The following is a 107731-nucleotide window of genomic DNA, read 5'->3' as shown; positions in this document are numbered from 1 at the left end:
GGGTCCACCCGCAGGTAGTCCTCCGTGTCGTAGCGGTGGCTGCTCTTGCTTTGGAAGATGGGCGTTAGGTAGAGGGTTTCCACCCCCAGGCTCTCCAGGTAGGGGAGGGCCTCCAGGACGCCAAAGAGGTCCCCCCCATAGAACTCCCAGGCCCCTTCCGGACCCGGGGGCTCGTTCCAAGCCTTCTTGCGGATGGGCTTGCCCATGAGCCGCCATTCCCCATCCCGGGGGGCAAGCTCCTTGCGCCCCTGGCGGAAGCGGTCGGGGAAGATCTGGTAGTAGACCGTGCCCAGGGCCCACCTGGGGGGAAGGGGCCCCGCCAGGAGGTGGAAGAAGCGGTCGTAGCGGGGCAGGGTCTTTTCCAGGCCGTGGCTTCCCAGGAAGCCCTCGGGCAGGAGGAAGGCGTAGCGAAAGGGGCTTGTGTGCACGGGGACCCGCACCCTTAGGCCCCCTGGGGCCCGTTCTAGGGGTTTTCTGTGGATCTCCCCATCCCTTTCGTAAAGGAGAAGCCCTTCCTCCGCCCCGGTTTCCAGGAAGAGGGCCACCTCCTCCCCCAGCCCGGGGAAGGGGGGGTCCACGTGCTCCAGGTCGTGGTGGGCCATGGCCCTATTCCTTCACCGCCCCGGCGGTGTACCCGGAGACGAAGTACTGCTGGAAGCCGTAGAAGAGGAAGAGGATGGGCAGGGAGCCCAGGACGCTGGCGGCGGCGAAGATCCCCCACTTGGTCTGGAACTGGCCGGTGGTGAAGCTCCTCAAGCCCACCCCCACGTTCCAGCTCTCCACCCCCGTGAGGACCAGGTTGGCCAGGACGAACTCCGAGTAGGTGCCCACGAACTGGAGGAGGAAGACGAAGACGAACATGGGGGCGGAGAGGGGAAGGAGGATCTTTGTGAAGACCTGCCACTTGGTGGCCCCGTCCACCATGGCCGCCTCCTCGAGGCTCGGGCTGATGCTTTCCAGATACCCCTTGTAGACCCAGGTGCCAAAGCTGATGATCCCCCCGGAGTAGGCCAGCACCAGGCCGGTGAAGGTGTTCAAAAGGTCCAGGCGGGAAAGCAGGTAGTAGATGGCCACAAGGGCCAAGAACCCCGGGAACATCTGCACGAAGATGAAGAAAAGGAGGAGCGGGTACCGCCCCGGCAGGTGGCGGAAGCGGGCAAAGGCGTAGCCGGCGGTGGCGGTGAGCAAGACGGCCAGCAGGCCCGTAAGCCCCGAGATGAGGAAGGTGTTCCGCACCCAGAGGAGAAACTTGCTTTCCGTGCCCTGGCCGGTGAACTGCTTGGGGGAAAGGGAAAGGGCCAGGGCGAATACGCTCAGGGCCAGGAGGAGCAGGGCCCTTCCCTGCCAGAGGTCCATCCAGTCCTCCGGGGGTCTTAGCCGCCTGAGGAGGCCGATGGCGGCCACCCCCAAAAGCCCAAGCCCCGCAAGGAGGAGCAGGCCCCCTTGATAGGGGTAAAGGACCACCCCTTCCACCAGCTTGGCGTAGTTCTCCAGGGAGGGCTCGGGCACGTAGGGGATGACCTTGGCGTCCAGGAGGAGAAACCCCGTGTCCGGCCTGCGGAAGCTGAAGAGGTTGTTGGTGGGGTCAAAGCTGGCGGCCACCACCTGCACCACGGGGTAGTAGACGAGGAGGATCAGCACCCAAAGGAAGAGGTGGGTCACCCCTTGCCAGAACAGGGGCCAGGGGCTTGCCTTGCGCCCCTGGAGGCGGTTGGCCAAGGCGGTGTAGGCCAGGCTGTAGAGGAGGACCAGGAGGACCAGGCCCAAAAGGATGCCCAGGGCGTAGGCCCAGCCGTAGGGCACGAAGACGCTGCCGAAGGCCACCTGCTTGCGGTAGGAACCCTCGTCAAAGAGCCGGTTTACGGCAAACCAGTAGACCCCATAGAGGCCGAGCCCGAGGAGGAGGAAGGCGAAAAGCCGCCGCATCTACCTCACCTCCCTTAAAGCCCCGGTCACCCGGAAGTTCACCAGGCTGATGGCCACGGTGATGGCGAAGATGAGGAGGCTGATGGCCGCCCCCAGGCCGTAGGCGGACTGCCCCTCGGCGCTGAAGGCGGTCTTGTAGGCCCAGGAGATGAGGATGTCCGTGGCCTGGGCCGTGGCCAGGCGGCCCTCCTGGGCGGGCCCCCCGCCGGTGAGCAGGTAGATGATGTAAAAGTTGTTGAAGTTGAAGGCGAAGGAGGAGAGGAGGATGGGCACCATGGGCTTTTCCAAAAGGGGCAGGGTGATGCCCCATAGCGCCTGCCAGGGGGTGGCCCCGTCCACCTTGGCCGCCTCGTAGAGCTCGTCGGGGATGGTGGAAAGGGCCCCTAAGGTGGCGGTCATCATGTAGGGAAAGCCCAGCCATAGGTTCACCAGGAGGATGGCCACCTTGGCCCAGTCGGGGTCGTTGAGCCAGGGGATGGGGTAGATCCCTAGGACCCCCAAAAGGCGGTTGATGGCCCCGAAGTTGTAGTTGAGAAGGGCCACGAAAACCTGCACCGTGATCACCCCCGGCAAGGCCCAGGAGACGATGAGCACGGTGCGGTAGAAGTTCCTTAGCTTCAAGGCCTTGTTGTGGAGGACAAGCCCCAACACCAGGCCCAAGAGGGCGTTCAGGAGCACGGTGCTTAAGGCGAAGACCGCGTTCCAGGCGAAGACGGGAAGGAGGGCCTTGCTGGCCTGGGAGAGGATGAAGCTGAAGTTGCGCAGGCCCACGAATCCGAAGGCGTTCACCTTGGCCACGTACTCCACGGGAAAAGGAGGGTTGCGGTCCAGGAGAAGGGTGGGGCCTTCGGCCTCCAGGATCCGGGCCCGGGCCCGGTGCCCCTCGCTGTAGACCTCCACGGGCTCCCCTTGGCAGGGGTCGCAGCGAAGGGCTTCCTGAACGGGCTCCTCCAGGGTGAGCCTGGGGCCTTCCCGCTTCAGCACCCGGGTTTCCGTGGAGCGGTCGGGGAAGCCGTTTTTCCGCCCCGAGTAGTCGGTGAAGGCCAGGTAGACGGTGAGGGCGATGGGGTAGAGGGTGAAAACCAAAAGAAAGGATAGGGCGGGGAGGAAGTAGTACCAGTCGGTGAGCCAAGGGAAGAGGCGTCCCACCAGGATGGCCCCCGGTACCAGCACCAAAAGGGCCAGCACCAGGATGGTCCAGCCCGGAGGGGCCAGGTAGGCCTCGAGGGCCAGGTACCCCAGGAGGCCTACCCCCGTGGACAGGAGGAGGAGGCCCAAGAGCAAGGAGAGGGCCAGGAGAAAACCCTTAAGGCCAGGAGGGTGTTTCATGGTTTAAAGATAACCCCCCCACGGGGGAGGAAGGTCCCGTGGGGGGTCAGATGCCGGCGCATTTCCGCCCGGTGGGTTCCCGGGTGGGGTTACCTGCCGATGGCCTTTTTGATCTCGGCCACCATGTCCTCCACGATCTTCTTCACGTTGGAGTCAGGCCGCTGGATGGCCAGGTTGATGGCGTTGCCCCAAGGCCCCCAGACCTTGCCCATCTCGGGGATGTTGGGCATGGGGGTGCCCAGGGCGAAGACCTTGGCGAAGCCCGCCACCACCGGGTCCTTCTCCAGGGTCTTGGCGGCGCTCTTGGACACGGGGATGCGGCCGCCCGCCCGGTTGAAGCTGACCAGGTTCTTGCCGGTCACCAGGGTCTTGGCGAAGTTGACCGCGGCGGTTTTGTTCTTGGAGTAGGCGTTCACCACCACCCCCTGCACCCCCAGGAAGGGACCCCAGGGGTTCTTGGCCCCGGGAGGGGTGGGGAAGGGGGCGATGCCGAAATCGATCTTGGCCTTCTTGTAGTCCCCCAGGGCCCAGGGGCCGTTGACGATCATGGCCAGGGCCCCGTCCTTGAAGGCCCCGTCGGCCACCCCGTAGTCCACCCCCTCAGGCACCAGGTTGTAGCGGAAGCGGAGGTCCTTGATGAAGGCGAGCGCCTTCTCCCCCACCTCCCCGCCCAGGAGGAGCTTGCTGGGGTCCAGGTTGCCCTTGGCGTCCTTGGCGAAGACGTTCTCGGCGCCGAAGGCCTTGAAGAAGCCGAAGTTGAAGTAGGGGTCGCCGATGTTGTAGAGGAAGCCGAAGGTGGAGCCGGTGGTGTGCTGGCGGGCCAAGGCCAGGAACTCCTCCCAGGTCTTGGGGGCTTCCTTCACGTACTTCTTGTTGTAGATGAGGGCCACGCTCTCGGCGAAGGCGGGAAGCCCCAGGAGCTTACCCCCGAAGGTGAAGGCCTCCACCGCCACGCCTTGCAGGTCGGAAAGGTAGCTTTGGGTCACGTACTTGCCCATGGGCTCCAGCACCCCGGCCTGGGCCATCTCCCCTAACCAGTCGTGGGGGACGGAGACCACAAGGTCCGCGGCCTGCCCCTGGGGGGCTCCCAGGATGAACTTCTGCTTGATGTCCCCAAAGGGGACCTCCACCACCTCCACCTTGGTGCCGGAGGTCTTCTCGTAGGCTTGGGCTTGCGCCTTGAGCCACTCCAGCTCGGGGCCGCCAAAGTGGGTCCACACCGTGATCTTCCCCTGGGCAAGGGCCAGGGAGAACCCGAGGGCCAGTACCGCCAGTGCTTTTTTCATAGCCCACCTCCGGGCGCGTGGTAGCGCTTCCGCTTTGCTTTCTTCCGCGCCCTCCAGGTTGCAGTATACTCCTCCTTCCCCGGGGCACAAGTCCCCTAAGGCCAAAGGGCCCTGACCACCTCAAAGGCGATGAGGGCCAGGATGCCCACCTCCACCGCCTGGGTTCTCAGGTGGACCACCTCCTCGGTGACCATCTCGTAGGTGGCCTCTAAGACGCGAAGCTTTTCCTCCAGGCTCCGTTCCAGTTCGTGGGCCCCGTAAAGCTCGAGGGCGGCCCGGTAGATCTTGGCGTAAAAGAGGTCCTCGGTGATGCGCAAGGCTCCCTCCATCCGAGCGCGCACGTCCGCGATCTCCGCATGGCGGGCCATGAGGCGCCGCCTGAGGCGCTGGAGGTTGCCGTAGCCCCAAAGGCCCCGGTGCCTGAGCACCTGGGGCACGGCCTCCAGCTCCTGGGTGAGGACCCCATCGTAGTAGGAAAGCTCCAGGAGCTGGGCGTGCACGAACTCCACCAGGTCGGCCACGTCCCAGATCCCCTCCGAGTCCAGGATGAAGACCCGGTCAAACCCCAGAAGGGCCAGGTCCTCGGTGGAGTAGCTGTAGCGGTACCGCTCCATCTCCCGGCGGACCTCGGGGGCGAAGTCCTCCTTGGCCCCCATCCAAAGGGGGGTGAGGTCCACCGGGGGGGCGTGGGCCTTTTCCCCTTCGATACCCAGGGCGTGGTAGACGGTGAACTCCTCGCTCAAGCGCTTTTCCTCGGGGTGCAGGAGGGCGCCTTGCAGGTAGGGCTCCAGGGCCAAAAGCTCCGCCAGAAAAAACCCTTCCCAGAAGGGAAGCTCCGGCAAGGCCAGGGCCTGGGCCAGGAAGGCCTCCCAGGGGACCTTTTCCCCCAGGTGCACGCGAAAGGAAAGCGAGGCCACCCCGAACTCGTAAAGCCGGGCGGTCAGCAGGCCCGAGACGCCCTCCACGCTCCGCACCCCGAGCTCGATCTGCGCCGGGGGGTTTTCAAAGCGCACCGCCCCCAGCCTGGGCCGGGAGAGGCGGAGGCGGGGGGTATGCACACGGGTGAGGTCGATCTCATCCGCCAGGTCGTAAAGGCGGTACAGGGCGATGTGGGGCGAGAGTAGGTTCATGGACCGGATTCATTCCAACCGCGAGATCTCCCGGGGTGGGGGCCCGTGCTCGTAGGCCTTAAGGAGGGCCTTTAGGGCCTGGCCCCGGTGGGAGTGGCGGGCCTTTTCCTCCAGGGTCATCTCCGCAAAGGTCTTGCCCGCCTCGGGCACGTAGAAGAGGGGGTCATACCCAAAGCCCCCCTCCCCTCGAGGCGCCTCCAGGATGTACCCCTCCACCTGTCCCTCATAGGTTTCCACATGCCCGTCGGGGTAGGCCAGGACCAGGACCGCCACGAAGCGCGCCCTTCGCTCCTCCCCCTTGAGGTGGCGCATCCTCTCCAGGAGGTAGACGTTCCGTTCGCGGTCCGTCTCCCTTCCCCCATAGCGGGCGGAGTAGATCCCGGGCTCCCCCCCTAGGGCGTAGACCTCTAGGCCCGAGTCGTCCGCCAGGGCGGGAAGCCCCGTGGCCTTGGCCACGTAGGCGGCCTTGAGGAGGGCGTTTTCCAGGAAGGTGGTGCCCTCCTCCTTGGGCATGCGCAAGGGGAAGTCGGCCAGGGAGAGGAGGGTCCAGCCCAGGGGAGCCAGCCCCTCCTTAAGCTCCCTCACCTTGCCGGGATTGCCCGTGGCCAAAACAACCCGCATCGCTTCTAGGATACACCCTTCAGGGCCCGCACCACCTCCTCTGGGGAGTCCAGGGGGGTGATGAGGCCGAGGTCCTGGGGATCTATCGCCCCGTGCTCCCGGAGAAACCCAAGCCAACCCAGTAGCCCCTGCCAATACCCCCGGTCCAGGGCGAAGACGGGGAAGGGGTGGACCTTTTCCGTCTGGATGAGGACCAGGACCTCGGCAAGCTCGTCCAGGGTGCCGAGGCCCCCGGGCAGGAAGACGAAGGCGTGGGCGTAGCGCACGAAGAGCACTTTGCGCACGAAGAAATAGCGCAAGGAAAGGGCGTGGGTCTGGTAGGGGTTGGGCCTTTGCTCGTGGGGCAGCTCGATGTTCAGGCCCACGCTGATCCCCCCGGCTTCAAAGGCCCCCCGGTTCACCGCCTCCATGACCCCTGGCCCCCCACCCGTGACCACCCCGAAGCCCGCCTGGGCCAGGGCCTTTCCCAGGCGGTAGCCCAGCCCGTAGGCGGGGTGGCCCTCCCCAAAGCGGGCGGAGCCGAAGACGGAGACCAGGGGGACCTCTATTTCCGAAAGGGTTTCAAACCCTTCCACGAACTCCGCCAGGATGCGGAAAAGCCGCCAGGCGTCCTCGTGGTGGAGCTGGTCGATCAGGGGTTTCTTGGCCATCAGAGCTCCTCCAGGCTGACCCGCTTTAGCTCCTCCACCCTCACCCCCAGGCGCTCCGCCAGGCTCCGGTAGCTTTCCAAGTCCCCGGTCACGAAGTGGACCACCCGGCCTTGGCCCAGGGGATTGAGGAGGCCCTCTCGCCTTAGGGTCTCGGCTACCGCCTCCGCCGTGGCCTCGGCGGAGTCAAGGAGCCTCACCCCCGGAAGCACCTTGGCCAGGGTGTTCTTCAAAAAGGGGTAGTGGGTGCAGCCCAGGATCAGGGCCTCGAGGTCCTTGGGCGCCTCCTCCAGGTAGTGCCGGGCCACCAAGAGGGCCACGGGGTCATCCCAAAGCCCCTCCTCCACCAAGGGCACGAAAAGGGGACAGGCCTTGGCCCAGGAAACCTCCACGTAGCGCTCGTAGGCCCGGCTTTCCACCGTGGCCTGGGTGCCGATGAGGCCCACCTTGCCGTGGCCTTGGGCGGCCTTGGCCACGGGCTCCAGCACCCCGAAGACCGGCACGGAAAGATCCTCGGCCAGGTCCGGAAGGGCGGCGGAGCTTGCGGTGTTGCAGGCCACCACGATGGCCTTAACCCCTTGTCGGAGCAAAAACCCCGCGATCTCCCAGGCGAAGCGCCGCACCATGGGGAGGGGTTTGCTCCCATAGGGTACCCGGGCGGTGTCGCCGAAATAGAGAAAGTCCTCCTGGGGTAGGGCCCGGCGCAAAGCGGTGAGCACCGTAAGCCCGCCCACCCCCGAATCGAAGACGCCGATGGGCCGCCTAGGGTCCTTCACGAGCCGCCATCATACCCTGGACGGCAAAAGGGGGGTGCTATACTATCAGGGTTGCCCCGGTGGGGGGCGAGGGAGGTGCGCAAGTTGAGGCTGGTCACGTCCGAGTCGGTCACGGAAGGACACCCGGATAAGCTGGCGGACCGGATCTCCGACGCCATCCTGGACGCCCTGATCGCCCAGGATAAAAGGGCGCGGGTGGCAGCGGAAACCCTGGTTACCACGGGGCTGGTGTTTGTGGCGGGAGAGATCACCACCGAGGGGTATGTGGATATCCCGGGCCTGGTGCGCAAGACGGTGCGGGAGGTGGGCTACACCCGGGCCAAGTACGGCTTTGACGCCGACACCTGTGCGGTGCTCACCGCCATCGACGAGCAGTCCCCGGACATCGCCGGCGGGGTGAACCTCTCCTACGAGTGGCGGGTCCTCAAGTCCACCGACCCCTTGGACCGCACGGGCGCGGGGGACCAGGGCCTCATGTTCGGCTACGCCACCGACGAGACCCCGGAGCTCATGCCTTTGCCCATCACCCTGGCCCACCGCCTCACCATGCGCCTGGCGGAGGTGCGGAAGACGGGGCTTCTTCCCTACCTGCGCCCCGACGGCAAGGCCCAGGTCACCGTGGTCTACGAGGGGGACCGGCCCCTTTACGTGAAGACGGTGGTGGTCTCCGCCCAGCACTCCCCCGAGGTGGAGCAGGACCAGCTCCGCGAGGACCTCATCCGCGAGGTGGTCCGCCAGGCCATCCCCCCCGAGTACCTGAAGGAAGGGGAGACGGAGTACCTCATCAACCCCTCGGGCCGCTTCATCCTGGGGGGTCCCCACGCGGACACCGGGCTTACGGGGCGGAAAATCATCGTGGACACCTATGGGGGGGCGGTGCCCCACGGGGGCGGGGCCTTCAGCGGCAAGGACCCCACCAAGGTGGACCGCTCCGCCAGCTACTACGCCCGCTACATGGCCAAGAACCTGGTGGCGGCAGGCCTGGCCCGCCGGGCCCTGGTGGAGCTGGCCTACGCCATCGGCAAGGCCCGGCCTGTGTCCTTGAGGGTGGAGACCTTCGGCACTGGCATCCTCCCCGACGAGAAGATTACCCAGATCGTGGGGAAGGTGTTTGACCCCAGGCCCCTGGCCATCATTGAGGAGCTGGACCTCCTAAGGCCCATCTACACCCCCACCAGCGCCTACGGCCACTTTGGCCGTGCGGGCTTCCCCTGGGAGGAGACGGACCGGGTGGAGGCCCTAAGGCGGGAAGCGGGCCTCTGAGGCCCCCCTGGCGAAGCCCTCCTGCCCGCTGGATGCCAAAGGAGGGGCGCCGGGCCCACATGACCCAAGGGCAGGAAGAGGAAGGCGGGGCCCAGGCCCTTTCCGGGGCTCTTAACCCACCTCCACCCGGTTTTTCCCCCGGCGTTTGGCCTGGTAGAGGGCGTCGTCGGCCCGCTTGAGGAGGGAAAGGGGGGAGTCTTCGGGGCGGGCCTCGGCCACGCCGATGCTGGCGGTCAACCCCGCCACCGGAATGACCTTCAGGGCGGCCACCGCCTGGCGCAGGCGCCCCGCCAGGCGCACCGCCTGGGCTAAGGGGGTTTCCACCAGGAGGATGGCGAACTCCTCCCCCCCCAGGCGCACGGGCCGGTCGCTTTTCCGGAGGTGCTCTTCCAGGCAGCGGGCAAGGGCCCTTAGCACCCGGTCCCCCACGGGATGGCCATAGGTATCGTTCACCTTTTTGAAGTCGTCCAGATCCAGGACCAGGAGGGAGAGGGGTCGGTTATACCTTCGGGCGCGGAAGAGCTCCCTTTCCAGGATTAGATCCAGATAGCGCCGGTTCCTAAGGCCGGTGAGGGGGTCGGTGTAGGCTTCCAGCTGGGCTTCCAGGTAGCCCTCCTTGACCCGCACCAGCATGTAGAGAAGGCCCACATAGGCCAGGTTGGCCCCGAAGAACTGGGCCAAGGCGTTGAGGTGCTCCGCGTGGAAGTGGCCGCGGAAGGCCCCCACCACGGAAAGGAGAAAGAGGGCGAGGAGGTAGAGGAGGGCCAGGCGCACCGCTTGCCGGGCTTGAAAGAAAAGAAAACTGCTAAAGTACACGAAGGGCACCCAGTAGGCGGCAGGGGACAGGCCCAAGGGGTTGGGGACCAAAAGGAGCTGGTAGGCCAGGGTGGCCAGGAGGTAGGTGGCCACGAGGGTATGGGCCAGGACCAGAACCCAGGGGCCGGTGCGGGGGGAGCGCCACAGGGCTATGGCCAAAAGGGAAAAACCCAAGGCCAGGAGAGGGAGGAAGAGGCGGTCCACCGGGTCCAGCCCCGCGGCCCTCGAGGTGGCCCAGGCCACCAGGGCCAAAAGGGCCCCCAAGGGCAGAAGCCAAAGGGCCGTTCGCCGCCTTAGGGGGTTTAGGGGGTCCAAAAGCTCTAGGGTGGGATGAAAGCCACTTTCAGTATACAGGGGTCCCGCCCGGGCCATATACCCAGGATGGCCAAGCCTCCCTTAACAAACCCTTAAGGGCCCTTCAGTCCTCCAGATAGGTGTAGCCCTGGAGCTCCCGCATGTACCGCTCCAGGAAGGCTCCTTTTTCCACGGGGGAGAGGCGGCTTTGCCGCACCAGCCGTTCCACGCCCAGGAAAAGCTCCCGGGCGGTGAAGCCCATCTTCTCGATGACCTTCTCCGCGGTCTCCCCGGGGACAAACCGCTCGATGGCAAACCCCTCCTCGTCCACCACCACGTGGGCCTCCCCCACCTGGCCGAAGAGGTTGTGGTTGCTGCCCAACACGTCCTGGTAGCCCCCCACCAGGAAAACCCCCAGGTAGTAGTCCTCCCCCGGGCGGATGGGGTGGACGGGCAGGCTCTGGCGCACATCGTGCAGGTCGATGAAGCGGTCGATCTTGCCGTCGGAGTCGCAGGAGATGTCCACCAGGGTGGCCTGGCGGGTGGGGGGCTCGTGCAGGCGGCTCAGGGGAACGATGGGGAAAAGCTGGTGAATGGCCCAGGCGTCGGGGAGGCTTTGGAAAATGGAAAAATTGCAGACGAGTTTGTCCGCCAGCAGCTTTTCCAGGTCCTCAAACTCATCGGGGGCGTAGGGCAGTTCCCGCACGATGGCGTAGACCCGCCGGGCGATGTGGTAGAAGATCTCCTCCGCTAGGGCGCGGTCCCGCAGGGACACCAGCCCCAGGTCGTAGAGGGTCTGCAGGGTCTCCTTGTCCGCGAAGGCGTCGTGGTAGACCTCGCGGAAGTTCTTGGGGGAGAGGGTTTCCAGGCTCTCCCAAAGCTCCTTGACCAGGGGGTGGGCCTCCGGGGGCGGGGGGTTGGGCCGGGCCTCCCCCGGGGGGGTGATGACGTCGATGACCTCGAGGACCAAAACCTCGTGGTACGCGGTCACCGCCCGGCCGGACTCCGTGACCAGGGTGGGGTGGGGTTCCCCCTGGGCCTCCACCACCTCCTTGGTCACGTAGACCAGGTCCTCGGCGTACTCGGGAAGGGTGTAGTTGGCGGAGGCGTAGAAGTTGGTCTTGGAGCCGTCGTAGTCCACCGCCAGCCCCCCGCCCAGGTTGAGGTACCGGATGGGGGCCCCCAGCTTCCTGAGCTGCACGTAGGTCTGGGCCGCTTCCCGCACCGCGGCCTTGATCTTGCGGATATCCGTCACCTGGCTGCCGATGTGGGCGTGGACCATGACCAGGGTGTCCAGGAGCCCCTCCTCCTTCAGGATCTCCACCGCCCGGATGATCTCCGGGGTGGTGAGGCCGAACTTGGCGTTTTCTCCCCCGCTGGCCTCCCACTGCCCGGCCCCTTTGGCCTTCAGCTTGTAACGGATGCCCAGCTGGGGTCGGACGCCCAGCTCCTTGGAGATGCGGATCACCCGGGGAAGCTCGGCGAACTTCTCCAGGGTGATGACCACGTTCCGGGAGAGCTTCCTGCCCATTAGGGCCAGGCGGATGAAGTCGTCGTCCTTGAAGCCGTTGGTGGTGATGAGGGCTTCCGGGGAGAGGTCCTGGGCCAGGATCAGGGCGAGTTCCGCCTTGCTCCCCGCCTCGAGGCCATAGTGGTAAGGCCTTCCCGCCTTGGCCACGGTTTCCAGCACCAGCCGGCGCTGGTTCACCTTCACGGGGTAGACCCCGCGGTAGCCTCCCCGGTAGCCGTACTTCTCCATGGCCCGCCGGAAGGCCTCGTTGAGCTCCCGCACCCGGGCCTCCAGGATCTGGGGGAAGCGGAGCACCAAGGGCAAGGGCCGCCCCTCGTCCCTAAGGGCCTCCACGATCTCCAAAAGGGAGGCGGAAGGGCCTTCCGGGCCCAGGGGGGTCACCTCCAGCTCCCCATCCCGCCCCACCCGGAAGAACCCCGCTCCCCAGTAGGGCACCAGGTAGATCTCTTCCGCTTCTTTGGGGGAAAAGCGCCTGGCGGTCTTCAATCCCGTTCAACCTCCGCCCTTGAGTGTAGGGCGGAAGGGGCGGCTTGGGAAGGGGTGGGGCTCCGGTAAAGGTACCCCTCGCCTTCCTTAGGGGTTTCCCCCGGGTCCACCAGGTAGAGGAAAGGGCCTCCCGTTTGGTTGACCAGGGCATAACCCCTCGTCCGCAAGAGGGGATGCAGGGCCTTTTCCGCCTGGAAGGCGAGGGGCACGGGCCCCAGCTCCTCCTGGACTTCCTCCAAAAAGTCCAGCCAGCGGGCCAGCTGCGCGGGCCCCACGCCTGGGGGCACCAGAAGCCGCACCGCTCCCCGCTTGTCGCCGAAAAGCCGGAAGCGCCTCAGAAAACGCCTCAGGGTGCGCCTTTCCTCCCCTGAGGGCTCAAAGGTGAGGTGCTGGTGGCCATAGACGCTGAAGCGGAACCCCTCGGGGGCCAGGGCCCTTAACCGGCTTATGGTCTTCCTGTCCCCCACCCGGTGCCACCAGGAGAGCTCCACCGTGGGAAAGGCCTTGGCGTAGGCCTTAAAACCCCCGGGGTAGCCCCTATACCCCCTAAGGCCTTCCAGGATCAAGCCAAGCCTCCAAAAAGGCCAGCCCCATCCGGGCCATCAAGGGGGTGATGGTGTGCCCAGCCCCCTCCTCCACGAAACGGGCGAGCCGCCCCTCGGGGTAATGGGGCCGCAAGGCCTCCACGGTTTTCTCCATGCGGGAAAGGGGCACGATGAGGTCCTTGGTGCCGTGGAGGTGGAGAAGGGGTACGCCCCCGTAGGCCTCTCCCCTCAGGGCAGGAGGGGTTTCGTAAAGGGCCAAAACCTTGCCGTCCACCACCTCCTGCCCTTGGGGGAGCTTCATGGGAAAACCGCTCCCGATGAAGGCCAGGGCCCCTTCCGCCCGGAACCCTTGGGAAAGGAGCAGGTGGACCACAAAGGCCCCCAGGCTTCCGCCCGCCAGGAAAAGGGGCAGGCCGAAGCGCTCCCCCGCTTCCCGGGCCACCGCCTTGGCCTCCTCGGCGAAGGCCAAGGCCACCTGGTACACCTCCTCCACGTAGCGGGGGCTTTTGGAGGAGGGGGGTGGGCCTTCCCGGTCCCCGTGCCGGGGGGCATCCCACGCCAGGAGGAGAAAGCCCTTTTCCGCATACCCCGGGAGGAGGGAAAGGATGTGCTCCTTAGACCCCTGAAGCCCATGGAGGGCCAGGAGGAGGGCCCTGGGGCGCTCGGGGATGTGGGCCAGCACCCTCTGCCCTGCCAGGTTCAAGGCCTCTTTCCGCATCCCGCTCCCCTTTAGGTGAAAAGGCTGGACACCGACTCCCCCCGGTGGATGCGCCAGATGGCCTCGGCGAAGAGGGGGGCCACGGAAAGGGTCTTGAGCTTGGGGCCTTCCTTGGGGAGGCAGGTGTCGGTGGTGGCCACCTCCTTCACCGGGCTCTTGGCGATGCGTTCCAGGGCCGGGCCCACATAGACCCCGTGGGTGGCGGCGGCGTAAACCTCCTTGGCCCCCGCCTGCAACAGGGCCTCCACCGCCTCCACCAGGCTTCCCGCGGTGGAGATCTCGTCGTCCACGATCAGGGCGGTCTTCCCCCTCACCTCGCCCACCAGCATCCGAACCCGCACCTCGGTGTCGGAAACCCGTTCCTTGTCAATGAAGGCCAGGGGGAGGCGGAGGCGCCGGGCCAGGGAGCTGGCCCTCTTGAGGTCACCGGCGTCCGGGGCCACCACCACCGCGTTTTCCAGGTCCACCCGGGTGGCAAAGTGGTTGGCGATGACGGGTTCTGCGGAAAGGTGGTCCACGGGCACCTTGAAGAAGCCGTGGACCTGGGGGGAGTGCAGGGTCATGGTGAGGACCCGGTCGGCCCCGGCGGTCTGGAGGAGGTCGGCGATGAGCCTGGCGGCGATGGAGATGCGGGGGGCGTCCTTCTTGTCGCTGCGGGCGTAGGAAAAGTAGGGGATGACCGCGGTGACCCGGGCGGCGCTGGCCCCCTTGGCGGCGTCCACCATCATGAGGAGCTCCATGAGGTGGTCCTGCACGGGGGGGGTCAGGGACTGGACGATGAAGACATCCCCCTCCCGCAGGCTTTCCTCAAAGCGCACGAAGAGGTTGTCGTTGGCGAAGCGCTGGGTGGCGCTTTTCCCCAAGGGGAGGTCCAGGGCCTCAGCGATGGCTTGGGCTAGGGGCTTATTGGACTGACCGGAGAAGATCAGCAGGGGGCGGTCCATGCCGTTCCCCAAGATACCACGCCCCTGGGGTATGCCCCACGCCAGGTCCGCCGGTCAGTTAAGGGCCGGTTGCCCTCAGGGAAGAAGGGCTAAGGAGGCTTTCTGGGGTCCCCGTGGTGGCGCAAGCCACGACGGGGTGCTTAGAGCAGGGTGAGGCTTTCCTGCAAGGGGGTGGTGACCTCGAGGCCTTGGGGGTGCAAATAGACGTTCACCTCGGTGCGCACCCCGAAATCGGGCAGGTAGACCCCGGGTTCCACGGTGAAGGCCAGCCCCGGCACCAGGGGGCGGAAGTCGTGGGTTTCCAGGTCGTCCAGGTGGGGGCCGGAGCCGTGGACCTCCTCTCCCAGGTTGTGCCCCGTGCGGTGGCGGATGTGGGGGCCGTAGCCCTCCCCTTCCAAAAGGCCCCTGGCCACCCGGTCCACCTCAAAGCCCTTAGGGTAGCGCCCCTTCCGGTAGGCCTCGGCCACGAAGCGGATGGCCGCGTCCCGGGCCCGGGCCACCGCCTGGAAGGCCCAGTGGGCGGCCTCTGGGGGCCTTAGGCCCGCCATCCAGGTGATGTCGGCATAGACCCCGCCCCTCTCCTTGGCCCAAAGGTCTAAAAGCACCACCTCCCCCTCCTCGAGGGCCTTGTCCGTGGGGGCGTGGTGGGGGTTGGCGGCGTTTTGGCCGAAGGCCACCATGGGAGGGTGGTCAAAGACCAGGCCCCGTTCCTCCAGGGCCTGGACCAAGACGGCCTGCACCGCCCGTTCCGTGGGCCGCGGGTTCTGGCGCAAGAAGGCCAGCGCCCGGTCCCTGGCGGCCACCAAGCCCTCCACCGCCCGGCGGTGGCTTTGGACCTTTTCCTCCCCCCAGGTTTGGAAGAGGAGGAGCAGGGGCCAGGAGGAGACCAGCTCGAGGCCCATCCCCCTGAGGAGGTCCAGGCTGCCCCCATCCACCCGGGAAAGGTAGGGGATGAGCCCCCCGGGCACGTACTCCAGGGCGAGGCGCCTTTTCCCCTCCACAAGCCCCGCGAGGGCTTCCAGGTACCCCCGCCAGGTGTGGTAGGTGTGCCTTTTCCCTGGCAGGGGAGGGAAGAGGCTTTCCTCTATGGCGTGGCAGAGGAGGGTGGGCTCCCCTTCCCGCGGGATCAGGTAGGCGAAGCGCCGGGTGAGGTGAAGGGGGGTGAGGGCGAGGACTTCAAGGGCCAAGGGGTTGCTCCGGCCGAAGGAGAGGAGGAGCCAGGCGTCTAGCCTCTCCGCCTCGAGGACTTCCTGGACACGGGCGAGATCCACCCCCTTATCCTACCCTTGCGATCCAACTCACCTTTCCTTACCCCTGACGTGCTAGGGTAGGGGGTAGGGAGGTTTGGGAGATGGTGGAAACCCAGGAAGCCGTAATCCGCATCACTTCCCTGGCGGCGGAGAAGGCCAAGGAGATCCTGGCCCGTTATGGCAAGGAGCATGCGGCCATCCGGGTCTACATCAAGTCCGGCGGGTGCTCGGGCTTCCAGTACGGCATGGCCGTGGACGAGAGGGAGCTCGAGGGGGATACCCTCGTGGAGATGCACGGGGTGCGCCTGGTGGTGGACCCCATGTCCCTGCCCTACCTGGTGGGCTCGGAGATCGACTGGGTGGAGAGCCTCATGGGCGGGGGCTTCACCGTGCACAACCCCAACGCCGCCAGCACCTGCGGCTGCGGCCACTCCTTCCGCACCAAGGACCAGGAAGGCGAAGCCCGCACCTGCGGCCACTGATTTCCATTGGGAGCGCTTTTAGGGGCCCTGGTCTTGGGCCCCTTTAACCTTCTTCCCATTGACCTTCATGGGAAGCGCCGTATAATAGCCTCGGCCACTAAGGATGGTGCCACCACGGAGAAAGGAGGCCGTATGAGAAAAGTAGGCAAGCTGGCTGTACTCGGTTTAACCGCCCTGGGCCTGGCCCTGGCAGGGCCTCAGGACAACAGCCTGGTCATCGGGGCTTCCCAGGAGCCTAGGGTGCTGGCGGGGGACTTCCTCAGCATCATCTCCAACCAGGCCATCAAGAGCGAGATCGAAGGCTATCTCTTTGCGCCCTTTATCGGCTTTAACGCGGATAGCCAGAACTTCCCCGTTCTGGCCACCGAGGTGCCCACCCTGCAGAACAAGCGCCTGCGGGTAACGGACATCGGTGGGGGCAAGAAGCGGCTGGAGATGGACCTCACCATCCGCCAGGATGCCAAGTGGTCCGATGGCAAGCCGATCACTACCGAGGATGTGGCCTTCTACTACGAGGTGGGCAAGGCCAAGGGCATGCCCACCCTGAACCCGGACTACTGGGAGCGGGTGGCGCTCAAGGTGAAGGACGCCCGCAACTTCACCGTTATCTTTGAGCCCGCCTACTACTACGACACCTACGGCTCGCCCATCGGCTACGCCCCCAAGCACATCATGGGGGCCGAGTGGGAAAAGGTGAAGGCCGCGGCCCGCAACCTGGACCCCGATAAGGACGCGGAGAAGCTCAACGAGCTCTACCGCAACTTCTTCCTCAAGTTCGCCACCCCCCAGGCCCTGAACCGGGGGGCCATGGTTTACTCCGGCCCCTTCAAGCTGAAGCGCTGGGTGCCGGGGAACTCCATCGAGATGGAGCGGAACCCCAACTTCCCCATCAAGCCCGAGGGTGGGGAGAGCAAGTACGTGCAGAAGGTGGTCTACCGCTTCATCCAGAACACCAACTCCCTCCTGGTGGCGGTGATCGGCGGCTCCATCGACGCCACCTCCAGCGTGGCCCTCACCTTTGACCAGGGCCGCTCCAAGCAGCTCACCTCCCGCGCCCCTGGCCGCTTTGACATCTGGTTCGTGCCCGGGGCCATCTGGGAGCACATCGACATCAACAAGTTCAGCAACTGCCAGCAGGTTAAGGACCTGGGCTTGGACGACGTCCGCACCCGCCAGGCCATCCTCCACGCCCTGAACCGCGAGGGCTTGGTGAAGGCCTTCTTTGATGGCCTCCAGCCCGTGGCCCACACCTGGATCGCCCCCGTCAACCCCCTCTTCAACCCCAACGTCAAGAAGTACGAGTTTGACCTGAAGAAGGCGGAGGCCCTCCTGGCGCAGATGGGCTGGAAGAAGGGGCCTGACGGCATCCTCCAGCGCACCGTGGGCGGGCGTACCGTTCGGTTTGAGATCGAGTTCGTGACCACCGCGGGCAACGCCATCCGCGAGCGCACCCAGCAGTTCTTCGCCGAGGACCTCAAGAAGATCGGCATCGCCGTCAAGATCAACAACGCCCCCTCGGCCGTGGTCTTCTCCGACGACTACATCCAGCGGGCCAGCGAGTGCAAGTGGACCGGGATGTTTGAGTTCGCCTGGGTGTCCAGCCTGGCGGAGGGCGGCGACCTCTTCCAGTACAAGAACCTGAACACCGGGGCGATCCTGGTGCCCACCAAGGAGAACAACTACCAGGGCCAGAACATCGGCGGCTGGCGGAACGACGAGTTTGACCGCCTGACCAGCCAAGGGGTCTTGGAGTTTGACGAGGCCAAGCGGAAGCAGCTCTTCTGGAGGGCCCAGGAGATCTGGGCGGAGGAGCTTCCCGCCCTGCCCCTCTACTTCCGCGCCAACCCCTACGTGGTGCGCAAGGGCCTGGTCAACTACGTGGCCAGCGCCTACGCGGGCGGCAACGGCTACCCCGGCTGGAACGCCTGGGAGATCGGCTGGGAGAGCCGCGGGGCCGTGAAGAAGTGGGACCAGGCGAAGTACGCTCTTTCCATCAAATAGCCGTGGTATAGTGGGGCCCGCTGGGCTTAAAGCCCAGCGGGCTTTTTGAGGCTCAAAAACGGGAGGTACAAAGGTGTTTGCCTACACGGTGCGACGGCTTTTGCAGATGGTCCCCTTGCTCCTTGCCGCCAGCGTGGTGATCTACGCCCTGCTGGCCTTGCAGCCCGGGGATCCCTTGGAGGAACTGAAGCGGCAAAACCCCCGCATGACCGCCGAGCAGTTTGAGGCCTTGAAGCGGGCCTACGGCCTGGACCAGCCCCTGCATATCCGCTACTTCAAGTGGCTTTCCCGAGCGGTGCAGGGGGATTTGGGCTACAGCCGCACCTACGGCATCCCGGCGGCGGAGTACATCTTCGTCCAGCGCCTGCCCAAGACCCTGATTCTCTCGGGCTTGGCCCTCACCCTGGCCCTCTTGGTGGCCATCCCCGTGGGCGTCTTCTCCGCCGTGCGCCAGTACTCCCTGGCGGATTACGTCATCACCTTTTTGTCCTTCGTGGGGTTTTCCATGCCGGTCTTTTTCCTGGGCATCCTGCTGCTTTACCTTTTTGCCATTTGGTTGCCCGACCATATCCCCGGGTTCCCCCGCTTCCCCACGGGAGGGGTGCCGGGGGTGCTTTGGGAGGATGTGCGGTCAGGGGCCGTGAGCTTCGGCTACTTCCTGGGGCAGTGGGCCTGGCACCTCATCCTTCCGGTCATCGCTCTTTCCTCCTTGCAGATGGCGGAGTGGACCCGGTTCATGCGGGCTTCCTTGTTGGAGGTGCTTTCCCAGGATTACATCCGCACCGCCCGGGCCAAGGGCTTGGCCGAGCGGGTGGTGCTCTACAAGCACGCCCTCAGGAACGCCCTTATCCCCATCGTGACCCTGGTGGGTCTGGCCATCCCAGGGGTGCTGGGGGGAGCCACCATCACCGAGACCATCTTCAGCTACCCCGGCATGGGGCGGGCCATTTTTGACGCCCTGGTGGAGAAGGACTACAACGTGGCCATGGCCGCTTTGGCCTTTTTGGCCCTGATGACGGCCCTTTTCAACCTGTTGGCGGACTTGGCCTACGCGGTGGTGGACCCCCGCATTCGCTACAGCTAGAGGTGCGCCATGGCAACGCAAGCTGTGAAGGCTAAACCCCGCACGTTCGCAAGCCTCTTTTGGCGCCGTTTGCGGCGGCACAAGATGGCCATGGCCGGGTTGGTGGTCATCATCCTCCTGGTCCTCATGGCCATCTTTGCCCCCTGGATTGCCCCTTACGATCCCACCGCCCAGCCCACAGGGGAGGACGTGGGCCAGTACTACTTCAACCCTCCCTCCCGGGAGCACCCTTTGGGCACCGATGACCTCGGGCGGGATGTGCTTTCCCGCATCATTTACGGTTCCCGCATCTCCCTTTTGGTGGGTTTTGCCGTGGCCCTTTCCAGCGTGATCCTGGGGACCATCATGGGTACCCTGGCGGGCTACTTCTCCGGTCGCCCCCTGCGGTTTTACCTGGGCCCTCTGCGCCGGGAGAAGGAGGGGTTTTACCCTTGGAGCTTTGCCCTGTGGCGGGTCTTCTCCTGGTTCCTCTACTACGGGGTCTTGTACCTGGCCCTTTCCATCGCCTGGGCCTTGGCTGAGGATGGGTTGCGGGCTGGAAGCGTGGGGAGCTACCTGGGCTTTGGCCTAACCGTGGTCCTGGTGCTTTGGGCTGCCTGGTACGGCCTTAGGGGGCAGATCCGCCTGGACCTGGACGTGGCCATTAGCCGCCTCATCGACTTCATGCTGACCATCCCCACCCTGCCCCTCCTCTTGGTGCTCTCCGCCCTCCTGCGGGATCCTGGGGTGAAGGTAGGGCAGTGGGCGCAAGGGGTTTTTGGCGATGCCGCCAGCGTGTTCATCATCATCGCCATCCTGGTCCTCTTCGGCTGGCTGGGCACCGCAAGGCTGGTGCGGGGGAACATCCTTTCCTTGAGGGAGCAGGACTACGCCACCGCCGCCCAGGCCCTGGGGGCCAGCGATGCCCGGATCATGTTCCGGCACCTGGTGCCCAACACCATAGCCCCCCTCATCGTGCAGGCCACCCTGCAGATCGGCGGGGCCATCCTGGTGGAGGCGGCCCTTTCCTTCCTGGGCTTCGGCATCCAGCCCCCGGTGGCCACCTGGGGCAACATGCTCACCAATGCCCAGGAGTACATCTTCACCGCACCCTGGTTGGCCTTGCCCCCGGGCTTCATGATCTTCATCACCGTGCTGGCCTTCAACTACCTGGGGGACGGTTTGCGGGACGCCTTGGACCCGAGGAGCAGGCTCTAGGCCTCTGGGCGCTGGGGACCGGGGGATCCCCGGTCCTCAGGTTTTTGGGAGGAGCTTGTCCTCCGGGTAGCGCGCCTCGAGGAAGTAAAGCCCCTGGGGCGGGGCGCTGGGGCCCGCCAGGCGGCGGTCGGCGGTTTCCAGGATGCGCCTCAGGCTTTCCGGGGGGCGTTTCCCCAGGCCCACCTCCAAAAGGGTGCCCACCATCCCCCGCACCTGGCCCCGGAGGAAGCTCTGCCCCCGGAAGAGGAGGTGGAGCTCAGGGCCGAGCTCCCCCTCCACCTCCTCCAGCCGGGCCTCGTAGAGCTCCCGCACCCCCTCCCGCACCTCCCCTGCGGCGAACCCCAGGAAGTTGTGCCGGCCTGGGAGGTGGGCCAAGGCCGCCCGCAGGGCGGCCAGGTCCAAGGGGCGGCGGACCCAAAGGGCCCGGTGCCGCAGGAGGGGGGAGGGGTGGGGGCGGAGGAGGAGGCGGTAGCGGTAGGCCCGCCAGAGGGCGTCCTTGCGGGCGTGGAAGTCCTGGGCCACCTCCCTTGCGGAGAGCACCTTGAGGTCCTCGGGGAGAAGGCGGTTTAAGGCCTCAGGGATCTTTTCCGTGGGGATTTTTCCCGGGAGGTCAAAGTGGAAGGGCATGGCCAGGGCGTGGACCCCGGCGTCCGTGCGCCCGGCGGCCACCGCCTTGGGGAGGGCCCCGATCTCCGGCAAAGCCCTTTCCAGCTCCCCCTGCACGGTGCGCAAGCCTGGGCGCTGGCGCTGAAGCCCCGCGAAATGGGTTCCGTCGTACTCGGTGAGGATCAGGATGCGGCGCACGCGCCCAGCTTAATCCGCCCCCACCGGGGCCTTGGCGGGGTGGCCCTCCAGGGCCACCCCTTTCCCCACCACCTTGAGCCGTACCCGGTCCCCCACGCGGAAGGGGCTTTCCGGCCCCTCCTGCACCAGGATCTCCTTTTCCGGGGAAAGGAGGCGCACCCGGTAGGTGAGGTCGTGCCCCTTGAACTCCCGGGCCAACACCTCTCCCAGGACGCCCTCCGGGGCCTCCGGGGGAAGAAGCCTTAGGGCCTCGGGGCGCAAGGAGAGGAGCAGGGGCCCGTGGGCGGGCTCGGCCAGGGGCACGGGGCCCAGGCAGGTCTCCGCATACCGCCCAAACCCTTCCCCCGAAAGCAGGTTGGTGCGCCCTAAAAACTGGGCCACGAAGGGGGTCTTGGGCCTGAGGTAGACCTCCTCCGGGGTGCCCACCTGCTCCAGCCTCCCCCCCCGCATCACCCCTAAGCGGTCGGCGAAGGAGAGGGCCTCCTCCTGGTCGTGGGTGACCAGGAGGGCGGTGGTGCCGGTTTCCTTGAGGATCTTGCGCACCTCCTCCCGGGTGCTGGCCTTAAGGCTCGCGTCCAGGCTGGAAAAGGGCTCGTCCAAGAGGACCAGCTTGGGTCCCGGGGCCAGGGCCCGGGCCAGGGCGATGCGCTGCTGCTGCCCTCCGGAAAGCTCCCCCGGCTTGCGGTCCTGGAAAAGGGTCATGCCCACCCGCTCCAGGGCCTTGCGGGCCTTCTCGTAGCGGTCTTTCCCCTTGAGGCCGAAGGCCACGTTGCCCAGGGCGGTGAGGTGGGGGAAGAGGGCGTAGTCCTGGAACACAAAGCCGATGCCCCGCTTTTCCGGGGGCAGAAGGGTGATGTCCTTGCCCTCCAGGAGGACCCGCCCCGCCTCCGGGCTTTCCAGCCCGGCCACCACCCGGAGGAGGGTGGTCTTGCCGCAGCCGGAGGGTCCCAGCAGGGCCAGGATCTCCCCGGGGTAGACCTCGAGGTCAATCCCCTTGAGCACCTCGTGCTCGCCGAAGCGCTTGACAATGCCTTCCAGGGTCAGAAGCGGCGCTCGCTCCAAAGCAACACCCCCACGAAGGCCGCCGAGAGGAGGGCAATGGCCAGGGCGAAGGGGGCGGCCTCGGCGAACATGGCTTCCTGAGTGTAACTGAAAACCCGGGTGGAAAGGGTGCTGTAGCCCATGGGGGCGAGGAGGAGGGTGATGGGGAGCTCCTTCACCGCCCCGATGAAGGCCAAGGCCCCCCCGGCCGCGGCGCCCCGCCAGAGGAGGGGAAAGGTGACGCGGAAGAAGGCCCGGGTGGGGGTGTCCCCCAGGGTCCTGGCCGCCTCCTCGAGGCGCCTTGGCACCTGGTAAAGCGCCCCCCGCACCGGCCCCATGCCCTCGGCCAGGAAGTGGAAGGCCAAAACCAGGATGAGGAGGGGCAGGGTGCCGTAGAGGAGGGGAAGGCTTTTCAGGCTGAAGAAGATCCAGGCCAGGGCGAAGGCCAGAGGGGGGACCGTGTAGCCCATGTAGGCCAGCCTCTCCAGGAAGCGGGAGGCGGGGGAGGGGTGGCGCACCGCCAGGTAGGCGATGGGCAGGGCCATGCCCACGGCCAGAAGGGAAGCGGGCACGGCGGCCATGGCCGAGTGGGCCAGGGCCTCCCAAAGGCCTTCCAGGTGTTCCCGGGGAAAGCGGCTGGCCAGGTGGAAGAGGGCATAGAGGGGTAGAACCAGGGCCAGAAAGACAGGCAGCAGGAGAAGAAGGTAAGCCCAAGGGGCAAACCTCCCCAGGCTTAGGGGTCTGGCTTTTTTCCCGCTTCCCTTGCCCGTGCGGGCCAGGCTGAGCCGGCGGAGGAGGAACCCTTCCAGGAGGAGAAGCCCCCCGGTGAAGAGGAGGAGGAAGAGGGCCAGCCAGGCGGCGTAGACCCGGTCAAAGGCGGCGCTATATTGCAGGTAGATGGCGTAGGAAAAGGTCTCATAGCGCAGCAGGCTCACGGTTCCGAAATCCCCCAGAACGTGGAGGCCCACCACCAGGTACCCCGCCAGGAGGGCGGGGAGGAGCTGGGGGAAGACCACCTGGAAAAAGGCCCTCAGGGGCCCCAGGCCCAGGGTCCGGGCGGCCTCCTCCTGGCTGGGATCCAGCCCCAAGAAGGCGGCCCGCAGGCCCAGGAAGAGGTACGGGTAGGTGATGAGGGAAAGGACCCAAAGGGCCCCCCAGTACCCCTCGAGGCGCGGCAGGGGCAGGATCCCCCCGGGCCCCGTGGCGGAGAGGAGCACATAGGCCCCCACGTACCCGGGGATGGCCAGGGGCAGGGTGAGGAGGACGGAGAAGAGGCGCTTTCCCTTTAGGTCGGTGCGGGTGGTGAGGAAGGCCAGGGGCAGGGCGAGGAGGGTGGTGGTCAGAAGAACCCCGAGGAGGAGGGAGAGGGTGTTCCTCACCAGCTCCAGGTTCTTGGGGCGGAGGAGGATGGCCTTTAGGGTTTCCGGATCGCCCTCGAGGGCCCTCAGAACCAGGTAGAGGAGGGGGAGGGCCACCCCGCCCCCCGTGAGGAGGGCGGGCACCAGGAAGGGCAGGAGCCCGGGGAGTTGGGGGAGCCTTCTTGCCCTGGTCATCTTCGGATCTGCCTCCTACCCCTGCCCCAAAGGGGCGGTCCTAGAGGATGCCCAGCTCCCGGAGGAGCTTTAGGGCCTGGTCCAGGGGCAGTTTTTCAAAGTCCAGCTTGGGGCTTTTCCTCAGCGCCTCTTCCAGAGAGAGGAGGTGGGCGTCGGCCACCACCCCCTTCACCAGGGGGTATTCCCCCACGGTCCCCGCGAAGTACTGCTGCCCCTTGGGGGAAAGCAGGTAGGTGAGGAAGCGGTTGGCGGCCACTAGGTTCTTGGAGGTCTTGAGGATGCCCGCTCCCGTGACCAAGGCCAGGTTGCCCGCATCCCCGTCCTTGAAGTAGTGGAGGCCCAGGTTGTACCCGGCCCGGCGGAAGCGCACCACGTAGTAGTGGTTGGTGGAGCCAAGGTCGATCTCCCCAGCGCGGATGGCGTCCAGCATGGCCGGGTTGGAGGCGTAGCCCTTGGGGTTAAGAGCCTTCATGGCGGAAAGCCACTCCCGGGTCTTGGTTTCCCCGTGGAGGGCGATCATCCCCGCCACCATGTCCTGGAAGCTGGAGTAGGTGGGGGTCCAGCCCACCCGGCCCGCCAGGCCCTTTTCCTGGGCGAAGCGGGGCAGGTCCAGGAGGCTTGCCGGGAGCTCTTCCGGTTTCAGCCTTTGCGGGTTATAGGCCAGCACCCTAAGGCGCACCGTCACCGGCACCCAGGCCTTGGAGGCGGGCACGAAGGCCTGGGGTTGCCTAAGCAGGGTGTCCCCCAAAGGCCTTAGGAGCCCCTTGCTGGCCGCCTGGCCCAAGGCGCCCGCGGTGTTGGCCCAGAAGATGTCGGCTGGGGAGCGCCCTCCTTCCTCCTGCAGGGCCGCCAGGATCTGGGCGTCGGTGCCGTAGCGCACCTGGACCCGGATGCCGGTCTCCTCCTGGAACTGCTTCACCAAGGGTTCCACCAGGCTTTGCCCCCGCCCGGAGTAGAGGGTCAGGGTCGGTTGCTGGGCAGAAGCCAGTCCTAAAGCCGCAAGGCCCATCAGGGTAAGGAACCTTCTTCGCTGCATCTTGCCTCCTTCCTGCCTCCCCAGGGGTTTCCTGGGGCGAGGGCGCCCTCCGCCTGGGGACTTTACCCCAAGGGGGGATGAAAGTCAAGTATTCCGGTCGGATTTTCCAACTTTAGAAGCGATAATCACTTGCAACCAGGGGAGTACCCCCGTCAGGTCCTCCGGCCAGGAGGGGCTTTCCCCGGTGTAAACCAGGGGCACGGGGTTTCGGGTGTGCTTGGGGTGCCAGGGCTCCTCGGCGTTGCCGTGGTCGGAGGTGAGGAGGAGGGTGCCGCCTGCTTCCAGGAAGCCCTTCACGAATAGGGAGAGCTCGCGAAAGCGCTCGGGCAAGGCTTCCGGGAAGCGGTGGGCATAGAGGTCCAGGGCCCAGTACTCCAGGACCACCAGGTCAAAGCCCCGGGCCAGGGCCGCCGCCTGGGCGCCTGCGCCGTAGGGGTCCTCCCAGAACCCGGGGCTGAGGGCCTGGGGATGGCCCAGGGGCAGGAGGGGCAGGTCCGCCAAAAGGGCGGCCTGGGCAAAGGCGGAGAGGAGCAGCCTTCTTCCCCGGGTGGCCCGCTCCAGGTATTCCGGGCGGTAGGCGTTGGCGTGGAGGACGCGTAGGCCTGTTGCCCTGGCCCAGGCGTAGAGGCTTTGCTGGAGCAGGGGCTTGAGCCGGGGGCCAGGGAAAGGCCCTTGGTGGTGGCCCAGGAACCTGGCGGCGTTGACCCCGGTGAGGAGGGTGGTCTGGCCCGTGCCCGACTGGGGCAGGCCCTCCACCCCCAAGGTGGCGTCCAGGGCCCTGGGGGAAAGCTCCAAAAGAAGGGGGAAGAGATCCTCCAAGGCCTCTCCCAGGCCCAGGCCGTCCACGAAGAGGAAGAGCACGCCTCCAGTGTGCGCCACCCGTTTCCCCGCGTCAAACGTGCCTTGCCTCACCGGAGCTTCCCAAGGTTCCAGGTATCCTGACCTTGGAGGTAAAGCCATGCCGGTAAGAAAGGCCAATGCCATATGGGAAGGCGGTTTGCGTAACGGTCAGGGTTGGATGAAGCTGCAAAGCCAGGCCTTTGAGGGTCCTTATTCCTACCCCTCCCGCTTTGAGGAGGGGCCGGGGACCAACCCCGAGGAGCTCATCGCCGCTGCCCATGCGGGGTGCTTTTCCATGGCCCTGGCCGCCTCCTTGGAGCGGGCGGGCTTTCCCCCAAAGAGAATCGCCACGGAGGCCCGGGTGCACCTGGAGATGGTGGAGGGGAAGGCCACCCTTACCCGGATTGACCTGATCGCCGAGGCGGAGGTGCCGGGGATAACCCCGGAGAAGTTCAAGGAAATCGCCCAGGCGGCCAAGGAGGGGTGCCCGGTTTCCCGGGCCTTGGCGGGGGTGGGGGAGATCACCCTCGAGGCCCGCCTGGCCTGAGGTTGCCGCAATGGGAGACCAAGGCTTTTCCCGGGCCCCCCTTGGGGCCTAGGCCGCCCTAGTCTTCCCCCTTCCAAAGAAGCCGGCCGCAGGAGGGGCAGCGCACCAGCTGCCCCTGCACCACCTTCTGGGCCACGTGGGTGGGCAGCACCACGTTGCACCCCTCGCAGCGGAAGACCTGGCCCTGGCGGTGCATGCGGGCGATGCCGGTGCCCCTTCGGGCCCGGCGCACCGCCTCATACTCCTTAAGGATGGGGGCGGGGATGGTCTGGGCCATGAGGGAGCGTTCCTCGAGCCTGACGGCGATCTCCGCCTTGAGGGCCTCCACCCTGACCCGGTTGGCCTCCAGGAGCTCTTCCAGGCGGGGCCTTAAGGCGGCGAGCTGGGCTTCCACCTCCTGGATCTCGCCCTCCAAGTTCTCCATGGCCTCCATGATGGGGGTGGAGAGCTCCAGGAGTTCTTTGATCCGGTCCTTGATCTGTTGGATGCGGTTCTCGTACTGGGTCTGCTCGCGGGCGCTTTGCGCCTGGCGTTGCTCAGCCTCCGCCTGCTTCTCCTTGGCGGTGAGGTCCTCGATGTCCAGGCTGTGGCGGTTGTACTCCTTGCGAAGCTCCGCCTGGCGCTCCAGGAGGTCGGCAAGCCGGCTCTCCAGGGCCTCCACCTGGATCTTCACCGAAACCAGATCCTGGGGGAGGGCCTCCGCCTCCTTTTGCAACCGGTCTATCTCCAGGTCCTTTTCCTGCAGGTGGTAAAGAGCCTTGAGCGCCTCGAGCTGTCCCCTGTGGGGAGCGTCCGCCCCGTTCACGTCTCCCATTCTAACCCCAGGAGGAAGGGGTTGGTCTTGGCCTCCAGGGCCAGGGAGGTGCTGGGCCCGTGCCCCGGGTAGACCTCCGTCCTGGGAGGCAGGGTGAGGAGGCGCCTGAGGGATTGGAAGAGGTCCTCCCGGCTTGCCCCCGGCAGGTCGTGGCGGCCGATGCTCCCCCGGAAGAGGAGGTCCCCGGAAAAAACCCGAAGGGGGTCTAGGGCCCCGCCGGGGTGAAGGAAGGCCACATGGCCAGGGCTATGGCCGGGCAGATGCCAGACGGTGAAGCCGAAAAGGACCTGCCCCTCCTCCAAGGGCTCCACCGGCAGGGGGGGGTTGGGGATGGCCAGGCCCCACATGCGGGCCACCTCCGCCGCGTGCCGGTAAAGGGGGAGGTCCAAGGGGTGGAGGAAGACCGGCAGGGATAGGGCCTCCACCAAGGGGGCCACCGCCCCCACGTGGTCAAAGTGGGCGTGGGTGAGCAGGATGGCCTCGGGCCTTAACCCCGTGGACTCCAGGAGGGCCAGGATCCTTTCCGCTTCGTCCCCGGGGTCTATGAGCACCGTCCCCTCCGTCCCCTCCACCAGGTAGGTGTTTTCCTGGAGGGGGCCCACGCTCAGGCGGTGGACCCTCATGGCTCGGTGGGAAGCCCCTCCTGGAGCCACTCGTGCATGGAGCCCAGGTAGTTCCTGGCCTTTACCCCCAGGCTCCGCAGCACGAAGAAGGCCACGGCGCTCCGGGCCCCGGAGTGGCAGTAGACCCCCACTTCCTGCCCCGGTTCCAGGCCGAGCCGCTTGAGCACCTTGTCCGGCTCCAGAAAAAGCTCCAGGGGGGCGTTTCGGCTTCCCGGGATGCGACCCCCCTTGGGACAGCAGGGGGGGTGGACCTTGCCCTGGTGCTCCTCGGGGCTACGCACGTCCAGAAGGAGGGGGTGCCTGGCCGCCTCGTCCGCGGTAAGGAGCCAGTCCCGGCGGAGGCGGGCGATGGTGTCCGAGCGCTGGGGCTTGGGCTCCTCCCGCTCGGTGGCCTGGGCCTCCCAGCCCTCGGTCCAAAGGGCCACCTCCAGCCCCCCAAGCCCCAGGAAGAAGGCGGTGCGGCAAAGGCGGCTGGTTAGGCCCTCGTCGTAGAGGATCACGGGGCTTTTGAGCCCCAGTTCCTGGAAAAGCTCGGTGAGGCCGGCTTCCAGGGCTTGAAGCTCCCCCTCTTCCCGCAGGCGCAGCCTGGGGGCGGAGAGGTCCAGGTGCCGGGCGCCGGGCAGGTGGCCGGCCTCGTAGGCGGCCCGGGGGCGGGTATCCACCAGGACGGCTTCGGGAGGGACCTCCATGCCCCTGATTATAGGGGGCGCATGGGTAGGCGTTGAGAGATAAGGATACTTGACAAAGCAAGGCGCAAGTGATATAAGTGAGGCGGGAGGTGATAGGTATGGCCCTGGTTCGTAGGGATGCGCGCCCCGTGGAGGTTACCCCCTTCCGCACCTGGGGTCCTTTGTCCCTCCTGGAGGAGGCCAACCGGCTCTTTGAGGAGGTTCTAGGCGACTTTGCCCGGCCCGTGGCTACCTTTGTGGCCCCTGCCGACCTCTACGAGACCGACGAGGCCTTGGTCCTGGAGATGGCGGTGCCGGGCCTCTCCCCGGAGGACCTCGAGGTGAGCCTCGAGGGCAGCAAGCTCACGGTGCGGGGCCAGGTGAAGCCCGCCGAGGAGGCCAAGGTGCGCCGTTACTACCTCCAGGAGCTCTCCCATGGCTCCTTCGTGCGCACCTTCACCCTTCCCGTGGAGGTGGATGCCTCCCAGGCCAAGGCGGAGTTCCGCCACGGGATCCTGCGCCTCACCCTGCCCAAGGTGGCCGAGGCCCGGGCCAAGCGGATCCCCATTGAGGTGGTCCAGTAAGCCCAAGCCCCCTTGCCCCCGGGAAGCGCCCCGGGGGTTCACCCCTTTTTAAGGGCCTCCGCCAGGCGCTTTAGGGCCTCTTCCAGCACCTCCGGGTAGGTGGCGAAGTTGAGGCGCACGTAGCGATCGTACCCCTCCCCGAAGTTTTCCCCGGGGTTCAGGGCCACCCGGGCCTCCTTGAGGAAGAAGGAGGCCGCCTGGGGAATAGGGGTTTTGAGCCAGGCCAGGTAGGTGCCCTCCGGGGGATGGTGGCCGAGGCCCACCTCCTTGGCCCAGGCCGCCACCCGGTCGCGGTTGGCCTTGAGCCGTCCGAGGACCTCCTGGAGCCAGGAATCGGCCTCCAGGAGGGCGGCCTTCCAGGCGGCCATGGCCAGGACGTTGGGGAAGGTGTGGGGGAGGTGGCGCTTCAGGGCCTCCACCAGGGGCTTGGGCCCCACCGCCGCCCCGATGGGCAGTCCGGCCAGGTTGTAGGCCTTTCCCGGTCCCAAGAGGGTAAGGGTGCGCTCCGGGAGGAAGCGGGCCAGGGGCACGTGGGTTTTCCCGTAGGTCAAAGGGGCGTGGAGCTCATCGGAAACCACGATGAGGTCGTGCTTGCGGGCGATGGCGGCCAAGGCGGAAAGCTCCTCCTCCCCATAGACCCTTCCCGTGGGGTTTTGCGGGTGGCAGAAGAGGAGGAGGCGGCTGGCGTAGGCCAGGCGCTCCAGGCCCTCGAGGTCCAGCTGGTACCCCTCCTCCGTTTCCCTCAAAGGATTGGCCAAAACCGTGCGTTTCTGCTGGCGTATGGCGGATAAGAACGGAGGGTATACGGGGACCTGGGTCAGGACCCCCTGGCCGGGGGCGGTGAAGGCGGCCACCGCCCCGTAGAGCCCCACCACCACCCCGGGCATGAAGGCCAGCTCGCCTTCCAGGCCCACCTTTTCCAGGATGAGGGCCCTGAGCTCCTGGTCCCCCTCCCGGGGTGGGTAGCCCAAAAACCCCTCGGCCCTTTCCCGTAGGGCCCTGCGGATGGGCTCGGCGATGGGAAAGTCCATGTCCGCCACCCAAAGGGGCAGGACGTCCTCAGGGTAGGTGCCCCATTTGAGGGAGTCCTTGCGGGGGGGAAGCTCCATGGGGTTATCTTACCCAGAGCCCCTTCCCAGTCGCCGGAGCATATACCAGGAAAGGAGGACGAGGGGCAGGCTCACCACCTGGGTGGCGGTGAAGAGGCCGATGCCCAGCTCGTCGTTCCGGTACACGGGAAGCCAAAGGGGGTTGAGGCGGAAGGGCTCCTCCAAAACCGAGCGCAGGATGCTGTACCAAAGGAGGAAGTTCCAGAAGGCGTAGCCGTAAAAGGGCCGCTTCCTCAGCCAGCGGTAGGCCAGGGGGAGGAGGATGAGGCCCACCAGGGCCCCGTAGATCTGGGTGAGGTGCACGGGGCCCCGCAGGAGCTCCTGGCACCGGTAAACCTGGGAGATGTCGTCGATGCCTGGGCAGATTCCGGGGAAGCCCTTGGCCCACTCCGGCCAGGTGAAACCGATGGGCAAGGAGGTGAGGCGGCCTACGGTGTCGGAGCCGTTCATGAGGTTGCCGATGCGCCCGGCGATGATGCCCAGGGCCACCCCAGGGGTGGCGGCGTCCAGGTAGGGCCACAAGGGGTAGCCCCTCCGGCGGTGGTAGTAGAGGAAGACCAGTACCCCGCCCAGGATGGCCCCGTGGAAGGAAAGCCCCCCGTGCCAGATGTACAAGACCTCCACCGGGTTCTGCAGGAAGTAGCCGGGGGAGGTGAGGACGTAGCCCAGCCTGGCCCCCACCACCCCGAAAACCACCGCCCAGAAGGCCACCGTCTCAAACTTCTCCGCATCCAACCCCCAGGCCCTAAGCCTGCGCTTGGCCAACTCAAAGCCGATGAAGATGGCCAAGGTGAGGAGGAAGCCGTACCACTGGATGCGCAAGGGGCCGATCTGGATCATGGTGGGGTTCATGCCTCACCCCCTCTTGGGAGCCTTTGCGCCAGTTCCAGGAGGGACCGCTCGTCAAAAAGGCCCTCCAAAAGCACCCTATCCCCCAGCAGGAGCACGGGCACCCGCAAGGTGTAGAGGCGGAAGAGCTCGGGGTCTTGGTCCACCTCCCGGCGCACATAGGGTATCCCCAAGGTCCAAAGGGCCCTTTCCGCCTTCTCGCACAGGCCGCATCCCTCCCGGGTGACGAAGACCAGGTCCATGGGGAAAAGCATACCTTGGCCTGGGGGGGGGAGGGCCGGGGCCCCCAACCGGGCAAGGCCAGGTGGGGATGGCGTCAGAAGACGGCCCGGATCACCAGGATTCCCATGGCCACGTGGACGATCACCTTGGCCACCACGCCCCCCATGAGGCCCACCAGGGTGCCCCAGGCCGCCTTGAGGGCCTCCTCGGGTTTGCGCCCCGAGAGGTACTCAAAAAGCCAGGCCAGGAGGAAGGGCAGCACCAGGACCCCCACCACCCCCAGGAAGAGGCCGAGAATCCCTCCCAAAAAGGCCCCCCAAAGCCCCGCCCGCCCCGCCCCGTACCTTCTGGCCCCCAGAAGGGTGGCCAGGTTGTCCAGGCTCATGGCCAAAAGGGCCAGGACCCCCAGGGCCAGCCACAGGCCCAAGGAGAGTTCCCCGAAGCCCACCAGGGCCTCGTGGAGAAGGGCGGCGGCCAGGATCAGAAGGGTGGCGGGGACGAGGGGCACCAGGGTCAGGAGCACCCCTGCGCCCCAAAGGACCACGAAGAGCCAATCGGCGAAGGCGTTCACAGAACAAGCCTAGGGTGGGATTCCATGAGAAGGGCAAGGGACATCCGCCCCCGGCTTTCCCCTTAAGCTCAAGGCGAGGAGGCGGGTATGGAGTTTGGCCTACCCAAGGAGCAGGGCGTGGTCAAGACCCAACCCCCCTTCGGGGAGGTGCGGGAGGGGCGGGTGGCCCTTACCCCCCAAGGGGTGCGGGAGCTGGTGGATAGGGGTCACCGGGTCTATGTGGAACGGGGGGCGGGGGAGCGGGCGGGCTTTCCCGACGAGGCCTATGAGCGGGCCGGGGCCCGGTTGGTGAGCCGGGAGGAGGCCTTTGGGCGGGGGGAGGTGGTCTTGAAGGTGGGCCGGCCCACCCTCGAGGAAATCGCCCTCCTCCGCCCTGGGGCCACGGTCATGGCCTTCCTGCACCTGGCGGTGGCGGAATCCTCGTTGGTGGAGGCCATGGCGGAGAAGGGCCTGACGGCCATTGGGTACGAGCTCATCGGGGCTGGGGGGAGGCGTCCCGTGCTCAAGGCCATGAGCGAGATCGCGGGCCGCCTGGCCCCCCAGGTGGCGGGAAGGCTTTTGGAGGCTCCCTTCGGCCCCGGGGTGCTGCTCTCGGGGCTGCCTGGGATTCCCCCGGCGGACGTGGTCATCCTGGGGGCGGGGGTTTTGGGAAGGGCGGCGGCCCGGGCCTTCCTGGGGGTGGGGGCCTCGGTCTACCTCTTGGACAAGGAGCTTTCCGCCCTGGAGGAGGCCTCCAAGGAGGCCGGGGGGGCGGTCACCGCCCTGGTCACCCAGACCCGCTTGGAGCGGTACGTGGCCTTTGCCGATGTCCTGGTGGGGGCGGTGGCGGTGCCGGGGGAAAGGGCCCCCCTCCTCCTCAACCGGGACCTGCTTGCCCGCATGCGCCCGGGGGCGGTCCTCCTGGACTTCGCCATCGACCAGGGGGGCATCGCGGAGACCAGCCGGGTGGGGGTGTACCAGGAGATGGGCATCACCCACTTCTGCCTCCCCAACGTCCCCGCCCTGGTGCCCCGGACCAGCAGCCATGCCCTCACCGCCACCCTTTTGCCCTTTCTCCTGAAGGTGGAGGAGGACCCCTTGGGGGTTCCCGAGCTCCGGCAAGGGGCCTACCTCCTCCTGGGCCAGAAAGGAGGCCACCTGGAATGAGCTACCGCAAGAAGCTGACCTCTCCTGAGGATGCCGTTTCCCTCATCCGCTCCGGCATGCGGGTCTTCGTCTCCGGCAACGCCGCCACCCCCACGCCCCTCCTCAAGGCCCTTGCCGCCCGCAAGGACGAGCTGGAGGGCGTGGAGCTCGTCCACCTCCTGCAGATGGGGGAAGACCCCTTCGCCTCCCCCGAGATGGAGGGGCACTTCCGGCGCCGCTCCCTCTTCGTGGGGCCCACGGACCGGGAGGCGGTGAACCAGGGCCGGGCGGACTACGTGCCCATCATGCTCCACCAGGTGCCCTGGCTCTTCAAGCGCCGCATCCTCCTCCTGGATGCCGCCATCGTCCAGGTTTCCCCGCCCGATGAGCACGGCTTCTGCTCCTTGGGGGTGGAGGTGATCGCCACCAAGGCGGCCCTCGAGGCCGCCCCTATCGTGATCGCCATGGTGAACCCCAGGATGCCGCGAACCCTAGGGGACACCTTCGTCCACGTCTCCCGCCTCACCGCCATCGTGGAGATGGAATGGCCCTTGCCCGAGCTCAAGCGGGAGGGGTTTGGCGAGGTGGAAAGGCGCATCGGGGAGCACGTGGCGGGCCTGATTGAGGACGGGGCCACCCTGCAGATGGGCATCGGGGCCATCCCCGACGCCGTCTTGGCCAGCCTCGAGGGCAGGCGGGACCTGGGGGTGCACACGGAGATGATCTCCGACGGGGTGCTGGAGGCCTTTGAGAAGGGCCTCATCACCGGGGCCAGGAAGACCCTTCACCCCGGCAAGGTCATCGGCACCTTCGTCCTGGGCTCGGAAAGGCTCTACCGCTTCGTCCACGACAACCCCCTCTTTGAGCTCCACCCCGCGGACTACGTGAACGACCCCTTCGTGGTGGCCCAGAACCGCAAGATGGTGGCCATCAACTCCGCCATCGAGGTGGACCTCACCGGGCAGGTGGTGGCGGACTCCATCGGCACCCGCATCTACTCCGGCTTCGGGGGCCAGCTGGACTTCATCCGCGGGGCGGCGAGGAGCGAGGGGGGGAAGCCCATCATCGCCCTTCCCTCCACCGCCAAGGGGCATAGCCGCATCGTTCCCTACCTGAAACCGGGGGCGGGGGTGGTCACCACCCGGGCGGACGTGCACTACGTGGTCACGGAGTGGGGGGTAGCGGAGCTTTTTGGCCGCTCCCTGAGGGAGAGGGCCATGGCCCTCATCGGCATCGCCTACCCCGACTTCCGGGAGGAGCTCTTAAAGGCCGCCTGGGAGCGGAAACTCTTGCCCAGGAGCTATCCGGGGTTCCGCCCGGGCCCTTAGGGCTGGGCCCTAGCGCTTAAAGTACCTGAGGAAGCGCTCCTGCTTTAGGTACACAAAGCGCGGGGAAAGAGGGGGAAGCTCTCCAAGGGAAAAGCGCGTGTCGTAGGACCAGTTGCGAATGGGTGGGTCATAAATGCCTTCGTTTGCTACTGGGCTTGCCTTGCAAGCCCTCTTGAGTTATGCATTTCCCGAGATGGGCAAGCGCGGTTTCGTCCGAAGGGAACCGAGGCCCAAGGAAGTCCTGGAGCTCTGCCTGTACCTGGCCCAAGAGGTGGCCCCACCCACCCCCAAAGGCCACCGCGGCAGACCCTGGCGCTACACCCATGCCCTGTACCTGGCCCTCCTCCTCTTCCGCGCCTTCTACGGTCTCACCTACCGAGCCACAGAGGCCCATCTCCAGGACCTCCTAGAGGGCCCCTTCCCCTCCCACCAGGCCCTGGCCGCCTATGCACAGAAACACCTGAACGAAGAGGTGCTGCAGGCGCTGCTGGAACGGCTGGTACAGGAAGTGGAAGCCCGGCTTCCCCAAGAGGAAGGGGAACCCCCCTTTTCTTGATGGACAGCACGGGGCTGGCCTACCGTAGCAAAGACACGGTGCTGCGCTGGCGCAGGGGGCAGGAGGAGCGGCGGATGCGGGGGCACAGCCGGCTTTTGGCCCTGGTGCGGTGGAGGAGGGGGCAGAAGCTTTTGGCCCCTTGGGGGGGCGGGGTGGGGCGGGCGTATGCCCCTGACCCGAGGCTTGGGGCGGGGGTGCTCCTGCGGTTTGGGCTGGGGGGCGGGGTGCTTTTGGGGGACGCGGGCTTTGACGGGAGGGAGGTGTGGGAGGTGGTGCGAGGGCTTGGGGTGTGGCCCCTGATCCGGCTGCGGGGAGGGGGAGAGGTGCGGGATGAGGTGCGGCGGGAGGTAGCGGCGAGGTGGGACGGGGAGGTGTATCGGAGGCGAGGGGTGGTGGAGGGGGTGTTTGGGGGGATGAAGACGCGTTTGCGGAGGGGTTATTTGCAGGAGCGGAAACCGCATACGGCCATGTGGCGGGCCTTTATGGAGTTCCTTGCCTACGGCCTGCGCATCCTGCTCACCCTGCTTCCCCCTCAGGGGGGGTACAAGGCGATTTACTAGGCAAGCCCTGCTGCCCTTGACAAGCTCCCCTCGAGGGCCCTAAATAGGGGGCGATGCCGACCCAAAGACTTCGCAAGGCCCCCGCCTCAAAGCCCTCTGGGGCCAGGCCGCAAGGGGCGCAGGCGGCCACCTTGGTGGTGGTGGAGTCCCCCGCCAAGGCCAAGAGCATCCAAAAGATGCTGGGGCCCGGCTACGAGGTGCGGGCCAGCCTGGGCCACGTGGCCGACCTGCCCGAAAGGGAGCTTGGGGTGGATGTGGCGCGGGATTTCGCCCCCACCTACGAGGTGAAGCGGGAGAAGAAGAGGGTGGTGGAGGAGCTCAAGCGGGCCGCTCAGGGCAAGCGCCTCCTCATCGCCACCGACCCCGACCGGGAGGGGGAGGCCATCGGCTGGCACGTGGCCCGGCTTCTGGGCCGCGATCCCAAGGAGCCCCTAAGGGTGGAGTTCCACGAGATCACCCCCAAGGTGGTGCGGCAGGCGGTGGAGCGCCCCAGGCCCATAGACCAGAACCTGGTGGACGCCCAGCAGGCCCGGCGCGTTCTGGACCGCCTGGTGGGCTACAACCTTTCCCCCCTTCTTTCCCTGGAGTTCCGCAAGCGGGCCCTTTCCGCCGGCAGGGTGCAGAGCGTGGCCCTGAGGCTCGTGGTGGAGCGGGAGGAGGCCATCGAGGCCTTCCAGCGGGAGGAGTACTGGACCCTCGAGGGGCTCTTTGAGGTCCAGGGCAAGACCTTCCCCGCTCTCCTCCACGAGGTGGACGGCCAGCGCCTTTGGACCGGGCAAGGGGAGAAGGAGGGGAAGGTTCACCTGGAAAATGAGGCCCAGGCCCTGGCCCTGGCGGAAAAGGTGCGCTTTTTCCCCTACCGGGTGGCCCAGGTGGAGGTCAAGGAAAGGCGCAAGTCCCCCCCGCCCCCCTTCACCACCTCCACCCTGCAACAGGCCGCCAGCACCCGCCTGGGCTACACCGCCAGCCGCACCATGCGCATCGCCCAGCGCCTTTACGAGGGTGTGGACCTGCCCGAGGGCACCGTGGGCCTCATCACCTACATGCGCACGGACTCGGTGCGCGTCTCCCCCGAGGCCGTGGCCCAGGCCCGGGAGGTCATCGGCGAGGTCTTCGGGAGCGAGTACCTCCCCGAAGCCCCCAGGGCTTACCGGAACCGCAGGGAGGGTGTGCAAGACGCCCACGAGGCCATCCGGCCCACGGACCCGAGGCGCACCCCAGAGCAGGTGCGAAAGCACCTCTCCGAGGAGGAGTACCGCCTCTACGACCTCATCTGGCGCCGCTTCCTGGCCAGCCAGATGAAGGACGCCCTCTACGAGCAGACGGTGGTCCTGCTGGAAAGCCAAGGGGGAAAGCCCCGCTTCACCTTCCGGGCGGCGGGCTCCGTGCTCCGGTTTGAGGGTTACCTGAAGGCCTGGGGCCGGGAAGGGGAGGCTTTGCCCGCAGGGCAAACCCATTGGCGGGAGCCAGAGGAGGAAGAGGAGGCCCCCCCCGTGCCCGCGGTGCCCCAGGGGGCGGAGGCCAGGTTGCAACTGGTAAGGCCCGAGCAGCACTTCACCGAGCCCCCACCCCGCTACACCGACGCCACCTTGGTCAAGACCCTGGAGGAGCTCGGCATCGGCCGCCCCTCCACCTACGCCCCCACCCTGGAGACCCTGGAGAAGCGGGGTTACGTGGAGCGAAAGGGACGCACCCTCCTCCCCACCCCCCTGGGGCGGCAGGTGGTCCGCTACCTGAAGGAGCGCTTCCCCCGGGTGGTGGCCTACGAGTTCACCGCCCAGATGGAGGAAGGGCTGGACCAGGTGGAGGAGGGCAAGGTCCCCTGGCCCAAGGTGGTGTGGGAGTTCTACGAGCCCTTTTTGGAGGAGCTGAGCCAGGTGCCCAAGAAGACCTGCCCCAGGTGCGGCAGGCCCCTGGAGCTGAAGGTGAGCCGGTTCGGCCAGTTCCTGGGGTGCACGGGCTACCCGGAGTGCACCTACACCGAGCCCCTGGAGAAAAAGGAGGCGGAGCCCATCGGGGAGGCCTGCCCCAAGTGCGGCAGGCCCCTGATGCGGAAGGAGGGGCGCTACGGAAGCTTCATCGCCTGCTCCGGCTACCCCCAGTGCGACTACACCCGGGACGACGGTAACCCCACGGGCCAGGCCTGCCCCAAGTGCGGCGGGCGGGTTCTGGAAAAGCGGAGCAAGCGGGGAAAGCCCTACTACAAGTGCGAAAACAGCGCCTGCGACTTCCTTTCCTTCCATCCCCTTCTGGAGCAGACCTGCCCTTCCTGCGGCTGGCCGCTGGTGAAGAAAGGGGAAGGGGCCTGCATCAACCCCGCTTGTCCGGCACACGATCCCAAGCTGATCCCTCCCCCCAGGGCCCAGGAGCCCTCGGCCGCCAAGGGCAGGGGATCCGCCCGGGGCGGGGCCGCCTCGGGGGCCTCGAGGCGCACGGGGAAGAAGCCCAAAGGCCAAGGGGCCTCCCCGCCCAAACCGCCCAAGGACTGGGAGGAGCTAAAACCCTTCCTGGGCGAGCTGGCCCCGGAGGAGCGCAGGGCGGCGGAGGCCTTGGCCCGGGGTGAACCCCTTTCCCCAGAGGAGGTTAGGCTGGCCCAGCGGGCCCTCTTTAAGCTGCGCATGCGCAAGGGGCGGGCCAGGAAGGAGGCGGTTACCTGATGGAAAGCTATAAGCTCCACCTCCTGCGCCTGGCCCGGGAAGGGAGGGTGGAGGTTCCCGGCCTGCCGGTGCGGGCGTACTCCTTGGCCCTCGAGGCTTCCCAAGAAGAACGCCAAGGCCAGGGTTTTTACCTGGTGCTGGAAGGGGAGCTGGTGATTGACCTGCCTGGGGGCCGTTACCTCCACTTAAAGAGGGGGGAGGCGGCCCAGGTCACGGAGCCCCACCGCTTGGTGCCGGTGGAGCGGGCGGTGATTTTGGAGGTGGGGTAGGCCCCACCAGGAAGACCGCTCCCCAGGGCTTGTAGACGCTCACCACCTTGTCTTCCCGTACCCGGCCATCCCGGTAGCGCACCCAGCGGCGCACCTCCACCCTGGCCCCCTCGGCGGCGAAGTCCACCTGTTTGCGGGCTCCTGGGGGGAGGCTTGGGTCCACGATCTCCCGCGTGGGAAGGGGGGGCCGGGTGTCGGAGACGAAGGGGCCTTCCCAGCGTACCTCCCGGTCCTTGGTGCCGAAGAGGTGGAAGCGGAGGGTGGTGCCCTGGACGGAGCGTTGCACCAGGATGTGCCCCGGGGTGTCGTTCAGCACCCTGAGGTCCTTGTAGGGCTGGAAGACCGCCGCATCCAGCCCCGGAGGCCGGTAGTAGGCCACCTGGTAGCTGTGGGCGTGGCGCTCCAGGATGGGAAGCCCCGCCAGGAAAAAGGCCCGGAACAAGGTGGTGGAAACCTGGCAGACCCCGCCCCCCACCCCCTGCTCCGTGCGGTCCCCCACGATGACAAAGGCTTGCTTGTACCCCTCCTCCTCGGTCACGGGCCCCAGGGCCGCATTGAAGGAGAACCTCCCCGGGGGGATGAGGAGGCCGTCCAGCTTGCTGGAGGCCAGGAGGAGGTTATGGGTCCGCTCACGGCTGGAGCCGCGGAAGCTCGTCTCCCCCGTGGCCAGGTGCTCCCTGACCCCCAGCACGTAGAGCTCCTTCAAGCTGGGGGTGGGGTAGGTGTAGCGCACGGGCAGGAGGAAGCTCTTCTTGCCCGCATCCCGTGCCTGGCGGTAGGCCGCCAAGGCCTCGGCCTCGCTGAAGGCGAGCCCCTTCTTCTCCACCCCCCGCCACCGCCCCCCTTGGAAGACGAAGCGGGGGGGCCTGGGGTCGCGGGCCAGCTTCTTTAAAAGGGCTTTTAACTCCGCCTCGGAGGCCACGGAAAAGGTTTGGCTCCCCACGTAGGTGCGGAGCAGGCCCTCTTCCAAAACGTCTTCCTCCAGGACCAGCACCGCCCTGAGAGCGGGCAAACCATCCCCGCCTTGGGCCAGGGCCAGGCCGAGGAGCAATACCCAAAATCCCCAGCGCCGCATGGGAGGAAATCTACCACGTACCCTGTGAATGCTCTGTGAAAAGGCCCACCGCCCGGTACAGCGCCGCCTCCTCCTCCGGGGTGAGGTAGCGGGCCTCCCCCTGGGGCAGGTCCCCCAGCTCCAAGGGTCCCAAGGAGAGGCGCTTCAGGTAGAGCACCCGGTTCCCCCGGGCCTGGAACATGCGCTTCACCTGGTGGAAGCGCCCCTCCCGGAGGACGAGCTCCACCCGGGTGGGGTCCTGGTCCCAGGAGAGCTCCGCGGGGAGAAGCCTGGCGCCATCCAAGAAGAGGCCTTGCCGAAAGGCCTCCTGGTCCTCCGCGGTGGCCGGGCGCTCCAGGTGGACCAGGTAGCGCTTTTCCACCTTGTGCCGGGGGTGGGTGAGGCGGTGGAGGAGTTCCCCATGGGTGGTGAAGAGGAGGAGCCCCTCGGTGTCCTTGTCCAGGCGGCCCACCGGGGAGAGGTCCCGGGTGGGGAAGCCCTGAAGGAGGGCGTAGACGCTGGGCCCCTCGGACCGGCTCGTCACGTACCCTGCGGGCTTGTGCAGGAGGACGTGGTGGTGGCGGCGCACCGCCAGGGGCTTTCCGTCCAGTTCCAAGGGAACCCCTTCCGGGACGTGGAAGCCCGGGTCCCGAACCACCTCCCCCGCCACCCGCACCCGCCCGGCCCGCACCAGGCGGGCCACCTCCTTGCGGCTACCCAGGCCCAAGCGGGCCAGAAGCCGGTCCAAGCGTTCTCCCTTCATACAGGACCTCCTGCCCCGCCATCCGTTTCCTAAGGGCCTTTGAATCCACGCCATGCCTCCAAGGCCCACCGCCAGATGTCCAGGTCCCTCTGGCCGGAGGCCAGGGTGTGCTGGGCCTGGGAAAACCACCTCTCCCCCTCCTCCCAGTCCAAGGGTGCCATCCTCACCTTATCTTAAGGGGCATGAGGCTTTACCAGCTGGACAGCTACGCCACCCGCTTCCAGGCCCGGGTGGTGCGGGCCTGGAGCGACGAGAAGGGCCACCATGCCGTGCTTTCCCAGACCCTTTTCTACCCGGAGTCTGGGGGGCAGCCCGCGGACACAGGGGTGCTGAGGGGGGAGTTTGGCCAGGTGCGGGTTCTCCACGTGTTTGAGGAGGCCAAGGCCTTCGGGGATGTGGTGCACCGCCTTTCCGCCCCCATCCCCGAGGGGGCGGAGGTGGAGGGGGAGATTGACTGGAATAGGCGCTTCCGCCACATGCAGCGCCACACCGCCCAGCACCTCCTTTCCCAGGCCCTCCTGAGGGCCGGGGGGTACCACACGGTGGCCGTGAGCCTGGATAGCCCGGTCTCCACGGTGGACCTCGAGGAGGAGGCCCAAGACACCCAGGTCCAGGAGGCCGAGGCCCTGGCCAACTTCGCCGTGTACGCCGACTACCCCATTGAGGCCTTCTGGGTCTCGGAGGCGGAGCTTGCCCAGTACCCCTTGAGGCGGCCCCCCAAGGTCCAGGGCCAGGTTCGGCTGGTGCGGATCGGGGACTTTGACCTGGCGGCCTGCGGGGGCACCCACCTTAAGACCAGCGCCCAGGCCGGGCCCATCAAGGTGCTGAAGTGGGAGCGGTACAAGGGGGGAAGCCGGGTGTACTTCATGGCGGGGTGGGAGGCCTTGGAGGACTACCACGCCAAGCACGCCCTGCTTTCCCGCCTGGCCCTTTCCTTCTCCGCCCATCCCCTGGAGCTGGAAAAGCCCGTGCGCAAGCTACAGGAGGAGCTTTACGCCCTGAAGGGGGAGAACCAGGAGCTTAAGGAGGCCTTGGTGGAGGCCCTCTTGCCCAGGGCCCTGGCGGAGGGGGTGCTCCTGGTGCCCTACCCCCTTTTGGGGCACCTGGCCAAAAGGCTTCTTTCCTGGAGCGAGAAGACCTTCTTGCTCCTTTCCCCCGAGGGCCGCTTCGCCACCTTAGGCCCTGGCCGGGAGGCGGTTTGGCAAAGGCTCAAGGCCCTGGGGGCCAAGGGCGGGGGGAAGGAGGTGGTGCAGGGTAGCCTGCCCAGGGAACGGGTGGCCGAGGCCTTGGACCCGAGCCTCGTAAGCTAAGGCCATGGGGCTTTTTGAGGGGAAGGGGGTCTTGGTGACGGGGGCGGCCCGGGGCATCGGCCGGGCCATCGCCCGGGCCTTCGCCCGGGAAGGGGCCATGGTGGCCCTTTGCGATCTCCTCCCTGAGGGGTGGGGGGTGGCGGAGGAGATCGGGGGCTTTTTCGTGCAGGCGGACCTGGCCCAGGAACGGGACCGGGTGCGCTTCGTGGAGGAGGCGGCCCACGCCTTGGGGCGGGTGGACGTGTTGGTGAACAACGCCGCCACCAGCACCCCGGGCTCGGCCCTTACCGTGAAGCTTTCCGAGTGGCGGAGGGTCCTGGAGGTCAACCTGACCGCCCCCATGCACCTCTCCGCCTTGGCGGCCAGGGAGATGGCCAAGGTGGGCGGAGGGGCCATCGTGAACGTGGCCAGCGTCCAGGGGCTTTTCGCCGAGCAGGAGAACGCCGCATACAACGCCTCCAAGGGGGGTCTGGTCAACCTCACCCGCTCCCTGGCCCTGGACCTGGCCCCCCTGGGCATCCGGGTGAACGCCGTGGCCCCGGGGGCCATCGCCACGGAGGCGGTGCTGGAGGCCATCGCCCTTTCCGAGGACCCGGAGAGGACCCGCCGGGACTGGGAGGACCTCCACGCCCTGAGGCGGCTGGGCCAGCCGGAGGAGGTGGCGGAGGCGGTGCTTTTCCTGGCCTCGGAGAAGGCCAGCTTCGTCACCGGGGCCATCCTGCCCGTGGATGGGGGGATGACCGCCAGCTTCATGATGGCGGGCAGGCCGGTGTGAAGGAGGCCCCTTGCGGCTTCGGCAGGGGAGCCCACCCCCTGGCGCTTAAGTGGCGTGGTCCTTGTAGGGCTCCCCCCGGAGGTCGGAGATCAAGTGCACGGCCACATAGGCCCCATCCCCTGCGCTCACGATGGCGTGCCCGGGCACCTTGCCCCGGGCCACCCCCGCGGCGTAAACCCGGGGGTAGTTGGTGCGCCCCATCTCGTCGGTGTCGATGTAGAGGCCCTTTCGGGTCAGGCCCAGGAGGGAGGGCAGGGTGGGGTCCTTGTGGGTGCAGAGGAGGAGCCTTTCCGCTTCCACCACGCCCTTCTCGGTTTCCACCTCAAAAACCCCCCCCAGGTCCCGGACCCCCTTGACCACGCCCTTTTGGATCTCCGCCCCGTAGCGCTGGGCATGCTCCTTTAGCCTTTGGAGAAGTTCCTCGCCCGAGGGCTCTTCCAAGAGGCCTGGGTAGTTGGGAACCCGGCTCACCTGGGCGATTTTGGAATGGCCTCCATCCAGCACCAGGACCTTCAGCCCGGCCCGGGCCAGGAAAAGGGCCGCGGAAAGACCCGAGGGGCCGCCGCCTACCACGAGAACATCCCACATACCTTTTAGAGTATATGGGTCGGGAAGGGAGGGGAGAAGGCAAGGTATAATCGGCGGCGCATGATCTTGGACGACCGCTACCCGGTGCTGGAGACCCTCGAGGAAAGGGAGGGCGTCACCCTTTATCGGGTGGAGGGCGGGTTGGTGTTCTTCTTCCAGGTGCGCACCCCCGAGGACAGGGAGCGCTTTTACCGGTACCGGGCGGCCATCAAACGTTTAGAGGAGCTGGGGCTTGTGGAGGCGGTGGTTTCCGCCAAGCCCGGGCGTTACTACGCCTTTTTCCCCGAGCGTCCCTTGGCCCGGAAAACGCCGCCCCGGGCGGCCCTCGAGGCTCTGGCCCCCTTGGGCTTCGGCCCGGAGCACCTGGCCATGGCCGAGGAAGGGGTGGCCTACCTGTCCCCCTGGCCCCTGGGGCCTGCCCGGCGGGCCTTGGCCCGGACCCCTTCCCGCCCTCGGCCTGGCTTTCTTCTGGGGGTGGCCCCGGGCCTCCTCCTCTTCCTCCTAGGGGTGGGGCTTCTGGCCCAAGGGTTTTACCGCTACTTTAACCCCCCGGAGTATAGGGTGCCAGACCTGGTGGGCAAGACCGCCAGGGAGGCGTTTCTCCTTTTGAAGGATACGGGGCTTAGGCTGGAGGTGGCGGAGGGGAACGACCCCAGCAAGCCCAAGGAGGTGGTGCTGGCCCAAGAGCCTCCGCCGGGAACCCGCCTTAGGGCCGGGCGCACCGTGCGCCTCACCCTAAACCAGGCCCGGCTGAACCCCTTGCCCGAGCTGACGGGGCTCCGCCAGGAGGAGGCCGAGGCCAGGCTTTCCGAGCTGGGGTACCGCCTGGCTGGGGTGGCCCAGGTGGAAAGCCCCGAGCCCCTGGGCACGGTCTTGGCCAGCGATCCGCCCCCCGGCACCCCCTTGCCCCCTGGGGCCTCGGTGCGGCTTCTGGTGTCCCGTGGTGCCTCCATGGGCCCCACGGTCCCCCTGCCCCAGCTCACGGGTCTGGGCCAAAAGGAGGCGCTTTTCCTCCTGAACGCCATGGGCCTGCAGGTCCAGGTGGAGGAGGTGCCCTCCGGAGCCCCCCGGGCGCGGTCTTGGCCCAGGAGCCCGCCCCCGGAACCCCCATGCCCCCGGGGAGCGGGGTGCGCCTAAGGGTGGCGGCAAGGGGAGAGGTGCGGGTGGGGGTTTTGAACCCCCCCTCGCCTCCGGCTCCCGAGGCCCGCACCGTGACCCTGGCCCTGAATCTGCCCCAGGAGGCGGAGGGCCGCCAGGTGCGCCTGGTGCTTCTGGATGACCGGGGGGAGCACCTGGTCTACGAGGGGGAAGGCCGGGAGGGCCTTGGGGTCTCAGGCACCTATGAGGTGGTGGGGGAGGGCCGCTTCCGCCTGTACCTGGATGGGGAGCTCTTCCAGGAGTGGGTCCCCTGAGGACCCCTGGGTTTGGGGAGGAGGGCGTGAAGGGAGGCTGGGCCGAGGACCGGGCGCTTGCCTACCTTCTTGAGCGGGGCTACCGGCTTCTGGGCCGGAACCGCCGCACCCCCTTTGGGGAGGTGGACCTCTTCATGGAAAAGGATGGGGTCTACGTCCTGGTGGAGGTGAAGCAGAGGAGCACCCCGGCCTTCGGCACCCCCCTCGAGGCCCTCACCCCCAAAAAGGTGGAGCGCCTCCTGAAAAGTGCCCGCCACCTCCTTAAGCGGGACGACCTCCCGGTGCGCCTCGAGGCCGTCCTGGTCCACGGCACCCCCAAAGCCCACCGCCTGGAGCACCTGGTTCTGGAAGTGTAGCCCGCTCCGAGCCCCCTCCCCAGGCTTCCGGTAAGCTTGGGGGTGTTTAGGAACCTCCGCGCCTACCTGGAGGCCCTGGAGAGGCGGGGCGAGCTCAAACGGGTACGGGTCCCCGTTTCCAGCGAGCTGGAGATCACCGAGATCGCCGACCGCATGGTGAAGGGGGGCGGCCCCGCCCTCCTTTTTGAGAGGGTGGTGGGTAAGGACTTCCCCGTGGCCATCGGCCTCTTCGGCACCCGGGAGCGCACCGCCTTCGCCCTGGGGGTAAAGGATCTGGACGAGTTGGCCCGCAAGGTGGAAACCCTCCTGGAGCTCAAGCCGGGCAAAGGGGGGCTTTCCGCCCTTTTGGGGCTTCTTCCCAAGCTTCCCCTCCTCCGGGGGTTTTTCCCCAGGGGGGTGGCCAGGGCCCCGGTGCAGGAGGTGGTGCTAAGGGGGGAGGAGGTGGACCTCTCCCGCCTCCCCATCCTCAAGTGCTGGCCCCTGGACGGCGGGCCCTTCCTCACCCTGCCCCTGGTCATCACCAAGGACCCGGAAACCGGGGAGCTCAACCTAGGCATGTACCGCATGCAGGTCCTGGACAGGCGGAGCACGGCCATGCACTGGCAGCTCCACAAGGTGGGCCGCCGCCACCTGGAGAAGGCCAGGAAGCTGGGCAAGCGGCTGGAGGTGGCCGTGGCCTTGGGGGGCGACCCGGTCCTCACCTACGCCGCCACCGCTCCCCTACCCCCCTTGCCGGGGGTGAGCGAGTTCCACCTGGCGGGGTTCCTGCGGGGGGCCCCCATGGAACTGGCCAAGGGGGTCAGCGTAGACCTCCCCGTGCCCGCCGAGGCCGAGTTCGTGTTGGAAGGTTACATTGACCCCCAGGAATCCCTGGTGGCGGAGGGCCCTTTTGGGGACCACACGGGCTTTTACACCCCTGTAGACCTCTACCCCCGCTTCCACGTCACCGCCATCACCCACCGCAAGGGGGCCATCTACCCCGCCACCATCGTGGGGGTGCCCCCCATGGAGGACGCCTACCTCATTGAGGCCTCGGAGCGCCTTTTCCTGCCGCCCTTGCGCCTTATCCTCCCCGAGGTGGCCGACTACCACATGCCCCCTGAGGGGGTGGCCCACAACTGGGTGAACGTGGCCCTCCGGAAGGAGTACCCGGGGCAGGCCTACAAGGTGGCCTACGGGATGCTGGGCCTGGGGCAGATGATGTTCGCCAAGGTGATCGTGGCGGTGGACGAGAACGTTCCCCTGAAACCGGGCTTTTCCGCCCTCTTGAAGGCCCTGGAGCACGCCCTTCCCGGGAGGGACACCCTGCTCCTCCGGGGGCCCATGGACGTCCTGGACCATAGCGCCCGGGCCTTCGCCTTCGGGGGCAAGCTCCTAATTGACGGCACCCGCAAGCTCCCGGAGGAGGGCGGGGAGGTGCCCTTCACCCCCAAGGCCCACGCAGACCTCCCCGGGGATCCGGAGGCCTTGGCGCAGCGGCAGTGGCCGGGGGTCTGGGGGGTGGCCTTGCGCAAGGAGCGGCCCGGCCAGGCCTGGGCCTTGGCGGAGCGGCTTTTGCGGGCACCGGCCAGCGCGGGTATCCGGCTCCTGTTGCTGGCGGACCATGACACCGCCCTCACCCCCGAGGAACTCCTTTGGGCGGTGCTCAACAACATTGACCCCGAGCGGGACGCCCGGGTGATGGAGGGGGTGGAAGGCCCGGTTTTGGTGCTGGACGGTACCCGTAAGCTCCCGGAGGAGGGTTTTAATCGCCCCTGGCCGGAGCGCATCCGCATGGATGCCCGCATCCAAGCCCTGGTGGATTCCCGCTGGGAGGAGTACGGCTTTTAGGCCCTCCGCAGGGCCCGGTTGCGGAGGAGGGCGCTTTTCATGGCCCGCACCACCTCCCGGTGAAGCCGCCCCTTGCCCACCTCCTCCTCCAGCACCCCCAGGGCCTCCTCCGGCTTGAGGGGGGTGCGGTAGGTGCGCCCGCTGGTGAGGGCGTCGTAGATATCCGCGGCGGTTACCGTTTGGACCAAAAGGGGGATGTCCGTGATCCCATCGGGGTAGCCGGAGCCGTCCAAGCGCTCGTGGTGCCAGCGCACGTAGGGCTTGAGCCGGGCGTAGGCCCGCAAGGGGCGGAGGATCTCGTCCCCCTTCACCGGGTGCTCGCGGATAAGCCGCCACTCGTGCTCGGTGAGGGGGTAATCCCCCCGCAGGATGTGGTCGGGGATGCCGATCTTGCCCACGTCGTGGAGAAGGGCCCCCAGGCGCAGATCCTCCATCTCGGCTTCCTTGGCCCCCAGCTCCTCCGCGGTCCACAAGGCGTACTCGGCCACCCGCTCCCCGTGGCCTGCGGTGTAGGCGTCCTTGGCCTCCACCGCCCGCACCAGGGCGAGGAGGGCCCTTTCCAGGTCCTCCAGCTTTTCCTGCAGTTGCCGGCGCTCCAAGTGGCCCTTGACCCGAAGCCTGAGCTCCGTCAGGTCCACAGGCCGGTTCAGGAAGTCGTCGGCCCCGGCCTCTAGGCCCCTAAGGCGCACCTCCTTGTCCCCATCGGCGGTGAGGAGGATGACGGGGAGGAGGGGGTCCAGGGCCTTTACCCTGCGGGTGAGCTCGAGGCCATCCATCAGGGGCATGTGCAGGTCCGTGAGGACCACGTGGGGCAGGCCGTCCCGGAGGATGTCCAGGGCTTCTTGGCCGTTCCTGGCCTCTTGGACCTCCACCTCCAAGGGGGCCAGGGCCCGCATGAGGAGGAGGCGTTGGATGGGTTCATCGTCTACCAGCAAAACCTTTTTGGCGGGGAGGGACTGCGGGCGCTTCATGGCCTCACCCCCCGGAGTAGCTGGCCCAGAAAGCTGGAGCGGCCGCTATCCATTTGCCCCGTGCGTTTTACCAGCCCTTTTCGTTCCAGGCGGAAGAGGTGAAACCGCACCAGGTCCAGGGGCAGGCCGAGGGCCTTGGAGAGGTCTTCTGCTGACGCCCCTTTTTTCAGGTAGGGAAGCGAATTTGCCAGAAAACCTTCCTCTGGGGGTATCTTGGCCAGATCGGCAACCTTGAAGAGGGCCTTGGGAGGGGGGAGGTACGGGCGGTAGCGCTCCAACTCGTCCTGGAGGGTGATGGTGCTTAGGAGGGCCTTCTCCACGGGCCAGTTCAGGCGGTGCGGGTGCTTGGGTTTTGCCCCGGGGATAAACTCAAAGCTCCCTTGGCGGGCTTGGAGCAAGGCCTGCAGGGTGGCCTTGGCGGCCAGGGCCTCCAGGGGTTTGCCGTGCTGGTCAATGGAACGAATATGGCCGGGCTTGAGGTAGAGGGTGGTGGGGGGAATATCCTTCAGGTTCCAAATTTCCAGGGCCCCTTCCTTCTGGGCAAGGAGCTGGAGGAGCTCCTCTAGGGGCAAGCCCTCGAGGGTCCCAAACAGGGCCATAACCGGACCTCCTGCCTTCACCCTAGGGCTCCCCTGTGAAAAGGGTTTGAAAAGGGCGTATAATCCCCCCTTGTGTTGGTGCGGCCTGCCCTTCTTCCCTCTTGGCCCCCGGGGGTGGCGGATCTCTTTGGCCGGGAAGGGCCCTTGGTCCTCGAGGTGGGCTTTGGCGATGGCCGTTTCACCGCGGAGCTGGCCAAGGCCCATCCGGAATGGCTCATCCTGGGGGCTGAGATCTCCGCGGCCAGCGTCCTTAGGGCCTACCGGCGCCTGCGCCGCGAAGGGATAGGCAACGTGCGCCTTTACCATGGGCAAGGCCCCTTCGCCCTCAGGAACCTGGTGCCGCCCAGGAGCCTGAGGCGGGTCATCGTCAACTTTCCCGATCCCTGGCCCAAAAAGCGCCACCAGCGGAAGCGGCTTCTGCAGGAGGGTTTTTTCCGCAGGCTTTCCACCCGGCTTGTGGAGGGTGGGGACCTCCTCCTCACCACCGACCACGAGGAGTATTTCCGCTTTGCCCTGGAGGAGGCGGAAAGAAGCGGGCTTTACCGCCTGGAGGTCAGGGAGCCGCCGGAGGCCCACCTGCGCACCAAGTACGCCTTAAAGTGGCGGGAGGCGGGCCGGAGCTTTTTCCATGCGGTCTTCACCAAGGTGGCCGAGGACCCCCATCCTTGGCCGCCCATAAGGAGGTACGAGGTGGCCCATGCCTTGCTGAAGGGGAATCTGCCCGAAAGGCTCGTCTTGCCCAGGACTCCCCTGGCCCTCCCTGGAGGGGTGGCGGTCTTTTTGGAGGTGGCCCGGGGGGAGGAGGGTTTTTATGTCCTCACCCATGTGGAGGAGGAGGACCTCACCCAGGACCTGCTTCTGGAGGTGCGGAGGAGCGCGCACGGGGTTTATGCGGGGGTGAGCCGTTTCGGTAGCCCCCTCATCACCGAGGGGGTGAAGGAGGCGGTGCGGGCCCTGGTGCGGGAGTTGGGGAAGGCGGGCCTCGAGGTGGTCCAGGACCACACCTAGCCCCCCTAAAATAGCCTTATGCACGCGCACGTGATCCTGGCCGCGGGGCAGGGGACCCGGATGAGATCCCGCCTGCCCAAGGTCCTCCATCCCCTCCTGGGCAAGCCCATGCTGGCCTACGCGGTGGAAACCGCCTTGGCCCTGGAGCCCAAAAGGCTCGTGGTGGTGGTGGGCCACGGGGCCGAGCAGGTGGTGGAGGCCCTAAGGGCCTACCCGGTGGAGGTGGCGGTGCAGGAGGAACAGCTGGGCACCGCCCACGCCCTTTTGCAGGCGGAGGCCCTCCTCGGGGGCTTCCCCGGCCCCACCCTGGTCACCCAAGGGGACACCCCCCTTCTCCGCCCGGAAACCCTCAGGGCCCTTCTGGAAAGGGTGCGGGAGGGGGCGGGCATGGCCCTCCTCACCGTGGAGCTTCCCGATCCCACCGGCTATGGCCGCATCCTGCGCCAGGGGGAGGAGGTTTTGGGCAACGTGGAGGAAAAGGACGCCTCCCCGGAGATTAGGGCCATCCGGGAGGTGAACGCCGGGGCCTATGCCTTTGATGACCTCCTCTTCACCGCCCTCAAGGAGGTGCGCAACGAAAACGCCGCCCGGGAGTACTACCTTCCCGACCTCATCGCCATCTACCGGGCCAAGGGGCGGAGGGTGGTGGCGGTGCCAGGGGTGGCGGAGGAGGCCCTTGGGGTGAACACCCGGGAGGAGCTGGCCCGGGTGGAGGGGGTGCTCCTTTCTGCCCTCCGCCGGGAGTGGATGCGGAAGGGGGTGCGGATGATCCTGCCCGAGAGCATCTACCTGGAGGCCAGCGTGGAGCTCGCCCCCGACGTGACCCTCTGGCCGGGGGTGGTGCTCAAGGGCAAGACCCAAATCGGGGAAGGGGCCGAGGTGGGGCCTTACGCCATCCTGGAGGACACCCTCTTGGAGCCCGGGGCCAAGGTGCTGGCCCACACCGTGGCCCAGGGGGCGGTGGTGGGCCGGGGGGCCGATGCGGGCCCCTTCGCCCGGCTACGCCCGGGGGCGGTCCTCAGGGAGGGGGCCCACGTGGGCAACTTCGTGGAGGTGAAGAATAGCCTCCTCCACCCGGGGGTCAAGGCGGGGCATCTGGCGTATTTGGGGGATGCCGAGGTGGGGGAGGGCACCAACATCGGGGCCGGGGTCATCACCGCCAACTTTGACGGCAAGCGCAAGCACAAGACCCATATCGGCAAGGGGGCCTTCATCGGCTCCAACGCCGTCTTGGTGGCCCCGGTCAAGGTGGGGGATGGGGCCATGGTGGGGGCGGGGAGCGTCATCACCCACGAGGTGCCCGAGGACGCTCTGGCCATCGCCCGGGAAAGGCAACGGAACCTGCTGGGCTACGCCCGTAAGAAACGGGAGGAGGGCTGACCCCAGCCTGGCCCCTTTCCCGGGGCCGGGGCGGGAAAGGATAAGGGAGGTTTCACCTCCCTTGCGGACCCGGTGGTAAACTGCGGAGTATGAACCTGGGCATGCCGGAAATCCTGGTGATCCTGGTGGTGGCCCTCCTCATCTTTGGGCCCAAGAAGCTTCCCGAGCTCGGCCGTTCCCTGGGCCAGAGCATCCGGGAGTTCAAGCGGGGGGCCCAGGAGATCCGGGAGGAGCTGGAGAAGACGGTGGAGGTACGGGAAGACAAGGGCCCCGAAGGGGCTAGGTTGGCTAGGTCGGAGTTTGGGGCGGTTTCCGAGGCTTCCCCCAGCAGGACCCCTGAGGTTTCCGAAGCCCAAGAGGAGCGTAAGGCTTGAAGGAAGCACCCCTGGTAGAGCACCTCGAGGAACTTAGAGCCCGCATCCTCTGGTCCCTGGTGGCCTGGGTGGTGGGCACGGGGGTGGCCTGGAGCTTCCGTGTCCAGCTTTTGGAGTGGCTGAAGCGGCCCTTGGACCTGGCGGCCAAGCAGAACAACATCCAGGTCAACCTCATCGTCTTGGACATCGCCGAGCCCTTTTTGGTCTCCTTGAAGGTGGCGGCCTTCGGGGGCCTGGTGCTGGCCTTACCCTTCATCGTCTACCAAGCCTGGGCCTTCATCGCCCCTGGCCTGTATGAGCATGAGAAGCGCCTGGCGGGGCCTTTTCTGCTGGGGGCGGGCTTCAGCTTCGCCCTGGGGGCCCTTTTCGCCTACTACGGCTTTCTGCCCTTCGCCATCCCCTTCCTCTTGGGCTTTCTGGGGGACGTCATCACCCCCCAGATCTCCATCGGCCGCTACATGGGCCAGGTCCTCATGATGATGAGCGTCATGGGCTTGGTGTTTGAGATGCCGGTGGTGAGCTACCTTTTGGCCCGGCTGGGGATCCTCTCCTCCGGCTTCTTGGCCCGCAACTGGCGGGTGGCGGTGGTCCTCCTCCTCACCCTGGCGGCGCTCATCACCCCCACGGTGGACGTGGTCTCCCTCTCCATCGTCACCGGGCCGCTCCTCCTTCTCTACTGGGTTTCCGTCTTGGTGGCTCGGCTGGCGGAAAGGGCCCGTCCCCAGGAGGGGGCCGCTTGACAGCCGGCGGGGTTTAGCCCTTTACAATAGCCCATGGACGAGCGCATCCTGGCCCTCAGAAAAGAGGTGGACCGGGTGAACCGGGAAATCCTGCGCCTCCTTTCCGAACGGGGGAGGCTGGTGCAGGAGATCGGCCGCATCCAGACGGAACTGGGCCTGCCCCACTACGACCCCAAGCGGGAGGAGGAGATGCTCTCCTACCTCACCGCGGAAAACCCCGGCCCCTTTCCTGCGGAAACCATCCGGAAGCTTTTTAAGGAGATCTTCAAGGCCAGCCTGGACCTCGAGGAGAAGGAGGACCAAAAGAAGTTCCTCTACTCCCGGAAACACAAGCCCGAGCCCACCCGGGTGCGGGTGCGGGACGTGGTCTTTGGGGAGAAGCCCCTCCTCATCGCTGGGCCCTGCTCCATCGAGTCCGAGGAGCAGATGATGGAAACCGCAAGCTTCCTGGCCGCCAAAGGGGTTAGGGTCTTGAGGGGTGGGGCCTTCAAGCCCAGGACGAGCCCCTACGGCTTCCAGGGCCTGGGGGTGGAGGGTCTTAGGATCGGCCGCCGGGCGGCGGACGCCCACGGCATGGTCTTCGTCACCGAGGTCATGGACACCCGGGACGTGGAGGTGGTGGCGGAGTACGCGGACATCCTGCAGGTGGGGGCCCGCAACATGCAGAACTTCGCCCTCCTCAAGGAGGTGGGCCGCTCGGGGAGGCCCGTCCTCCTCAAGCGGGGGCTTTCCGCCACCATGGAGGAATGGTTCTACGCCGCCGAGTACATCCTTTCCCAGGGCAACGAGCAGGTGATCCTGGCGGAAAGGGGGATCCGCACCTTTGAGCGCTGGACGCGAAACACCCTGGACCTCTCCGCCGTGGCCTTGGCCAAGCAGGAGACCCACCTGCCGGTGGTGGTGGACGTGACCCACGCCGCCGGGCGCACGGACCTCCTGGCCCCCCTGGCCCGGGCGGCCCTGGCGGTGGGGGCCGACGGGGTGCACGTGGAGGTCCACCCCAACCCCAAGGTGGCCCTTTCCGACAACCAGCAGCAGATGGACTTCCGGCAGTTTGAGGCCTTCTTGCAGGCCATAGAGGACCTCCTAGGGGCGTGAATGGGTTTCTTGGATAACCTGCTGAACGCCTTCCTCAAGGCCACCGACCCCAGGCCCCGCTACACCGAGGCTCGCTGCCTCCTCTACAAGAACAGCGTGGGGGGGTGCGACCGGTGCTACCAGGTCTGTCCCAAGGGGGCGGTGCAGCTGGAAAGCTTCCGGGTGGAGCTGGACGAGGTCCTGTGCACGGGGTGTGGCTTGTGCACGGGGGTCTGCCCCGGCATCGCCCTGGAGTACCCCTTGGGGGGGATGCAGGAGGCCCTGATCCGGGGCAAGGGGCAGATCCGTTGCTCCAAGGCGGAGGGCAAGGGGGAGGAGGTGCTTTGCCTCGGCCGCCTCACCCCCGGGCTTCTGGCCGAGGCGGGAAGCCGTTTTGGCAAGCTCATCCTGGCCCGGGGGGAGTGCGCCACCTGTAAGATCGGGGGCCCCTCGGTGCCCGAGCACCTCCAGCGCATGGTGGCGGAGGCCCAGCGCTACCATCCCGTGGAGGTGGAGGTGATCCAAGGGGAGCTTCCCGGGGAGAAGGTGGGCCGGAGGGAGCTCTTCCAGGCCCTTCTGGGAAGCGCCAAGCGCACCGCCGCCGACCTGGTGCCCGAACCTCCCCTAGCCGCGGAACCGGAGGAAAAGGGTTTGCCGGCGGAGCTTCGCCTGCGCCGGCTTGCGGCCGGGCGGGCACCTGGGGTGCGCTGGCCCAGGATCCGGGTGGAGGAGGGCTGTACCCTTTGCCCGGTGTGCACCAACGTCTGCCCCACGGAGGCGGTCTACCGGGTGCGGGAGGGGGAGGAGTACGTGCTGCGCCTGAAGGTGGAGGCCTGCACCGGGTGCGGGGCCTGCGTGGAGAGCTGCCCGCCCCAGGTGATCCGCCTCGAGGAGGCCTCCAAGGAAGAGGTAACCGAGGAGCTGGAACTTTACCGGGGTAAGCCCCCCTGGTACGACCTGTAAAATCTCCCCATGCGGCTACACCATGTGGGCATCGCGGTGGAGGACCTCGAGGCGGCCAAGGCCCGTTACCGCCTCCTGGGCTTTGCCCCGGTGGCCGAGGGGGAGGTGGCGGCCCAAGGGGTGCGGGTGGCCATGCTGCGGGGGGCCGGGGAGACCCTATTGGAGCTTCTGGCCCCCCTGGGCCCCGACACCCCCGTGGGGCGGTTTCTGGAGAAGCGGGGTCCCGGCCTCCACCACCTGGCCTTCGCCACGCCCCGGATCCAGGAGGAGCTTGCCCGGCTTAAGGCGGAAGGGGCTAGGCTCATAGACGAGGTCCCCAGGCCCGGTTTTGGCGGCCATAGGGTGGCCTTCCTCCACCCCAGCTTTGGCCTGGGGGTGCTTTGGGAGCTGGTGGAGGAGTAGCCCCTTGGGCTTCCGCCCTCTGCCCCTTCTCCTCGCCCTGGGGCACATGGCCCTCCTCTTTTGGCTTTCCCACCAGCCCGCCACCGGGGTGGGCCTACCCCACCCCTGGGACAAGGCCGCCCACTTCCTGGCCTACGCCCTCCTGGGGCTGCTCCTGCGCTTGGGCCTTGGGGTTTTCCGCCCCGCCTTCTTTGTGGCCGCCCTCTACGGCCTGGCGGACGAGTGGCACCAAAGCTTCGTTCCCGGACGGGAGGCCTTCGGCTGGGACCTCCTGGCCGATGCCCTGGGGGCCTGGGTGGGGGCTAGGCTGGGGGGTAGATGGGAAGTTCCAGAAGCCGGCCGCCCTTAGCGGAGGCCCCCAGGAGGATGGCCTCGGCCAGGATTTCCGGGGAGATCCAGCGGCTGGGATCGGCCTCGGGCATGGCCTTGCGGTTGGCCTCGGTGTCCAGGGTGCCCATGGGGTAGAGGATGAGGAACCGCACCCCCTCCACCTCCCCCTGGAGGGACCGCAGGAGGGTGGCCAGGGCGGCCTTGGCCATGGCGTAAAGGGCCCTTCCCGGCCCGGCCCCCGTCCAGGCGGGCCCGGCGGCGATGGCGGCGAAGAAACCCTCCCCCCGCCTTTCCATGTAGGGCAGGACCGCCTGGAGCAGGTTGAAGGCGGTGCGCAGGTTCAGGTCCAGCATCCAGTCGTAAAGCCCGGGGTCCGAGTCCAGAAAGCGCCCGGCGGCGAAGCCCCCCACGGTGTGCACCACCCCGTAAAGGGGAGCTTGCCCCTCCACGAAGCGGGCCAGGGCCAGGGCCTCCTCCAGGCGGGTGAGGTCGGCGACAAAGGTCTTCGCCCCGTAGGTCCTGGCCCGCTCCGCCATCCTTTCCTCCCTGGGGTCGGAGAGGAAGAGCCTGGCCCCTGCCCGGTGCAAGGCGGGGATCACCGCCCGGGCCAAGGCGCCTCCCGCCCCCGTGACCAAAAAGGCTTTGCCTTGGAGCATGCCTCATTCTACCGGGATGAAGGCCAAGGAGGTGGGGCTGAACCCCAGGTTTGAGGAGCGCAGGAAAAGGGGTGGGGAGGGCACCAGGTCGTAGACCTCGAGGCTCTGCCCCTGGGCCAGGTAGAGGTAGCCGTCCTGGCCCACCAGCCCAGCGGTGTAGGTGCGAAACTCCTGCTGCAGGGGGGATTCCTTGGGCAGGAGCACCTGGAACCCCTGGCCGTAGACCACCGCCCCCACGGGGTCCAGGGCCAGGCGGCTGGGCTGAGGGAAGTCCCCCAGCACCTTGCGGCTTGTCAAGGCATCCCCTTCCAGGGCGTAGAGGCGTACCTCCGTGGGGGTGGCGGCAAGCCCGAGAAGCCTTCCCCGGGCCCGGTCCAGCTGGAGGTCAAAGGGGCCTTGGCTGGCCTGGGGGTCCAAGGGCTTTTCCAGGCTGGGGGTGCCCGAGGGGTTCTGGGCGGGACGGTAGCCCAGGGCCTCCCGGGTCATGTAGGCCAAAACCTCCTGCCCTCCTTGGGGGAAGAGGGCCAGGCGCACCTCCGGGGGAAGGCCGGTGAGGTCCACCTCCTCCGGGTTCCCCGAGCCGTCCAGGCTCCAGAGGAAGGCCCTTCCTGCCCCTGGGCAGTGGGCCAGGAGCCGGCTTTGCCCCAGGCGCAGGTAGCCCCCGGCGCAGTCCGCGGGGAGGGAGGCCTCGGTGGGGGAGCCCTGTGGGACGGCGTTTTCCGTGAAGGTGGCGGTGTCGTAGGCCTCCATTCGGTCGGGGAAGAGAAGGTAGAGCCTTTGGAAGGCGTTGCTGTAGGCCAGGTCCTGGAGGTTTTGGGCATCCCAGGTGGCCACGGGGTTCCCCGTGCCCTCCTGCAGGTCCCGCGCCCGGTAGAAGCGCACCTCACCCCCGCCCCCCGCCGCCACCAAGGCGGGCAGGGGCGGCTCTTGGCTTCCCGTGCAGGCGGCGAGGAGAAGGAGCAAGAGGGCTAGGAGCAGGTGCCGTTGCAGGGAGGTTCCCGCAACGGACAGGGAAGGGGGGCGATGCCCAAAGCCCTTCCGGGGCCCCCGGGGTGGGGAAAGCCAAGGCGGGCCACCCAAGCGGCGCAATCCTTTCACGGTCCACCTCCCAGCTTCACGCCCTCTTCCGAAAGGAGAAGCCCCGCCGCCTGGCCCCCGTAGAGGAAGGCCAGGCCCACGCTGCCCTTGGCGGCGTCCAGGGTGAAGCGCAGGGCCCAGCAGCATCGGTCCAGGACCAGGAGGAACCGGGGCTTCAGGGGTTCCCCCGGAAGGTTTTGCGTGAGGAGGGCGGAAAGGTGGAGCTTGGTGTTTTCCCGGCCCAGGAAGGTGAGGGTGGGGCCGAAGTTCCGCAAGGAGAGGCCATAACCCTCGGGGGTGCCGGTCTTCCGGGTATAGGTCAGGCTCCCCGAGAGGGAAAGCCCGGGGATAGCCCCTTCCCCCTCCTCGTCCGCAGGCACGGGCCGCCACAGCTCCACCCCCCCGCTGAAGGTGGCGTCCTTCAGGTACACCTCCTTGTCCTCCACCTCCGGCAGGTGCAGGTTGGCGCTTAGGCGGAAGCCCACCTCCGGTTGGGCCTGGGTGAGGCTGAGGCGGAGGTTCGTGGCCCGGAAACCCTCCTGGTAACGCCCGGAAAGGGCCAGCTCCCCCAGGGGCCCCGGGGCCACCCCTGAGCGGAAGCCCAGGGTGTAGGCCAGGGCCTTGGGGTCCAAGGTGGCCTGCAGGGAGAGGCTCTGCGGCCCCAGGATGGCCTGCCCCTGGAGGGCCAGGGCGTCTTGCCGCCAGTCCCGCCTGGCCTGGAGGGTGTAGGCGTTCGCCCCCTCCCGCAGGGCGTAGGTGAGGTCGGTGGTGAGGGCGCCTTGGCCATTGAGGTCGTGGCGGTGGGTGAGGTTCAGGCTTCCCCCCGGCAGGGCGTAGCCCGCCTGGAGGAGGAGGGGGTCAAAGAGGGCCTTGGGGTGGTCGTAGCGGAGGCTGGCCTTCAGGGAGAAGGGGTAGGGGGTGAGGCCCCCTTCCAGGCGGGTCTCCAGGGGGCCTTCCCCCGCAAGGCCCCGCTTGTGGAAAAGGGTAAGGGTGTAACCCGGCTCCTGGAGGGCGGCCTGGGCCTCGAGGGGCAGGTAGCGCCCCGCCTCCAGGTCCCTTCCCGCTTTCAGGCTGAGGAGGAGGGGCCTTTCCTGGAAGCCCAGGCTAAGGGTGGCCTGGTGGCTCCGCCGCTGGGGCAGGGCGTCAAAGCGGAAGGGGCTTTCCCCCTCCTGGACGCTTCGGGTATAGGCGGCCTCGAGGCTCAAGCCCCCCAGGGCCTGCCGCAGGCTGGCGGAGGTGGTCCAGTCCACCTGGCGCTCGGGCTCCCCATCCGGGTTCTGCGTGGTGTAGTAAAAGCCCCGGAAGCGGTTTTCCGCCCGCAAGGTGGCCCCGGGCCAGGGGGTGAGGGCGAGGCTTTCGCTGTGGGCAAAAAGGGCCCTTTCCGCCTCCGCGTAGGGCCCCAGGGCCCGGGCGGAGCGGTTTAGGGGGTTGGTCTCCGCCAGGTAGCGGCCCACGGCCAGGCTTCCTTGCACGCTAAAAGGCCCTTCCCGCAGGACGGGGCTTTGCACCTCCAGCTCGGGCAGGCGCTGCAGGGTGCGGGGGGAGGGGTGGCGGGGTCGTGGTCCAGGAAGCCCTCCAGCCGCAGGGCGTAGCGCCAGTCCCCCGGGGTGGGGGCGCCGGGGAGGAGGCCCTCCAGGCGGAAGCGGGAGAGCTTTTCCCGGGTATCGTCCCGCTCCAGAAGGGCGCTCACCGAGAACTCCTGCCGCTTTAGGGCGTACTCCCCCCGGTACTGGAAGGTCTCCGGGGGGGTGTGGAGGAAGAAGTAGCGCTCCTTGGCCTCCCCGGTGCCCACGTGGTCAAAGCCGAAGCCGTAGCCCCGCCCCTCATAGTAGGCGAGGAGGGTGAACCCCAGGCCGAAGTCGGAGACGTAGGGCAAGGCGGCCTTCACGTAGACCCCTTGCGCATCCTGGCCCACCTCCAGCCGGGGCCTGCGCTCGGAGAGGAAGAGGAGGAGGGCGGGGAGTTCCAGGACCGGCCTCTCCCCCACCAGGAGCACCACCCCCCGGGCCACCACCCGGTCCCCGGGATAGAGGACGATCTCCTGGGCGCGGAAGGCGTAGTCGGGCACCTCCTGGCCGCAAGGGGCGCAAGGGGTGGCGTAGCCCCTTTCCAGGAGGATGGCCCCCGCCACCCGCTGGCAAAGGGGGCCCGTGAGCAGGAGGTCCTGGGCCTCGATGCGCACCTCCAGGGCGTCAAAGCTTTCGTCGGAGAGGTCTAGTTGGAGCTCCTCCGCCTCCACAAGCCTTCCCTCCCGGTCGCGGTAGCGCACCCCTTCGGAGAGAAAAAGGAGCCTCCGGGTGCGGAAGTAGGTGACCCTCCCCGCCTCGAGGGCCTCCCCATCCCGCTCCAGGCGCACGGGGCTGCCCGTGAGCACGTAGACCTCCTCCTCCCCCTCCTGCCGGAGTTCCAGCTTTTCCGCCTCTAAAACCCTCAAGACCTTCTCCTGGGCCAGGGCGGGGAGGAAGAGCAGGAGGAGGGCGAAAAGCCACCTCACCTTCGCCCTCCCAGAAAGAGGAGAAGCCCCAACAGGCCATAGACCAGGTTGGGCCCCCAGGCGGCCAGGAGGGGATCCAGGGCGTTTTGCTCCCCCATGATCCGCCCCACGCTCCAGGTGGCGTAGTAGAAGAAGGTGAGGACCGCCACCCCCACGAGCCCCAGGCTCCGGGATCCCCCGAGCAGGTAGAAGGCGAGCCCCGTGGCGAAGAGGGCGAAGACCAGGCTGGCCGCGGGCTCGGCGAAGCGGCGGTGGTAGGTGGTGGCCTCGAGGCCCGCCTTCACCCCCATGGTCCTAAGCCTTTCCACCTCCTGCCTAAGCTCCCTTAGGGTCATGCGGTTGGCGGGGTTCTGCCAGGGCTCAAAGGTGAGGTCCTTAAGCACCAGCTCCCCTTCCTGGAAGTGGGTCAGGGTTCTTGGCCTATCCCCCTCGTAGGTGACCCTGAGGCCCCTTGCCACCTGGAGGACCCCGCCTTGGAACCTCCCTTCCTCCGCCAGGATCACCTCCTCCCTCGAGAGGATCCTCAGCTTTCCGATCCGATCCCGCGCCACCTCCCCCACGTGGACCACCCTACCCTTGGCGTCCTGGAAGGTGGTGCCCGGGGTGAGAAGGGTCCGGGGCTTTTCCAGCACCTGCCTGCGGAGGAGGTCCTGCCCCTGCGCCAGGGCTTTGGGCACCAGGCTTTCCCCCAGGACGAAGCCCAAAAGGGCCAGAACCCCCCCAGGGCCAAAAAGGGAAGCAGAACCCGCTCCCGCCGGATGCCCAAGGCGAGAAGGGCCTTCAGCTCCGAGTCCTCGGCCAGGCGGGAGAGGAGGAAGAGAAGGGCGAAGAGGTAGGCCACGGGGGCCCCCCGGACCAAGGCCTCAGGGGTGCGGTAGAGGAGGTAGCGGAGGAGGGTATAGGGGTCCGCCCCCTTGGCCACCAGGGGGGCCAGGACCTCGTAGACCGCCCCCGCCAGGAAGAGGAGGACGATGACCCCAAGCCCCAGGCTGAAGTGGGCCAGGGCCTCGCGCAGGAGGTAGCGGTCCAGGGTCTTCATCTAAGCCTCCAGATGAGGAAGAGGCCCAAGGCGGCGAAGAAGGCGTTGGGAAGAAAGGCCAGGAGGGGGTTCACGTCGTAGCGGGCCAGCTGGGCGGAAAGGGTCCAGAGCACGTAGTAGCCGAAGATGAGGAGGACGATGCTGAGAAAGGCCCAGGCGGCCTCCCGGAAGGAAAGGCCCAAGGCGGCCGCCACCAGGCCCAGGAAGAACCCCCCCAGGGCATCCGCCAGCCGGCGGTAAAAGGCAAAGCGGGCCCCGCTTTCCACCCGGCTCCTCTCCCAAAGCTCCTTTAGGGTGGTGGAGTCGTAGGGGTCGCGGGAGCCCAGGCTTTCCTTGGGGCGGAACTGGGCGGGAAAGGGAAGGGTGCCGGCGAAGGGTTTGGGCTTGCCCTCCTCCAGCACGTACCCCCGAAAGTGCCACCCCTCCTTGTCCCATACGCCCTCCTGGCCGCTATAGACCCGGCCCCTTTCGTCCACCACCCGGATGCCGAAGAGGCGGTTTTGCCCCACCTCGGGCCGGACCTCTTCCGCGTAGTAGACCCCGAGGCCTTCCGCGGCGTAGAGCTGTTTGCGCAAAACCCCGCTTAGGCCGCCTTCCCCGTAGAGGAGCCGGGCCAGGTGTCGGTCGTAGGCCTCGAGGGCCCGGGGGCGGAGCTCGGCCAGGTTGAGGAGGTTGAAGAGGCTCACCAAAAGGGCCAGAAGCGCCAGGGGTTTCAAAAGGGCCCAGGGGGGTACGCCCGCGGCGTAGGCCGCCTTCAGCTCCGAGCCTCGGATGAGGCGGGCCAGGCCCACCAGGATGGCGAAGACCAGGCCCAAGGGCAGGGCCAGGCTCAGGGTCCAGGGAAGGCGGTAGAGGATGAGGGTCAGGATGGCCTCGGCGCTGGCCCCCCGGCTCAGGAGCACCCCGGAGAGGCTGGAGAGGAGGTCAAAGGTGAGGAGGGCCACGAAGAGGAGGACCCCCACCAGGTAGGGGACCAGGACTTCCTTGAGGACGTAGCGCCCCAGCACCAGGCCGAGTATACGGGGCCAAGATGAGAAACGCCCCCAGGCCGGGGGGAAGAGCCCCGGGCCTTGGCCAGCTTTGGGCTCTTGGCCCTTCTTTGGCTTAAGGCAGGGAGCGGGATCGCCTTGCCCTGGCCCCTCTAAATGGGAGCTCTTACAGCTTGGCTTCCAAAACCCCCAGACCCCCTCCCCAGCCAGCCAAAAGGGGGGGTCCCTTGGGGTTCTCCGCCCCCTTGGGAACGGGTTTTTCTGCATACCCCTTTACATACCGGCAAACCGTGGTAAAATAAAGGAGTCAGAGGAAGAAGCCGCCTGCGGGCGGCGGTTTTGCTTTTAGGGCACCAGGGCCACCTTGGTGGCCTGCCGCTCGTGGAAGAGGCGGTAGCCCTCGGGGGCCTCCTCGAGGGGCAGGCGGTGGCTGAAGACGAAGCTCCCCTTAAGCCTCCCCGCCCTTTGCAAGGCCAGGACCTCCCCAATCCAACGGGGGATGTTGGCCAGGGAGCTTTTCAAGGTGATGCCCCGGCTGAAGGCGGAAAGCCAGGGGTAGTCCAGCCTCTCCGCGGTGGGCACCCCGAGGCTGGACACGGTGCCCCCGGGCCCGGCAAGGCGGAGGGCCAGCTTCAGCGCCTCCCCGTCCCCGCCCACCGCCTCCACCACCAGCTCCGCCCCCAGGCCCTCCGTTTCGCGGCGCACCCGGGCCACGGGGTCCTCCTTCTTGGGGTTCAAGGGGAGGCTTCCTAAGGCCCTTGCCATTTCCAGGCGGCTTTCCTCCGGGTCTATGGCCATCACCAGCCCCGCCTCCAGGGCGTGGGCCACCGCCTGGGCCATGAGGCCCACCGGCCCCGAGCCCACCACGGCCACGCTCATCCCCGGGCTGAGGAAGGGCCTTACCCCCCCGTAGGCGGTGGTGAGGATGTCCCCGGCCAGGATGGCCTCCTCCGCGGGCAGGTCCCCGATGGGGAAGAGGCTTTGCCGGGCGAAGGGCACCCGCACCCTTTCCGCCTGGGCCCCCGCCAGGTTCCCCAGGGCCAGGCCGAAGCCGAAGACGCCTCCCTGCAGGCAGGCGAAGTACTGCCCCTTGCGGCAGGCGGGGCACTCCCCGCAGGCCACCTGGAAGCTCCCCACCACCCTCTCCCCCAGGGCGAAGGGCACCAGGGGTCCTTTGGCCACCACCCGGCCCACGAACTCGTGGCCCAAGACGGTGCCCGGCAGGACCCCGGCGATCTTGCCGTGGTAGATGTGCAGGTCCGAGCCGCAGATGGCGGCGAGCTCCACCTCCACGAGGGCGTCGGTTTCCGCCTCCAGCTGGGGTTCGGGCACCTCCGTCACCGCCACCTGGAAGGGGCCCTGGTACACCACGGCCCTCATGGGACCTCCCGGGCCACCTTGACCAGCTCCTGGGCCGCCTGGGCGTAGGGGGCCAAGGCGGCGATGGAGCCCCGCTTCAGCTCCAAAAACCCCCGCATCAGGCCCATGAGGGGCTCGAGGCGCCCCTCCAGCACCTCCCGCCAGGTGGCGAGGTCGGCCTCGATCACGAAGTCCGCCTCCGCTTCCCCCTCCACCACCCGCACGCCCCGGCACGCCCCGTGCCAGAGGTCCAGGACCACCGCCACCCCCTCGGGGAAGCCCAAGGAGGGGTCGGGACGCACCCTTAGGGCCAAGGAGCCCTCCCAGGTGGCCGCCGCCTTCTTGTAGGCCTCGCTTTCGTTGAGCTTCTGGCAGTAGGCCTCGGCCCAGGCTGGGGAGAAAAGTTCCATGCTCGCCTCCTTTGCACCGAGCATAAACCCTTTGCGATACCTTGGAAAGGTGGTCTACCTCCTGGACCTCTCCGGGGTCTTTTGCGAGCCGGTGGAGCCCAGGCTCCTCCGCCTCCTCTCCGAGGCGGGCGGGGAGCCCCCCTTTTACCTCTCCGAGGCCTTTTACCGCCTCCTCCCCCGCCTCAAGGCGGAGGGGCCAGGGGTCCTGGAGGCCCTCTTCCCCGGGGCAAGACGCCTTTACCCCCTGGCCTTCCGCCCCCGGGCCCACCCCTTCCCCGAGCCCTTTCATCTCGTTTCCGACCTCCCGCCCCCTGAGGGCTACCGGGCCTTCTTCCACCCGGAGAAGCTGGAGGCCGTCGCCCTAGCCCTACGCTCCTTAGGGCTTTCCCCGGAGGAGGCCCTCTACCTGGACGACAACCCCCTCCTGGTGGCAAGGGCTAGGGCCTTGGGCTTCCAGGCGGAGGTCTTCCGCCCTTAGGGCCGTTCCGGCCAGGGGTGCTTGGGGTAGCGGCGCATGAGCTCCTGCCGCACCCTGGGGTAGTGCCGTTCCCAGAAGCCCCCCAGGTCCTGGGTCACCTGCACCGGGCGCCCCGCGGGGGAGAGGAGGGCCACCGCCACGGGAACCTTCCCCCCCAAAACCCTGGGGGTCTCCCGCAGGCCGAAGGCCTCCTGGATGCGCAAGGAGAGGAGGGGCGGGGCGTCTTGGCGGTACTCCAGGCGCTTCCGCCTCCCGGAGGGCAGGGGGAGGGCCTCGGGGGCGAGCTCCTCCAGGGTCCTCCGGGCCTCCCCCAGGAGGGAGAGGAGGATCTCCTTCCAGGGAAGGGCCCTCAGGTCCTCCTGCCGCCTCACCTCCCCTGTCCAGGGGAGGAGCCAGGAGAGGTCCTTGAGGAGGGCCTCCTCGGAGAGCTCCGGCACCGCCACCCCGTGGGCCTTCAAAAAGGAGAGGCGCAGAAGGACCTGCCGGGCCTCCTCGGGGAGGGGAAGCCCCTCCTTCAGGGCCTCCCGCAGGTGGGCTTCTGCGGGCGGGCCTGGGTCCACCGCCACCCGCTCCAGGGCGATGGCCCCGTAGCGCCGCTCCAGGTACCCCTTGAGCCTCCCCTCCTCCCACCCCGTCCAGGCGGCCACCTCCGCCCGCTCCAGGAGGTCTTCCCGGGCCAGGGGGGCGAAGAGGAGGATGCGCCCCTCCTTGGGGCCCGCCTCCGCTCCCACCGCCACCAGGTAAGGCGGGCCCTCCCCCGAGAGGCGCAGGAGGGGGCCGGTGGCCAGGCGGTAGCGCCCGGGGGCCACCCTTTCCGCCACCCGGTCGGGGTAGGCGGCCAGAAGGAGCCTCCCCACCGCCTCCGGGGCGGGGAGGCTTTGCAGGGGAGGCACCCTAAGCCTCCCCCGCCAAAGCGCGGAGACCCGCTCCACCCCCAAGAAGGCCCCCCGGCCCTCCCGGCGGGCCTTTAGGACCCCCGCAAGCTTCTCCAAAAGGTCCGCCTCCCCCTCCAAGGGGTCCCGCTCCTCCAGAAGGGCCAGGAGGTCGGCGGCCAGGGGGAGGAGGCCGAGGCCTTCCGCCTCCAGGACCATGCGGGCCAGGCGGGGGTGGGTGGGCAGGAGGAGCATCCTCTGCCCCAAGGGGGTGAGGCCCTCCCCCTCCACCGCCCCCAGGAGCCCGAGGAGGTTCCAGGCGGCCTCGAGGGCCCCTTGGGGCGGCGGGGTGGGGAGGGGCAGGGCCTCCAGCCTTTCCCCCAAGGCCAGGGCCAGGAGGAGGGCCCGGGAGAGGTCCGCCTCCAGCACCTCGGGCCTTTTGGGGGGGAAGGGGCCTTCGGGGTAGAGGCGGTACACCCGCCCAGGCCCCGTGCGTCCGGCCCGCCCCGCCCGCTGCCGGGCGGAGGCCTCGGGGATGCGCACCAGGGCCAGGCGGGTGAGGCCCGTGCGGGGGTCAAAGCGGGGCTTCCTGGCAAGCCCGCTGTCCACCACCACCCGCACCCCCGGCAGGGTGAGGCTGGTTTCCGCCACGTCCGTGGCCAGGACGATCCTCCTTGGGCCTGGCCTTAGGAGGGCCATCTGCTGGGAAAGGGGAAGCCCCCCGTGGAGGGGGAAGGCGGGAAGGCCCTCCAGGAGCCTCCTGGTCCTTTCGATCTCGGCTTTGCCCGGCAGAAAGACCAAAACGTCGCCTTCCCCCTCCAGGAAGGCCTTTTTGGCGTAGCGGGCGGCCAGGGGTTCCAGGGGGCCCTCCGGGGGTTTGGGCAGGTGGAGGACCTCCACCGGGTGGCCCTTCCCTTCCACCTCCAAGACCGCCCCGGAAAAGGCCCGCCTTAGCTCCTCGTCCGGGGTGGCGGTGAGGAGGGCGATTTTCAGGTCGGGCCTCAGGGTCTCCTGCACCCTGAGGAGGAGGGCCAGGGCCAGGTCGGACTCCAGGTGGCGCTCGTGGGCCTCGTCCAGGAGAACGGCGGAAACCCCCTCGAGGGCCGGGTCCTCCAGGAGGAGCCGGGTGAGGAGGCCCTCGGTCATCACCAGGAGCCGGGTGGCCCCGCTCTCCTTCCCCTCCAGGCGCACCCGGTAGCCCACCGTCCGCCCCAAGGCCTCCCCCAGGTTTTCCGCCAGGCGGGCCGCCACCGCCCGGGCCGCCACCCGCCGGGGCTCAAAGAGGAGCACCTTGCCGGGAAGGGCCCGGAGCACCTTTAGGGGAAAGAGGGTGCTCTTGCCCGTCCCCGGGGGGGCCACCAGGAGGAGGCGGCCCTCCTTTTGGAGGAGGGCCACCCCTTGGTCCAGCCAGTCCGCCATCGCTTTTTGTTAGCTATCCCACCTAGGCGAAAGCTACCCCGGGCGCTTAGATGTCCAGCTCCGCGTAGCGGGCATGCTCCTCAATGAACTCCCGCCTGGGGCCCACCTCCTGCCCCATGAGCTTCTCAAAAAGCTCGCTGGCCTCGAGGGCGTCCTGGAGCTCCACCCGCTTGAGCACCCTTTTCTCCGGGTTCATGGTGGTCTCCCAAAGCTGCTCGGGGTTCATCTCCCCCAGGCCCTTGAAGCGTTGCACCTCAAAGCTTTTCCCCTCAAGCTCCCGAAGGCGGGCGGAAAGCTCCTCCTCGGAGTAGAGGTACTCCACCTTCTTCCCCACCTGCAGGCGGTAGAGGGGAGGCTGGGCGATGTAGACGTGCCCCTTTTCGATCAGGGGCCGCATGTAGCGGTAGAAGAAGGTGAGGAGAAGGGTGCGGATGTGGCTGCCGTCCACGTCGGCATCGGTCATGATGATGATCTTGTGGTAGCGGAGGCCCTCGAGGTCAAAGTGGGCCTCGTCCCCCGTCCCCCCGATCCCCGCCCCGATGGCCGACACCATGGCCCGCACCTCGGCGTTTTTGAGGGCCTTGGATAGCCCCGCCTTTTCCACGTTGAGGATCTTGCCCCTCAAGGGGAGGATGGCCTGGAAGCGCCGGTCCCGCCCCTGCTTGGCGCTACCCCCCGCCGAGTCCCCCTCCACGATGAAAAGCTCCGCCTCCATGGGGTTTTCCGTCTGGCAGTCAGCGAGCTTCCCGGGAAGGTCGTCGGACTCCAGGGGGTTTTGCCGCCTAACGAGCTCCCGGGCCTTCCGGGCGGCCTCCCGGGCCTGGGCCGCCCGCAGGGCCTTCTCGTAAACCGTCTTGGCGATGCGGGGGTTCTCCTCCAAGATCTCCAAGAGTTTCTCGTAGACCACCTGGCTTACGGCGCTTCCCGCCTCGGGGTTCAAAAGCTTCCCCTTGGTCTGCCCCTCAAACTGGGGCTGGGGAAGCTTCACGCTCACCACGGCGTAAAGCCCTTCCAAGAGGTCATCCCCCGTGGGCTGGGGGCCCTTTTCCTTGTTGAGGCCCGCCTTCTTGGCGTACTGGTTGAGGGCCCGGCTGTAGGCGCCCTTGAAGGCGGTGAGGTGGGTGCCCCCGTCCCGGGTGGGGATCATGTTGGCGTAGGTGAGGATCTCCGCGGTGTAGCCCTTGGTGTGGATGAGGCCCACCTCCACCTCCACGTCCCCCTCCTGGCCCCGAAGGAGGAAGGGCTTCTCGTAGAGAAGCTCCTCCCCTTCCGCCAAGGCCTTGGCGAAGGAGGCCACGCCCCCCTTGTCCAGGAAGACCTCCTCCCGCCCGTGCTGCAGGTCCTTGAAGAGGAGCTTCAGCCCCGCCACCAGGTAGCTCACCTCCCGCAGGCGGGCCCTTATCTTGCTGGGGTCAAAGGCCAGGTTCCCGAAGATCAGGGGGTCGGGCTTGAAGGTGACCCGGGTGCCCCTTTTGCCCGTGGGGGCGGGGCCCACCACCTGAAGGGGCTCGGTGACCTCCCCCCGGCTGAAGGCGATGCGGTAATGCCTTCCTTCCCGGAACACCTCCACCACCGTCCACTCGGAGAGGGCGTTCACCACGCTGGCCCCCACCCCGTGGAGGCCCCCGGAGACCTTGTAGGCCCCGCTTTCAAACTTGCCCCCCGAGTGCAGGGTGGTGTAGATGACCTCCACCGCGGGCTTGCCCTCCTCGGGCATCAGGTCCACGGGGATGCCCCGGCCGTTGTCCTCCACGGTGAGGGAGCCATCGGGATTGAGGGTGGTGACGATCTCCGTGGCGTAGCCCGCCAGGGCCTCGTCCACGGCGTTGTCCAGGATCTCCTTGAAGAGGTGGTGGTAGCCCTCCACCCCCGTGCCCCCGATGTACATGGCCGGGCGGTGGCGCACCCCTTCCAGGCCCTTGAGCACCTTAATGGCGGATGCGTCGTAGCTCACCCCCTTAGTATACCACAGGGCGCGGTCCGGGAGTTTTGCCTTAACCATGGGCCTCGGCGGGATGCCCCCTTCCCCATCTTCCTGTGTTCATTACCGATTATTGGCCTTGCCCCGGACCCGCACGAGCCTGTAGGATGCCCGCCGTGCCAGCTTTGCTTTTCCTTCACTCCCTTTTGGGCGTGGTCCTGCTGGTGGCGGTGCTGGGCTTGGCCCTAGGGGGGGTCAGGGGGTTTTTCCGGCCCTTGCCGGCGCTTTTTTACCGGGTTCTGCGGGGTGCCGCCTGGGTGGCCATTCTCCAGGTGGTCCTGGGGTTCCTCCTCCTTTGGGCGGGCCTCAGGCCCAAGGACGGCCTCCACCTCCTCTACGGCCTCCTCCTGGCGGCAGGGCTTCACTACCTGGGGGGCCTCGAGCCCGGGGGCTGGTTCCACCGGGGGCTCAAAGACCCCCCCAGGCGCCCGGAGGTCTTCGTGGCCCTGGGCCTCCTCTTCGCCGTGGGGCTGGTGCTCCGGGTCTACTTCACCGGGCGCTGACCAGGTCTTGGGGCAGGGGGAGGCGCTCCAGCATGGGCCGGGTGAGGTGGGGCACCACCTCCCGGTAGAGGCCCCGGTAGTAGGCCTGGACCAGGGGGCTGTTCAGGTAGGCCACCAGGGCCTCCGGGTCCAGGCGCACCCCCTCCTTGGGGAGGAGGTGGAACTCCTCCCGCCAGGGGTAGGCCCGCCCGTCCCAGGCGGCCACCACCCGGTAGTGGCGGGTGTGGGCCACCACCAGGTGGGGGGTGGCGTAGAAGGGCTTCAGGAGGTCCACGGCCGCCTTGGGGAAGTAGAGGCCGGAGTAGGGGGTTTCGTAGTCGATCTCTCCCGGCTTCAAGTTCCTTCCCGTGAGCACAGGCACCAGGCCGGGGCCTGGCTCCTTGCGGGTAAGGGGGTGGGCTTGGATCTCAGGGCTTCGCGCGGCGAAACGGAGGTGGAACACCTCCCCCAAAGGTATCCCCCTGGCCTCCATCCCCAGGGCCTGGGGGTCGGGGAAGCGGATCATCTCCCCCTGCCAGGCGGGGTCCTGGAGGAGCAGGGTGGGGCTTTGGGGGCGAAGCCCTTCCGCCTCGTAGAGGCTTAGCCCCTTGCCCCCCTTGCGGAAGCGCACCACCGTGGCCCGCACCTTGAGGCCGGGGAAGGCCCGGCCCAGGTAGAAGACCTCCAAAGCCCCCTCCCGGGCCAGGAAGGTCCGGAGCCTTCCGAACTCCTCCAGCACCATCCAGCCCGCGGGGACCACGTAGACCAAAACCCCACCCGGCTTTAGAAGGCGCACCCCCTTTTCCAGGAAAGCCCCGTAGAGGTTGTACCGCCCCCGCCAGGTGGCGAAGCGCTCCCGGTAGGCCTGGCGGCGCTCGGGGGAAAGCCTGGCCCCCGCCCCCAGGGCTCCGTAGGGGGGGTTGCCCAGGATGAGGTCGAACCCCTCCCCGGGTTCCCAGAGGAGGAAGTCCCCCCGCACCCCCTCCGCCCAGGGGGGTAGGTCCAAGGCCAGAGGGTCCACCTCCACCCCCAGGAAGCGGTAGCCGGTGCCGTGGGCCTCGCGGAAGGCCCTTAGGAAGGGTCCTTCCCCGCAGGCGGGCTCCAGCACCCGGCCCCCCTTGGGGGCCTCCGCCAGGCCCACCATGAACTCCACCAGGGCCTTGGGGGTGGGCACCTGGCCCAGGCTCCGGGAGGGGAGGGCAGGGCCAGCCATCTAGCGGATGACGCCTAGCTTCCGGCCCACCTTTTCGTAGGCCTCGAGGGCCCGGTCCAGCATCTCCTTCGTGTGGGCGGCGGTGACGATGTTGCGGATCCTGGCCTTGCCCCTGGGCACGGTGGGGAAGCCGATCCCCACCGCGAAAACCCCCTCTTCCAGGAGGAGGCGGCTGGCCTCAAAGGCCAGGGGGGCCTCGCCGAAGAGGACGGGGGTGATGGGGGTCTGGCTTCCCAGGGTGTCGTAGCCCATGCGGGCAAGCTCCCTCTTGAAGTAGCGGGTGTTCTCCCAAAGCCTTTCCACCCGTTCGGGCTCTTTCTGGATGAGTTCCAAGGCTCCCAAAAGGGCCCCCACCACCGCTGGGGGATGGCTGGTGGAGAAGAGGAAGGGGCGGGCCTTGTTGATGAGGAGGTCCTTGAGCTCCAAGGCCCCGGCGGCGTACCCGCCCACCACCGCCCAGGCTTTGGAGAGGGTGGCCACCTGGATCACGTCGGGGTCGGCGTGGAAGCCAAAGTGGTGCACCGTGCCCTTGCCCATCTCCCCCAAGACCCCGCTCCCGTGGGCGTCGTCCACGTAGACCACCGCCCCGTACCGCTTCGCCAAGGGGACGATGCGGTCCAGGGGGGCGATGTCCCCGTCCATGGAGAAAACCCCGTCGGTGACGATGAGCTTGAGGCCTTCGGTGTCGTGGGTCTTGAGGAGCTCCTCCAGGTGGGCCACGTCCGCATGGCGGTAGACCAAACGGGTGGCCTTGGTGAGGCGGAGGCCGTCAATGATGCTGGCGTGGTTGAGCTCATCGGAAAAGACCAGGTCACCCTCCTGCAGCAGCGCCCCCAGCACCCCCTGGTTGGCGGTGAAGCCCGACTGCAGGACCAAGGCGCTTTCCGTGCCCTTGAAGCGGGCCAGGGCTTCCTCCAGCTCCAGGTGGTAGGTGAAGGTGCCGGCGATGGTGCGCACGGCGCCGCTACCTGCCCCCCACCTTTCCAGGTACTGGCGGGCTTTCTCCTTCAGGTAGGGATGGTTGGCGAAGCCCAGGTAATTGTTGGAGGCGAGGTTCACCACCTCCCGCCCCTCCACCCGGGTCACGGGCTCCTGGGGGGCCTCGAGGACCCGGGGGCGGATGTAAAGCCCTTCCCGCTTCAGCCGCTCCAGCTCGCTCTGCACGCGGGCGCGCAAGGACAGGCTCATGCCCCTACTCTAAACCCCGGTAAACCCCCCCTGTCCAGGTGGGGGGTTTCACACTCCCCTGACAGGGGGATGCTACCCTGGGATTGGGAGGTGGTAGCGCTTCCATGAGGGGGGTGTGGCAGGCGGAGACCGAGGCCGAGCGGCTGGAGCGCCGGGTGAGGTTCCAAGAGCTCCTCCACCGCCTCAAGGGGGAGCCGGACACCCTACTGCCCTTCCACCAGGCCCTGGCCCTGCGCCCCAGGGGGGAGCACCACCTGGGCCTCCGCACCATTGAGGTGGACAAAGTGGTGGGCTCGGTGGACCGTTACGAGGACTTTGACCGCCACTTCCTGCCCAAAACCCCCCACACCCTGGAGCGCTGGAAGCGCCTTAGGGCCCTGGAGCTTGCCGGGACCGTTTTCCCCCCCATTGAGGTCTACCAGGTGGGGGAGGCCTACTTCGTCAAGGACGGAAACCACCGGGTGGCCCTGGCCAAGGCCACGGGGCAACGGTTCATTGACGCCTACGTCATCGCCTTGGAGGTGCCCGTGCCCGTGGAGCCCGGGGATACCCCCAAGGACCTGATCCTGAAGGCGGAGTACGCGCACTTTCTGGAGAAGACCCGGCTTAAGGACCTGGTTCCCGAGGCGGAGGAGATCCGCTTCACCACCTTGGGCCGCTACGACCTCCTCTTGGACCACATCGCCACCCGGAGGTACTTCCGGGGCCTCGAGGAGGGCCGGGAGATCCCCTGGGAGGAGGCGGTGGTGGACTGGTACCAGAACCTCTACAGGCCCACGGTGGAGGCTATTCGGAAGCTCGGGCTCCTGGCTGAGTTCCCCGGGCGCACCGAAGCCGACCTTTACCTCTGGGTCATGGACCACCGCTACTTCCTGGCCCGGGAGCTCGGGGTGGACCTCTCCCCCGAGGAGGCGGCCCGGAGCTACGAGGCCCGGTTTGGGCCGTGGTGGAAGCGGATGGGGGGTGGGCTCAAGGCGTGGCTAAGGGCTCGGTGGGGTAAATAGGCAAGCTTAGCCCTGGCATGTCTTGATGGTTGTTCATCTGTACTTGACCGTTCCTTACGAGAGCACTAAAATTCTAAAGTAGGTGCCTAGAAATTATCCTAGGTGCCTAGGAGTGAGGTGAACCCTATGAGAAAAGGCCTTGGCCTTCTTGGTGTGGTTTTATTGGCGGTTTTAGCGGCTTGCGCTCCCAGCGTCACCACCAAGACTTCTTCAGGCTTGGAGGGCGAAAATCCCTATGCCAACTACACGGGGCCACGGGCCAAAGCGGTGGTGGCCAACTTCATCTGCGCGGCAGCCCAGTGCCCTCCGGGCGTTGGGGCTTCCATCTCAGAGCTCTTGATGACCGCCCTGATCAACACCAACCACTTCATTCTCTACGACCGCTCGGTGCTTGCGCAAATTCAACAAGAAGCCTACCTCGGGGGCAAACCCCTCAACTTGCAGGGGGCTGAGCTTTTGGTGGTGGGTTCCATAACCGCTTTTGAGCCCGATGCGGGCGGTACCCGGGGGGGTGGTGGTGGTATTCTGGGGGGCCTCTTGGGTGCCTTCGGTGGTGGACAGAAACGCTCGTACGTTGCGGTGGACATGCGGATCGTGGACGCCCAAAGCGGCGCTATCGTTTCCGCTTTCCGCGTGGAGGGCGAGGCCACGGATGTGGATTACGGGGGTCTCCTGGGGATCTTGGGTCCGGGCGCTGCCCTTGGGGGGGGGTTGAAGCAGTACGAGAAGACCCCCATGGGCAAAGCCTTGGCTGTGATGACCTCTAAGGCGGTGGAGGAGATCATTAAGCGTACACCCAGGAGCTACTTCAAGTATGCGCCGGACGGAAAACCTTACCAGCAGCCTTAGGCGCCTTTTTCTCCTTCTGGCCACCCTGATTTTGGGGATGGCCTTGGGCCAAGGGCCCAAAACCCTCGTCCTTGTGAGCCAAGGTGAGCATTGGTGGGATGAGGAGGCGGGTCTTTACGAGGCGGCTTTACGGGAAGAACTCTTGCAGGGGGGCTTTCGGGTGCTGGACGCCGCCCAGGTGCAAAGGGTGGCGGACCGGCAGCTTCTCACCCGCCTGGTGCAGGGGGACGCCTTGGCGGCCATCACCTTGGCCACCAACTTTAAGGCTGACGCCTTGGTGGTAAGCCGGGTCTTCACCTCCCGCGTCCTTGCCACTCGGACCAACGTGGCCACCTTCTACACCTACAAGGCTACGGCGGACGTGCGGCTGGTGATGGCCAGTACAGGCCAAGTGGTGGGCAGTTGGAGTCCGTCCCAGACAGGGACCGGTACCTCCGAGCGGGAAGCGGCTTTTGCGGCCCTGCGCAACCTGGGCAGACAGGTGGGGCAGGAATTGCGCAAGCAAAACTTTTCCGCTTCGGGAGCCAGCCCCGTGGTTCGCTTGACGGTAACTGGCCTTAAGGGCTTCACCGATGCTTCCGTGCTCCTAAGGGAGCTTGGAGCTCAGAAGGGTGTGGTCTCGGCTGAGCGTAAAAGCTTCGCCAACGGCGTCCTCGAGGCCGAGGTGGTCTTCCAAGGGTCCGTGGACGAGCTGGCAGCGCTTCTAGAAAGCCTTCAGCTCCTCCCCTTAGAGATTACGGAGGTGAGCGGCTTTGCCATAGAGGCCCGGGTACGCTGAGGGGGATGGATTTTGAGGGGCGGGGGTTTCCCCGCCCTTGATTTTGGCCCTGGATCGTCCTTACTCTGTATACAGGATGCAGACCCTGGGCTTCCGCCGACCCAACCAGGTGCGGGAGGCGGTGTACCGGCACCTCAAGGAGCTCCTCCTCTCCGGAAGGTTTGCCCCGGGGGAGCGCCTCTCCGAGCCCCTTTTGGCCCAGGAGCTGGGGGTTTCCCGTACCCCCGTGCGGGAGGCCCTTATGCGCCTCACCGAGGAGGGATTGGTGGAGCTGGTGCCGGGGAAGGGCGCCAGGGTTCGGGTCTTCAGCCTCGAGGAGGTCCAGGAGGTCTATGGGGTCAGGGCCCTCCTGGAGGGGGAAGCCGCGCGGGAGGCGGCCCTGAGGGCCACCCCTTGGGAGCTGGCCGACCTGGAGGCCCGCCTTAAGGCCATCGACGAGGCCCCTCCTGAGGACTACCCCGAGCAGATGCGCCGGGACCTGGAGTTCCACCGGGCCTTGGTGCGCCTTTCCGGGAACAAGACCCTTTACCGCCTTTACGAGGACCTCCTCTCCAGCCTGGCCCTGGTGAGGAGCGCCCTTCCCACCCTCTCCCAGGAGGAGGCCACCCGCAAGGAGCACTGGGCCATCCTCGAGGCCCTAAGAAGGCGGGACCCGGAAGGGGCCAAGCGGGCGGTGGAGGCCCACGTGGGGCGCTTCCGCGACCTGGTGGTGGCGCGGCTTCGGAAAGGAGGGGTATGAACCTGGACCTCGTGTATCGGCAGGCGGTGCTTTCCGTGGCGGGAAACCCTAAGGTGGAGGGCCTCATCAAGACCCGGGCCAGGAGCCTGGTCCGCCGCTATGTGGCGGGGGAGACCCTGGAGGAGGCCCTCCAGGCGGCGGAGAGGCTGGAGGCGGGAGGGGTGCACGCCATCTTGGACCTCCTGGGGGAGATGGTGAGGAGCGAGGAGGAGGCCCGGGCCTTCCAGGAGGGCATCTTGGAGCTGGTGCGGACGATCTCCGGGCGCCCCTGGCCCAAGTACGTCTCCCTCAAGCTCACCCAGCTGGGCCTGGACCTTTCCGAGGCCCTGGCCCTGGAGCTCATGCGGGGCATCCTCCGCGAGGCCGAGCCCAGGGGGGTCTTTGTGCGCATGGACATGGAGGACTCCCCCCGGGTAGAGGCCACCTTGCGCCTCTACAAGGCCCTGCGGGAGGAGGGGTTTAGCGGGGTGGGCTTGGTCTTGCAAAGCTACCTCTACCGCACGGAAAAGGACTTCTGGGAGCTCCTGCCCTACCGGCCCAACCTGCGCTTGGTGAAGGGGGCCTACCGGGAGCCCAAGGAGGTGGCCTACGGGGATAAGCGCCTCATCGACGCCGAGTTTTTGCATTTGGGGAAGCTCGCCCTAAAGGAAGGGCTTTACGTGGCCTTCGCCACCCACGATCCCCGCCTCATCGCCGAGGTGAAGCGCTACACCCAGGCCATGGGCATCCCCAAGGACCGCTTTGAGTTCCAGCTCCTCTACGGGGTGCGCCCCGAGGAGCAAAGGCGCCTGGCTGGGGAGGGCTACACCGTGCGGGCCTACGTGCCCTACGGCAAGGACTGGTACCCCTACCTATCCCGGCGCATCGCCGAACGGCCCGAGAACCTGTTTTTGGTGCTGCGAAGCCTCTTGGGAGGCTAAAGGAGGTGCGGCATGACGGTGGAACCTTTTCGCAACCAGCCCATAGAGACCTTCGGGACGGAGGAGGCCAGGCGGGAGATGCGCGAGGCCTTGAGGCGGGTCAGGGCCGAGTTTGGCCGGCACTGGGGCCTTTACATCGATGGGGCCTGGGCCGATACCCGGGAGAAGATCCTATCCCTCAACCCCTCGGCTCCCAGCGAGGTGGTGGGGAGCACCGCCAAGGCCGGGCCTTCGGAGGCGGAAGCCGCCCTGGAGGCCGCCTGGCGGGCCTTTAGCACCTGGAAGGACTGGCCCCAGGAGGACCGGAGCCGCCTTCTTCTAAAGGCCGCCGCTCTCATGAAGCGGAGGCGGCGGGAGCTGGAGGCCACCTTGGTCTACGAGATCGGCAAGAACTGGCTCGAGGCCAGCGCCGAGGTGGCCGAGGCCATTGACTTCCTGGAGTACTACGCCCGCCAGGCCCTCAAGTACAAGTACCCCTCGGTGGAGGTGGTGCCCTTTCCGGGGGAGGATAACGAAAGCTTCTACATCCCCCTGGGGGCCGGGGTGGTCATCGCCCCTTGGAACTTCCCCATTGCCATCTTCACGGGGATGATCGCCGGGCCGGTGGCCGTGGGGAACACCGTGGTGGCCAAGCCCGCGGAGGATACCCCCGTCATCGCCGCCAAGGTCTTTGAGATCTTCCACGAGGCGGGCTTTCCCCCTGGGGTGGTGAACTTCCTGCCTGGGGAGGGGCGGGAGGTGGGGGCCTATCTGGTGGAGCACCCCAGAACCCGCTTCATCAACTTCACGGGGAGCCTCGAGGTGGGGCTTTGGATCCACGAGAGGGCGGCCAGGCTGGCCCCGGGCCAGCGCTGGATCAAGCGGGTCTTCCTGGAGCTCGGGGGCAAGGACGCCATCATCGTGGACGAGACCGCGGATTTTGAGGCGGCCACCGAGGGCATCTTGGTCTCCGCCTATGGCTTCCAGGGGCAGAAGTGCTCCGCGGCAAGCCGCCTCATCGTCACCGAAGGGGCCTTTGAACCCTTGATGGAAAGGGTTTTGCGGCGGGCCGAGCGCCTGGTGGTGGGCCCCGCCGAGGAGAACCCCGACCTGGGCCCCGTGGCCTCCAAGGCCCAGGAGGAAAAGGTCCTCTCCTACATCGCCCTCGGCCAGGGGGAGGGCCGGCTGGTCCTTGGGGGAAAGCGCCTGGAGGGAGAGGGCTACTTCATCGCCCCCACCATCTTCACCGAGGTGTCCCCCACGGCCAGGATCGCCCAGGAGGAGATTTTCGGCCCGGTGCTTTCCGTGATCCGGGTGAAGGATTTCGGGGAGGCCCTCGAGGTGGCCAACAACACCGTCTACGGCCTCACGGGCGGGGTCTACTCCCGCAAGCGGGAGCACCTGGAAAGGGCCAGGCGGGAGTTCCACGTGGGGAACCTTTACTTCAACCGCAAGATCACCGGGGCCTTGGTGGGGGTCCAGCCCTTCGGCGGCTTTAACCTCTCCGGCACCGACACCAAGGCCGGGGGGCCCGACTACCTTCTCCACTTCCTGCAGATGAAGACCGTGGCGGAGCGCTTCTGAAGGCCTCGCCAGGGCGAGGGTTCCCAAGGTAGGCCCAAGACCCCCCTAGACCCCTGGGGGGGTTTGGGCTATCCTAGGGGCATGACCCTTTTGGCCGCCCGCTGGTGGCCCGGCTAGGCCCCGGGGCGGAGGTGGTCTTTCCCCCGGGGTACACCCCGGGGGCTTCCTTTAGGAGGTGGGATGGCAACCCTCAGGCCCTTACGCAAGACCCTGCTCGCCGACCTGGAAACCCCGGTGACCGCCTACCTGAAGCTTTCGGAGAAGGCCTCCGTGAGCTTCCTTCTGGAGTCGGTGGAGCGGGGAAGGCAAAGCCGCTTCTCCATCGTGGGGGTGGGGGCGAGGCGCACCTTCCGGCTCAAGGACGGGGTCTTCACCCTCAACGGGGAAAGGGTGGAAACCCAAGACCCCTTGCGCACCCTTTACGAGGCGGTCCACGCCCCCCTGGGTCAGCCCGAGGGGCTAGGGGATCCCGGCCTCGGGGGCCCTCCCGACCTGCCCCCCTTCTTCGGGGGGGTGGTGGGCTACGCCGCCTACGACCTCATCCGCTACTACGAGCGCCTGCCCTCCCTCAAGCCCGACGACCTGGGCCTTCCCGACCTCCTCTTCGTGGAGCCCGAGGTGGTGGCGGTCTTTGACCACTTGAAAAACCTCCTCCACCTGGTGGCCCCGGGGGCGGGGCCGGAGGAGGCCGAGGCCCGCCTTCTTTGGGCCGAAAGGAGGCTGAAAGGCCCCCTTCCCGGCGTGCCCGGGGAGCGCCCCGGGGGAAGGGCCCGTTTTGCGCCCAACATGAGCCGGGAGGAGTACCTCGAGGCGGTGGAACGGGCCTTGGCCTACATCCGCGCCGGGGACATCTTCCAGGTGGTCCTCTCCTTGCGGCTTTCCTCCCCCCTTACCGTGCACCCCTTCGCCCTTTACCGGGCCCTCCGCAGTGTGAACCCGAGCCCCTATATGGGCTATCTGGACCTGGGGGAGGTGGTCTTGGTCTCGGCGAGCCCCGAAAGCCTCCTCCGCTCCGATGGGCGCAAGGTGGTCACCCGGCCCATCGCCGGCACCCGGCCCCGGGGGAGGGACGAGGAGGAGGACCGGAGGCTGGCGGAGGAGCTTCTAAAGGACGAGAAGGAGCGGGCGGAACACGTGATGCTCCTGGACCTTTCCCGCAACGACATCGGCCGGGTTTCCGCCTTCGGCACGGTGCGGGTTCTGGAGCCTTTGCACGTGGAGGGGTACTCCCATGTGATGCACCTGGTGTCCACGGTGGAAGGGGTGTTGGCGGAGGGCAAAACCCCCTTGGACGCCTTGGCCAGCGTGCTTCCCATGGGCACGGTCTCGGGGGCCCCCAAGATCAGGGCCATGGAGATCATCGAGGAGCTGGAGCCCCACCGCCGGGGGCCTTATGGGGGGAGCTTCGGCTACCTGGCCTACCACGGGGCCATGGACATGGCCTTAACCTTGCGCACCTTCGTGATCGCGGATGGGAAGATGCACGTGCAGGCGGGGGCGGGGATCGTGGCGGACTCGGTGCCGGAGAGGGAGTACGAGGAGTGCTGGAACAAGGCCAGGGCCCTCTTGAGGGCGGTGGAGATGGCGGAGGAGGGGCTATGACTGGAGGAGGGCGACGTGAGGGTGCTCGTGATTGACAACTACGATAGCTTCACCTACAACCTGGTGCAGCACCTGGGGGAACTTGGGGCAGAGCCCATCGTGTGGCGGAACGACCGCTTTGAGCTGGAGGAGGTGGAGGCCTTGGACCCGGACCGCATCCTGATAAGCCCCGGGCCCTGCACCCCCCTCGAGGCGGGGCTTTCCCTCCCCCTCATCCGCCGCTACGCCCCCCGCTACCCGATCCTCGGGGTCTGCCTGGGGCACCAGGCCATCGGCATGGCCTTTGGCGGGAAGGTGGTGCCGGCCCCGGTGATCATGCACGGCAAGGTGAGCGAGATCCACCACGACGGCACCGGGGTTTTCCGCGGCCTTCCCAACCCCTTCCCCGCCACCCGCTACCACTCCCTGGTGGTGGAGGCGGTGCCGGAGGACCTCCTGGTGAACGCCTGGGTGGAAGAGGCGGGGGGGCGCACGGTGATGGGCTTCCGCCACCGGCACTACCCCACCCACGGGGTGCAGTTCCACCCGGAAAGCTACCTCACGGAGGCGGGTAAGATCATCCTTAAGAACTTTCTGGAGGACCCATGGAGGCAGTGAAGCGGGCGCTTTGGGGCGAGGTGCTTACCGAGGAGGAGGCCTATGGGCTCATGGGGGCCATGATGCGGGGGGAGCTTTCCCCGGTGCAGATGGCAGGGGTGCTCACCGCCTTGGCCCTTAGGGGGGAGTCCCCTTCCGAGATCGCCGCCATGGCCAGGGCCATGCGGGAGGCGGCCCGGCGTATCCCCGTAAGCCGCAGGCCCCTTTTGGACATCGTGGGCACGGGAGGGGACCACAAGGGGCTTTTGAACCTCTCCACCCTGGGGGCCCTGGTGGCGGCGGCGGGGGGGGTGGCGGTGGCCAAGCACGGGAACCGGGCGGCCAGCTCCCGTGCGGGCTCGGCGGACCTCCTCGAGGCCTTGGGGGTGGACCTGGAGGCCCCGCCCGAAAGGGTGGGGGAGGCCATTGAGGAGCTGGGCTTTGGCTTCCTCTTCGCCCGCCTCTTCCACCCCGCCATGCGCCACGTGGCCCCGGTGCGGGCGGAGCTTGGTATCCGCACCGTGTTCAACCTCCTGGGCCCCCTCACCAACCCCGCAGGGGCCGACCGCTACGTGCTGGGGGTCTTCAGCCCAAGGTGGCTTACCCCCATGGCCGAGGCCCTGGGGCGCCTGGGGGCCAAGGGGCTCGTGGTCCACGGGGAGGGGGCGGACGAGCTCGTGCTGGGGGAGAACCAGGTGGTGGAGGTGGGAAGGGGGGCCTACACCCTTACCCCGGAGGAGGTGGGGCTGGAGGCTTATCCCCTCGAGGCCCTCCAGGGGGGTTCCCCAGGGGAGAACGCCGAGCTGGCCAAAAGGATCCTCAGGGGAGAGGAGAAGGGCCCCCACGCCCAAGGGGTGGCCCTGGCGGCGGGGGCGGGCTTCTATGCCGCGGGAAAGGTTCCTTCCCTCAGGGAGGGGGTGCGCCTGGCCCAGGAGGTCCTGGCCTCGGGGGAGGCCTACGGGCTTTTGGAGCGCTATGTGGCCTTCCTCAAGGGGTGAGCCTTAGGAAGCCCTTTACACCCAGCTCACCGCCCCAAAGGTGTCCTCCCGCCTGGGGCTTGTGGAGAAGAGGACCACGGGCACCCCGGTGTATTCCTCTATGAGCTCGAGGTAGCGCCTTAGGGAAGGGGGAAGGTCCTCCCGGCTTCGCACCCCGGAGAGGTCCCCCCAGCCCGCAAGCTCCAGGTAGCGCACCGCCTCGGGGGCCGCCTCCCCGGGCCGGGCCCCATCCAGGTACTCCACCGCCACCTTCACCTTCTCCAGCCCCGAGAGCACGTCCAGTTTGGTGAGGGCCAGGCCGTCAAAGCCGTTCACCTCGCAGGCGTACTTGAGGGCCACCAGGTCCAGCCAGCCCACCCGCCGGGGCCTGCCCGTGGTGGTGCCGTACTCCCCGCCCCTTTCCCTTAGGTAATGGGCCAGGTCCCCGGTGAGTTCCGTGGGGAAGGGGCCTTCCCCCACCCGGGTGGCGTAGGCCTTGGCCACCCCGTACACCTTGGTGATGGCCTTGTGGGAAAGCCCCGTGCCCACCAGGATGCCCCCCACGGTGGGGTGGGAGCTGGTCACGTAGGGGTAGGTGCCGTAGTTGAGGTCCAAGAGGGTGGCCTGGGCCCCCTCAAAGAGGAGGCGCTTGCCCCGCTTCAGGGCCTCCCGCAGGAGGCTTCCCGTGTCGGCCACGAAGGGGGCCAGGATCTCCCGCATCCTCAGGAGATCGGCCAGGGCCTTTTCCTCCGTGTCCCAGCCCGCCTCCCGGGTGGAGTTGGGCTTTTCCAGGAGGAGGCGGCGCACCCTTTCCCGCAGGACGTCTTCCCTCAAGAGGTCCCCCGCCCGGATCCCCACCCTTCGCGCCCGGTCGGAGTAGGCGGGGCCGATGCCCCGGCCGGTGGTGCCCACGAAGTTGTGGCGGCTTTCCACGTGCTTGTGGTGGGGCAGGACCAGGTGGGCCCGCTCGGAGACCAGGACCTGGGGGCGGAAGCCCTCCCTTTCCAAGGCCGAAAGCTCCTCCTGGAAGCGGAAGGGATCGATCACCATCCCGTCTCCCAGGATGTTCACCGCATGGGGGTGGATGACCCCCGAGGGCAGAAGGTTCAGCTTGAAGACCCGGCCTTCCGCCACCACCGTGTGCCCGGCATTGGCCCCCCCTTGGTAGCGGATCACGTAATCGGCCTCCTGGGCCAGGGCGTCCACCACCTTCCCCTTGCCCTCGTCCCCCCACTGTGCCCCGATGATGGCGACTCCCGGCATCCCCTTAAGCTTACGACGCCTCCTCCAGGAGGGCCATCTCCTCTGGACCGAGGACAATGCGCAGGGCCTGGGCGTTTTGCTGGGCCTGATGGGCGTTCTTGGCCCCAGGGATGGGCAGGGCCCCCTTCTCCATCAGGTAGCGGAGGGCGATGGCCGCCGGGCTAACCCCCTTGGCCTCCGCCAGCGCCCGCAGGAGGGGTAAAAGCCTCCTCACCCGTTCCAAAAAGGGGCGGTACTTGGCCCCCCGGTAGCTCCTGGGGGGGTTTTTCGGGTCCAGTTTGCCCGTGAGCCAGCCCATGGCCAAGGGGCTGTAGGCCATGAGGGCGATGCCCTCCCGGCGGAGGGCTGGGAGGTGGGCTTCCCAGTCCCGCACCAGAAGGCTATGCTCCACCTGGTGGGCCAGGAGGGGCACCCCGTGCCGGTCCAGGACGCCCTTGACCTCCTCCAGCTGGGCCAAGGAGCAGTTGGCAACCCCCACCCCCCGGGCCAGGCCCCGTTCCTGGACTTCGGCCAGGGCCTCGGCCCAGACCCTGAGGGGCACCGGGGGCCAGGGCCAGTGCAGGAGGTAAAGGTCCACCGCCTCCACCCCCAGGCGCTTTAGGCTTCCCCGGAGGGCCCGGAGGAGGCTTTTCCGGGAAAGCCGCCAGGGGTAGGGGAAGAACTTGGTGACCAGGAAGGGGCGGGCGCCGGTTTCCGCCATGAAGCGGCCGATGAGCCTCTCCGACAGGCCGAACCCGTAGAACTCGGCGGTGTCCAAAAGGGTTACGCCCCCCTCGAGGCTCGCCCGGAAGGCGGCCTTCAGGTCCTCCTCCCCGTAGCCCTGGCCGTAGCCCCAGAAGATTCGGTCGCCCCAGGCCCAGGTGCCCAGGCCCATGCGGTGGGCGAAGAGGGGGTTCATGCCAGGCGGAAGGGGTTGAAGTCCGTGTCCCGGTCGTAGGCGTCCAGGCCCTCGGCCCGCTTCAGGAAGCCCACCACCCCGTAGGTGAGGGGGAGCATGAGGGCCTCCACCCCCACCTTGAAGGCGTAGTTGGAGAGGAAGACGGCCAGGAGCACCTCCTCGGGCCAGACCCCGTAGAAGGCCACCAGCAGGAAGACCCCGGTGTCCAGCCCCTGGCCCACCAGGGTGGAGAGGAGGGCGCGGAGCCAGAAGAAACGCCCCTCGGTCCGCACCTTGAGCTTGGCCAGCACGTAGGCGTTGGCGAACTCCCCGGCGAAGTAGGCGAGGAGGCTTCCCAGGACGATCCTGGGGGTCAGGCCCAAGAGTAGGCCAAAGGCCTCCCCGAAGCGCTGGCTTTCCCCGTCCTGGGGGGCAGGGAGGGCGGCCACCATTTGGAAGGTGAGGGTGGCGAGGAGGAGGGCGAAAAAGCCCGTCCAGATCACCCGGCGGCTTTTCCGGTAGCCGTAGACCTCGGTGAGGACGTCGCCGAAGATGTAGGCCAAGGGGAAGAGCAGGGTGCCCCCGTCAAAGGTGAAAGGCCCCAGCACCACCAGCTTGGTGGAGGCCACGTTGGACACCAGGAGCACCGTGGCGAAGAGGGCGGTGATCAGGTCCAGGTACTTCATTCTTCCTCCGGGCGGATGGAGGTGATGAAGGGCAGGTTGCGGTCAAACTGGGTCCGGTCCAGGCCGTAGCCGTAGACGTAGGCGTCCTCGATCTCAAAGCCCAGGTAGTGGATGGGGACCTCCACCTGGCGGCGGCTGGGCTTGGAGAGGAGGGCGGCCACCCGGATGGAGGCGGGCTTGCGGGCCTCGAGGTAATCCAGCAGGTAGGAGAGGGTAAGCCCCGTGTCCACGATGTCCTCCACCACGATCACGTCCCGGCCGTGGATGGGAAGGCGGAGGTCCTTCACAAGCTCCACCTCGCCGGAGGAACGGTAGGCGTTCCCGTAGGAGCTGATGGAGATGAAGTCCAGGGTGAGGGGCAAGGGGATGGCCCGGACCAGGTCGGCCATGAAGATGAAGGCCCCGTTCAGCACGCAGATGAGATGGGGGGTTTTCCCCTGGTAGTCCTGGGCGATTTTGCTACCCAGCTCCCTTACCCGTTTCGCTATGGCCTCCTCGCTGATCTGTACGGGTCCATTCCCCGCGGTGAACATGGCCCTCATTCTACCGAGGTTTCCCGCAAAAGGGCCTCCACCTCCTCCTGGGAAAGCTGCCGCCACTTCCCCGGGGGTAGGCGGCCCAGGCGGATGGGCCCCACCTGCAACCGCAGAAGCCTCTTCACCGGGTAGCCCACGGCCTGGAGCATCCTCCGCACCTCCCGCTTCCTTCCCTCGGCCAGGGTAAGGAGGGCGCCGCCAGGGGCCGGGCGGCAGGCCAGGGCCCGGGCGGGGCCATCCTCCAGCTCCACCCCCTCCAGGAGCCTCTGGCAGACGGACCTGGGCAGGGTGCCCCTTTCCGTGTAAACCCGGTAGACCTTCTTGACCCCGTACCGGGGATGGGTGAGGCGGAGGGTTAGGCTTCCGTCGTTGGTGAGGAGAAGGAGCCCCTCGGAATCCCGGTCCAGCCGGCCTACGGGATGGAGGCCGGGGATATCGGGCAGGAGGTCAAAGACCGTCTTCCGGGCGTGGGGGTCATGGCGGGTGGTGGTGTAGCCCCGGGGCTTGTGCAGGGCCAGGACCACCCGCTTTCCGGGGGGTTCCACCCGCCTCCCGTCCACCTCCACCACGTCCCCTGGCCCCACCCTTTGCCCCAGCTGGGCCACCTCCCCGTTCACCCGCACCCGGCCTTGGCGGATGAGCTCCTCCGCCTTCCGGCGGCTTCCAAAGCCGGCGCGGGCCAGGAAGGCTTGCAGGCGCAAGGGGCTTTCCATGGCTAGAACCGGGGTTTTCGCTTTTCCCTAAGCGCCCGAAGCCCCTCTTCCAGCTCCTCCCCCTGGAAGCCCAGAAACTCCAGGGCCAAGGAGACCTCAAAGTGGGGCAGGAAGGTGTGGAGCCAGTTGTTCAGGGCGTGCTTGGTGAGGCCTAGGGCCTCCTTGGGGCCCTCGGCCAGCCGGGCGGCCACCTCGAGGGCCTTTTCGTACACCCTCTCGTCCTCCACCGCCAGGGCCACCAGGCCCAGCCTTTCCGCTTCCTCCCCGGTGAGGGGCTCGTTCAGAAGAAGGTGGTACTTGGCCTTGGCCAGGCCCACCAGGAGGGGCCAAAGGAGGACCGCATGGTCCCCGGCCGCTACCCCAAGCCTGAGGTGCCCGTCCAGGAGCCTGGCCTTCTTGCCCGCCACCACCACGTCGCTGGCCAGGGCTAAGGCCAGCCCCGCCCCCACTGCCACCCCCTCCACCGCGGCCACCACGGGCCTAGGGAAGTCCAAGGGCCCCGCCACCAGCTCCCTGGCTTCCCAAAACACCCGCATCAGGGCCCGGTGGGAGGCGCGCATCTCCTCGATGAGGGCGAAGGAGCCCCCGGCGGAGAAGACCCCGCCCTCGCCCCTTAGGAGCACGGCCCTCACCTCCTCCAGCTCCCTGAGGTCCCGCCAGATCCGGGCCAGGTCCCGGTGGGCCCCTGGGCCTAAGGCGTTCAGCTTTTCCCCCCTTAGGGTGATCTCCAGCACCCCGGGTCGGGGCCAGGCGAAGGCGAGGCTGGGGTAACGGCCACTCAGGTCCATGCCTCCATTCTTCCCCCCACCGGGTGGTGATACAATCCCCTAGGCATGGCCCTCTATGCGGTGGACAAGCCCCTCCACCTCACCTCCCATGACGCGGTGGAGGAGGCGAGGCGCCTTCTTGGCACCCGCCGGGTGGGGCATACCGGCACCCTGGATCCCTTGGCCACGGGCCTGCTCCTTTTGGTTTCCGAGGAGAGCACCAAGCTGGTTCCCTTCCTCTCGGGGGAGGAGAAGGAGTACATCGCCTGGGTTTCCTTCGGGGCCACCACCCCCACCTTGGATGCGGAGGGGCCGGTGAGCGAGGAGGCCCCGGTGCGCTTTGACCGCAAGGAGCTGGAAGGCGTGCTCCCTTCGTTTTTGAAGCTTAAGGAGCAGGTGCCTCCCCTCTACTCCGCCATCAAGGTGGGGGGCAAAAGGGCCTACGAGGCGGCCCGGGAAGGAAGGCCCTTGGAGCTTGGCCCCAGGCCGGTGAAGTACCTGGAGGTGGAACTCCTGGCCCTGGACCCCGAGCCCATCCCCCATCCCATTGCCCCCTCGGCCAAGGGGTGGCGGCTTGCGGAAAAGGGGGGGCGCAAGGTGGAGCTTCCCAAACCCTTGGGTTCTTACCCCACCGCGGTGATCCGCCTGGTGGTGGGCCCCGGCACCTACGTGCGGGCCTTTGCCCGGGACCTGGGGGAGAGGCTCAAGACCAAGGCCTTCCTCTCCGGGCTTGTGCGCACCCGCATCGGCAAGGTGGGGTTGGAGCGGGCGGTGAAGCTTTCCGAGCTTTCCCCGGAAAAGGCCATCCCCGAGACCGATGCCCTGCCTTTCCCCGTGGTGGAACTTTCCCACACCGAGGCCCGCCGCGTGCTGGAAGGGATTCCCTTGCCCATCCCCGCCTTGGGCTATGTGGCCTTGGTGGATTCCCGAAGAAGGCTTTTGGCCATCGCTGAGGGCGACGGCTTCAAGCTCAAGATAAGGCGCGTCTTTGTAAAGGAGGCTTAGTATGGTGATCGGCGTACCCAAGGAGATCAAGACCCTGGAGAACCGGGTGGCCATGACCCCGGGTGGGGTGGAAAGCCTGGTCAAGCGCGGGCACACCGTTTTGGTGGAGCGGGGTGCAGGCCTGGGCTCCGGCCTATCCGATGCCGAGTACCAGCGGGCGGGGGCTGAGCTGGTGAGCCGGGAGGAGGCCTGGGGGGCGGAGCTGGTGGTGAAGGTGAAGGAGCCCCTGCCCGAGGAGTATCCCTTTTTGCGCCCCGGCCTCATCCTCTTCACCTACCTGCACCTGGCCGCGGACCGCACCCTCACCGAGGCCATGCTGCAAAGCGGGGTCACGGGGATAGCCTACGAGACCGTGCAGCTTCCCGACGGCTCCCTCCCCCTTCTGGTCCCCATGAGCGAGGTGGCGGGGCGGATGGCCCCCCAGGTGGGGGCCCAGTTCCTGGAGAAGCCCCATGGGGGGCGGGGGGTGCTCCTCGGGGGGTGCCCGGGGTGGCCCCGGCCAGCGTGGTGATCCTGGGGGGCGGCACCGTGGGCACCAACGCCGCCAAGATCGCCCTGGGTATGGGGGCCCAGGTGACCATCCTGGACGTGAACCATAAGCGCCTCCAGTACCTGGACGATGTCTTTGGGGGCCGGGTGGTCACCCTCACCGCCACGGAGGCCAACATCAAGAAGAGCATCCAGCACGCAGACCTCCTCATCGGGGCGGTGTTGGTGCCCGGGGCCAAGGCCCCCAAACTGGTGACCCGGGACATGCTGCCCCTCATGAAGGAGGGCTCGGTGATCGTGGACGTGGCCGTGGACCAGGGGGGGTGTGTGGAGACCATCCGCCCCACCACCCACGCCGAGCCCACCTACGTGGTGGAGGGGGTGGTGCACTATGGGGTGGCCAACATGCCGGGGGCGGTGCCCAGGACCAGCACCTTCGCCCTCACCAACCAGACCCTGCCCTACGTGCTGAAGCTGGCGGAGAAGGGCTTGGAGGCCCTTTTGGAGGACGATGCCTTCCGCAAAGGCCTCAACACCCACCGGGGGCTTCTCACCCATCCCGGGGTGGCGGAGGCCTTCGGCCTGCCCTATACCCCCCCCGAGGAGGCCCTGAGGAGGTAGGATGCAAGGACGGGTGACGGTAACCGAGGGGGCCTTGGCCTCCTTGCTGGCCCTGGCGGCCCACGAGGTGCCCGGGGTGGTGGGGATGGCCCCGGCGGGGCTTAGGGACCAGGTGGTGCGCATTCTTGGGCGGCAGGAGGCCAGCGAGGGGGTGGTGGTGCGCCAGGACCCGGCGAGCCCGGGCAAGTACACCGCCGACTTCTACGTGGTGGTGGCGGTGGGCACCCGCATCCCCACGGTGGTGGAGTCCCTAGCGGAGCGGGTGGCCTTTGCCGCCAAGAAGCTTGCGGGGGTGGAGCTTTCCCAGGTCAAGGTCCACGTGGTGGGGGTGGGGCGTGGCTAGCCTGAGGCCCGAGGAGCTTGCCGAAACCTTTCGCTACGCCACGGACTGGTTTGCCGTGTTCGTGGAGGAGCTCAACGCCCTCAACGTCTACCCTGTCCCCGATGGGGACACGGGCACCAACATGCACCTCACCCTCCTGTCCGCTCGGCGGGAGCTGGATCTGGCCGACACCTCCAAGATGTCCGAGGTGGCCCGGGCCATCGCTTACGGGAGCCTTTTGGGGGCTCGAGGCAACAGCGGGGTGATCCTTTCCCAGATCCTGAAGGGGTTCAGCGAGGCCATCCGCCAAAGGGAGGTGCTGGACGCCCCCGCCTTGGCCGAGGCCCTGCGCCTGGGGGCAGAAACCGGCTACAAGGCGGTGATGAAGCCGGTGGAGGGCACCATCCTCACCGTGGCCCGGGCGGCGGGGGAAGGGGCTAGGGGAGGGAGCGTGGAGGAGGTCCTGGAAAACGCCCTTAAGGCCGCCCGGGAGGCCTTGGAGAAGACCCCCGAACTCCTTCCCGTGTTGAAGCAGGCGGGGGTGGTGGACGCCGGAGGTGCCGGGTACGTGCGCTTTCTGGAGGGTATCCGGGGGTATGTCCTGGGGCTTCCCCTGCCCGAGCCCCCCAAGGTGGAGCGCTACGCCCAGACCGCCTTCGCCACCGAGGAGTTCGGCTACTGCACCGAGTTCCTCATGGAGGGGGTGGAGGTGCCCATTGAGAGGGTCCGGGAGGCGGTGGCCCCTTTTGGGGACTCCCTCTTGGTGGTGGGGGCCGAGGGGTACGTGAAGGGGCACATCCACACCAACGATCCCGATGGCCTCCTGGCCACCGTGGCCCGTTTTGGGCGCATGGTGCGCACCAAGGTGGAGGACATGACCGAGCAGCACACGGAGATCCTGGCCATGGTGGGGGCGGGGCAGGAGGCCCCCCCGCCCACCGGCCTGGTGGCCGTGGCCCTGGGGCACGGGGTGGCCCGGGTTTTTCGCAGCCTGGGGGCCCGGGTGGTGGCGGGGGACAAGACGCAAAACCCCAGCGTGGAGGACCTCCTGGCCGCCATCCGGAGCCTGGCCAGCCCCAAGGTGATCCTGCTCCCCAACAACCCCAACGTCTTCCTGGCGGCGGAAAAGGCGGCGGAGCTGGCCAAGGGATTGGGCAAGGAGGTGCATGTGCTCAAGACCCGCACCCTGGGCCAGGGCTTGGCGGCGGCGGTGCGCTACCTCCCCGAGGTGGAGATGGAGGAACTCCTTCCCGAGATGGAGGAGGCCATGAGGGGGGCGGTGACCCTCGAGGTCACCTGGGCCAGCCGGGACGCGGAGGTGGATGGGGTGAAGGTCCTGAAGGATAAGCCCATCGGCCTTCTGGATGGCCGGCTTGTCCTCATGGGGGAGACCCCGGAGGAGGTTCTGGAGGGCCTCCTTCGCTTGGCCGGGGAGGGGAAGGAGGTTCTCACCCTCTTCCTGGGCCCCAACACCTCCAAGGAAAAGGCCGAGGAGGTGGTCAGGAGGTTTCCGGGGCTGGCGGTGGAGGTTCTCCCTGGGGGGCCCGACCTTTACGCCTACCTGGGGGTCTTGGAGTAGGCTAAAGAAAGCCTAAGCCTTTTCCCCCTTTCCCTGGGCTATGCTGAAGGGAAAGGGGGATTTTATGTGGCAAGGCCAAGTAGGGATGACCAAGAGGTGGCTTGGGGGTCTTGCGGTGCTGGCGCTTGCCGCCTGCAACCTCCAGGGCCCCCCGCCGGTGAGCGGGGACTTGCCTGTGGGGGGGTCGGTGATCGCCCACCTGCCCGCGGCCCAGGAGAGCGGCGGGGAGCTAAGGCCGGGGGTAAAGGTGTACCGCATAGCCCTAACCCAGGACCAGGCGGTGAAGGTGAGTGCGGTTTCCGCAGAGCTTCAGCAAAGGGCGCGGCTCCGCCTGGTGCTTTTGGACGACAAGGGCGTGGTGCAGGCGGTGAGCGTGGCCCGCAACTGGTTCGCCGCCTGGCAGGAGCTTGCGCCCCTTGCCCTACGGCCCCAGATCACCCTTGACCCGGGGTACCGCCTGAACTTTAAGGGGCAGGCGGGCCAGGTCTTTTACCTTCGGGTGGAAAACTATGCCTTAAGCCAGGATCGGGTAACCCTGTACGCCGATCCCTTCACCCCCAATCCCGCGGGGAAGGGGGAGGCCTTCTCCTCGGGGAGCAGGTGGGGGGCCATAGAGTTCGTGCGCGAGTTTGACCGGTACGACGTGTCTGATGCCACGGGTTACCTTAGGTTCACCTATTCCGGTCCCTTGGACCTGGTGGCCCTTCTCTACCTCTCGCCCACGGATGCCAGCCCCCTCGTCTTGGACCCCGTGATGAACTGCGCCCCCGTTTCCCCCGCCACCCTCCTGGTGGTGCGGGATCGGGGCCTAGCCCGGGCGGGGTTTGACGAGGCAAATAGCGGACGCTACGGCCTGGAGCTCTCTTCCACCCCATGCCCCTAGGCTTCTTTGACGGGACTGAGAGTGGGGTAAAGAGGTTTAAGGAATCTCTCATGCAAGACGCCTCAAAGTGGTCCCTTTCCTGCGTGGTTCCTTAGTTGTTGTAAACATTCCATCCCTATTGGGGGGCGGCCTGGATGAGGCTCCCCCTTCATGCTTCTCAGAAACCTCCAGGTTTGCCCCGCATACTCAGGGGCGCTATGCGGGGTTTGCTGATCGTGCTCCTTTCCGCCCTGGCCGTTGCCGGGGCTTGGGCCCAGGTGGGGGGCCGGAAGGTTTTGGTCCTCGAGGCCACCGCCTACACCTCCAGCGTGCGGGAAACCGACTCCACCCCCTTCATCACCGCCACCGGCATGCGCACCCGGCTCGGGGTCTTGGCGGTGAGCCCAGACCTTCTTCGGGCTCTGCCCTACGGCACCAAGGTGCGCCTTAAGGACCTGGGTTCCGTGTACGGCCGGGGCCGCGGGCAGTTTGATTACCTGTTTCGCGAACGCATCTTTGTGGTGGCCGACGTGATGCACCCCAGGATGCGGGAGAAGGTGGACGTCTGGCTTCCCGATCGGGCCACCGCCTTGCGCTTTGGCCGGAGGCTCCTCCAGCTGGAGGTGGTGGAGTACCCCAGGCGGTAAGACCCCGTCCCTTGCCCGTATCCTGAGAGGGTGCGCTTCGCCCTCTTCCTGGCCCTGGCCCACCTTCGGCGTAGACCCCTGCAGACGGCCCTGGCCCTGTTAGGGGTAGGGGTGGGGGTGGCGGTGCTCCTCACCGCCCTCTCCCTCACCAACGGCTTTGTCAGCGGCTTGGTGCGGGCCACCTTGAAGGCCTATCCCCATCTGGTCCTCTTCAGCTTGAGCGAGGAGCTTCCTCCCTTTCCCGCCGGGGAACTCCCCGAGGTGGAGGCCTACGCCCCCTTCGCCGCCACCAAGGCCCTCTTGACCCGCCCGGCGGAGGGCGCCAGGGGCCCGGGGGTGGACTTCGCCACCCTGGTGGGCCTGGGCGAGGGTGGAGAGGCCCTTTACCCGGAGCTGGGCCTAAGGCTGGAGCCCGGGGGCATCTACCTGGGCTCGGCCTTGCAGCAGTCCCTGGGGGCCTTTTTGGGGGACAGGCTCTACGCCATGTCCGCTACCCAGGAACGGGTAGAGCTTAGGGTGTTGGGGGCTTTCCGTACCGGTAACTACCTCTTGGATTCCGCCTATGCCTTTGTGGACCTGAAGACGGTGGAGAGGCTTTCCGGGGTCCGGGCCCAAGGCTACCAGGTGCGCCTCAAGGACCCTTGGCGGGCCAAGGAGGTGGGGGTGGCCCTCGCCGGTACCCGCTTTTTCCCCCAGGCCTGGCAGGACACCCAGCGGACCCTTTTGGAGCAGCTTTCCCTGCAGAAGCGGGTCCTGGGCATCCTGGTCTTCCTCATCGTGGCCGTGGCCGCCTTGGGGGTGGCCAACCTCTTGGTGCTCAAGGTGGTGGAGAAGACCCCGGAGATCGCCCTCCTCCGGGCCATGGGCGCCTCGAGGTTCACCGTGGGGATGGTCTTCGCCCTGGAAGGGGTGTTCCTGGGGATCGGGGGGGTTCTTTTGGGCAACCTCCTGGGGTACCTCCTCTGCCTCTACCTTTCCCTCCGCCCGGTGGACCTTCCCGGGGAACTCTACTTCCTCACCCACCTGCCCGTGGAGATGCGCCTTTCCGACTTCCTTCTGGTGAGCGGCGCAAGCCTTTTCGCCACCTTCCTCTCCGCCCTCCTGCCCCTTTTCCGCGCCCTCAGGGTTCAGCCTGGGGTGGTCCTGCGGTAGTTGCGCAAACGGGCCTCCTGCCCTAGACTCTTTAAGGCGGGCCGGTGTAGCTCAGCGGTAGAGCAACCGCCTCGTAAGCGGTAGGCCGCCGGTTCAAATCCGGCCACCGGCTCCAGGCCAAACCCATCCCCTCGAGCCCCGCCAGCAGGCGGGGTTTTCCTTCAGACTTGACCGCTATTCTGCATAGAGCCCCAGGAACCGCAGGGCAGCCAGGGGGTTGAAGGAGAAAACCTCCAAGGCCGCCTTCTTCCGGCGCACCCCCTTCCAGTTCAACCACGAGACCAAGTGCGCCCGCAACACCGCCAGCACCTCACCCCCTCGCCCCCGCACCTGAAAGGCGTCCTCCCGCAAAAGCACATCCCGCACCCAGAAGGAACCATTCTCCACCCCCCATCGCCCCACCCAAATCTCCCCCAGCACCCGGGCGTCCGCCTCCTCCGGCCCAAGGCTCGTGAGCGCGTACCCCTCCGTCCGCCTCACCTCCCCCGTCCCCTTCACCACCACCTCCCGCACCAGCCGCACCGCCTGCCTGGCCCCAGGAAAGGCCGCCACCTCCGGGGGCAACACCGGAGAAGCCCACACCTCGTACCGCCTCACCTCCCCGTCTGCCTCCCGCACCCACTCCGCCCGCGTCTCCCCAGGCAGGGCTCCTCGCGCCATCCCCGCAAACACCTCCCGCACCCACCCCAAAAGCCCCCCCTGGTTCCCCTTCAGCACCAGGAGGTACTCCCCCCCTTTGCCCGCACCCGGCGGGCCACCTCGGGGTACAAAAACCCCGCATCCCCCACCACCACCTTCCCCACAAGCCCCTCGGCCCCCAGGCGCTCCAAAAGCTCCAGAAGCGCCTTGTCCTCCCTTCCCTCCGCCCTGGCCTGGGCCAGGGTGCGCCCCAGGGAAAGGGCCCAGGCCTCCACCAGGCGGACCTGGGGGCTCTTCCCCTTACCGCTCCCTCGCAGCACCTTGCCGTCGGCCACCAGGACCTTTTCCCCTTCCAGCTCCCTTCCCGGGAAGACCTTGGCCAGGGCCTCCGCCAGGGCCTGGGGGTCCAGGCGGTGGAGGAGTTGGGTGAGGGCGGTGTGGCCCGGGGCCTTGCGCAGGCCCAGGTGGGGGAGGAGGTGGGGGTTGGCGCGGGCAAAGCGGGAGACGCCGCGCAGGGAGTCCACGCGGGAGAGGAAGGCCAAAAGAACCAGGGCCAGCAGGCCCCAGAGGGGGTAGCGGCGGTTGTGGGCCCGGGGGTCGGGAACCTGGGATAGGGCTTCGCGCAGGGTCATGGGAATCATTTACCCCAAAAGGGGTATAACGGTCAAGTCTGGGTTTTCCTTTGCCGCGCTGGGCTTGCCTTGCAAGCCCTCTTGAGTTATGCCTTTCCCGAGATGGGCAAGCGCGGCTTCGTCCGAAGGGAACCGAGGCCCAAGGAAGTCCTAGAGCTCTGCCTGTACCTGGCCCAAGAGGTGGCCCCACCCACCCCCAAAGGCCACCGCGGCAGACCCTGGCGCTACACCCATGCCCTGTACCTGGCCCTCCTCCTCTTCCGCGCCTTCTACGGCCTCACCTACCGAGCCACAGAGGCCCATCTCCAGGACCTCCTAGAGGGCCCCTTCCCCTCCCACCAGGCCCTGGCCGCCTATGCACAGAAACACCTGAACGAAGAGGTGCTGCAGGCGCTGCTGGAACGGCTGGTACAGGAGGTGGAAGCCCGGCTTCCCCAAGAGGAAGGGGACCCCCCCTTTTCTTGATGGACAGCACGGGGCTGGCCTACCGTAGCAAAGACACGGTGCTGCGCTGGCACAGGGGGCAGGAGGAGCGGCGGATGCGGGGGCACAGCCGGCTTTTGGCCCTGGTGCGGTGGAGGAGGGGGCAGAAGCTTTTGGCCCCTTGGGGGGGCGGGGTGGGGCGGGCGTATGCCCCTGACCCGAGGCTTGGGGCGGGGGTGCTCCTGCGGTTTGGGCTGGGGGGCGGGGTGCTTTTGGGGGACGCGGGCTTTGACGGGAGGGAGGTGTGGGAGGTGGTGCGAGGGCTTGGGGTGTGGCCCCTGATCCGGCTGCGGGGAGGGGGAGAGGTGCGGGATGAGGTGCGGCGGGAGGTAGCGGCGAGGTGGGACGGGGAGGTGTATCGGAGGCGAGGGGTGGTGGAGGGGGTGTTTGGGGGGATGAAGACGCGTTTGCGGAGGGGTTATTTGCAGGAGCGGAAACCGCATACGGCCATGTGGCGGGCCTTTATGGAGTTCCTTGCCTACGGCCTGCGCATCCTGCTCACCCTGCTTCCCCCTCAGGGGGGGTACAAGGCGATTTACTAGGCAAGCCCTGCCGCGCTTGCCAAAATGCCCCTTGCCCTGTACACTAGTCAAGTTGAGGGCCCTCAGGGCCAGCCCCTGGCCCTGAGGGTGCTGCCCTGTGTGGGCGAAGGTCGGGGGAAGGGAGCTTCCCCCGGGTGGATCTTGAGAACACGGGGGCAAGTCCAAGAAGAAGGGAGTGGTGGCACTGCCGACGATCAACCAGCTGGTCAGAAAGGGCCGCGAGAAGGTCCAAAAGAAGAGCAAGGTTCCGGCCTTGAAGGGGTCGCCTTTCCGCCGGGGAGTGTGCACCGTGGTGCGCACCGTAACCCCCAAGAAGCCCAACTCCGCCCTGCGTAAGGTGGCCAAGGTGCGCCTTACCTCCGGGTACGAGGTCACCGCCTACATTCCCGGCGAGGGGCACAACCTGCAGGAGCACTCCGTGGTCCTCATCCGGGGTGGCCGTGTGAAGGACCTGCCGGGTGTGCGCTACCACATCGTGCGCGGGGTCTACGACACCCAAGGGGTGAAGGACCGCAAGAAGAGCCGCTCCAAGTACGGAACCAAGAAGCCCAAGGAGACCAAGGGCGCGGCTCCGGCCAAGAAGAAGTAGGTGAGCTATGGCACGGAGAAGAAGAGCAGAGGTACGCCAGCTCCAGCCCGACCTGGTTTACGGGGATGTGGTGGTGTCGGCCTTCATCAACAAGATCATGCGGGACGGTAAGAAGAACCTGGCTGCCCGCATCTTCTACGATGCCTGCCGCATCATCCAGGAAAAGACCGGGCAGGAGCCTTTGAAGGTCTTTAAGCAGGCGGTGGAGAACGTGAAGCCCCGGATGGAGGTGCGTTCCCGCCGCGTGGGTGGGGCCAACTACCAGGTGCCCATGGAGGTCTCCCCCAGGAGGCAGCAGTCCCTGGCCCTGCGCTGGCTGGTGCAGGCGGCCAACGCCCGTTCCGAGCGGGGGGCTGCCGTGCGCATCGCCCACGAGCTCATGGACGCGGCTGAGGGCAAGGGCGGGGCGATCAAGAAGAAGGAGGACGTGGAGCGCATGGCCGAGGCCAACCGCGCCTACGCCCACTACCGGTGGTAAGCCATGGCGGTTAAGGTAGAGTACGACCTCAAGAGGCTCCGCAACATCGGCATCGCCGCCCATATCGATGCCGGTAAGACCACCACCACCGAGCGCATCCTCTACTACACCGGCAAGATCCACAAGATCGGTGAGGTGCACGAGGGTGCGGCCACCATGGACTTCATGGAGCAGGAAAGGGAACGGGGCATCACCATCACCGCCGCCGTGACCACCTGCTTCTGGAAGGACCACCGCATCAACATCATCGACACCCCGGGCCACGTGGACTTCACCATTGAGGTGGAGCGCTCCATGCGGGTCTTGGACGGGGCCATCGTGGTCTTTGACTCCAGCCAGGGGGTGGAGCCCCAGTCCGAGACCGTCTGGCGCCAGGCGGAGAAGTACAAGGTCCCCCGCATCGCCTTCGCCAACAAGATGGACAAGACGGGGGCCGACCTTTGGCTTGTCATCCGCACCATGCAGGAGCGCCTGGGGGCCAGGCCCGTGGTCATGCAGCTCCCCATCGGCCGGGAGGACACCTTCTCGGGGATCATCGACGTCCTCCGGATGAAGGCCTACACCTACGGCAACGACCTGGGCACCGATATCCGCGAGGTTCCCATCCCCGAGGAGTACCTCCCCCAGGCCCGGGAGTACCACGAGAAGCTCATCGAGGCGGCCGCCGACTTCGATGAAAACGTGATGCTCAAGTACCTCGAGGGCGAGGAGCCCACCGAGGAGGAGCTGGTGGCGGCCATCCGCAAGGGCACCATCGCCATCCAGATCACCCCCGTGTTCCTGGGTTCCGCCCTGAAGAACAAAGGGGTCCAGCTCCTTCTGGATGCGGTGGTGGACTACCTGCCCTCCCCCTTGGATATCCCCCCCATCCGGGGCACCACCCCGAGGGGAACGAGGTGGAGATCTACCCCGACCCCGAGGGGCCCTTGGCGGCCTTGGCCTTCAAGATCATGGCCGACCCCTACGTGGGCCGCCTCACCTTCATCCGGGTCTACTCCGGCACCCTCACCTCGGGCTCCTACGTGTACAACACCACCAAGGGGCGCAAGGAGCGGGTGGCCCGCCTCTTGCGCATGCACGCCAACCACCGCGAGGAGGTGGAGGAGCTTAGGGCCGGGGACCTGGGGGCGATCGTGGGGCTCAAGGAGACCATCACCGGGGACACCCTGGTGGGGGAGAATGCGCCCCGCATCGTCCTGGAATCCATCGAGGTCCCCGAGCCGGTCATCGACGTGGCCATCGAGCCCAAGACCAAGGCGGACCAGGACAAGCTTTCCCAGGCCCTGGCCCGCCTGGCGGAGGAGGACCCCACCTTCCGCGTTTCCACCCACCCCGAGACCGGCCAGACCATCATCAGCGGGATGGGGGAGCTCCACCTGGAGATCATCGTGGACCGCCTGAAGCGGGAGTTCAAGGTGGACGCCAACGTGGGCAAGCCCCAGGTGGCCTACCGGGAGACCATCACCCGCCCCGTGGACGTGGAGGGCAAGTTCATCCGCCAGACGGGTGGCCGTGGCCAGTACGGCCACGTGAAGATCAAGGCCGAGCCCCTGCCCAGGGGGTCTGGCTTTGAGTTCGTGAACGCCATCGTGGGTGGGGTGATCCCCAAGGAGTACATCCCCGCGGTGCAGAAGGGCATCGAGGAGGCCATGCAGTCCGGCCCCCTGATCGGCTTCCCCGTGGTGGACGTGAAGGTCACCCTCTACGACGGCTCCTACCACGAGGTGGACTCCAGCGAGATGGCCTTCAAGATCGCCGGCTCCATGGCCATCAAGGAGGCGGTGCAGAAGGGGGAGCCGGTGATCCTCGAGCCCATCATGCGGGTGGAGGTCACCACCCCCGAGGAGTACATGGGCGACGTCATCGGCGACCTGAACTCCCGCCGGGGCCAGATCCTGGGCATGGAACCCAGGGGGAACGCCCAGGTGATCCGGGCCTATGTGCCCCTGGCGGAGATGTTCGGTTACGCCACCGATTTGCGTTCCAAGACGCAGGGTAGGGGTTCCTTCGTCATGTTCTTCGACCACTACCAGGAGGTCCCCAAGCAGGTGCAGGAGAAGCTCATCAAGGGTCAGTAGGAGTGCCTGGGGGAGGGCCGCTAGGCCCTTCCTCCCATGCGGAAAGGAGAGCAAAGATGGCCAAGGGCGAGTTTATCCGTACGAAGCCTCACGTGAACGTGGGGACGATTGGGCACGTGGACCACGGGAAGACGACGTTGACGGCGGCGCTGACGTTTGTGGCGGCGGCGGAGAACCCGAATGTAGAGGTTAAGGACTACGGGGAGATTGACAAGGCGCCGGAGGAGCGTGCGCGGGGGATTACCATCAACACGGCGCACGTGGAATACGAGACGGCGAAGCGGCACTATTCGCACGTGGACTGCCCGGGTCACGCGGACTACATCAAGAACATGATCACGGGTGCGGCCCAGATGGACGGGGCGATTTTGGTGGTATCGGCGGCGGACGGGCCGATGCCCCAGACGCGGGAGCACATTTTGCTGGCCCGCCAGGTGGGGGTGCCGTACATCGTGGTGTTCATGAACAAGGTGGACATGGTGGACGACCCGGAGCTTTTGGACCTGGTGGAGATGGAGGTGCGGGACCTTCTGAACCAGTACGAGTTTCCTGGGGATGAGGTTCCGGTGATTCGCGGGAGCGCGTTGTTGGCGCTGGAGCAGATGCATAAGAACCCACAGACGAAGCGTGGGGAGAACGAGTGGGTGGATAAGATTTGGGAGCTTTTGGACGCGATTGACGAGTACATTCCCACGCCGGTGCGGGACGTGGACAAGCCGTTCTTGATGCCGGTGGAGGACGTGTTTACGATTACGGGACGCGGGACGGTGGCCACTGGGCGGATTGAGCGCGGGAAGGTGAAGGTTGGGGACGAGGTGGAGATTGTGGGGCTTGCTCCGGAGACGCGGAAGACGGTGGTGACCGGGGTGGAGATGCACCGTAAGACGCTGTCGGAGGGGCTGGCTGGGGACAACGTAGGTTTGTTGCTGCGTGGGGTAAGCCGGGAGGAGGTGGAGCGGGGGCAGGTGCTGGCGAAGCCTGGGAGCATTACGCCGCACACGAAGTTTGAGGCTTCGGTGTACATCTTGAAGAAGGAGGAGGGTGGTCGGCACACGGGGTTTTTTTCTGGGTACCGGCCGCAGTTTTACTTTCGGACGACGGATGTGACGGGGGTGGTGGAGTTGCCCCAGGGGGTGGAGATGGTGATGCCTGGGGACAACGTGACGTTTACGGTGGAGCTGATCAAGCCGGTGGCGTTGGAGGAGGGTTTGCGGTTTGCCATCCGGGAGGGTGGTAGGACCGTGGGCGCCGGCGTGGTCACCAAGATCCTGGAGTGAGGTGAAGCATGCCCAAGATCCGCATCAAGCTACGGGGCTTTGACCACAAGACCCTGGACGCCTCGGCCCAGAAGATCGTGGAGGCCGCCCGGCGCTCCGGGGCCCAGGTCTCGGGTCCCGTGCCCTTGCCCACCCGGGTGCGGCGCTTCACCGTGATCCGGGGTCCTTTCAAGCACAAGGACTCCCGGGAGCACTTTGAGCTCCGCACCCACCACCGCCTGGTGGACATCCTGAACCCCAACCGCAAGACCATCGAGAGCCTCATGTCCTTGGACCTGCCCACCGGGGTGGAGATTGAGATCAAGACCGTGGGGGGTGGCAAATGAAGGGCATCCTGGGCATGAAGGTGGGCATGACCCGGATTTACCGGGAGGACCAGGCCATTCCCGTCACCGTGATCCTGGCAGGGCCCTGCCCCGTGGTCCAGCGCCGGACCCCGGAGAAGGACGGGTACACGGCGGTGCAGCTGGGCTTCCTGCCCCAAAACCCCAAGCGGGTGAACCGGCCCATGAAGGGGCATTTCGCCCGGGCTGGGGTGGGGCCGGTGCGCATCTTGAAGGAGATCCGCGACTTCAACCCTGAGGGCGACGTGGTCACCGTGGAGATCTTCAAAGCGGGGGAGCGGGTGGACGTCACCGGCACCTCCAAGGGAAGGGGTACGGCGGGGGTGATGAAGCGCTGGAACTTCGCGGGCGGCCCTGATTCCCACGGTGCCCACAAGATCCACCGTCACCCGGGTTCCATCGGGAACCGCAAGACCCCGGGCCGCGTGTACAAGGGCAAGAGGATGGCCGGCCGTTACGGGGCGGAGCGGGTCACGGTGATGAACCTCGAGGTGGTGGACGTGATCCCCGAGGAAAACCTCCTCTTGGTCAAGGGTGCGGTGCCTGGGCCCAACGGGGGCCTGGTGTTGGTGCGCCAGACCAAGAAGGTGGCCAAGTGAAGGAGGGTATGGTGTACCAGATTCCTGTTCTCTCCTCTTCGGGCAGGCGGGCGCTTGCCGCGGACCTTCCCCAGGAGATCAACCCCCATCTCCTCTGGGAGGTGGTGCGCTGGCAGCTGGCGAAAAGGCGCCGGGGGACGGCCAGCACCAAGACCCGGGGCGAGGTGGCCTATTCCAGCCGCAAGATCTACCCCCAAAAGCACACCGGGCGGGCCCGCCACGGGGACATCGGGGCCCCCATCTTCGTGGGAGGGGGTACGGTCTTCGGCCCCAAACCCCGGGACTACAGCTACACCCTGCCCAAGAAGGTGCGGCAGGCGGGCTTGGCCATGGCCGTGGCCGACCGGGCCAAGGAGGGGAAGCTCCTCCTGGTGGAGGACTTTGCCGGGGTGAACGGCAAGACCAAGGAGTTCCTGGCCTGGGCCAAGGGCGCGGGGCTGGAGGGCTCTGAGAGCCTGCTCCTGGTGACGGCGAACGAGGCGGTGCGCCGGGCCGCTCGGAACCTCCCTTGGGTGGTCACCCTGGCCCCCGAGGGGCTCAACGTCTACGACATCCTGCGCACGGAGCGGCTGGTCATGGATTTGGCAGCTTGGGAGGCCTTCCAGGCCCGCATGGGGGGTGAGGCATGAAGACCGCCTTTGACGTGATCCTGGCCCCGGTGCTCTCCGAGAAGGCCTATGCGGGCTTTGCCGAGGGCAAGTACACCTTCTGGGTTCACCCCAAGGCTACCAAGACGGAGATCAAAAACGCCGTGGAGGCGGCCTTTAAGGTCAAGGTGGTGGGGGTGAACACCCTGACGGTGCGGGGCAAGAAGAAGCGCCTGGGCCGCTACCTGGGCAAGCGCCCCGACCGCAAGAAGGCCATCGTGCAGGTGGCTTCCGGGCAGAAGATTGAGGCCTTGGAGGGCCTCATCTAGACCTGGCCGGGAGGGGGGCCCGGCCCCGATCCGGCAAGGGAGGCGTAGAGGATGGCAGTAAAGAAGTTCAAACCCTACACCCCAAGCCGCCGCTTCATGACGGTGGCGGACTTCTCCGAAATCACCAAGACCGAGCCGGAGAAGTCCTTGGTCAAACCCCTGAAGAAGACGGGGGGGCGGAACAACCAGGGCCGCATCACCGTGCGCTTCCGGGGGGGCGGCCACAAGCGGCTTTACCGCATCATTGACTTCAAGCGCTGGGACAAGGCGGGCATTCCCGCCAAGGTGGCGGCCATTGAGTACGACCCCAACCGCTCCGCCCGCATCGCCCTTCTCCACTATGCCGACGGGGAGAAGCGCTACATCATCGCCCCAGAGGGCCTCGAGGTGGGCCAGCGGGTGGTGGCCGGGCCGGATGCCCCCGTCCAGGTGGGCAACGCCCTTCCCCTGCGCTTTATCCCGGTGGGTACCGTGGTGCATGCGGTGGAGCTGGAGCCCAAGAAGGGGGCTAAGCTGGCCCGCTCCGCCGGCACCAGCACCCAGATCCAGGGCCGGGAAGGGGATTACGTGATCCTGCGCCTGCCCTCGGGGGAGCTCAGGAAGGTGCATGGGGAGTGCTACGCCACCATCGGCGCCGTGGGCAACGCCGACCACAAGAACATCGTTTTGGGCAAGGCGGGCCGTACCCGTTGGCTGGGCCGCAAGCCCCATGTGCGCGGCGCCGCCATGAACCCGGTGGACCACCCCCACGGCGGTGGCGAGGGCCGGGCGCCCCGGGGCCGTCCTCCGGCTTCCCCCTGGGGCTGGCAGACCAAGGGCCTCAAGACCCGGAAGCGGCGCAAGCCCTCCAGCCGCTTCATCATCGCCCGGCGCAAGAAGTGAGGTGAGCCATGCCGCGTAGCTTGAAGAAGGGCGTGTTCGTAGACGACCACCTCTTGGAGAAGGTGCTGGAACTCAACGCCAAGGGGGAGAAGCGGCTCATCAAGACCTGGAGCCGCCGCTCCACCATTGTTCCCGAGATGGTGGGCCATACCATTGCGGTCTACAACGGCAAGCAGCACGTGCCCGTCTACATCACCGAGAACATGGTGGGGCATAAGCTGGGGGAGTTCGCCCCCACCCGCACCTACCGGGGGCACGGGAAAGAGGCTAAGGCCACCAAGAAGAAGTAGCCATGGAAGCGAAAGCCATTGCCCGTTACGTGCGCATCGCCCCCAGGAAGGTCCGCCTTGTGGTGGACCTGATCCGGGGGAAGAGCCTCGAGGAGGCCCGCGCCATCCTGCGCTACACCAACAAGCGGGGGGCCTATTACGTGGCCAAGGTGCTGGAGTCCGCCGCCGCCAACGCGGTCAACAACCACGACATGCTGGAGGACCGGCTTTTTGTGAAGGCGGCCTTCGTGGACGAGGGGCCTGCCCTAAAGAGGGTGCTTCCCCGGGCCCGGGGCCGGGCGGACATCATCAAGAAGAGGACCAGCCACATCACGGTGATCTTGGGGGAGAAGCATGGGAAATAAGATCCACCCCATTGGGTTTAGGCTCGGCATCACCCGGGACTGGGAGTCCCGCTGGTATGCGGGCAAAAAGCAGTACCGCCACCTCCTGGTGGAGGACCAGAAGATCCGCGAGCTCCTCACCAAGGAACTCTATCCCGCCGGCTTGGCCCGCATCGACATCGAACGGGCTGCGGACAACGTGGCCGTGACCGTGCACGTGGCCAAGCCCGGGGTGGTCATCGGCCGGGGCGGGGAGAAGATCAAGGTCCTCAGGGACACCCTTTCCCAGCTCACCGGCAAGAACGTGGCCCTGAACGTCCAGGAGATCCATAACCCCAACCTCTCCGCTCCCCTGGTGGCCCAGCGGGTGGCGGAGCAGATCGAAAGGCGCTTTGCCGTGCGTCGCTCAATCAAGCAGGCGGTGCAGCGGGTCATGGAAGCGGGGGCCAAGGGGGCCAAGGTGATCGTCTCCGGGCGCATCGGTGGCGCCGAGCAGGCCCGCACCGAGTGGGCGGCGGAGGGCCGGGTGCCCCTTCACACCCTTCGTGCTAACATAGACTACGGCTTTGCCTTGGCCCGCACCACCTACGGGGTGCTGGGGGTCAAGGCCTACGTGTTCCTGGGCGAGGTGATCGGCGGCCAGAAGCCCAAGGCCCGCCCCGAGGAGCCAAGGGCGGAGGAGAGGCCCCGCCGCCGCCGCCCAGCGGTGCGCGTGAAGAAGGAGGAGTAGGCCATGTTGATGCCCAGGCGCATGAAGTACCGCAAGCAGCACCGGGGTCGCATGAAGGGGGCGGCCAAGGGGGGGGACTACGTGGCCTTCGGGGACTTCGGCCTGGTGGCCATGGAACCCGCCTGGATCACCTCCCAGCAGATTGAGGCGGCCCGTGTGGCCATGGTGCGCCACTTCCGCCGCGGGGGCAAGATCTTCATCCGCATCTTCCCCGACAAGCCCTACACCAAGAAGCCCCTCGAGGTGCGGATGGGTAAGGGTAAGGGCAACGTGGAAGGGTACGTGGCGGTGGTGAAGCCGGGGCGGGTGATGTTTGAGGTGGCGGGGGTCACGGAGGAGCAGGCCCTCGAGGCCTTGCGCATTGCCGGCCACAAGCTTCCCATCCGGACCAAGATCGTGAGGAGGGATGCCTACGATGAAGCCCAGTGAGATCCGCAAGCTCTCTCCCAATGAGATTGAAAAGCTGGTGCGGGAGAAAAAGCGGGAGCTGATGGAGCTTCGCTTCCAGGCCTCCATCGGCCAGCTTTCCCAAAACCACCGGGTGCGGGAGACGAGGCGCCTCATCGCCCGGCTCCTCACGGTCCTGAACGAGAAGAGGAGGGCCAATGCCTAAGAAGGTGCTGACCGGGGTGGTGGTGAGCGACAAGATGCAGAAGACCGTGACGGTCTTGGTGGAGCGCCAGTTTCCCCACCCCCTTTACGGCAAGGTGATCAAGCGCTCCAAAAAGTACCTGGCCCACGACCCCGAGGAGAAGTACAAGGTGGGGGACGTGGTGGAGATCATCGAGTCCCGCCCCGTCTCCAAGCGCAAGCGCTTCAGGGTCTTGCGCCTGGTGGAGGGGGGAAGGTTGGACCTGGTGGAGAAGTACCTGGTGCGTAGGCAGAACTACGCCAGCCTTGCCAAGCGAGGAGGTAAGGCATGATCCAGCCCCAGACCTACCTGGAGGTGGCCGACAACACCGGGGCCCGCAAGATCATGTGCATCCGTGTGCTTAAGGGCTCCAACGCCAAGTACGCCACCGTGGGGGATGTGATTGTGGCCAGCGTCAAGGAGGCCATCCCTCGCGGGGCGGTGAAGGAAGGCGACGTGGTGAAGGCGGTGGTGGTGCGCACCAAAAAGGAGGTGAAGCGCCCCGATGGCTCCGCCATCCGCTTTGACGACAACGCCGCCGTCATCATCAACAACCAGCTGGAGCCCCGCGGCACCCGCGTCTTCGGCCCCGTGGCCCGCGAGTTGCGCGAGAAGGGCTTCATGAAGATCGTTTCCCTGGCTCCGGAGGTGCTCTAATGCAGGCCAAGGTGCACGTGAAGAAGGGGGACACGGTTTTGGTGGCCTCCGGCAAGTACAAGGGCCAGGTGGGCAAGGTGAAGGCCGTGCTCCCCAGGAAGGGGGCGGTCATCGTGGAGGGGGTGAACATCGTCAAGAAGGCGGTGCGGGTCAGCCCCCAGTATCCCCAGGGTGGCTTTGTGGAGCAGGAAGCCCCCCTGCACGCCTCCAAGGTGCGCCCCATCTGTCCCGCATGCGGCAAGCCCACCCGGGTGCGCAAAAAGTTTCTGGAGGATGGCCGCAAGATCCGGGTTTGCGCCAAATGCGGCGGGTCTTTGGACGTGGAGGAGTAAGATGCCCCTGGATGTAGCGCTGAAGAAGAAATACTACGAGGAGGTCCGGCCCGAGCTCATCCGCCGCTTCGGCTACCAAAACGTCTGGGAGGTGCCCAGGCTGGAAAAGGTGGTGATCAACCAGGGCTTGGGCGAGGCCAAGGAGGACGCCCGCATCCTGGAGAAGGCCTCACAGGAGCTGGCCCTCATCACCGGCCAGAAGCCGGCCATAACCCGGGCCAAGAAGTCCATCTCCAACTTCAAGCTCCGTAAGGGAATGCCCATCGGTCTGCGGGTCACCCTGCGGGGCGACCGCATGTGGATCTTCCTGGAGAAGCTCCTCAACGTGGCCCTTCCCCGCATCCGCGACTTCCGCGGGGTGAACCCGGGGAGCTTTGACGGTCGGGGCAACTACAACCTGGGCCTTCGGGAGCAGCTGATCTTCCCAGAGATCACCTACGACATGGTGGACGCCCTTCGGGGAATGGACATCGCGGTGGTCACCACCGCCCGGACCGACGAGGAGGCCAGGGCCCTCTTGGAGCTCCTGGGCTTCCCCTTCCGCAAGTGAGGCGAGCATGGCGAGAAAGGCGTTGATCGAAAAGGCCAAGCGTACCCCCAAGTTTAAAGTGCGGGCCTACACCCGTTGCGTGCGCTGTGGGAGGGCCAGGAGCGTGTACCGCTACTTCGGGCTCTGCCGGGTCTGCCTTCGGGAGCTGGCCCACAAGGGGCAGCTTCCCGGGGTGAGGAAGGCCAGCTGGTAGGCCGTGGCCGGTCGGGGGGGTTCCCTCGAGACCGCATGGTCCAGGAGTGAGGTAAAAGGAGAGAGGAAATGCTGACGGACCCCATTGCCGACATGCTGACCCGGATCCGGAACGCCACCCGGGTCTACAAGGAGAGCACCGAGGTTCCCGCCTCCCGCTTTAAGGAGGAGATCCTCAAGATCCTGAAGCGGGAGGGCTTCATCAAGGGGTACGAGCGGGTGGAGGTGGACGGCAAGCCCGTCTTGCGCATCCACCTGAAGTACGGGCCAAGGCGCCAGGGGCTTGATCCCCGGCCTGAGCAGGTCATCAACCACATCCGCCGCATCAGCCGTCCTGGGCGGCGGGTGTACGTGGGGGTCAAGGAGATTCCCCGGGTGCGCCGCGGCCTAGGGATTGCCATCCTGTCCACGCCCAAGGGGGTTCTCACCGATCGGGAGGCCCGGCGGTTGGGCGTGGGCGGGGAACTTATCTGCGAGGTGTGGTGATGTCTAGGATTGGCCGGCTTCCCATTCCCTTGCCCAAGGGGGTCACCCTGGAGGTGGCTCCGGGACTCGTGAAGGTCAAAGGCCCCAAGGGCGAGCTTTCCGTGCCCATTTCCCCGGAGATGCGGGTGGTGGTGGAGGAGGGGCTGGTGCGGGTGGAGCGGCCCTCGGATGAAAGGCGCCACAAGAGCCTCCACGGCCTTACCCGAACCCTCATCGCCAACGCCATCAAGGGGGTTTCCGAGGGGTACGTGAAGGAGCTCCTCATCAAGGGCATCGGCTACCGGGCCCGGCTTGCGGGCCGGGCGGTGGAGCTCACCGTGGGCTTTAGCCACCCGGTGGTGGTGGAGCCCCCGGAGGGGATCACCTTTGAGGTGCCCGAACCCACCAAGATCCGCGTGCTGGGCATAGACAAGCAGAAGGTGGGCCAGGTGGCGGCCAACCTCCGGGCCGTCAAAAAGCCCAGCGCCTACCACGAGAAGGGCATCTACTACGCGGGCGAGCCCGTCCGCCTCAAGCCCGGCAAGGCCGGGGCCAAGAAGTAGGGGGAACCATGGCACGGCTTACCGCATACGAACGCCGCAAGTTCCGGGTGCGTAACCGCATTAAGCGCACGGGTCGGCTCCGCCTATCCGTTTTCCGGAGCCTTAACCACATCTACGCCCAGATCATTGACGACGAAAAGGGCCATACCTTGGTGGCCGAGTCCAGCCTGGCCCTCAAGCTCAAGGGCAACAAGACGGAGGTGGCCCGGCAGGTGGGCCGGGCCTTGGCGGAGAAGGCCAAGGCCTTGGGGATCACCAAGGTGGCCTTTGACCGCGGTCCCTACAAGTACCATGGCCGGGTAAAGGCCTTGGCGGAAGGGGCCAGAGAAGGGGGCTTGGAGTTCTAGCTTAGCGAGGAGGAAGCATGCCCGAGACCGATTTTGAAGAGAAGATGATCCTGGTGCGGCGCACCGCCAAGACCTACCAGGGTGGCCGGCGCTTCCGCTTCGGGGCCTTGGTGGTGGTAGGGGATCGGCAGGGCCGGGTGGGCCTGGGCCTGGGCAAGGCCAAGGAGGTCCCCCTTGCGGTGCAGAAGGCGGGGTATTACGCCCGCCGCAACATGGTGGAGGTGCCCCTGCAAAACGGCACCATTCCCCACGAGATCGAGGTGAAGTACGGGGCTTCCAAGATCCTCCTGAAGCCCGCGGCTCCGGGCACGGGGGTGATTGCCGGGGCGGTGCCCCGGGCCATCCTCGAGCTTGCCGGGATCACGGACATCCTCACCAAGGAGCTGGGGAGCCGTAACCCCATCAACATCGCCTACGCCACCATGGAGGCCTTGCGTCAGCTTCAGACCCGGGAGGACGTCAAGCGCCTGAGGAAGGGCGGGGAGGAGTGATGGCGAAGCTCAAGGTCAAGCTGGTGAAGAGCCCCATCGGCTACCCCAAGGACCAGAAGGCGGCCCTAAAGGCCTTAGGGCTGACCAAGTTGCAAAGGGAGAAGGTGCTTCCGGACACCCCTGCCGTGCGGGGCAACGTGCGCAAGGTGGCCCACCTTCTCCAGGTGGAGGTGCTGGAATGAAGCTTACCGACCTCAAGCCCAACCCCGGAGCCAACAAGAAGCGCAAGCGGGTGGGGCGGGGCCCTGGCTCCGGCCACGGCAAGACGGCCACCCGGGGCCACAAGGGCCAGAAGTCCCGCTCGGGCGGCCTCAAGGACCCCCGCCGCTTTGAGGGGGGGCGCTCCACCACCTTGATGCGCCTGCCCAAGCGGGGCATGCTGGGCCAGGTGCCCGGGGAGATCAAGCGGCCCAAGTACCAAGGGGTTAATCTGAGGGACCTGGCCCGCTTCGAAGGGGAGGTGACCCCCGAGGTGTTGGTCCGGGCCGGGATCCTGAAGAAGGGGTACAGGCTAAAGGTGTTGGGGGAGGGGGAGGCCAAACCCCTCAAGGTGGTGGCCCACGCTTTCTCCAAAACCGCCCTGGAGAAGCTGAAGGCTGCGGGCGGCGAGGCCGTCTTGTTGGCTACCGCACCCGAAGGGCAAACGCCTAAGGAGGCTTAGGATGCTTAAGGCCTTCCGGAGCGCCCTGGCCATTCCCGAACTGCGCCAGCGGATCCTCTTCACCCTGCTGGTGTTGGCCGCCTACCGCCTGGGGGCCTTTATCCCCACCCCGGGGGTGGACCTGGACAAGATCCAGGAATTTTTGCGCACCACCCAGGGGGGGGTTTTCGGCATCATCAACCTCTTTTCGGGCGGGAACTTTGAACGCTTCTCCATCTTTGCCCTGGGGATCATGCCCTACATCACCGCGGCCATCATCATGCAGCTTCTGGTGAGTGTGGTCCCCGCCCTGGAGAAGCTTTCCAAGGAGGGTGAGGAGGGCCGCCGCATCATCAACCAGTACACCCGCATCGGCGGCATCGCTCTGGGGGCTTTCCAGGGGTTCTTCCTGGCCACCGCCTTCCTAGGGGCGGAGGGTGGGCGCTTCCTCCTTCCGGGCTGGTCCCCCGGTCCCTTTTTCTGGCTGGTGGTGGTGGTCACCCAGGTGGCGGGGATCGCCCTCCTCCTCTGGATGGCGGAGCGCATCACCGAGTATGGCATCGGCAACGGCACCAGCATGATCATTTTCGCCGGGATCGTGGTGGACTGGTTGCCGCAGCTTGTCCGCACCGCAGGCCTAATCCGCACCGGTGAGGTGAACCTGGTGGCCTTCCTCTTCTTCCTGGCCTTTATCGTCCTGGCCTTTGCCGGGATGGCGGCGGTGCAACAGGCGGAGAGGCGCATCCCCGTGCAGTACGCCAGGAAGGTGGTGGGCCGGAGGGTCTACGGGGGCCAGGCCACCTACATCCCCATCAAGCTGAACGCTGCTGGCGTCATCCCCATCGTGTTCGCCGCGGCCATTCTCCAGATCCCCATCTTCCTCACCGCCCCCTTCCAGGACAACCAGGTCCTTCAGACCATCGCCAACTTCTTCAACCCCACCCGCCTCTCCGGCCTCCTCATCGAGGTGGTGCTCATCGTCCTGTTCACCTACGTCTACACCGCCGTCCAGTTTGACCCCAAGCGGATCGCGGAAAGCCTCCGGGAATATGGGGGATTCATCCCGGGCATCCGCCCAGGGGAGCCCACGGTGAAGTTCTTGGAGCACATCGTCTCCCGCCTGACCCTGTGGGGGGCCCTCTTCCTGGGTCTGGTGGCGGCGTTGCCCCAGATCATCCAGAACCTCACCGGGGTGAAGAGCATCGCCTTCTCCGGCATTGGGCTTCTCATCGTGGTGGGGGTGGCCCTGGACACCCTGAGGCAGATCGAGAGCCAACTGATGCTGAGAAACTACGAGGGGTTCCTTTCCAAGGGCCGCATCCGCGGCCGCACGCGCTAGGAAGGGGGTAATGCGGATGGGGGAAGCGGTGATCTTCTTGGGGCCGCCAGGGGCGGGAAAGGGCACCCAGGCGGCCAGGCTGGCGGGGGAACTGGGCTTCAAAAAGCTTTCCACCGGGGACATCCTGCGGGACCACGTGGCCCGGGGCACGCCCTTGGGGCAACAGGTGAAGCCCATCATGGACCGGGGAGACCTGGTGCCGGACGAGCTCATCCTGGCCCTCATTCGGGAGGAGTTGGCGGAGCGGGTCATCTTTGACGGCTTCCCCCGTACCCTCCCCCAGGCGGAGGCCTTGGACGGGCTCCTTAAGGAGACGGGTACCCGGCTCCTGGGCGTGGTGCTGGTGGAGGTGCCGGAGGAGGAGCTGGTGCGCCGGATGCTCCGGCGGGCCGAGCTGGAGGGCCGCTCCGACGACAACGAGGAGACCATCCGCCGGAGGCTCGAGGTCTACCGGGAGAAGACCGAGCCCCTGGTGCGGTATTATGAGAAGACGGGCGCTCTGAAGCGGGTGGACGGCCTGGGTA

General features: G+C 67.0%; 117 protein-coding genes, 1 tRNA gene and 7 pseudogenes (2 of these 125 cut by a window edge). 74 read left to right on the top strand and 51 right to left on the bottom strand.

The window, feature by feature from the left end:
- The 8 genes from BS74_RS10300 to murI form a co-directional block, all read right to left on the bottom strand.
- Positions 1-602, bottom strand: partial view of a glycoside hydrolase family 13 protein gene (locus BS74_RS10300; RefSeq protein WP_038058459.1) — the start only. Its footprint begins 1108 nt before the window's first position; only the first 602 of its 1710 coding nucleotides appear in the window; it begins with the start codon at positions 600-602; its stop codon lies off the left edge, out of view.
- 4 nt (positions 603-606) lie between these two features.
- A complete protein-coding gene (locus BS74_RS10295; RefSeq protein WP_038058458.1) occupies positions 607-1926 on the bottom strand; it encodes a sugar ABC transporter permease in 1320 nt (439 codons plus the stop codon).
- Entirely contained in the window at positions 1927-3255 is a 1329-nt protein-coding gene (locus tag BS74_RS10290; protein WP_038058457.1) for an ABC transporter permease subunit, read from the bottom strand.
- 89 nt (positions 3256-3344) lie between these two features.
- Positions 3345-4541 carry a sugar ABC transporter substrate-binding protein gene (locus BS74_RS10285; protein WP_038058456.1) on the bottom strand — a complete coding sequence of 399 codons (1197 nt, stop codon included), beginning with the start codon at positions 4539-4541 and terminating at the stop codon, positions 3345-3347.
- Positions 4542-4636: 95 nt separating this feature from the next.
- Positions 4637-5671 carry an RMD1 family protein gene (locus tag BS74_RS10280; RefSeq protein WP_038058455.1) on the bottom strand — a complete coding sequence of 345 codons (1035 nt, stop codon included), beginning with the start codon at positions 5669-5671 and terminating at the stop codon, positions 4637-4639.
- 9 nt (positions 5672-5680) lie between these two features.
- Positions 5681-6292 (bottom strand): XTP/dITP diphosphatase, encoded by a 612-nt coding sequence (locus BS74_RS10275; protein ID WP_038058454.1) that lies wholly within the window; start codon positions 6290-6292, stop codon positions 5681-5683.
- 5 nt (positions 6293-6297) lie between these two features.
- Complete coding sequence (locus BS74_RS10270) at positions 6298-6942, bottom strand: LOG family protein (RefSeq protein ID WP_038058453.1); 645 nt, start codon at positions 6940-6942, stop codon at positions 6298-6300.
- Entirely contained in the window at positions 6942-7715 is a 774-nt protein-coding gene (murI, locus tag BS74_RS10265; RefSeq protein ID WP_038058452.1) for a glutamate racemase, read from the bottom strand. Before murI ends, BS74_RS10270 begins: the two co-directional genes overlap by 1 nt.
- 84 nt (positions 7716-7799) lie before the next feature.
- Between murI and metK the strand changes: the two genes are divergently transcribed.
- Entirely contained in the window at positions 7800-8978 is a 1179-nt protein-coding gene (gene metK / locus BS74_RS10260) for a methionine adenosyltransferase (protein ID WP_038059178.1), read from the top strand.
- A 111-nt stretch (positions 8979-9089) separates the two neighbouring features.
- Here metK and BS74_RS10255 read toward each other — a convergent pair whose 3' ends face one another.
- The 6 genes from BS74_RS10255 to BS74_RS10230 all read right to left on the bottom strand — a co-directional run bounded on the left by BS74_RS10255 (position 9090) and on the right by BS74_RS10230 (position 15583).
- On the bottom strand, positions 9090-10166 hold the full coding sequence (locus BS74_RS10255) for a diguanylate cyclase (RefSeq protein WP_051946848.1): 1077 nt from the start codon (positions 10164-10166) through the stop codon (positions 9090-9092).
- 46 nt (positions 10167-10212) lie between these two features.
- Positions 10213-12105: a biosynthetic arginine decarboxylase gene (gene speA, locus BS74_RS10250; protein ID WP_038058450.1), complete on the bottom strand. Its 1893-nt coding sequence runs from the start codon at positions 12103-12105 to the stop codon at positions 10213-10215.
- Positions 12102-12671: a DUF72 domain-containing protein gene (locus BS74_RS10245; protein WP_038058448.1), complete on the bottom strand. Its 570-nt coding sequence runs from the start codon at positions 12669-12671 to the stop codon at positions 12102-12104. The genes speA and BS74_RS10245 overlap by 4 nt, the downstream gene beginning before the upstream one ends.
- A complete protein-coding gene (locus tag BS74_RS10240) occupies positions 12652-13368 on the bottom strand; it encodes an alpha/beta hydrolase (RefSeq protein ID WP_038058446.1) in 717 nt (238 codons plus the stop codon). Before BS74_RS10240 ends, BS74_RS10245 begins: the two co-directional genes overlap by 20 nt.
- Before the next feature lie 11 nt (positions 13369-13379).
- Complete coding sequence (locus BS74_RS10235; protein ID WP_038058444.1) at positions 13380-14312, bottom strand: ribose-phosphate diphosphokinase; 933 nt, start codon at positions 14310-14312, stop codon at positions 13380-13382.
- 140 nt (positions 14313-14452) lie between these two features.
- Positions 14453-15583: a M24 family metallopeptidase gene (locus BS74_RS10230; protein ID WP_038058442.1), complete on the bottom strand. Its 1131-nt coding sequence runs from the start codon at positions 15581-15583 to the stop codon at positions 14453-14455.
- Between the two features lie 80 nt (positions 15584-15663).
- Here BS74_RS10230 and erpA point away from each other — a divergent pair, with 80 nt between their 5' ends.
- From erpA to BS74_RS10210, 4 genes are all read left to right on the top strand, one after another.
- A complete protein-coding gene (gene erpA, locus BS74_RS10225; RefSeq protein ID WP_038058440.1) occupies positions 15664-16044 on the top strand; it encodes an iron-sulfur cluster insertion protein ErpA in 381 nt (126 codons plus the stop codon).
- A gap of 132 nt (positions 16045-16176) precedes the next feature.
- The gene (locus tag BS74_RS10220) at positions 16177-18045 is read left to right on the top strand and encodes a peptide ABC transporter substrate-binding protein (RefSeq protein ID WP_038058438.1); all 1869 of its coding nucleotides are present in this window, start codon (positions 16177-16179) and stop codon (positions 18043-18045) included.
- Positions 18046-18118: 73 nt separating this feature from the next.
- The gene (locus tag BS74_RS10215; RefSeq protein ID WP_038058436.1) at positions 18119-19129 is read left to right on the top strand and encodes an ABC transporter permease; all 1011 of its coding nucleotides are present in this window, start codon (positions 18119-18121) and stop codon (positions 19127-19129) included.
- Positions 19130-19138: 9 nt separating this feature from the next.
- Entirely contained in the window at positions 19139-20326 is a 1188-nt protein-coding gene (locus BS74_RS10210) for an ABC transporter permease (RefSeq protein ID WP_038058434.1), read from the top strand.
- A gap of 36 nt (positions 20327-20362) precedes the next feature.
- On the opposite strand, the gene truA is transcribed toward BS74_RS10210, so the two are convergent.
- The 5 genes from truA to BS74_RS10185 all read right to left on the bottom strand — a co-directional run bounded on the left by truA (position 20363) and on the right by BS74_RS10185 (position 25621).
- The gene (truA, locus tag BS74_RS10205) at positions 20363-21130 is read right to left on the bottom strand and encodes a tRNA pseudouridine(38-40) synthase TruA (protein WP_038058427.1); all 768 of its coding nucleotides are present in this window, start codon (positions 21128-21130) and stop codon (positions 20363-20365) included.
- Positions 21131-21139: 9 nt separating this feature from the next.
- Positions 21140-22192: an ABC transporter ATP-binding protein gene (locus BS74_RS10200; RefSeq protein WP_038058425.1), complete on the bottom strand. Its 1053-nt coding sequence runs from the start codon at positions 22190-22192 to the stop codon at positions 21140-21142.
- On the bottom strand, positions 22171-23724 hold the full coding sequence (locus BS74_RS10195) for an ABC transporter permease (protein ID WP_038058422.1): 1554 nt from the start codon (positions 23722-23724) through the stop codon (positions 22171-22173). Before BS74_RS10195 ends, BS74_RS10200 begins: the two co-directional genes overlap by 22 nt.
- Positions 23725-23764: 40 nt before the next feature.
- Entirely contained in the window at positions 23765-24760 is a 996-nt protein-coding gene (locus BS74_RS10190; protein ID WP_038058420.1) for an iron ABC transporter substrate-binding protein, read from the bottom strand.
- A gap of 84 nt (positions 24761-24844) precedes the next feature.
- Positions 24845-25621, bottom strand: coding sequence for a metalloenzyme (locus tag BS74_RS10185; RefSeq protein ID WP_038058418.1), 777 nt, complete (start codon positions 25619-25621; stop codon positions 24845-24847).
- Positions 25622-25718: 97 nt separating this feature from the next.
- Here BS74_RS10185 and BS74_RS10180 point away from each other — a divergent pair, with 97 nt between their 5' ends.
- Positions 25719-26147: an OsmC family protein gene (locus BS74_RS10180; RefSeq protein ID WP_038058416.1), complete on the top strand. Its 429-nt coding sequence runs from the start codon at positions 25719-25721 to the stop codon at positions 26145-26147.
- A 58-nt stretch (positions 26148-26205) separates the two neighbouring features.
- Here the strand turns inward: BS74_RS10180 and BS74_RS10175 are convergent, their stop codons facing one another.
- Genes BS74_RS10175 through BS74_RS10165 form a run of 3 tightly spaced genes read right to left on the bottom strand, consistent with a single transcriptional unit; the run spans position 26206 to position 28273 of the window.
- Complete coding sequence (locus tag BS74_RS10175) at positions 26206-26961, bottom strand: zinc ribbon domain-containing protein (RefSeq protein WP_038058415.1); 756 nt, start codon at positions 26959-26961, stop codon at positions 26206-26208.
- The gene (locus BS74_RS10170; RefSeq protein WP_038058413.1) at positions 26949-27584 is read right to left on the bottom strand and encodes an MBL fold metallo-hydrolase; all 636 of its coding nucleotides are present in this window, start codon (positions 27582-27584) and stop codon (positions 26949-26951) included. Before BS74_RS10170 ends, BS74_RS10175 begins: the two co-directional genes overlap by 13 nt.
- On the bottom strand, positions 27581-28273 hold the full coding sequence (locus BS74_RS10165) for a sulfurtransferase (protein WP_038058411.1): 693 nt from the start codon (positions 28271-28273) through the stop codon (positions 27581-27583). The genes BS74_RS10170 and BS74_RS10165 overlap by 4 nt, the downstream gene beginning before the upstream one ends.
- A gap of 98 nt (positions 28274-28371) precedes the next feature.
- Here BS74_RS10165 and BS74_RS10160 point away from each other — a divergent pair, with 98 nt between their 5' ends.
- Positions 28372-28836: an Hsp20/alpha crystallin family protein gene (locus BS74_RS10160; RefSeq protein ID WP_038059171.1), complete on the top strand. Its 465-nt coding sequence runs from the start codon at positions 28372-28374 to the stop codon at positions 28834-28836.
- Between the two features lie 38 nt (positions 28837-28874).
- On the opposite strand, the gene BS74_RS10155 is transcribed toward BS74_RS10160, so the two are convergent.
- From BS74_RS10155 to BS74_RS10140, 4 genes are all read right to left on the bottom strand, one after another.
- Positions 28875-29945, bottom strand: a complete 1071-nt coding sequence (locus BS74_RS10155; protein WP_038058409.1) for a cystathionine beta-lyase — start codon at positions 29943-29945, stop codon at positions 28875-28877.
- A gap of 9 nt (positions 29946-29954) precedes the next feature.
- Positions 29955-30785: a prolipoprotein diacylglyceryl transferase gene (lgt, locus tag BS74_RS10150; RefSeq protein ID WP_185747754.1), complete on the bottom strand. Its 831-nt coding sequence runs from the start codon at positions 30783-30785 to the stop codon at positions 29955-29957.
- Between the two features lie 8 nt (positions 30786-30793).
- On the bottom strand, positions 30794-31048 hold the full coding sequence (locus tag BS74_RS10145) for a glutaredoxin family protein (RefSeq protein ID WP_185747726.1): 255 nt from the start codon (positions 31046-31048) through the stop codon (positions 30794-30796).
- Between the two features lie 62 nt (positions 31049-31110).
- Positions 31111-31587, bottom strand: a complete 477-nt coding sequence (locus tag BS74_RS10140; RefSeq protein WP_038058406.1) for a DUF456 domain-containing protein — start codon at positions 31585-31587, stop codon at positions 31111-31113.
- An 87-nt stretch (positions 31588-31674) separates the two neighbouring features.
- On the opposite strand from BS74_RS10140, the gene BS74_RS10135 reads away from it, so the two are divergent.
- From BS74_RS10135 to BS74_RS10110, 6 genes and pseudogenes are all read left to right on the top strand, one after another.
- Positions 31675-32733 (top strand): alanine dehydrogenase, encoded by a 1059-nt coding sequence (locus BS74_RS10135; RefSeq protein ID WP_038058404.1) that lies wholly within the window; start codon positions 31675-31677, stop codon positions 32731-32733.
- Positions 32730-34040, top strand: coding sequence for an acetyl-CoA hydrolase/transferase family protein (locus BS74_RS10130; protein WP_038058402.1), 1311 nt, complete (start codon positions 32730-32732; stop codon positions 34038-34040). Before BS74_RS10135 ends, BS74_RS10130 begins: the two co-directional genes overlap by 4 nt.
- Positions 34041-34233: 193 nt before the next feature.
- A complete protein-coding gene (locus BS74_RS12705; protein WP_051946690.1) occupies positions 34234-34596 on the top strand; it encodes a hypothetical protein in 363 nt (120 codons plus the stop codon).
- A pseudogene (locus tag BS74_RS12700) lies at positions 34575-35156 on the top strand (transposase); the annotation flags it as partial. The gene BS74_RS12705 and the pseudogene BS74_RS12700, both read left to right, overlap by 22 nt.
- A gap of 53 nt (positions 35157-35209) precedes the next feature.
- A complete protein-coding gene (gene topA, locus BS74_RS10115; RefSeq protein ID WP_038058400.1) occupies positions 35210-37813 on the top strand; it encodes a type I DNA topoisomerase in 2604 nt (867 codons plus the stop codon).
- Positions 37813-38082 carry a cupin domain-containing protein gene (locus BS74_RS10110; RefSeq protein ID WP_038058399.1) on the top strand — a complete coding sequence of 90 codons (270 nt, stop codon included), beginning with the start codon at positions 37813-37815 and terminating at the stop codon, positions 38080-38082. Before topA ends, BS74_RS10110 begins: the two co-directional genes overlap by 1 nt.
- On the opposite strand, the gene BS74_RS10105 is transcribed toward BS74_RS10110, so the two are convergent.
- Genes BS74_RS10105 through BS74_RS13050 form a run of 3 tightly spaced genes read right to left on the bottom strand, consistent with a single transcriptional unit; the run spans position 38024 to position 40060 of the window.
- A complete protein-coding gene (locus BS74_RS10105) occupies positions 38024-39157 on the bottom strand; it encodes a VanW family protein (protein WP_038058396.1) in 1134 nt (377 codons plus the stop codon). The genes BS74_RS10110 and BS74_RS10105 overlap by 59 nt on opposite strands.
- Before the next feature lie 10 nt (positions 39158-39167).
- Positions 39168-39899 (bottom strand): pseudouridine synthase, encoded by a 732-nt coding sequence (locus tag BS74_RS10100; RefSeq protein ID WP_038058395.1) that lies wholly within the window; start codon positions 39897-39899, stop codon positions 39168-39170.
- A 29-nt stretch (positions 39900-39928) separates the two neighbouring features.
- Positions 39929-40060 (bottom strand): hypothetical protein, encoded by a 132-nt coding sequence (locus BS74_RS13050; protein WP_281173175.1) that lies wholly within the window; start codon positions 40058-40060, stop codon positions 39929-39931.
- 21 nt (positions 40061-40081) lie between these two features.
- Here BS74_RS13050 and BS74_RS10095 point away from each other — a divergent pair, with 21 nt between their 5' ends.
- Positions 40082-41209 carry an alanyl-tRNA editing protein gene (locus tag BS74_RS10095; protein WP_038058393.1) on the top strand — a complete coding sequence of 376 codons (1128 nt, stop codon included), beginning with the start codon at positions 40082-40084 and terminating at the stop codon, positions 41207-41209.
- A gap of 4 nt (positions 41210-41213) precedes the next feature.
- Positions 41214-41984, top strand: a complete 771-nt coding sequence (locus BS74_RS10090) for an SDR family NAD(P)-dependent oxidoreductase (RefSeq protein WP_038058391.1) — start codon at positions 41214-41216, stop codon at positions 41982-41984.
- Between the two features lie 45 nt (positions 41985-42029).
- Here the strand turns inward: BS74_RS10090 and BS74_RS10085 are convergent, their stop codons facing one another.
- A complete protein-coding gene (locus tag BS74_RS10085; RefSeq protein WP_038058389.1) occupies positions 42030-42572 on the bottom strand; it encodes an NAD(P)/FAD-dependent oxidoreductase in 543 nt (180 codons plus the stop codon).
- Positions 42573-42632: 60 nt separating this feature from the next.
- Here BS74_RS10085 and BS74_RS10080 point away from each other — a divergent pair.
- The 3 genes and pseudogenes from BS74_RS10080 (at position 42633) to BS74_RS10070 (ending at position 46170) form a co-directional block, all read left to right on the top strand.
- Positions 42633-43984: pseudogene (locus tag BS74_RS10080) on the top strand (PASTA domain-containing protein).
- Between the two features lie 26 nt (positions 43985-44010).
- Positions 44011-44340 carry a YraN family protein gene (locus BS74_RS10075; protein ID WP_185747725.1) on the top strand — a complete coding sequence of 110 codons (330 nt, stop codon included), beginning with the start codon at positions 44011-44013 and terminating at the stop codon, positions 44338-44340.
- Between the two features lie 42 nt (positions 44341-44382).
- On the top strand, positions 44383-46170 hold the full coding sequence (locus BS74_RS10070) for a menaquinone biosynthesis decarboxylase (RefSeq protein ID WP_038058387.1): 1788 nt from the start codon (positions 44383-44385) through the stop codon (positions 46168-46170).
- On the opposite strand, the gene BS74_RS10065 is transcribed toward BS74_RS10070, so the two are convergent.
- Together BS74_RS10065 and BS74_RS10060 are read right to left on the bottom strand one after the other, a co-directional pair.
- Positions 46167-47141, bottom strand: coding sequence for an HD-GYP domain-containing protein (locus BS74_RS10065; RefSeq protein ID WP_038058385.1), 975 nt, complete (start codon positions 47139-47141; stop codon positions 46167-46169). The two genes, BS74_RS10070 and BS74_RS10065, sit on opposite strands and share 4 nt — an antisense overlap.
- Positions 47138-47740 carry a DUF4388 domain-containing protein gene (locus tag BS74_RS10060; RefSeq protein ID WP_038058384.1) on the bottom strand — a complete coding sequence of 201 codons (603 nt, stop codon included), beginning with the start codon at positions 47738-47740 and terminating at the stop codon, positions 47138-47140. The genes BS74_RS10065 and BS74_RS10060 overlap by 4 nt, the downstream gene beginning before the upstream one ends.
- Positions 47741-47812: 72 nt before the next feature.
- Between BS74_RS10060 and trmB the strand changes: the two genes are divergently transcribed.
- The 8 genes from trmB (at position 47813) to BS74_RS10020 (ending at position 54033) form a co-directional block, all read left to right on the top strand.
- Positions 47813-48748, top strand: coding sequence for a tRNA (guanosine(46)-N7)-methyltransferase TrmB (trmB, locus tag BS74_RS10055; protein ID WP_038058382.1), 936 nt, complete (start codon positions 47813-47815; stop codon positions 48746-48748).
- 18 nt (positions 48749-48766) lie between these two features.
- A complete protein-coding gene (gene glmU, locus BS74_RS10050; protein ID WP_038058380.1) occupies positions 48767-50128 on the top strand; it encodes a bifunctional UDP-N-acetylglucosamine diphosphorylase/glucosamine-1-phosphate N-acetyltransferase GlmU in 1362 nt (453 codons plus the stop codon).
- An 89-nt stretch (positions 50129-50217) separates the two neighbouring features.
- Complete coding sequence (locus tag BS74_RS10045) at positions 50218-50502, top strand: TatA/E family twin arginine-targeting protein translocase (protein WP_038058378.1); 285 nt, start codon at positions 50218-50220, stop codon at positions 50500-50502.
- Complete coding sequence (gene tatC / locus BS74_RS10040; RefSeq protein WP_038058375.1) at positions 50499-51242, top strand: twin-arginine translocase subunit TatC; 744 nt, start codon at positions 50499-50501, stop codon at positions 51240-51242. Before BS74_RS10045 ends, tatC begins: the two co-directional genes overlap by 4 nt.
- A 33-nt stretch (positions 51243-51275) precedes the next feature.
- Positions 51276-52340, top strand: coding sequence for a bifunctional 3-deoxy-7-phosphoheptulonate synthase/chorismate mutase (locus BS74_RS10035; RefSeq protein ID WP_038058373.1), 1065 nt, complete (start codon positions 51276-51278; stop codon positions 52338-52340).
- Positions 52341-53282, top strand: a complete 942-nt coding sequence (locus BS74_RS10030; RefSeq protein WP_038058372.1) for a 4Fe-4S dicluster domain-containing protein — start codon at positions 52341-52343, stop codon at positions 53280-53282. It begins immediately after the preceding gene.
- A gap of 9 nt (positions 53283-53291) precedes the next feature.
- On the top strand, positions 53292-53684 hold the full coding sequence (gene mce / locus BS74_RS10025) for a methylmalonyl-CoA epimerase (RefSeq protein WP_038058371.1): 393 nt from the start codon (positions 53292-53294) through the stop codon (positions 53682-53684).
- Positions 53685-53730: 46 nt separating this feature from the next.
- Positions 53731-54033 (top strand): VanZ family protein, encoded by a 303-nt coding sequence (locus tag BS74_RS10020; RefSeq protein WP_051946893.1) that lies wholly within the window; start codon positions 53731-53733, stop codon positions 54031-54033.
- Here the strand turns inward: BS74_RS10020 and BS74_RS10015 are convergent.
- The 7 genes and pseudogenes from BS74_RS10015 to BS74_RS09985 form a co-directional block, all read right to left on the bottom strand.
- Positions 53987-54670: an SDR family NAD(P)-dependent oxidoreductase gene (locus BS74_RS10015; protein WP_038058369.1), complete on the bottom strand. Its 684-nt coding sequence runs from the start codon at positions 54668-54670 to the stop codon at positions 53987-53989. The two genes, BS74_RS10020 and BS74_RS10015, sit on opposite strands and share 47 nt — an antisense overlap.
- Positions 54671-54673: 3 nt before the next feature.
- Positions 54674-55660: a hypothetical protein gene (locus BS74_RS10010; protein WP_038059166.1), complete on the bottom strand. Its 987-nt coding sequence runs from the start codon at positions 55658-55660 to the stop codon at positions 54674-54676.
- Positions 55661-55764: 104 nt separating this feature from the next.
- Positions 55765-58241: pseudogene (locus BS74_RS13045) on the bottom strand (LPS-assembly protein LptD).
- A pseudogene (locus BS74_RS10000) lies at positions 58238-59280 on the bottom strand (LptF/LptG family permease). Before BS74_RS10000 ends, BS74_RS13045 begins: the two co-directional pseudogenes overlap by 4 nt.
- The gene (locus BS74_RS09995) at positions 59277-60287 is read right to left on the bottom strand and encodes an LptF/LptG family permease (RefSeq protein ID WP_038059164.1); all 1011 of its coding nucleotides are present in this window, start codon (positions 60285-60287) and stop codon (positions 59277-59279) included. The pseudogene BS74_RS10000 and the gene BS74_RS09995 overlap by 4 nt, the downstream one beginning before the upstream one ends.
- A gap of 327 nt (positions 60288-60614) precedes the next feature.
- Positions 60615-61649: an alcohol dehydrogenase family protein gene (locus BS74_RS09990; RefSeq protein ID WP_038058368.1), complete on the bottom strand. Its 1035-nt coding sequence runs from the start codon at positions 61647-61649 to the stop codon at positions 60615-60617.
- Positions 61646-62038, bottom strand: coding sequence for an SCP2 sterol-binding domain-containing protein (locus BS74_RS09985; protein WP_038058367.1), 393 nt, complete (start codon positions 62036-62038; stop codon positions 61646-61648). The genes BS74_RS09990 and BS74_RS09985 overlap by 4 nt, the downstream gene beginning before the upstream one ends.
- 49 nt (positions 62039-62087) lie before the next feature.
- Between BS74_RS09985 and BS74_RS09980 the strand changes: the two genes are divergently transcribed.
- On the top strand, positions 62088-62516 hold the full coding sequence (locus BS74_RS09980) for an HAD family hydrolase (RefSeq protein WP_038059161.1): 429 nt from the start codon (positions 62088-62090) through the stop codon (positions 62514-62516).
- Here BS74_RS09980 and hrpB read toward each other — a convergent pair.
- Both hrpB and BS74_RS09970 read right to left on the bottom strand, forming a co-directional pair.
- Positions 62513-64807 carry an ATP-dependent helicase HrpB gene (hrpB, locus tag BS74_RS09975; protein WP_038058366.1) on the bottom strand — a complete coding sequence of 765 codons (2295 nt, stop codon included), beginning with the start codon at positions 64805-64807 and terminating at the stop codon, positions 62513-62515. The two genes, BS74_RS09980 and hrpB, sit on opposite strands and share 4 nt — an antisense overlap.
- 46 nt (positions 64808-64853) lie before the next feature.
- The gene (locus BS74_RS09970; protein WP_038058365.1) at positions 64854-66761 is read right to left on the bottom strand and encodes a DNA topoisomerase subunit B; all 1908 of its coding nucleotides are present in this window, start codon (positions 66759-66761) and stop codon (positions 64854-64856) included.
- Positions 66762-66904: 143 nt separating this feature from the next.
- On the opposite strand from BS74_RS09970, the gene BS74_RS09965 reads away from it, so the two are divergent.
- On the top strand, positions 66905-67291 hold the full coding sequence (locus BS74_RS09965; protein ID WP_081914591.1) for a hypothetical protein: 387 nt from the start codon (positions 66905-66907) through the stop codon (positions 67289-67291).
- On the opposite strand, the gene BS74_RS09960 is transcribed toward BS74_RS09965, so the two are convergent.
- Complete coding sequence (locus BS74_RS09960; protein ID WP_038058363.1) at positions 67278-68483, bottom strand: N-6 DNA methylase family protein; 1206 nt, start codon at positions 68481-68483, stop codon at positions 67278-67280. The genes BS74_RS09965 and BS74_RS09960 overlap by 14 nt on opposite strands.
- Complete coding sequence (locus BS74_RS09955; protein ID WP_038058362.1) at positions 68484-69671, bottom strand: glycine C-acetyltransferase; 1188 nt, start codon at positions 69669-69671, stop codon at positions 68484-68486.
- A 104-nt stretch (positions 69672-69775) separates the two neighbouring features.
- Between BS74_RS09955 and BS74_RS09950 the strand changes: the two genes are divergently transcribed.
- The 9 genes from BS74_RS09950 (at position 69776) to trpD (ending at position 78700) form a co-directional block, all read left to right on the top strand.
- On the top strand, positions 69776-70675 hold the full coding sequence (locus BS74_RS09950; protein ID WP_038058361.1) for a DUF4032 domain-containing protein: 900 nt from the start codon (positions 69776-69778) through the stop codon (positions 70673-70675).
- Between the two features lie 339 nt (positions 70676-71014).
- Positions 71015-71524 (top strand): CsgG/HfaB family protein, encoded by a 510-nt coding sequence (locus BS74_RS09945; RefSeq protein ID WP_245606114.1) that lies wholly within the window; start codon positions 71015-71017, stop codon positions 71522-71524.
- Complete coding sequence (locus BS74_RS09940) at positions 71490-72302, top strand: hypothetical protein (RefSeq protein WP_038058359.1); 813 nt, start codon at positions 71490-71492, stop codon at positions 72300-72302. The genes BS74_RS09945 and BS74_RS09940 overlap by 35 nt, the downstream gene beginning before the upstream one ends.
- A gap of 76 nt (positions 72303-72378) precedes the next feature.
- Positions 72379-73041 carry a GntR family transcriptional regulator gene (locus BS74_RS09935; RefSeq protein ID WP_038058358.1) on the top strand — a complete coding sequence of 221 codons (663 nt, stop codon included), beginning with the start codon at positions 72379-72381 and terminating at the stop codon, positions 73039-73041.
- Positions 73038-73961 carry a proline dehydrogenase gene (locus tag BS74_RS09930; RefSeq protein ID WP_038058357.1) on the top strand — a complete coding sequence of 308 codons (924 nt, stop codon included), beginning with the start codon at positions 73038-73040 and terminating at the stop codon, positions 73959-73961. The genes BS74_RS09935 and BS74_RS09930 overlap by 4 nt, the downstream gene beginning before the upstream one ends.
- 12 nt (positions 73962-73973) lie before the next feature.
- Positions 73974-75524 (top strand): L-glutamate gamma-semialdehyde dehydrogenase, encoded by a 1551-nt coding sequence (pruA, locus tag BS74_RS09925; RefSeq protein ID WP_038058356.1) that lies wholly within the window; start codon positions 73974-73976, stop codon positions 75522-75524.
- A gap of 180 nt (positions 75525-75704) precedes the next feature.
- Positions 75705-77126: an anthranilate synthase component I gene (gene trpE / locus BS74_RS09920; protein ID WP_038058355.1), complete on the top strand. Its 1422-nt coding sequence runs from the start codon at positions 75705-75707 to the stop codon at positions 77124-77126.
- A 15-nt stretch (positions 77127-77141) separates the two neighbouring features.
- Entirely contained in the window at positions 77142-77723 is a 582-nt protein-coding gene (locus tag BS74_RS09915; protein WP_038058354.1) for an anthranilate synthase component II, read from the top strand.
- Positions 77711-78700: an anthranilate phosphoribosyltransferase gene (gene trpD / locus BS74_RS09910; protein WP_038058353.1), complete on the top strand. Its 990-nt coding sequence runs from the start codon at positions 77711-77713 to the stop codon at positions 78698-78700. Before BS74_RS09915 ends, trpD begins: the two co-directional genes overlap by 13 nt.
- 15 nt (positions 78701-78715) lie before the next feature.
- On the opposite strand, the gene BS74_RS09905 is transcribed toward trpD, so the two are convergent.
- Genes BS74_RS09905 through BS74_RS09880 form a run of 6 tightly spaced genes read right to left on the bottom strand, consistent with a single transcriptional unit; the run spans position 78716 to position 83542 of the window.
- On the bottom strand, positions 78716-79942 hold the full coding sequence (locus tag BS74_RS09905; RefSeq protein ID WP_038058352.1) for an adenylosuccinate synthase: 1227 nt from the start codon (positions 79940-79942) through the stop codon (positions 78716-78718).
- Positions 79943-79952: 10 nt separating this feature from the next.
- The gene (locus BS74_RS09900) at positions 79953-80840 is read right to left on the bottom strand and encodes an aldo/keto reductase (RefSeq protein ID WP_038058351.1); all 888 of its coding nucleotides are present in this window, start codon (positions 80838-80840) and stop codon (positions 79953-79955) included.
- A complete protein-coding gene (locus tag BS74_RS09895; protein ID WP_038058350.1) occupies positions 80837-81505 on the bottom strand; it encodes a queuosine precursor transporter in 669 nt (222 codons plus the stop codon). Before BS74_RS09895 ends, BS74_RS09900 begins: the two co-directional genes overlap by 4 nt.
- Positions 81502-82047: a hypoxanthine phosphoribosyltransferase gene (gene hpt / locus BS74_RS09890; protein WP_185747724.1), complete on the bottom strand. Its 546-nt coding sequence runs from the start codon at positions 82045-82047 to the stop codon at positions 81502-81504. Before hpt ends, BS74_RS09895 begins: the two co-directional genes overlap by 4 nt.
- Positions 82044-82754: a pseudouridine synthase gene (locus BS74_RS09885; RefSeq protein WP_038058347.1), complete on the bottom strand. Its 711-nt coding sequence runs from the start codon at positions 82752-82754 to the stop codon at positions 82044-82046. Before BS74_RS09885 ends, hpt begins: the two co-directional genes overlap by 4 nt.
- Before the next feature lie 2 nt (positions 82755-82756).
- The gene (locus BS74_RS09880) at positions 82757-83542 is read right to left on the bottom strand and encodes an enoyl-CoA hydratase/isomerase family protein (RefSeq protein ID WP_038058346.1); all 786 of its coding nucleotides are present in this window, start codon (positions 83540-83542) and stop codon (positions 82757-82759) included.
- Between the two features lie 45 nt (positions 83543-83587).
- On the opposite strand from BS74_RS09880, the gene truB reads away from it, so the two are divergent.
- From truB to BS74_RS09840, 8 genes and pseudogenes are all read left to right on the top strand, one after another.
- Positions 83588-84526 carry a tRNA pseudouridine(55) synthase TruB gene (gene truB / locus BS74_RS09875; RefSeq protein WP_038058345.1) on the top strand — a complete coding sequence of 313 codons (939 nt, stop codon included), beginning with the start codon at positions 83588-83590 and terminating at the stop codon, positions 84524-84526.
- Position 84527: 1 nt separating this feature from the next.
- A pseudogene (ald, locus tag BS74_RS09870) lies at positions 84528-85636 on the top strand (alanine dehydrogenase).
- 1 nt (position 85637) lies between these two features.
- Positions 85638-85979: an Asp23/Gls24 family envelope stress response protein gene (locus BS74_RS09865; RefSeq protein WP_038058344.1), complete on the top strand. Its 342-nt coding sequence runs from the start codon at positions 85638-85640 to the stop codon at positions 85977-85979.
- The gene (locus BS74_RS09860; RefSeq protein WP_038058343.1) at positions 85972-87537 is read left to right on the top strand and encodes a DAK2 domain-containing protein; all 1566 of its coding nucleotides are present in this window, start codon (positions 85972-85974) and stop codon (positions 87535-87537) included. Before BS74_RS09865 ends, BS74_RS09860 begins: the two co-directional genes overlap by 8 nt.
- An 85-nt stretch (positions 87538-87622) precedes the next feature.
- A complete protein-coding gene (locus tag BS74_RS09855; protein ID WP_038058342.1) occupies positions 87623-88420 on the top strand; it encodes a hypothetical protein in 798 nt (265 codons plus the stop codon).
- Between the two features lie 197 nt (positions 88421-88617).
- Positions 88618-89046 carry a 3D domain-containing protein gene (locus tag BS74_RS09850; protein ID WP_038058341.1) on the top strand — a complete coding sequence of 143 codons (429 nt, stop codon included), beginning with the start codon at positions 88618-88620 and terminating at the stop codon, positions 89044-89046.
- Positions 89047-89076: 30 nt separating this feature from the next.
- Positions 89077-90198 carry an ABC transporter permease gene (locus BS74_RS09845; RefSeq protein WP_038058340.1) on the top strand — a complete coding sequence of 374 codons (1122 nt, stop codon included), beginning with the start codon at positions 89077-89079 and terminating at the stop codon, positions 90196-90198.
- A gap of 40 nt (positions 90199-90238) precedes the next feature.
- Positions 90239-90313 (top strand) — tRNA-Thr (locus tag BS74_RS09840).
- Positions 90314-90372: 59 nt separating this feature from the next.
- Here the strand turns inward: BS74_RS09840 and BS74_RS13040 are convergent.
- Both BS74_RS13040 and BS74_RS12675 read right to left on the bottom strand, forming a co-directional pair.
- Entirely contained in the window at positions 90373-90915 is a 543-nt protein-coding gene (locus tag BS74_RS13040; RefSeq protein ID WP_245606111.1) for a DDE transposase family protein, read from the bottom strand.
- Complete coding sequence (locus BS74_RS12675) at positions 90909-91469, bottom strand: transposase family protein (protein ID WP_038058991.1); 561 nt, start codon at positions 91467-91469, stop codon at positions 90909-90911. Before BS74_RS12675 ends, BS74_RS13040 begins: the two co-directional genes overlap by 7 nt.
- Positions 91470-91571: 102 nt before the next feature.
- Here BS74_RS12675 and BS74_RS12670 point away from each other — a divergent pair, with 102 nt between their 5' ends.
- From BS74_RS12670 to BS74_RS09685, 29 genes and pseudogenes are all read left to right on the top strand, one after another.
- Positions 91572-91934: a hypothetical protein gene (locus BS74_RS12670; protein WP_051946842.1), complete on the top strand. Its 363-nt coding sequence runs from the start codon at positions 91572-91574 to the stop codon at positions 91932-91934.
- Positions 91913-92494 (top strand): annotated as a pseudogene (locus tag BS74_RS12665) (transposase); the annotation flags it as partial. The gene BS74_RS12670 and the pseudogene BS74_RS12665, both read left to right, overlap by 22 nt.
- 175 nt (positions 92495-92669) lie before the next feature.
- On the top strand, positions 92670-93083 hold the full coding sequence (gene rpsL, locus BS74_RS09815) for a 30S ribosomal protein S12 (protein WP_019551715.1): 414 nt from the start codon (positions 92670-92672) through the stop codon (positions 93081-93083).
- A 7-nt stretch (positions 93084-93090) separates the two neighbouring features.
- Positions 93091-93561, top strand: a complete 471-nt coding sequence (gene rpsG / locus BS74_RS09810) for a 30S ribosomal protein S7 (protein ID WP_038058338.1) — start codon at positions 93091-93093, stop codon at positions 93559-93561.
- A 3-nt stretch (positions 93562-93564) separates the two neighbouring features.
- Positions 93565-95639, top strand: a pseudogene (fusA, locus tag BS74_RS09805) (elongation factor G).
- 56 nt (positions 95640-95695) lie between these two features.
- Positions 95696-96916: an elongation factor Tu gene (gene tuf / locus BS74_RS09800; RefSeq protein WP_038058337.1), complete on the top strand. Its 1221-nt coding sequence runs from the start codon at positions 95696-95698 to the stop codon at positions 96914-96916.
- An 8-nt stretch (positions 96917-96924) separates the two neighbouring features.
- Complete coding sequence (gene rpsJ / locus BS74_RS09795) at positions 96925-97242, top strand: 30S ribosomal protein S10 (RefSeq protein WP_015718109.1); 318 nt, start codon at positions 96925-96927, stop codon at positions 97240-97242.
- Entirely contained in the window at positions 97239-97859 is a 621-nt protein-coding gene (gene rplC / locus BS74_RS09790; protein WP_038058336.1) for a 50S ribosomal protein L3, read from the top strand. Before rpsJ ends, rplC begins: the two co-directional genes overlap by 4 nt.
- A gap of 8 nt (positions 97860-97867) precedes the next feature.
- Positions 97868-98488: a 50S ribosomal protein L4 gene (rplD, locus tag BS74_RS09785; protein WP_038059157.1), complete on the top strand. Its 621-nt coding sequence runs from the start codon at positions 97868-97870 to the stop codon at positions 98486-98488.
- On the top strand, positions 98485-98775 hold the full coding sequence (locus BS74_RS09780; protein ID WP_038058335.1) for a 50S ribosomal protein L23: 291 nt from the start codon (positions 98485-98487) through the stop codon (positions 98773-98775). Before rplD ends, BS74_RS09780 begins: the two co-directional genes overlap by 4 nt.
- 51 nt (positions 98776-98826) lie before the next feature.
- A complete protein-coding gene (gene rplB / locus BS74_RS09775) occupies positions 98827-99657 on the top strand; it encodes a 50S ribosomal protein L2 (protein WP_038058334.1) in 831 nt (276 codons plus the stop codon).
- A gap of 8 nt (positions 99658-99665) precedes the next feature.
- A complete protein-coding gene (gene rpsS / locus BS74_RS09770; protein ID WP_011173711.1) occupies positions 99666-99947 on the top strand; it encodes a 30S ribosomal protein S19 in 282 nt (93 codons plus the stop codon).
- Positions 99948-99949: 2 nt separating this feature from the next.
- Complete coding sequence (gene rplV / locus BS74_RS09765) at positions 99950-100291, top strand: 50S ribosomal protein L22 (RefSeq protein WP_038058333.1); 342 nt, start codon at positions 99950-99952, stop codon at positions 100289-100291.
- Positions 100281-101000 (top strand): 30S ribosomal protein S3, encoded by a 720-nt coding sequence (rpsC, locus tag BS74_RS09760; RefSeq protein WP_038058332.1) that lies wholly within the window; start codon positions 100281-100283, stop codon positions 100998-101000. Before rplV ends, rpsC begins: the two co-directional genes overlap by 11 nt.
- A 3-nt stretch (positions 101001-101003) precedes the next feature.
- Positions 101004-101429 carry a 50S ribosomal protein L16 gene (gene rplP, locus BS74_RS09755; RefSeq protein WP_038058331.1) on the top strand — a complete coding sequence of 142 codons (426 nt, stop codon included), beginning with the start codon at positions 101004-101006 and terminating at the stop codon, positions 101427-101429.
- Complete coding sequence (rpmC, locus tag BS74_RS09750) at positions 101416-101613, top strand: 50S ribosomal protein L29 (protein ID WP_038058330.1); 198 nt, start codon at positions 101416-101418, stop codon at positions 101611-101613. The genes rplP and rpmC overlap by 14 nt, the downstream gene beginning before the upstream one ends.
- Positions 101606-101923 carry a 30S ribosomal protein S17 gene (rpsQ, locus tag BS74_RS09745; protein ID WP_038058329.1) on the top strand — a complete coding sequence of 106 codons (318 nt, stop codon included), beginning with the start codon at positions 101606-101608 and terminating at the stop codon, positions 101921-101923. The genes rpmC and rpsQ overlap by 8 nt, the downstream gene beginning before the upstream one ends.
- Entirely contained in the window at positions 101920-102288 is a 369-nt protein-coding gene (gene rplN, locus BS74_RS09740) for a 50S ribosomal protein L14 (RefSeq protein WP_003043914.1), read from the top strand. The genes rpsQ and rplN overlap by 4 nt, the downstream gene beginning before the upstream one ends.
- Positions 102288-102620, top strand: coding sequence for a 50S ribosomal protein L24 (rplX, locus tag BS74_RS09735; protein WP_038058328.1), 333 nt, complete (start codon positions 102288-102290; stop codon positions 102618-102620). Before rplN ends, rplX begins: the two co-directional genes overlap by 1 nt.
- A 1-nt stretch (position 102621) precedes the next feature.
- Positions 102622-103170, top strand: coding sequence for a 50S ribosomal protein L5 (rplE, locus tag BS74_RS09730; RefSeq protein ID WP_038058327.1), 549 nt, complete (start codon positions 102622-102624; stop codon positions 103168-103170).
- A 7-nt stretch (positions 103171-103177) separates the two neighbouring features.
- Entirely contained in the window at positions 103178-103363 is a 186-nt protein-coding gene (locus BS74_RS09725) for a type Z 30S ribosomal protein S14 (RefSeq protein ID WP_038058326.1), read from the top strand.
- Between the two features lie 68 nt (positions 103364-103431).
- Complete coding sequence (rpsH, locus tag BS74_RS09720) at positions 103432-103848, top strand: 30S ribosomal protein S8 (RefSeq protein ID WP_038058325.1); 417 nt, start codon at positions 103432-103434, stop codon at positions 103846-103848.
- Positions 103848-104390, top strand: a complete 543-nt coding sequence (gene rplF, locus BS74_RS09715; RefSeq protein ID WP_038058324.1) for a 50S ribosomal protein L6 — start codon at positions 103848-103850, stop codon at positions 104388-104390. The genes rpsH and rplF overlap by 1 nt, the downstream gene beginning before the upstream one ends.
- An 8-nt stretch (positions 104391-104398) precedes the next feature.
- Positions 104399-104737, top strand: a complete 339-nt coding sequence (rplR, locus tag BS74_RS09710) for a 50S ribosomal protein L18 (protein ID WP_015718094.1) — start codon at positions 104399-104401, stop codon at positions 104735-104737.
- A 17-nt stretch (positions 104738-104754) separates the two neighbouring features.
- Positions 104755-105228, top strand: a complete 474-nt coding sequence (rpsE, locus tag BS74_RS09705; protein ID WP_038058323.1) for a 30S ribosomal protein S5 — start codon at positions 104755-104757, stop codon at positions 105226-105228.
- Positions 105228-105410: a 50S ribosomal protein L30 gene (gene rpmD / locus BS74_RS09700; RefSeq protein WP_038058322.1), complete on the top strand. Its 183-nt coding sequence runs from the start codon at positions 105228-105230 to the stop codon at positions 105408-105410. Before rpsE ends, rpmD begins: the two co-directional genes overlap by 1 nt.
- Entirely contained in the window at positions 105407-105889 is a 483-nt protein-coding gene (gene rplO / locus BS74_RS09695; protein WP_038058321.1) for a 50S ribosomal protein L15, read from the top strand. Before rpmD ends, rplO begins: the two co-directional genes overlap by 4 nt.
- Before the next feature lies 1 nt (position 105890).
- A complete protein-coding gene (secY, locus tag BS74_RS09690) occupies positions 105891-107207 on the top strand; it encodes a preprotein translocase subunit SecY (protein ID WP_038058320.1) in 1317 nt (438 codons plus the stop codon).
- Between the two features lie 10 nt (positions 107208-107217).
- Positions 107218-107731 carry the 5' portion of an adenylate kinase gene (locus BS74_RS09685; RefSeq protein ID WP_185747722.1) on the top strand. Its footprint extends 47 nt past the window's final position, so only the first 514 of its 561 coding nucleotides appear in the window; the start codon lies at positions 107218-107220; its stop codon lies beyond the right edge, outside the window.

The sequence above is a fragment of the Thermus amyloliquefaciens genome (genome assembly GCF_000744885.1).
GTDB classification, from domain to species: Bacteria; Deinococcota; Deinococci; order Deinococcales; family Thermaceae; genus Thermus; species Thermus amyloliquefaciens.
Note: the sequence above shows the minus strand (reverse complement) of the source record. Positions and strands in the feature narration are given on the sequence as shown.

Coding starts and splice junctions, on each gene's coding strand:
- BS74_RS10295 (WP_038058458.1), bottom strand. CDS start 1,926: ATGCGGCGGCTTTTCGCCTTCCTCCTCCTCGGGCTCGGCCTCTATGGG.
- BS74_RS10290 (WP_038058457.1), bottom strand. CDS start 3,255: ATGAAACACCCTCCTGGCCTTAAGGGTTTTCTCCTGGCCCTCTCCTTG.
- BS74_RS10285 (WP_038058456.1), bottom strand. CDS start 4,541: ATGAAAAAAGCACTGGCGGTACTGGCCCTCGGGTTCTCCCTGGCCCTT.
- BS74_RS10280 (WP_038058455.1), bottom strand. CDS start 5,671: ATGAACCTACTCTCGCCCCACATCGCCCTGTACCGCCTTTACGACCTG.
- BS74_RS10275 (WP_038058454.1), bottom strand. CDS start 6,292: ATGCGGGTTGTTTTGGCCACGGGCAATCCCGGCAAGGTGAGGGAGCTT.
- BS74_RS10270 (WP_038058453.1), bottom strand. CDS start 6,942: ATGGCCAAGAAACCCCTGATCGACCAGCTCCACCACGAGGACGCCTGG.
- BS74_RS10255 (WP_051946848.1), bottom strand. CDS start 10,166: ATGGCCCGGGCGGGACCCCTGTATACTGAAAGTGGCTTTCATCCCACC.
- BS74_RS10240 (WP_038058446.1), bottom strand. CDS start 13,368: ATGCGGAAAGAGGCCTTGAACCTGGCAGGGCAGAGGGTGCTGGCCCAC.
- BS74_RS10235 (WP_038058444.1), bottom strand. CDS start 14,312: ATGGACCGCCCCCTGCTGATCTTCTCCGGTCAGTCCAATAAGCCCCTA.
- erpA (WP_038058440.1), top strand. CDS start 15,664: ATGGTGGAAACCCAGGAAGCCGTAATCCGCATCACTTCCCTGGCGGCG.
- BS74_RS10220 (WP_038058438.1), top strand. CDS start 16,177: ATGAGAAAAGTAGGCAAGCTGGCTGTACTCGGTTTAACCGCCCTGGGC.
- BS74_RS10210 (WP_038058434.1), top strand. CDS start 19,139: ATGGCAACGCAAGCTGTGAAGGCTAAACCCCGCACGTTCGCAAGCCTC.
- BS74_RS10195 (WP_038058422.1), bottom strand. CDS start 23,724: ATGACCAGGGCAAGAAGGCTCCCCCAACTCCCCGGGCTCCTGCCCTTC.
- BS74_RS10190 (WP_038058420.1), bottom strand. CDS start 24,760: ATGCAGCGAAGAAGGTTCCTTACCCTGATGGGCCTTGCGGCTTTAGGA.
- BS74_RS10180 (WP_038058416.1), top strand. CDS start 25,719: ATGCCGGTAAGAAAGGCCAATGCCATATGGGAAGGCGGTTTGCGTAAC.
- BS74_RS10175 (WP_038058415.1), bottom strand. CDS start 26,961: ATGGGAGACGTGAACGGGGCGGACGCTCCCCACAGGGGACAGCTCGAG.
- BS74_RS10170 (WP_038058413.1), bottom strand. CDS start 27,584: ATGAGGGTCCACCGCCTGAGCGTGGGCCCCCTCCAGGAAAACACCTAC.
- BS74_RS10165 (WP_038058411.1), bottom strand. CDS start 28,273: ATGGAGGTCCCTCCCGAAGCCGTCCTGGTGGATACCCGCCCCCGGGCC.
- BS74_RS10160 (WP_038059171.1), top strand. CDS start 28,372: ATGGCCCTGGTTCGTAGGGATGCGCGCCCCGTGGAGGTTACCCCCTTC.
- BS74_RS10155 (WP_038058409.1), bottom strand. CDS start 29,945: ATGGAGCTTCCCCCCCGCAAGGACTCCCTCAAATGGGGCACCTACCCT.
- lgt (WP_185747754.1), bottom strand. CDS start 30,785: ATGATCCAGATCGGCCCCTTGCGCATCCAGTGGTACGGCTTCCTCCTC.
- BS74_RS10145 (WP_185747726.1), bottom strand. CDS start 31,048: ATGCTTTTCCCCATGGACCTGGTCTTCGTCACCCGGGAGGGATGCGGC.
- BS74_RS10135 (WP_038058404.1), top strand. CDS start 31,675: ATGGAGTTTGGCCTACCCAAGGAGCAGGGCGTGGTCAAGACCCAACCC.
- BS74_RS10130 (WP_038058402.1), top strand. CDS start 32,730: ATGAGCTACCGCAAGAAGCTGACCTCTCCTGAGGATGCCGTTTCCCTC.
- BS74_RS12705 (WP_051946690.1), top strand. CDS start 34,234: ATGGGCAAGCGCGGTTTCGTCCGAAGGGAACCGAGGCCCAAGGAAGTC.
- topA (WP_038058400.1), top strand. CDS start 35,210: ATGCCGACCCAAAGACTTCGCAAGGCCCCCGCCTCAAAGCCCTCTGGG.
- BS74_RS10110 (WP_038058399.1), top strand. CDS start 37,813: ATGGAAAGCTATAAGCTCCACCTCCTGCGCCTGGCCCGGGAAGGGAGG.
- BS74_RS10105 (WP_038058396.1), bottom strand. CDS start 39,157: ATGCGGCGCTGGGGATTTTGGGTATTGCTCCTCGGCCTGGCCCTGGCC.
- BS74_RS10100 (WP_038058395.1), bottom strand. CDS start 39,899: ATGAAGGGAGAACGCTTGGACCGGCTTCTGGCCCGCTTGGGCCTGGGT.
- BS74_RS13050 (WP_281173175.1), bottom strand. CDS start 40,060: ATGGCACCCTTGGACTGGGAGGAGGGGGAGAGGTGGTTTTCCCAGGCC.
- BS74_RS10095 (WP_038058393.1), top strand. CDS start 40,082: ATGAGGCTTTACCAGCTGGACAGCTACGCCACCCGCTTCCAGGCCCGG.
- BS74_RS10090 (WP_038058391.1), top strand. CDS start 41,214: ATGGGGCTTTTTGAGGGGAAGGGGGTCTTGGTGACGGGGGCGGCCCGG.
- BS74_RS10085 (WP_038058389.1), bottom strand. CDS start 42,572: ATGTGGGATGTTCTCGTGGTAGGCGGCGGCCCCTCGGGTCTTTCCGCG.
- BS74_RS10065 (WP_038058385.1), bottom strand. CDS start 47,141: ATGAAGCGCCCGCAGTCCCTCCCCGCCAAAAAGGTTTTGCTGGTAGAC.
- BS74_RS10060 (WP_038058384.1), bottom strand. CDS start 47,740: ATGGCCCTGTTTGGGACCCTCGAGGGCTTGCCCCTAGAGGAGCTCCTC.
- glmU (WP_038058380.1), top strand. CDS start 48,767: ATGCACGCGCACGTGATCCTGGCCGCGGGGCAGGGGACCCGGATGAGA.
- BS74_RS10045 (WP_038058378.1), top strand. CDS start 50,218: ATGAACCTGGGCATGCCGGAAATCCTGGTGATCCTGGTGGTGGCCCTC.
- BS74_RS10035 (WP_038058373.1), top strand. CDS start 51,276: ATGGACGAGCGCATCCTGGCCCTCAGAAAAGAGGTGGACCGGGTGAAC.
- BS74_RS10030 (WP_038058372.1), top strand. CDS start 52,341: ATGGGTTTCTTGGATAACCTGCTGAACGCCTTCCTCAAGGCCACCGAC.
- mce (WP_038058371.1), top strand. CDS start 53,292: ATGCGGCTACACCATGTGGGCATCGCGGTGGAGGACCTCGAGGCGGCC.
- BS74_RS10020 (WP_051946893.1), top strand. CDS start 53,731: ATGGCCCTCCTCTTTTGGCTTTCCCACCAGCCCGCCACCGGGGTGGGC.
- BS74_RS10015 (WP_038058369.1), bottom strand. CDS start 54,670: ATGCTCCAAGGCAAAGCCTTTTTGGTCACGGGGGCGGGAGGCGCCTTG.
- BS74_RS09990 (WP_038058368.1), bottom strand. CDS start 61,649: ATGAGGGCCGTGGTGTACCAGGGCCCCTTCCAGGTGGCGGTGACGGAG.
- BS74_RS09985 (WP_038058367.1), bottom strand. CDS start 62,038: ATGGAACTTTTCTCCCCAGCCTGGGCCGAGGCCTACTGCCAGAAGCTC.
- hrpB (WP_038058366.1), bottom strand. CDS start 64,807: ATGGCGGACTGGCTGGACCAAGGGGTGGCCCTCCTCCAAAAGGAGGGC.
- BS74_RS09960 (WP_038058363.1), bottom strand. CDS start 68,483: ATGGCTGGCCCTGCCCTCCCCTCCCGGAGCCTGGGCCAGGTGCCCACC.
- BS74_RS09955 (WP_038058362.1), bottom strand. CDS start 69,671: ATGAGCCTGTCCTTGCGCGCCCGCGTGCAGAGCGAGCTGGAGCGGCTG.
- BS74_RS09950 (WP_038058361.1), top strand. CDS start 69,776: ATGAGGGGGGTGTGGCAGGCGGAGACCGAGGCCGAGCGGCTGGAGCGC.
- BS74_RS09945 (WP_245606114.1), top strand. CDS start 71,015: ATGACCGCCCTGATCAACACCAACCACTTCATTCTCTACGACCGCTCG.
- BS74_RS09940 (WP_038058359.1), top strand. CDS start 71,490: ATGCGCCGGACGGAAAACCTTACCAGCAGCCTTAGGCGCCTTTTTCTC.
- BS74_RS09935 (WP_038058358.1), top strand. CDS start 72,379: ATGCAGACCCTGGGCTTCCGCCGACCCAACCAGGTGCGGGAGGCGGTG.
- BS74_RS09930 (WP_038058357.1), top strand. CDS start 73,038: ATGAACCTGGACCTCGTGTATCGGCAGGCGGTGCTTTCCGTGGCGGGA.
- pruA (WP_038058356.1), top strand. CDS start 73,974: ATGACGGTGGAACCTTTTCGCAACCAGCCCATAGAGACCTTCGGGACG.
- trpE (WP_038058355.1), top strand. CDS start 75,705: ATGGCAACCCTCAGGCCCTTACGCAAGACCCTGCTCGCCGACCTGGAA.
- trpD (WP_038058353.1), top strand. CDS start 77,711: ATGGAGGCAGTGAAGCGGGCGCTTTGGGGCGAGGTGCTTACCGAGGAG.
- BS74_RS09905 (WP_038058352.1), bottom strand. CDS start 79,942: ATGCCGGGAGTCGCCATCATCGGGGCACAGTGGGGGGACGAGGGCAAG.
- BS74_RS09900 (WP_038058351.1), bottom strand. CDS start 80,840: ATGAACCCCCTCTTCGCCCACCGCATGGGCCTGGGCACCTGGGCCTGG.
- BS74_RS09895 (WP_038058350.1), bottom strand. CDS start 81,505: ATGAAGTACCTGGACCTGATCACCGCCCTCTTCGCCACGGTGCTCCTG.
- hpt (WP_185747724.1), bottom strand. CDS start 82,047: ATGAGGGCCATGTTCACCGCGGGGAATGGACCCGTACAGATCAGCGAG.
- BS74_RS09885 (WP_038058347.1), bottom strand. CDS start 82,754: ATGGAAAGCCCCTTGCGCCTGCAAGCCTTCCTGGCCCGCGCCGGCTTT.
- BS74_RS09880 (WP_038058346.1), bottom strand. CDS start 83,542: ATGGACCTGAGTGGCCGTTACCCCAGCCTCGCCTTCGCCTGGCCCCGA.
- truB (WP_038058345.1), top strand. CDS start 83,588: ATGGCCCTCTATGCGGTGGACAAGCCCCTCCACCTCACCTCCCATGAC.
- BS74_RS09865 (WP_038058344.1), top strand. CDS start 85,638: ATGCAAGGACGGGTGACGGTAACCGAGGGGGCCTTGGCCTCCTTGCTG.
- BS74_RS09855 (WP_038058342.1), top strand. CDS start 87,623: ATGACCAAGAGGTGGCTTGGGGGTCTTGCGGTGCTGGCGCTTGCCGCC.
- BS74_RS09850 (WP_038058341.1), top strand. CDS start 88,618: ATGCGGGGTTTGCTGATCGTGCTCCTTTCCGCCCTGGCCGTTGCCGGG.
- BS74_RS12675 (WP_038058991.1), bottom strand. CDS start 91,469: ATGACCCTGCGCGAAGCCCTATCCCAGGTTCCCGACCCCCGGGCCCAC.
- BS74_RS12670 (WP_051946842.1), top strand. CDS start 91,572: ATGGGCAAGCGCGGCTTCGTCCGAAGGGAACCGAGGCCCAAGGAAGTC.
- rpsG (WP_038058338.1), top strand. CDS start 93,091: ATGGCACGGAGAAGAAGAGCAGAGGTACGCCAGCTCCAGCCCGACCTG.
- tuf (WP_038058337.1), top strand. CDS start 95,696: ATGGCCAAGGGCGAGTTTATCCGTACGAAGCCTCACGTGAACGTGGGG.
- rpsJ (WP_015718109.1), top strand. CDS start 96,925: ATGCCCAAGATCCGCATCAAGCTACGGGGCTTTGACCACAAGACCCTG.
- rplC (WP_038058336.1), top strand. CDS start 97,239: ATGAAGGGCATCCTGGGCATGAAGGTGGGCATGACCCGGATTTACCGG.
- rplD (WP_038059157.1), top strand. CDS start 97,868: ATGGTGTACCAGATTCCTGTTCTCTCCTCTTCGGGCAGGCGGGCGCTT.
- BS74_RS09780 (WP_038058335.1), top strand. CDS start 98,485: ATGAAGACCGCCTTTGACGTGATCCTGGCCCCGGTGCTCTCCGAGAAG.
- rplB (WP_038058334.1), top strand. CDS start 98,827: ATGGCAGTAAAGAAGTTCAAACCCTACACCCCAAGCCGCCGCTTCATG.
- rpsS (WP_011173711.1), top strand. CDS start 99,666: ATGCCGCGTAGCTTGAAGAAGGGCGTGTTCGTAGACGACCACCTCTTG.
- rplV (WP_038058333.1), top strand. CDS start 99,950: ATGGAAGCGAAAGCCATTGCCCGTTACGTGCGCATCGCCCCCAGGAAG.
- rpsC (WP_038058332.1), top strand. CDS start 100,281: ATGGGAAATAAGATCCACCCCATTGGGTTTAGGCTCGGCATCACCCGG.
- rplP (WP_038058331.1), top strand. CDS start 101,004: ATGTTGATGCCCAGGCGCATGAAGTACCGCAAGCAGCACCGGGGTCGC.
- rpmC (WP_038058330.1), top strand. CDS start 101,416: ATGAAGCCCAGTGAGATCCGCAAGCTCTCTCCCAATGAGATTGAAAAG.
- rpsQ (WP_038058329.1), top strand. CDS start 101,606: ATGCCTAAGAAGGTGCTGACCGGGGTGGTGGTGAGCGACAAGATGCAG.
- rplN (WP_003043914.1), top strand. CDS start 101,920: ATGATCCAGCCCCAGACCTACCTGGAGGTGGCCGACAACACCGGGGCC.
- rplX (WP_038058328.1), top strand. CDS start 102,288: ATGCAGGCCAAGGTGCACGTGAAGAAGGGGGACACGGTTTTGGTGGCC.
- rplE (WP_038058327.1), top strand. CDS start 102,622: ATGCCCCTGGATGTAGCGCTGAAGAAGAAATACTACGAGGAGGTCCGG.
- BS74_RS09725 (WP_038058326.1), top strand. CDS start 103,178: ATGGCGAGAAAGGCGTTGATCGAAAAGGCCAAGCGTACCCCCAAGTTT.
- rpsH (WP_038058325.1), top strand. CDS start 103,432: ATGCTGACGGACCCCATTGCCGACATGCTGACCCGGATCCGGAACGCC.
- rplF (WP_038058324.1), top strand. CDS start 103,848: ATGTCTAGGATTGGCCGGCTTCCCATTCCCTTGCCCAAGGGGGTCACC.
- rplR (WP_015718094.1), top strand. CDS start 104,399: ATGGCACGGCTTACCGCATACGAACGCCGCAAGTTCCGGGTGCGTAAC.
- rpsE (WP_038058323.1), top strand. CDS start 104,755: ATGCCCGAGACCGATTTTGAAGAGAAGATGATCCTGGTGCGGCGCACC.
- rpmD (WP_038058322.1), top strand. CDS start 105,228: ATGGCGAAGCTCAAGGTCAAGCTGGTGAAGAGCCCCATCGGCTACCCC.
- rplO (WP_038058321.1), top strand. CDS start 105,407: ATGAAGCTTACCGACCTCAAGCCCAACCCCGGAGCCAACAAGAAGCGC.
- secY (WP_038058320.1), top strand. CDS start 105,891: ATGCTTAAGGCCTTCCGGAGCGCCCTGGCCATTCCCGAACTGCGCCAG.